At 73.1% G+C, this 113058-nt stretch carries 102 protein-coding genes and 5 pseudogenes (1 of these 107 only partly in view); 58 read left to right on the top strand and 49 right to left on the bottom strand.

The features are described 5' to 3' along the window. Together ACH4VX_RS25420 and ACH4VX_RS25415 are read right to left on the bottom strand one after the other, a co-directional pair. Positions 1-132: the start of a GAF domain-containing protein gene (locus ACH4VX_RS25420; protein WP_398370337.1), read on the bottom strand. It extends 1152 nt beyond the left edge of the window; 132 of the gene's 1284 nt are visible here — the first part of the coding sequence; the start codon lies at positions 130-132; the stop codon falls past the left edge of the window. 357 nt (positions 133-489) lie between these two features. Next, positions 490-2124: an acyl-CoA dehydrogenase family protein gene (locus ACH4VX_RS25415; protein WP_398370335.1), complete on the bottom strand. Its 1635-nt coding sequence runs from the start codon at positions 2122-2124 to the stop codon at positions 490-492. A 90-nt stretch (positions 2125-2214) separates the two neighbouring features. Here ACH4VX_RS25415 and ACH4VX_RS25410 point away from each other — a divergent pair, with 90 nt between their 5' ends. Continuing rightward, positions 2215-3354, top strand: coding sequence for a YihY/virulence factor BrkB family protein (locus ACH4VX_RS25410; protein ID WP_398370334.1), 1140 nt, complete (start codon positions 2215-2217; stop codon positions 3352-3354). A 14-nt stretch (positions 3355-3368) separates the two neighbouring features. Here ACH4VX_RS25410 and ACH4VX_RS25405 read toward each other — a convergent pair whose 3' ends face one another. Beyond that, entirely contained in the window at positions 3369-4211 is an 843-nt protein-coding gene (locus tag ACH4VX_RS25405; RefSeq protein ID WP_398370332.1) for an NmrA family transcriptional regulator, read from the bottom strand. Between the two features lie 81 nt (positions 4212-4292). Here ACH4VX_RS25405 and ACH4VX_RS25400 point away from each other — a divergent pair, with 81 nt between their 5' ends. Together ACH4VX_RS25400 and ACH4VX_RS25395 are read left to right on the top strand one after the other, a co-directional pair. Beyond that, a complete protein-coding gene (locus ACH4VX_RS25400; protein ID WP_398370330.1) occupies positions 4293-5228 on the top strand; it encodes an AraC family transcriptional regulator in 936 nt (311 codons plus the stop codon). A 9-nt stretch (positions 5229-5237) separates the two neighbouring features. After that, a pseudogene (locus ACH4VX_RS25395) lies at positions 5238-5912 on the top strand (helix-turn-helix domain-containing protein); the annotation flags it as partial. Here ACH4VX_RS25395 and ACH4VX_RS25390 read toward each other — a convergent pair. Then, positions 5907-6311: a VOC family protein gene (locus ACH4VX_RS25390; RefSeq protein WP_398370328.1), complete on the bottom strand. Its 405-nt coding sequence runs from the start codon at positions 6309-6311 to the stop codon at positions 5907-5909. The pseudogene ACH4VX_RS25395 and the gene ACH4VX_RS25390 overlap by 6 nt on opposite strands. Before the next feature lie 68 nt (positions 6312-6379). After that, positions 6380-6547, bottom strand: a pseudogene (locus ACH4VX_RS25385) (DUF1768 domain-containing protein); the annotation flags it as partial. Between the two features lie 71 nt (positions 6548-6618). On the opposite strand from ACH4VX_RS25385, the gene ACH4VX_RS25380 reads away from it, so the two are divergent. Then, positions 6619-7344 carry a ThuA domain-containing protein gene (locus ACH4VX_RS25380; protein ID WP_398370326.1) on the top strand — a complete coding sequence of 242 codons (726 nt, stop codon included), beginning with the start codon at positions 6619-6621 and terminating at the stop codon, positions 7342-7344. Here ACH4VX_RS25380 and ACH4VX_RS25375 read toward each other — a convergent pair. The 4 genes from ACH4VX_RS25375 to ACH4VX_RS25360 form a co-directional block, all read right to left on the bottom strand. Then, on the bottom strand, positions 7277-8503 hold the full coding sequence (locus tag ACH4VX_RS25375) for an MFS transporter (protein ID WP_398370324.1): 1227 nt from the start codon (positions 8501-8503) through the stop codon (positions 7277-7279). The genes ACH4VX_RS25380 and ACH4VX_RS25375 overlap by 68 nt on opposite strands. 492 nt (positions 8504-8995) lie before the next feature. After that, positions 8996-9829, bottom strand: coding sequence for a transporter substrate-binding domain-containing protein (locus tag ACH4VX_RS25370; RefSeq protein WP_398370322.1), 834 nt, complete (start codon positions 9827-9829; stop codon positions 8996-8998). Positions 9830-9917: 88 nt separating this feature from the next. Continuing rightward, positions 9918-10667 (bottom strand): hypothetical protein, encoded by a 750-nt coding sequence (locus ACH4VX_RS25365; protein ID WP_398370320.1) that lies wholly within the window; start codon positions 10665-10667, stop codon positions 9918-9920. 96 nt (positions 10668-10763) lie between these two features. After that, on the bottom strand, positions 10764-11834 hold the full coding sequence (locus ACH4VX_RS25360) for a LacI family DNA-binding transcriptional regulator (protein ID WP_398370318.1): 1071 nt from the start codon (positions 11832-11834) through the stop codon (positions 10764-10766). 175 nt (positions 11835-12009) lie between these two features. Here ACH4VX_RS25360 and ACH4VX_RS25355 point away from each other — a divergent pair. Next, positions 12010-13557 (top strand): annotated as a pseudogene (locus ACH4VX_RS25355) (carboxylesterase/lipase family protein). A 99-nt stretch (positions 13558-13656) separates the two neighbouring features. Here the strand turns inward: ACH4VX_RS25355 and ACH4VX_RS25350 are convergent. Beyond that, positions 13657-14601 carry a LysR family transcriptional regulator gene (locus ACH4VX_RS25350; protein ID WP_398370317.1) on the bottom strand — a complete coding sequence of 315 codons (945 nt, stop codon included), beginning with the start codon at positions 14599-14601 and terminating at the stop codon, positions 13657-13659. 100 nt (positions 14602-14701) lie between these two features. Here ACH4VX_RS25350 and ACH4VX_RS25345 point away from each other — a divergent pair, with 100 nt between their 5' ends. Both ACH4VX_RS25345 and ACH4VX_RS25340 read left to right on the top strand, forming a co-directional pair. Then, the gene (locus ACH4VX_RS25345) at positions 14702-15775 is read left to right on the top strand and encodes an NADP-dependent oxidoreductase (RefSeq protein WP_398370315.1); all 1074 of its coding nucleotides are present in this window, start codon (positions 14702-14704) and stop codon (positions 15773-15775) included. Positions 15776-15851: 76 nt separating this feature from the next. After that, complete coding sequence (locus ACH4VX_RS25340; RefSeq protein ID WP_398370313.1) at positions 15852-16310, top strand: CAP domain-containing protein; 459 nt, start codon at positions 15852-15854, stop codon at positions 16308-16310. Between the two features lie 34 nt (positions 16311-16344). Here ACH4VX_RS25340 and ACH4VX_RS25335 read toward each other — a convergent pair whose 3' ends face one another. From ACH4VX_RS25335 to ACH4VX_RS25325, 3 genes are read right to left on the bottom strand one after another with little or no spacing between them, the layout of a single operon-like run. Further along, positions 16345-17172 carry an MOSC domain-containing protein gene (locus tag ACH4VX_RS25335; RefSeq protein WP_398370312.1) on the bottom strand — a complete coding sequence of 276 codons (828 nt, stop codon included), beginning with the start codon at positions 17170-17172 and terminating at the stop codon, positions 16345-16347. Positions 17173-17185: 13 nt separating this feature from the next. After that, positions 17186-17437 (bottom strand): DUF397 domain-containing protein, encoded by a 252-nt coding sequence (locus ACH4VX_RS25330; protein WP_398370311.1) that lies wholly within the window; start codon positions 17435-17437, stop codon positions 17186-17188. Next, positions 17434-18252 (bottom strand): helix-turn-helix domain-containing protein, encoded by an 819-nt coding sequence (locus ACH4VX_RS25325; RefSeq protein ID WP_398370309.1) that lies wholly within the window; start codon positions 18250-18252, stop codon positions 17434-17436. The genes ACH4VX_RS25330 and ACH4VX_RS25325 overlap by 4 nt, the downstream gene beginning before the upstream one ends. A gap of 89 nt (positions 18253-18341) precedes the next feature. Between ACH4VX_RS25325 and ACH4VX_RS25320 the strand changes: the two are divergent. Continuing rightward, positions 18342-18638: pseudogene (locus ACH4VX_RS25320) on the top strand (ATP-binding protein); the annotation flags it as partial. Here ACH4VX_RS25320 and mmuM read toward each other — a convergent pair. Then, positions 18637-19551: a homocysteine S-methyltransferase gene (gene mmuM, locus ACH4VX_RS25315; RefSeq protein WP_398370308.1), complete on the bottom strand. Its 915-nt coding sequence runs from the start codon at positions 19549-19551 to the stop codon at positions 18637-18639. The pseudogene ACH4VX_RS25320 and the gene mmuM sit on opposite strands and share 2 nt — an antisense overlap. A 98-nt stretch (positions 19552-19649) precedes the next feature. Between mmuM and ACH4VX_RS25310 the strand changes: the two genes are divergently transcribed. The 4 genes from ACH4VX_RS25310 (at position 19650) to ACH4VX_RS25295 (ending at position 24750) form a co-directional block, all read left to right on the top strand. Continuing rightward, complete coding sequence (locus tag ACH4VX_RS25310; protein WP_398370306.1) at positions 19650-22310, top strand: LuxR C-terminal-related transcriptional regulator; 2661 nt, start codon at positions 19650-19652, stop codon at positions 22308-22310. A 13-nt stretch (positions 22311-22323) separates the two neighbouring features. Next, the gene (locus ACH4VX_RS25305; RefSeq protein ID WP_398370304.1) at positions 22324-23943 is read left to right on the top strand and encodes an MFS transporter; all 1620 of its coding nucleotides are present in this window, start codon (positions 22324-22326) and stop codon (positions 23941-23943) included. Then, the gene (locus tag ACH4VX_RS25300; RefSeq protein ID WP_398370302.1) at positions 23943-24443 is read left to right on the top strand and encodes a hypothetical protein; all 501 of its coding nucleotides are present in this window, start codon (positions 23943-23945) and stop codon (positions 24441-24443) included. The genes ACH4VX_RS25305 and ACH4VX_RS25300 overlap by 1 nt, the downstream gene beginning before the upstream one ends. A 109-nt stretch (positions 24444-24552) precedes the next feature. Further along, entirely contained in the window at positions 24553-24750 is a 198-nt protein-coding gene (locus ACH4VX_RS25295; protein WP_345586675.1) for a hypothetical protein, read from the top strand. Between the two features lie 16 nt (positions 24751-24766). On the opposite strand, the gene ACH4VX_RS25290 is transcribed toward ACH4VX_RS25295, so the two are convergent. Continuing rightward, complete coding sequence (locus ACH4VX_RS25290; RefSeq protein ID WP_398370300.1) at positions 24767-26170, bottom strand: DUF2252 domain-containing protein; 1404 nt, start codon at positions 26168-26170, stop codon at positions 24767-24769. 202 nt (positions 26171-26372) lie between these two features. Here ACH4VX_RS25290 and ACH4VX_RS25285 point away from each other — a divergent pair, with 202 nt between their 5' ends. The 5 genes from ACH4VX_RS25285 to ACH4VX_RS25265 all read left to right on the top strand — a co-directional run bounded on the left by ACH4VX_RS25285 (position 26373) and on the right by ACH4VX_RS25265 (position 30540). Further along, on the top strand, positions 26373-27038 hold the full coding sequence (locus tag ACH4VX_RS25285) for an HdeD family acid-resistance protein (protein ID WP_398370299.1): 666 nt from the start codon (positions 26373-26375) through the stop codon (positions 27036-27038). A 360-nt stretch (positions 27039-27398) separates the two neighbouring features. Continuing rightward, the gene (locus tag ACH4VX_RS25280) at positions 27399-27869 is read left to right on the top strand and encodes an SHOCT domain-containing protein (protein WP_398370297.1); all 471 of its coding nucleotides are present in this window, start codon (positions 27399-27401) and stop codon (positions 27867-27869) included. Positions 27870-27897: 28 nt separating this feature from the next. Beyond that, complete coding sequence (locus ACH4VX_RS25275; RefSeq protein WP_398370295.1) at positions 27898-28347, top strand: hypothetical protein; 450 nt, start codon at positions 27898-27900, stop codon at positions 28345-28347. Positions 28348-28358: 11 nt separating this feature from the next. Next, positions 28359-29660: a diacylglycerol/lipid kinase family protein gene (locus tag ACH4VX_RS25270; protein ID WP_398370293.1), complete on the top strand. Its 1302-nt coding sequence runs from the start codon at positions 28359-28361 to the stop codon at positions 29658-29660. Positions 29661-29697: 37 nt separating this feature from the next. Then, positions 29698-30540: a class II glutamine amidotransferase gene (locus tag ACH4VX_RS25265; RefSeq protein ID WP_398370291.1), complete on the top strand. Its 843-nt coding sequence runs from the start codon at positions 29698-29700 to the stop codon at positions 30538-30540. A gap of 62 nt (positions 30541-30602) precedes the next feature. Here ACH4VX_RS25265 and ACH4VX_RS25260 read toward each other — a convergent pair whose 3' ends face one another. Continuing rightward, positions 30603-31061 (bottom strand): peptidoglycan-binding protein, encoded by a 459-nt coding sequence (locus ACH4VX_RS25260; RefSeq protein ID WP_398370290.1) that lies wholly within the window; start codon positions 31059-31061, stop codon positions 30603-30605. 262 nt (positions 31062-31323) lie between these two features. Between ACH4VX_RS25260 and ACH4VX_RS25255 the strand changes: the two genes are divergently transcribed. The 8 genes from ACH4VX_RS25255 (at position 31324) to ACH4VX_RS25220 (ending at position 40888) form a co-directional block, all read left to right on the top strand. Continuing rightward, on the top strand, positions 31324-33441 hold the full coding sequence (locus ACH4VX_RS25255; protein ID WP_398370289.1) for a peptidoglycan-binding protein: 2118 nt from the start codon (positions 31324-31326) through the stop codon (positions 33439-33441). Continuing rightward, positions 33441-35249 (top strand): PhoX family protein, encoded by a 1809-nt coding sequence (locus ACH4VX_RS25250; protein ID WP_398370288.1) that lies wholly within the window; start codon positions 33441-33443, stop codon positions 35247-35249. Before ACH4VX_RS25255 ends, ACH4VX_RS25250 begins: the two co-directional genes overlap by 1 nt. Positions 35250-35457: 208 nt before the next feature. Further along, positions 35458-36540, top strand: a complete 1083-nt coding sequence (locus tag ACH4VX_RS25245; RefSeq protein WP_398370286.1) for a family 43 glycosylhydrolase — start codon at positions 35458-35460, stop codon at positions 36538-36540. Between the two features lies 1 nt (position 36541). Further along, the gene (locus tag ACH4VX_RS25240; RefSeq protein ID WP_398370285.1) at positions 36542-37954 is read left to right on the top strand and encodes an RICIN domain-containing protein; all 1413 of its coding nucleotides are present in this window, start codon (positions 36542-36544) and stop codon (positions 37952-37954) included. Continuing rightward, complete coding sequence (locus tag ACH4VX_RS25235) at positions 37951-39015, top strand: rhamnogalacturonan acetylesterase (RefSeq protein WP_398370283.1); 1065 nt, start codon at positions 37951-37953, stop codon at positions 39013-39015. Before ACH4VX_RS25240 ends, ACH4VX_RS25235 begins: the two co-directional genes overlap by 4 nt. 129 nt (positions 39016-39144) lie before the next feature. Next, positions 39145-39606, top strand: a complete 462-nt coding sequence (locus ACH4VX_RS25230; RefSeq protein ID WP_398370282.1) for a hypothetical protein — start codon at positions 39145-39147, stop codon at positions 39604-39606. Next, positions 39603-40391, top strand: a complete 789-nt coding sequence (locus tag ACH4VX_RS25225) for an isocitrate lyase/phosphoenolpyruvate mutase family protein (RefSeq protein ID WP_398370280.1) — start codon at positions 39603-39605, stop codon at positions 40389-40391. Before ACH4VX_RS25230 ends, ACH4VX_RS25225 begins: the two co-directional genes overlap by 4 nt. Before the next feature lie 71 nt (positions 40392-40462). Further along, entirely contained in the window at positions 40463-40888 is a 426-nt protein-coding gene (locus ACH4VX_RS25220; RefSeq protein WP_398370278.1) for an NUDIX hydrolase, read from the top strand. On the opposite strand, the gene ACH4VX_RS25215 is transcribed toward ACH4VX_RS25220, so the two are convergent. The 3 genes from ACH4VX_RS25215 to ACH4VX_RS25205 form a co-directional block, all read right to left on the bottom strand. Beyond that, the gene (locus ACH4VX_RS25215; protein WP_398370277.1) at positions 40875-41600 is read right to left on the bottom strand and encodes a hypothetical protein; all 726 of its coding nucleotides are present in this window, start codon (positions 41598-41600) and stop codon (positions 40875-40877) included. The genes ACH4VX_RS25220 and ACH4VX_RS25215 overlap by 14 nt on opposite strands. Positions 41601-41617: 17 nt before the next feature. Further along, positions 41618-43012, bottom strand: a complete 1395-nt coding sequence (locus ACH4VX_RS25210) for a hypothetical protein (RefSeq protein WP_398370276.1) — start codon at positions 43010-43012, stop codon at positions 41618-41620. 128 nt (positions 43013-43140) lie between these two features. Beyond that, positions 43141-43719: a TetR/AcrR family transcriptional regulator gene (locus ACH4VX_RS25205; RefSeq protein WP_398370466.1), complete on the bottom strand. Its 579-nt coding sequence runs from the start codon at positions 43717-43719 to the stop codon at positions 43141-43143. Positions 43720-43890: 171 nt separating this feature from the next. On the opposite strand from ACH4VX_RS25205, the gene ACH4VX_RS25200 reads away from it, so the two are divergent. Both ACH4VX_RS25200 and ACH4VX_RS25195 read left to right on the top strand, forming a co-directional pair. Further along, positions 43891-45612 (top strand): PHP domain-containing protein, encoded by a 1722-nt coding sequence (locus ACH4VX_RS25200; protein ID WP_398370275.1) that lies wholly within the window; start codon positions 43891-43893, stop codon positions 45610-45612. After that, positions 45594-46118: a hypothetical protein gene (locus ACH4VX_RS25195; protein ID WP_398370274.1), complete on the top strand. Its 525-nt coding sequence runs from the start codon at positions 45594-45596 to the stop codon at positions 46116-46118. The genes ACH4VX_RS25200 and ACH4VX_RS25195 overlap by 19 nt, the downstream gene beginning before the upstream one ends. Positions 46119-46124: 6 nt before the next feature. Here ACH4VX_RS25195 and ACH4VX_RS25190 read toward each other — a convergent pair whose 3' ends face one another. From ACH4VX_RS25190 to ACH4VX_RS25165, 6 genes are all read right to left on the bottom strand, one after another. Next, positions 46125-48986 (bottom strand): glycoside hydrolase family 2 TIM barrel-domain containing protein, encoded by a 2862-nt coding sequence (locus ACH4VX_RS25190; RefSeq protein ID WP_398370273.1) that lies wholly within the window; start codon positions 48984-48986, stop codon positions 46125-46127. A 23-nt stretch (positions 48987-49009) separates the two neighbouring features. Further along, positions 49010-49876 carry a carbohydrate ABC transporter permease gene (locus ACH4VX_RS25185; protein WP_398370272.1) on the bottom strand — a complete coding sequence of 289 codons (867 nt, stop codon included), beginning with the start codon at positions 49874-49876 and terminating at the stop codon, positions 49010-49012. Continuing rightward, positions 49873-50826, bottom strand: coding sequence for a carbohydrate ABC transporter permease (locus ACH4VX_RS25180; RefSeq protein WP_398370270.1), 954 nt, complete (start codon positions 50824-50826; stop codon positions 49873-49875). The genes ACH4VX_RS25185 and ACH4VX_RS25180 overlap by 4 nt, the downstream gene beginning before the upstream one ends. Positions 50827-50849: 23 nt before the next feature. Next, complete coding sequence (locus ACH4VX_RS25175; RefSeq protein ID WP_398370269.1) at positions 50850-52121, bottom strand: ABC transporter substrate-binding protein; 1272 nt, start codon at positions 52119-52121, stop codon at positions 50850-50852. A 155-nt stretch (positions 52122-52276) separates the two neighbouring features. After that, positions 52277-53503: an ROK family protein gene (locus ACH4VX_RS25170; protein ID WP_398370267.1), complete on the bottom strand. Its 1227-nt coding sequence runs from the start codon at positions 53501-53503 to the stop codon at positions 52277-52279. A 130-nt stretch (positions 53504-53633) separates the two neighbouring features. After that, a complete protein-coding gene (locus tag ACH4VX_RS25165; protein ID WP_398370266.1) occupies positions 53634-54887 on the bottom strand; it encodes a D-arabinono-1,4-lactone oxidase in 1254 nt (417 codons plus the stop codon). Positions 54888-55042: 155 nt separating this feature from the next. On the opposite strand from ACH4VX_RS25165, the gene ACH4VX_RS25160 reads away from it, so the two are divergent. From ACH4VX_RS25160 to ACH4VX_RS25140, 5 genes are all read left to right on the top strand, one after another. Beyond that, a complete protein-coding gene (locus ACH4VX_RS25160) occupies positions 55043-56365 on the top strand; it encodes a radical SAM protein (RefSeq protein WP_398370265.1) in 1323 nt (440 codons plus the stop codon). Between the two features lie 251 nt (positions 56366-56616). Continuing rightward, entirely contained in the window at positions 56617-58092 is a 1476-nt protein-coding gene (locus ACH4VX_RS25155) for a cellulose binding domain-containing protein (protein ID WP_398370263.1), read from the top strand. Between the two features lie 256 nt (positions 58093-58348). After that, positions 58349-59440 (top strand): ribosome small subunit-dependent GTPase A, encoded by a 1092-nt coding sequence (rsgA, locus tag ACH4VX_RS25150; protein WP_398370261.1) that lies wholly within the window; start codon positions 58349-58351, stop codon positions 59438-59440. Between the two features lie 245 nt (positions 59441-59685). Further along, positions 59686-61065 carry a DNA-3-methyladenine glycosylase 2 family protein gene (locus tag ACH4VX_RS25145; RefSeq protein WP_398370260.1) on the top strand — a complete coding sequence of 460 codons (1380 nt, stop codon included), beginning with the start codon at positions 59686-59688 and terminating at the stop codon, positions 61063-61065. Between the two features lie 5 nt (positions 61066-61070). After that, on the top strand, positions 61071-61562 hold the full coding sequence (locus ACH4VX_RS25140; protein WP_398370464.1) for a methylated-DNA--[protein]-cysteine S-methyltransferase: 492 nt from the start codon (positions 61071-61073) through the stop codon (positions 61560-61562). A gap of 28 nt (positions 61563-61590) precedes the next feature. Here the strand turns inward: ACH4VX_RS25140 and ACH4VX_RS25135 are convergent, their stop codons facing one another. Then, positions 61591-62073: a DUF456 domain-containing protein gene (locus tag ACH4VX_RS25135; RefSeq protein ID WP_398370259.1), complete on the bottom strand. Its 483-nt coding sequence runs from the start codon at positions 62071-62073 to the stop codon at positions 61591-61593. Between the two features lie 171 nt (positions 62074-62244). Between ACH4VX_RS25135 and ACH4VX_RS25130 the strand changes: the two genes are divergently transcribed. The 5 genes and pseudogenes from ACH4VX_RS25130 to ACH4VX_RS25110 all read left to right on the top strand — a co-directional run bounded on the left by ACH4VX_RS25130 (position 62245) and on the right by ACH4VX_RS25110 (position 68229). Further along, a complete protein-coding gene (locus ACH4VX_RS25130; protein ID WP_398370258.1) occupies positions 62245-63684 on the top strand; it encodes a protein phosphatase 2C domain-containing protein in 1440 nt (479 codons plus the stop codon). Between the two features lie 66 nt (positions 63685-63750). After that, a complete protein-coding gene (locus tag ACH4VX_RS25125) occupies positions 63751-65493 on the top strand; it encodes a pyruvate dehydrogenase (protein ID WP_398370257.1) in 1743 nt (580 codons plus the stop codon). Between the two features lie 67 nt (positions 65494-65560). Then, a pseudogene (locus ACH4VX_RS25120) lies at positions 65561-66139 on the top strand (IS607 family transposase). Continuing rightward, a complete protein-coding gene (gene tnpB / locus ACH4VX_RS25115) occupies positions 66136-67593 on the top strand; it encodes an IS607 family element RNA-guided endonuclease TnpB (RefSeq protein ID WP_398370256.1) in 1458 nt (485 codons plus the stop codon). The pseudogene ACH4VX_RS25120 and the gene tnpB overlap by 4 nt, the downstream one beginning before the upstream one ends. A gap of 234 nt (positions 67594-67827) precedes the next feature. Continuing rightward, positions 67828-68229, top strand: a complete 402-nt coding sequence (locus ACH4VX_RS25110; RefSeq protein ID WP_398370255.1) for an ATP-binding protein — start codon at positions 67828-67830, stop codon at positions 68227-68229. A gap of 37 nt (positions 68230-68266) precedes the next feature. Here ACH4VX_RS25110 and ACH4VX_RS25105 read toward each other — a convergent pair whose 3' ends face one another. Together ACH4VX_RS25105 and ACH4VX_RS25100 are read right to left on the bottom strand one after the other, a co-directional pair. Continuing rightward, entirely contained in the window at positions 68267-69310 is a 1044-nt protein-coding gene (locus ACH4VX_RS25105; RefSeq protein ID WP_398370254.1) for a DUF2637 domain-containing protein, read from the bottom strand. Between the two features lie 313 nt (positions 69311-69623). Next, on the bottom strand, positions 69624-70487 hold the full coding sequence (locus ACH4VX_RS25100) for a (2Fe-2S)-binding protein (protein ID WP_398370253.1): 864 nt from the start codon (positions 70485-70487) through the stop codon (positions 69624-69626). Positions 70488-70654: 167 nt separating this feature from the next. Here ACH4VX_RS25100 and ACH4VX_RS25095 point away from each other — a divergent pair, with 167 nt between their 5' ends. Beyond that, positions 70655-71497 carry a GntR family transcriptional regulator gene (locus tag ACH4VX_RS25095; RefSeq protein WP_398370252.1) on the top strand — a complete coding sequence of 281 codons (843 nt, stop codon included), beginning with the start codon at positions 70655-70657 and terminating at the stop codon, positions 71495-71497. 442 nt (positions 71498-71939) lie between these two features. Here the strand turns inward: ACH4VX_RS25095 and ACH4VX_RS25090 are convergent, their stop codons facing one another. Both ACH4VX_RS25090 and ACH4VX_RS25085 read right to left on the bottom strand, forming a co-directional pair. Then, complete coding sequence (locus ACH4VX_RS25090; protein WP_398370462.1) at positions 71940-72707, bottom strand: hypothetical protein; 768 nt, start codon at positions 72705-72707, stop codon at positions 71940-71942. Between the two features lie 160 nt (positions 72708-72867). Continuing rightward, positions 72868-74541, bottom strand: coding sequence for a PucR family transcriptional regulator (locus tag ACH4VX_RS25085; RefSeq protein WP_398370251.1), 1674 nt, complete (start codon positions 74539-74541; stop codon positions 72868-72870). A gap of 344 nt (positions 74542-74885) precedes the next feature. On the opposite strand from ACH4VX_RS25085, the gene ACH4VX_RS25080 reads away from it, so the two are divergent. From ACH4VX_RS25080 to ACH4VX_RS25065, 4 genes are all read left to right on the top strand, one after another. Then, positions 74886-75776: an FAD binding domain-containing protein gene (locus ACH4VX_RS25080; protein WP_398370249.1), complete on the top strand. Its 891-nt coding sequence runs from the start codon at positions 74886-74888 to the stop codon at positions 75774-75776. After that, entirely contained in the window at positions 75776-76330 is a 555-nt protein-coding gene (locus ACH4VX_RS25075; RefSeq protein WP_398370248.1) for a (2Fe-2S)-binding protein, read from the top strand. The genes ACH4VX_RS25080 and ACH4VX_RS25075 overlap by 1 nt, the downstream gene beginning before the upstream one ends. 2 nt (positions 76331-76332) lie before the next feature. Beyond that, positions 76333-78756 carry a xanthine dehydrogenase family protein molybdopterin-binding subunit gene (locus tag ACH4VX_RS25070; protein ID WP_398370247.1) on the top strand — a complete coding sequence of 808 codons (2424 nt, stop codon included), beginning with the start codon at positions 76333-76335 and terminating at the stop codon, positions 78754-78756. A gap of 167 nt (positions 78757-78923) precedes the next feature. Then, a complete protein-coding gene (locus ACH4VX_RS25065; RefSeq protein ID WP_398370246.1) occupies positions 78924-80075 on the top strand; it encodes an XdhC family protein in 1152 nt (383 codons plus the stop codon). A 14-nt stretch (positions 80076-80089) separates the two neighbouring features. Here ACH4VX_RS25065 and ACH4VX_RS25060 read toward each other — a convergent pair whose 3' ends face one another. After that, entirely contained in the window at positions 80090-80530 is a 441-nt protein-coding gene (locus ACH4VX_RS25060; RefSeq protein WP_398370244.1) for an SRPBCC family protein, read from the bottom strand. A 377-nt stretch (positions 80531-80907) separates the two neighbouring features. Here ACH4VX_RS25060 and ACH4VX_RS25055 point away from each other — a divergent pair, with 377 nt between their 5' ends. The 6 genes from ACH4VX_RS25055 (at position 80908) to ACH4VX_RS25030 (ending at position 85718) form a co-directional block, all read left to right on the top strand. Further along, positions 80908-81048: a hypothetical protein gene (locus tag ACH4VX_RS25055; RefSeq protein WP_398370242.1), complete on the top strand. Its 141-nt coding sequence runs from the start codon at positions 80908-80910 to the stop codon at positions 81046-81048. Next, complete coding sequence (locus tag ACH4VX_RS25050) at positions 81045-82052, top strand: glycosyltransferase family 2 protein (protein ID WP_398370240.1); 1008 nt, start codon at positions 81045-81047, stop codon at positions 82050-82052. Before ACH4VX_RS25055 ends, ACH4VX_RS25050 begins: the two co-directional genes overlap by 4 nt. Beyond that, positions 82049-82633 (top strand): D-glycero-alpha-D-manno-heptose-1,7-bisphosphate 7-phosphatase, encoded by a 585-nt coding sequence (locus ACH4VX_RS25045; protein WP_398370238.1) that lies wholly within the window; start codon positions 82049-82051, stop codon positions 82631-82633. Before ACH4VX_RS25050 ends, ACH4VX_RS25045 begins: the two co-directional genes overlap by 4 nt. Further along, entirely contained in the window at positions 82630-83625 is a 996-nt protein-coding gene (locus ACH4VX_RS25040) for a glycosyltransferase family 9 protein (RefSeq protein ID WP_398370236.1), read from the top strand. Before ACH4VX_RS25045 ends, ACH4VX_RS25040 begins: the two co-directional genes overlap by 4 nt. Then, positions 83622-84581 carry a glycosyltransferase gene (locus ACH4VX_RS25035; RefSeq protein ID WP_398370234.1) on the top strand — a complete coding sequence of 320 codons (960 nt, stop codon included), beginning with the start codon at positions 83622-83624 and terminating at the stop codon, positions 84579-84581. Before ACH4VX_RS25040 ends, ACH4VX_RS25035 begins: the two co-directional genes overlap by 4 nt. 132 nt (positions 84582-84713) lie before the next feature. After that, the gene (locus tag ACH4VX_RS25030; protein WP_398370232.1) at positions 84714-85718 is read left to right on the top strand and encodes a glycosyltransferase family 9 protein; all 1005 of its coding nucleotides are present in this window, start codon (positions 84714-84716) and stop codon (positions 85716-85718) included. 306 nt (positions 85719-86024) lie between these two features. Here the strand turns inward: ACH4VX_RS25030 and ACH4VX_RS25025 are convergent, their stop codons facing one another. Next, positions 86025-86954, bottom strand: coding sequence for a polysaccharide pyruvyl transferase family protein (locus tag ACH4VX_RS25025; protein WP_398370461.1), 930 nt, complete (start codon positions 86952-86954; stop codon positions 86025-86027). Between the two features lie 250 nt (positions 86955-87204). On the opposite strand from ACH4VX_RS25025, the gene ACH4VX_RS25020 reads away from it, so the two are divergent. Further along, complete coding sequence (locus tag ACH4VX_RS25020; RefSeq protein ID WP_398370231.1) at positions 87205-88323, top strand: winged helix DNA-binding domain-containing protein; 1119 nt, start codon at positions 87205-87207, stop codon at positions 88321-88323. Positions 88324-88424: 101 nt separating this feature from the next. Here ACH4VX_RS25020 and ACH4VX_RS25015 read toward each other — a convergent pair whose 3' ends face one another. The 3 genes from ACH4VX_RS25015 to ACH4VX_RS25005 all read right to left on the bottom strand — a co-directional run bounded on the left by ACH4VX_RS25015 (position 88425) and on the right by ACH4VX_RS25005 (position 93219). After that, a complete protein-coding gene (locus tag ACH4VX_RS25015; protein ID WP_398370229.1) occupies positions 88425-89216 on the bottom strand; it encodes a S1 family peptidase in 792 nt (263 codons plus the stop codon). Between the two features lie 200 nt (positions 89217-89416). Beyond that, positions 89417-92227, bottom strand: a complete 2811-nt coding sequence (locus tag ACH4VX_RS25010) for an AAA family ATPase (RefSeq protein ID WP_398370228.1) — start codon at positions 92225-92227, stop codon at positions 89417-89419. Positions 92228-92382: 155 nt separating this feature from the next. Then, positions 92383-93219 carry a response regulator transcription factor gene (locus tag ACH4VX_RS25005; protein WP_398370459.1) on the bottom strand — a complete coding sequence of 279 codons (837 nt, stop codon included), beginning with the start codon at positions 93217-93219 and terminating at the stop codon, positions 92383-92385. Positions 93220-93359: 140 nt separating this feature from the next. On the opposite strand from ACH4VX_RS25005, the gene ACH4VX_RS25000 reads away from it, so the two are divergent. Then, positions 93360-95033, top strand: coding sequence for an AMP-binding protein (locus ACH4VX_RS25000; protein ID WP_398370226.1), 1674 nt, complete (start codon positions 93360-93362; stop codon positions 95031-95033). Further along, entirely contained in the window at positions 95030-96643 is a 1614-nt protein-coding gene (locus ACH4VX_RS24995) for an AMP-binding protein (RefSeq protein ID WP_398370225.1), read from the top strand. Before ACH4VX_RS25000 ends, ACH4VX_RS24995 begins: the two co-directional genes overlap by 4 nt. Positions 96644-96708: 65 nt before the next feature. On the opposite strand, the gene ACH4VX_RS24990 is transcribed toward ACH4VX_RS24995, so the two are convergent. Further along, positions 96709-97254 (bottom strand): GNAT family N-acetyltransferase, encoded by a 546-nt coding sequence (locus tag ACH4VX_RS24990; protein WP_398370224.1) that lies wholly within the window; start codon positions 97252-97254, stop codon positions 96709-96711. Between the two features lie 43 nt (positions 97255-97297). Further along, the gene (locus ACH4VX_RS24985) at positions 97298-97930 is read right to left on the bottom strand and encodes a hypothetical protein (protein ID WP_398370222.1); all 633 of its coding nucleotides are present in this window, start codon (positions 97928-97930) and stop codon (positions 97298-97300) included. 202 nt (positions 97931-98132) lie between these two features. On the opposite strand from ACH4VX_RS24985, the gene gcl reads away from it, so the two are divergent. Then, a complete protein-coding gene (gene gcl, locus ACH4VX_RS24980) occupies positions 98133-99917 on the top strand; it encodes a glyoxylate carboligase (RefSeq protein WP_398370221.1) in 1785 nt (594 codons plus the stop codon). A gap of 52 nt (positions 99918-99969) precedes the next feature. Here gcl and ACH4VX_RS24975 read toward each other — a convergent pair whose 3' ends face one another. From ACH4VX_RS24975 to ACH4VX_RS24960, 4 genes are all read right to left on the bottom strand, one after another. Then, entirely contained in the window at positions 99970-100668 is a 699-nt protein-coding gene (locus ACH4VX_RS24975) for a TIGR04222 domain-containing membrane protein (protein ID WP_398370219.1), read from the bottom strand. A gap of 161 nt (positions 100669-100829) precedes the next feature. Continuing rightward, positions 100830-101069 carry a hypothetical protein gene (locus ACH4VX_RS24970; protein ID WP_398370217.1) on the bottom strand — a complete coding sequence of 80 codons (240 nt, stop codon included), beginning with the start codon at positions 101067-101069 and terminating at the stop codon, positions 100830-100832. Between the two features lie 293 nt (positions 101070-101362). Continuing rightward, a complete protein-coding gene (locus ACH4VX_RS24965) occupies positions 101363-102253 on the bottom strand; it encodes a 2-hydroxy-3-oxopropionate reductase (RefSeq protein ID WP_398370215.1) in 891 nt (296 codons plus the stop codon). A 13-nt stretch (positions 102254-102266) separates the two neighbouring features. Next, positions 102267-103106 carry a TIM barrel protein gene (locus tag ACH4VX_RS24960; protein WP_398370214.1) on the bottom strand — a complete coding sequence of 280 codons (840 nt, stop codon included), beginning with the start codon at positions 103104-103106 and terminating at the stop codon, positions 102267-102269. A 204-nt stretch (positions 103107-103310) separates the two neighbouring features. Between ACH4VX_RS24960 and ACH4VX_RS24955 the strand changes: the two genes are divergently transcribed. The 6 genes from ACH4VX_RS24955 to ACH4VX_RS24930 all read left to right on the top strand — a co-directional run bounded on the left by ACH4VX_RS24955 (position 103311) and on the right by ACH4VX_RS24930 (position 107326). Then, a complete protein-coding gene (locus tag ACH4VX_RS24955; RefSeq protein ID WP_398370212.1) occupies positions 103311-103562 on the top strand; it encodes a hypothetical protein in 252 nt (83 codons plus the stop codon). Further along, the gene (locus tag ACH4VX_RS24950) at positions 103559-103927 is read left to right on the top strand and encodes a helix-turn-helix domain-containing protein (protein WP_398370211.1); all 369 of its coding nucleotides are present in this window, start codon (positions 103559-103561) and stop codon (positions 103925-103927) included. Before ACH4VX_RS24955 ends, ACH4VX_RS24950 begins: the two co-directional genes overlap by 4 nt. Positions 103928-104059: 132 nt before the next feature. After that, positions 104060-104581 carry a 2-oxo-4-hydroxy-4-carboxy-5-ureidoimidazoline decarboxylase gene (uraD, locus tag ACH4VX_RS24945; RefSeq protein WP_398370210.1) on the top strand — a complete coding sequence of 174 codons (522 nt, stop codon included), beginning with the start codon at positions 104060-104062 and terminating at the stop codon, positions 104579-104581. A 5-nt stretch (positions 104582-104586) separates the two neighbouring features. Then, on the top strand, positions 104587-104991 hold the full coding sequence (gene uraH / locus ACH4VX_RS24940; protein WP_398370209.1) for a hydroxyisourate hydrolase: 405 nt from the start codon (positions 104587-104589) through the stop codon (positions 104989-104991). Positions 104992-104997: 6 nt separating this feature from the next. Beyond that, a complete protein-coding gene (gene pucL / locus ACH4VX_RS24935; RefSeq protein ID WP_398370208.1) occupies positions 104998-105909 on the top strand; it encodes a factor-independent urate hydroxylase in 912 nt (303 codons plus the stop codon). Positions 105910-105946: 37 nt separating this feature from the next. Further along, positions 105947-107326, top strand: a complete 1380-nt coding sequence (locus tag ACH4VX_RS24930; protein WP_398370206.1) for an 8-oxoguanine deaminase — start codon at positions 105947-105949, stop codon at positions 107324-107326. A gap of 166 nt (positions 107327-107492) precedes the next feature. On the opposite strand, the gene ACH4VX_RS24925 is transcribed toward ACH4VX_RS24930, so the two are convergent. From ACH4VX_RS24925 to tnpA, 8 genes are all read right to left on the bottom strand, one after another. Then, positions 107493-108152, bottom strand: a complete 660-nt coding sequence (locus ACH4VX_RS24925) for a peptidoglycan recognition family protein (protein WP_398370204.1) — start codon at positions 108150-108152, stop codon at positions 107493-107495. An 85-nt stretch (positions 108153-108237) separates the two neighbouring features. Then, positions 108238-109122 carry a lysozyme gene (locus ACH4VX_RS24920; protein ID WP_398370203.1) on the bottom strand — a complete coding sequence of 295 codons (885 nt, stop codon included), beginning with the start codon at positions 109120-109122 and terminating at the stop codon, positions 108238-108240. A gap of 227 nt (positions 109123-109349) precedes the next feature. After that, positions 109350-109772, bottom strand: a complete 423-nt coding sequence (locus ACH4VX_RS24915; RefSeq protein ID WP_398370201.1) for an acyl-CoA thioesterase — start codon at positions 109770-109772, stop codon at positions 109350-109352. A gap of 58 nt (positions 109773-109830) precedes the next feature. Continuing rightward, a complete protein-coding gene (locus ACH4VX_RS24910; RefSeq protein ID WP_398370199.1) occupies positions 109831-110472 on the bottom strand; it encodes a hypothetical protein in 642 nt (213 codons plus the stop codon). Next, positions 110469-110675, bottom strand: a complete 207-nt coding sequence (locus ACH4VX_RS24905; RefSeq protein ID WP_398370458.1) for a DUF397 domain-containing protein — start codon at positions 110673-110675, stop codon at positions 110469-110471. The genes ACH4VX_RS24910 and ACH4VX_RS24905 overlap by 4 nt, the downstream gene beginning before the upstream one ends. Further along, positions 110675-111502 (bottom strand): Scr1 family TA system antitoxin-like transcriptional regulator, encoded by an 828-nt coding sequence (locus ACH4VX_RS24900; RefSeq protein ID WP_398370198.1) that lies wholly within the window; start codon positions 111500-111502, stop codon positions 110675-110677. Before ACH4VX_RS24900 ends, ACH4VX_RS24905 begins: the two co-directional genes overlap by 1 nt. A 255-nt stretch (positions 111503-111757) precedes the next feature. Beyond that, entirely contained in the window at positions 111758-112549 is a 792-nt protein-coding gene (locus ACH4VX_RS24895; RefSeq protein ID WP_398370196.1) for an ankyrin repeat domain-containing protein, read from the bottom strand. Positions 112550-112590: 41 nt separating this feature from the next. Beyond that, positions 112591-113007, bottom strand: coding sequence for an IS200/IS605 family transposase (tnpA, locus tag ACH4VX_RS24890; RefSeq protein WP_398370194.1), 417 nt, complete (start codon positions 113005-113007; stop codon positions 112591-112593). Between the last annotated feature and the right edge of the window lie 51 nt (positions 113008-113058).

Here is a 113058-nt window from a genome sequence, read left to right as displayed (position 1 = left end):
GATCACCGGGCGGGGAGCCACGGGCGTACGCTGCCCGGAGAGCGCGGCGGAGCGGACCTCGTCGAGCACCCGCGCCGCACGCGCCGTGTCGACGGCGGCCAGCCGCGTCATGTCCATCGGCGAGAGCGCCACCGGATCCTCCCGGAGATAAGGCTGTCGGGACTCATACTGCCGTCTGCCCCCGGCGCGAACGCCCGGTACGGCCACGGCGACAACACGTTGCAACCCCTTGCAACCCTGGTGGAGAGCCCCCGGCTGTCTGAAACTTGGGCGACGCCGTCCCGAACGGCGTCCACGGCCTCACGGGGCCTGTGCGGCGGGGGTGGTGCCGTGTCGGCGCAGCACCACCCCCGCGTCATGCCTTGCGGCGACCGGGATGGTGTGCGCGACACCGGGTGCTGCTCGATGCGCGTCGGCGGCTGCCGGGTTGCGGGTGGCCGCTCGCGCGGTTCCCCGCGCCCCTCGGGCTGGTGCCCGCGCTCCTCGGCTTCAGGAGACCGGCCGAGCTCGGTCCACGATCGCTGCCAGATCCAAGGTGTGCGGCAGCGTCCCGAACGCCGCGCCCCCGTCGCCGCCCAGCCGTGCCGCACAGAACGCGTCCGCCACCTGCGGCGGCGCATACCGCGCCAGCAGCGACCCCTGGAGCACCAGCGCGAGGCGCTCCACCAGCCGCCGCGCCCGCCCCTCGACGCCCTCCAGGTCCGCCAGTTCGGTCAGCAGGTCCTTGATCGCGGCGTCCAGCCGGTGATCCGCCCCGCGCGCCCGCCCCACCTCCCGCAGATAGGCGTCCAGCGCCGCCGGCTCCCGGCGCAGCGCCCGCAGCACGTCCAGCGCCTGGACGTTCCCCGCGCCCTCCCAGACCGAGTTCAGCGGCGACTCCCGCACCAGCCGGGGCATCCCCGACTCCTCGACGTACCCGTTCCCGCCCAGGCACTCCGCCGCCTCCACCGCGAGCGGCGCGCACCGCTTGGTCACCCAGTACTTCGCCGCCGGCACCGCGATCCGCAGCAGCGCCCGCTCCTGCTCACCGCCGTCGTCGTAGGCCGCCGCCAGCCGCAGCGCCAGCGTGGTGGCCGCCTCCGACTCCAGCGCCAGATCGGCCAGCACATTGCGCATCAGCGGCTTGTCGACGAGCTTCCCGCCGAACGCCTCCCGGTACGAGCAGTGGTGCACCGCCTGCGCCACGGCCTGCCGCATCAGCCCCGCCGAGCCCAGCACACAGTCCAGCCGGGTCGCCGCCACCATCCCGATGACGGTGCCCACCCCGCGCCCCTCCTCGCCGACCCGGCGCGCCCACGTCCCGGCGAACTCGACCTCGGCGGAGGCGTTGGACCGGTTGCCCAGCTTGTCCTTGAGCCGCTGGATCAGGAACACGTTGCGGGTGCCGTCCTCCAGCACCCGCGGCACCAGGAAACACGTCAGGCCACCGGGCGCCTGCGCCAGCACCAGGAAGGCGTCCGACATCGGCGCCGAGCAGAACCACTTGTGCCCGGTCAGCTCGTACGCGCCGTCCTGGGCCAGCGGCCGCGCCGCCGTCGTGTTCGCCCGTACGTCGCTGCCGCCCTGCTTCTCCGTCAGGCCCATCCCGAACAGGGCACCGGACTTCTGCCCGGCGGGCCGCAGGGCACGGTCGTAGACCGTCGACGTCAGCCGGGGCTCCCACTCCGCCGCCAGCGCCGGGTCCGTGCGCAGGGCGGGGACCGCCGCGTGGGTCATCGACAGCGGGCAGCCGTTGCCGGCCTCGACCTGCGTCCACACCAGGAACGCCGCCGCCCGCCGCACATGTCCGCCCGGCCGCCCCCAGGCCGCCGTCAGCCCCGCCGAGACGCCCTTGCCGAGCAGCCGGTGCCAGGACGGATGGAAGTCGACCTCGTCGATCCGGTGACCGTAGCGGTCGTGGGTGCGCAGCCGCGGCGGATGCTCGTCGGCCTGCACCCCCCACTCCTGCACCTGCGCGGACCCGGCGGTCCGCCCCAGCCCCGACAGCTCGGAGCGGCCCTCGTCCCGCACGTCCGGTTCCAGATGCCGCTCGACCGCCTCCACCAGCGCCCGGTCGGCGCCGAACACGTCGTACTGCACCAGAGGGGGAGCCTGATTGGTCACGGTGTGCGTGGTGCCTGCCATGTCCACGAACGTACCCCGCGGTACGCCGGCCTCACCCGGCGATCCGGCCTGCGGGTGAGTGCGACCTGGTACGACGGATACCTTTAGGTCGTGCAGCCAGCAAGTGAATCCCCCGACGCGCCCTCCGGCCGCCTCCACCGGGCCCGGGCCCTCTACCGGAACGTCTCCAAACGCAGGACCGCCTGGCTGCTGCTGAAGGACACCGTCAACTCGTGCATGGAGTACCGCATCCTGGGCCTGGCGGCCGAGGCGGCGTTCTTCACGCTGCTGTCGGTGCCCCCACTGCTGCTCAGCATGATCGGCCTCCTCGGCTACGTCGACGCCTGGACCGGCGCCGACACCATCCAGAGCCTGCAGCGCAACCTCCTGGACGCCTCGCAGACGGTGCTGTCCGACCGGGGCGTGACGGAGATCGCGGAGCCGATCCTGCGGGACGTCACGAAGGGCGGCCGGCCCGACGTGATCTCCCTCGGCTTCCTGATCGCCGTGTGGTCGGGCTCCCGCGCGGTGAACGTCTTCATCGAGACCATCACCGTCATGTACGGCCTCGACGGCGTACGGGGCATCGTCAAGACCCGGCTGCTGGCCTTCCTGCTGTTCATCGTGGCCCTGCTGATCGGCTCCATCGCGCTGCCGCTGATGGTGGCGGGACCGGACGCGGTCGTCCGGGTGGTGCCCTGGTCGACGACGCTCGTCCAGGTCCTCTACTGGCCGGTCGTGATCCTGCTCTCCGTCGCCTTCCTGACCACGCTGTACCACGTCTCCGTGCCCGTGCGCTCCCCCTGGATCGAGGACGTGCCCGGCGCGCTGGTCGCCCTCGCGATGTGGGTGCTCGGCAGCTTCCTGCTGCGCCTCTACCTCACCAACACCGTCGAGGGCCCCACCATCTACGGTTCCCTCGCCGCCCCCGTCGCCGTACTGCTGTGGATCGGTGTGTCCGCGTTCGCCGTGCTCGTCGGCGCCGCGGTCAACGCGGCCATCGACCGGGTCTGGCCGGCCGCCGCGACGGCCGCGGCCCGCGAGGCCAACGAGCGGCTGCGGCAGGCGCAGGTCGCCGAGTACGTCGCCCGCACCGCCGCGGCCGGCGAGGTCGACCCCGACATGCCCTCCGAGTTCCCCGAACGCTGGTCCCGCTTCCTTCCCCCGGAGGACGTCACGTCACGGCTGCGCACGCACGTGAAGTCCACCCACCCGAGGAACGGGCGGACATCGGACGACGAGGAGAAGTGAGCCCGGCGGCCGGCTCACGCCTTCCAGGTCCCGGCCGCCGCCTCCTCCCGCACGAACTCCGCGAAGTCCCGCGGCTCCCGCCCCAGCACCTGCCGCACCCCGTCCTCCGGATGCGCGTTCCGGCCGTCGAGCAGCGTCTCGAACAGCCCGGTGAGGAAGGCGGCCTCCTGGGGCGGCACCCCGAAGCCGAGCAGCGCCTCGCCGTAGTCCCGCGCCGGCACCGCCCGGTACGTCAGCGGGCGGCCCGTCGCCGCGGCGATCTCCGCCACCGCCTCGCCCCAGGTCAGCAGCCGGGGCCCGGTCACGGAGAGCGTCCGCCCCGCGTACCGCTCCCCGCCCGTCACCGCGGCCACCACCACCTCCGCGATGTCCCGCACGTCCACGAACGGCTCGGCCACCTCACCCGCAGGGAACACCAGCCCCCCGGCCCGCACCTCCGCCGCCAGCGGCCCCTCGCTGAGGTTCTGCGCGAACCACGCCGCCCGTACGACCGTCCAGTCCGCGCCCGACGCCCGCAGCGCCTCCTCGGTGGGCAGCGCCTGGTCCTCGCCCCGAGCGGACAGCAGCACCAGCCGCCGTACGCCCAGACCGACCGCCGCGCCGGCCAGCTCGCCGACCGCCTCGGCGGTGCCCGGGGCGCCGACGTCCGCCGGGTGGACGAGATACGCCGCGTCGGCACCCCGCAGGGTGTCCGCCCACGTCGACCGGTCCGCCCAGTCGAACCCGGTCGCCCGCGACGCCGCCCGCACCGTCAGCCCCGCCGCCTCGGCGGCCCGCGCCACCCGGCTCCCCGTACGCCCCGTCGCGCCCGTGACGACCAGGGTCATGTCCTTCGCGCTCTTCGCGTTCTCCGTCATGCCGTCGAGTCAACTGCCCCGCGCCACGAGGAACCATCGCCGAACGGCTCATTCCCATAAGCCCGCGTCTACGCTGCTGCCATGGACGCACTCACCGGCCTGCTCGAGGGCCCCCGCGCCCGTGGCGCGTTCATGATCCGGGCGTGCTTCGACCCGCCGTGGGCGATCCGCGTGGAGGACCGCGCCCCCCTGACGGTGATGCTGCTCGTCCGCGGCGAGGCGTGGATCGTGCCGGACGGGGGAGAGCGCCTCCGACTGCGTCCCGGCGACCTCGCCGTCGCGCGCGGCCCCGACCCGTACACCTGCGCCGACGACCCGGCCACGGCCCCGCAGGCGCTGATCCTGCCCGGCGGCGAGTGCCACTACCCCGACGGACGCCCCCTCAACGGCGTCATGGACCTCGGAGTCCGCACCTGGGGCGACCGGCCGGACGGAGGGACGGTGATGCTCATCGGCACCTACCGGGTGCGGGGCGAGATCGGCGGCCGGCTCCTCGACGCGCTGCCGCCGCTGCTCTCCCTCACCACCGATGTCTGGGACTGCCCGCTCACGCCGTTCCTCGGCGAGGAGATCGTGCGCGACGCCCCCGGTCAGGAGGTCGTCCTGGACCGGCTGCTCGACCTGCTGGTCATCGCCGCGCTGCGCGCCTGGTTCGCCCGCCCGGAGGCGGAGCCGCCCGCCTGGTACCGCGCCCAGTCCGACCCGGTGGTGGGCCCGGTCGTCCGCCTGCTCCAGGACGACCCCGCCCACCCGTGGACGGTCGCCGACCTCGCCGCGAAGGCCGGCGTCTCCCGCGCCGCCCTCGCCCGCCGCTTCACCGGACTCGTCGGCGAACCCCCGATGACCTACCTCACCGGCTGGCGTCTCGCCCTCGCCGCGGACCGTCTCCGCGACACCGACGAGACCATCGGCGCGATCGCCCGCCAGGTCGGCTACGGCAGCGCGTTCGCCCTCTCCACGGCCTTCAAACGGACGTACGGCGTCAGCCCGCAGGAGTGGCGGAACCGGGCGGCATAGCATGGGGGCGTGTACAGGGAGCGGGCGTCGCGGCTGACGGGCGCGGTCGTGTGGACCAACAGCCCGTCCGGTGGCGGGGGGAACCGGGTGCTGCCCGACGGCTGCATGGACCTGCTGTGGAACGAGGGGCGCCTGCTGGTCGCGGGCCCCGACACCCACGCGCACCTCACCGAGGGCCGGCCGAGCGCCTGGGCGGGTGTCCGTTTCCGACCCGGCACCGCGCCCGCGCTGCTGGGCGTGCCCGCCCACGAACTGCGCGACCTCCGCGTCGCCCTGTCCGACCTGTGGCCGGCGGCCGACGTACGCCGCACGACCGCCCACGTGAACGCGGCGGACGACCCGGCGCACGCCCTGGAGGACCTGGCCCTGCGCCTGGCAGCGGAAACCACCCCGCCGGACCCCTTGCCCGGACTTCTCGTGGCCGCCCTCGACGCGGGCCGCCAGGTCGCCACCACCGCCGACGAACTGGGCCTGAGCGCCCGTCAGTTGCACCGCCGCGCGCTGGCCGCGTTCGGCTACGGCCCGAAGACCCTGGCCCGCATCCTCCGGATGCGCCGCGCCCTCGCCCTGGCCCGGGCGGGCGTCCCCTTCGTGGAGACGGCCACCCGGACCGGTTACGCGGACCAGGCCCATCTCTCCCGCGAGATACGGGACCTGACGGGTCTGCCGCTGGGCGAGCTACTGACCGCTCACGGCCGGCGGCGCGAACAGGTCGACGCCGTTCCCGTCCGGGTCGAGGAGGACGGCGTACCGCTGCCCCCACACCGCGTCCCACGGCTTGAGCTCGAAACGGCTCCCGGCGCCGGTCATCTCCGCGAAGAGCGTGTCGACCTCAGCGGGACTGTCGCACCGCAGCGCCAGTGAGGTCCTGCCCCCGCCCGACGGCGGCTCGAAGTCCGGGTGGAAGGACCGGACCACCTCCTCCGTGTCCAGCAACAGCCGCAGCCCGCCCGGCAGATCGGCTTCCACGTGTCCCTGTGTCTCGGCCCCCTCCGGGAAGGCGAACCCGAGCCGCCGGTAGAAGGCGACGGAGGCGGCCATGTCCGAGACGACCAGCCCGATGGCATCGAATCGTGCGCTCATGCGGCCCACCGTAGGGCCGCGCCCCTACGACGGTCTTGAAGGAATCGGACACGCCGGTCCGGACGACTCTCCTCGAACTCCTCCAGGGTGACCGGTCCCCAGCAGTCGACGAGCCCGTCCGCGTAGATGAACAGGTCGGTCAGGTGGTAGTCGAAGCTACGGATGAAGGCGTGCCGCCAGGTTCCGGGGACGCGTATCCCGTCCGCCGTGCGACAGGTGATCCGGTTGCCGATCACCCGCACATTCCGGGCCACCACCCCGGCTGCCCGGCATCGGGTTCCCGACCCCGCCGCGTAGGCTCGCGCCCATGCCCGCCCCCGCACTCCTCGTGTACACCCGCACCACCGACTACCGGCACGACTCCATCCCCGCCGGTGTCGCCGCCCTGCGCGCCCTCGGCGACTTCACCGTCGACGCCACCGAGGACCCGGCCGCCTTCGAGGAACCGCTCGGCCGCTACGCCGCCGTCGTCCTCCTCTCCACCAGCGGCGAGGTGCTCACCCCGGCCGGGCGGCAGCGGCTCGCGGCGTACGTCGAGGCGGGCGGGGGGTTCGTCGGGGTGCACGCGGCCGCCTGTACGGAGTACGACTGGCCGTACTACGGCGAACTCCTCGGTGCCCGCTTCGACAGGCACCCCGCCTTCCAGCCGGGCCGCGCCGTGGTCGAGGACCACGACCACCCGGCGACCCGGCACCTGCCCGCCGTCTGGGAGTTCACGGACGAGTGGTACGACTTCCGCACCAACCCGCGTGCCACGGGCGTGCGGGTCCTGCTCTCCGCCGACGAGTCGTCGTACGAGGGAGGCGGCATGGGCCCCGACCACCCGCTGGCCTGGTGCCGTGACCAGGGCGCCGGGCGGGTCTTCTACACCGCCCTCGGCCACGCCGCCGAGGCCTACGGCGACCCCGCCTTCCGCGCCCACCTGCGCGGCGGGATCAGCTGGGCGGCCGGGGCGGGTGAGCAGGTCAGTCCGGGCGGTGGGCCGCCGCGACCCGGCCGGCTTCCGCCGGGGCCCCGGTGCCGGACGAAGTGATCACCTCGGAGCGGTGGCCGTCCCGGTTCAGGAGGCCGCCCGTGAGGGCGAGGCCGAGGCCGGCCACGGCGAGGACGGCGCCGACCAGGGCGGGGGAGGTCCAGCCCCAGCCCGCCGAGAGGGCCAGCCCGCCGAGCCAGGCGCCGCCCGCGTTGGCCAGGTTGAAGGCGGAGTGGTTGGAGGCCGCCGCCATCGTCGGGGCGTCCTTCGCCTTGGCCATGAGCAGCATCTGGACGGGCGTGGTGATGAGGGAGCCCAGCGCGCCGATGAAGGTGATCGTCACCAGGGCGGGCCAGGTGCTGTGGACGGTGAAGGAGAACGTCACCAGCGCCGCGGCGAGCAGGGCGAGCCCCGCGTACAGCGTCGGGCGCAGGGCGCGGTCCGTGAGCGGGCCCGCGACCAGCGTGCCGAGCGTCATGCCGACGCCGTAGAGCGCCAGGACCAGGGTGGTCGAGGAGTCGGAGATGCCCGTCACGTTCGTCAGGATGGGCACCAGGTAGCTGTAGACGGCGAAGAAGCCGCCGAATCCCACCACGGCGACGGCCAGGCCGATCGCGACCTGCCGGTTGCCCATCGCCCGCAGCTCGTGCCGGACGCCGGACTGCCCGCCGCGGGGCTGGTGGGGGACGAAGAGGGCCAGCGCGGCGAGCGCGGCGAGGCCGATGACGGCGATCGCGAGGAAAGCGGACCGCCAGCCCAGCTGTTGGCCGAGGGCCGTGCCGGCCGGGACGCCGACGATGTTCGCGACGGTGAGTCCGAGGAACATCTTCGAGACGGCGCGTGCGGCCCGCTCGGGGGCGACCAGCCGGGAGGCCACGACGGCGCCCACGCCGAACAGCGCCCCGTGCGGCAGCCCCGTCAGGAAACGCGCGCCGAAGAGCAGGCCGTAGGTGGGGGCGAGCGCGGACGCGACGTTGCCGACCACGAACAACCCGGACAGGAGCAGCAGCAGCCGCTTGTGGGGCATGCGTGCACCGATGCCCGTCAGCACGGGGGCGCCGACGACGACACCGAGCGCGTAGGCCGAGACGAGGTTGCCGGCGTCCGGCACGGAGACGCCGACCCCGTCGGCGATCTGGGGCAGCAGTCCCATCGTGGCGAACTCGGTCGTGCCGAGGCCGAACGCGACGACGGCCAGGGCCAGCAGGGCCAGGGGCATGGTGCGGGGAAACCTTTCGAAGACAGCGGGCCGGATCGAGGGAGGGAAGGACCGAGGCCGTCCCCGGCTCTCGTGGCCGGTCGCGCTGAGCACCATCGCCCGGCGCGGGACAGGGCGAACCCATAAGGAGTGGAGCAAGAACAGCGAGCCGCGCATTCCAGGATCGGGCCGCACGCCGCTATGACCTGCGTCACGCCGTACCGGGCGGGGCGCCGCCCTCCGACCCCGCCCGGCCGCCTCCCGGGAACCGGGTTCCGCCGTGCTCGCGCGTTCCACCGGCCGGGTCGGCGGTTCCGTGCGGGTGCTCGTCTCCGCCGACGAGTCGTCGTACGACGGCGGCGGCACGGGCGACGGCCCCCGCCGGCCCGGTGCCGCGAACAGGGCGCGGGCCGCGTCTTCCGCACCGCCCCCGGCCATGCCGCCGGGGCCCACGGCGACCCGGACCTCCGTGCCCGTCCGCCGGGCGGCGTCCCCCGGGCCGCCGCCCGTTGGTCACTCCTTGCAGGAGGAGTACGTGTTCACGTCCTGCGGCTCGGGACGGAAGCGGTTCTCCCAGTCACCGGGATAGGCGGCGACCAGCGCGGGCAGCTGGGCCTTCACGTCACTCGCCCACTCGTCGGTGATGTAGTGGCGCAGCGCGTCCCGCAGCTTGTCGCAGTCGCCCCGGCGGCCCTCCGGCAGCGCGATGCCGTACCTGTTGATGTTGCCGAACGAGACGTCGGGCACGACCTTGACGGGCGTGGCGCTGTTCTTCTGCTGTTCCACGTATCCGTAGAGCAGTGCCTCGTCGGTGAACACGGCGTCCACATCGCCCTGCTGCACCTTGCGCACACAGGTCGAGTAGTCGCTCTCCGTGTGCGGTGTCGCGCCGCCGGGCAGTGCGGCGATGGCTGCCGTCGAGCCCTCGACCGTGCAGATCACCTTGTTCGCGACGTCCTTCTCGGTCCTGATGCCGTCGTAGTCCCCGCGGACCAGGAACGCCTGCTTGGTGACGAAGTAGGGCCCCACGAAGTCGACCTGCTCGTCCCGCCGGGGGGTGATCGAGTACGTGCCAATGACCAGCGTCGACGACTTCTCGACGAGCTCCTGCTCCCGCTTGGCGGACACCACGTCGTGCCACCTCGGGGTGAAACCGATGCGCTTGCCGAGGTAGGCGGCCAGGTCCGGCTCCAGACCGCGGTCGGTGTGCCCGCTGTGCAGATTGAATCCCGGCTGGTCGGTCTTGCCGCCGATGTAGACGGTGCCGGTGAGGGAGGACTCCTCGTCCGCCCCGTCCGCCGTCCATCCGCAGGCCGCGACGGTGAACAGCAGGGCGGAGGCCGCCATGACCCGCGCGCACCGGTGACCGGGGGCACGGAGGGAGTACGGGCGGCGCGGAGAATGCGTCTTTGCTGTCACTGGGCTGCTTTCTTTCCTAGTCGTCCAGGTGCGCGGAGGCGACGGACAGGTCCACTTCGCAGCCCTGCTCGGCGTCGAGCAGGACGGACAGCTCGACATCGGTCACCCCTCGCCCCAGGGCGAAGGCGAACTCCGTGCCGGGGGCGCCCGTCTGCACCTGGTCCCTCCCGGCGCCCGCCGTGGAGGTCACGGTCAGCTCGGTGCCGGGCACGCACACCGGGGCGGCGGGGTCGTGCGGGGCCACGTCGAAGGTGATGGTGAGCCGCGGCTTCGGGTCGTCGGTGTGCAGGGAGGCATGGACGGTGTCGCCGTTCACCAGGGGAGGGGCGGTGGCGAGCTTCACGCGGTTCGTCACGTCCACGGGGCGGCTGTCCAGGAACGCCCACGTGCCCCAGGCGGGCAGTCCCACGGCCAGCACGGCGAGCGGGATCACCACGAGGACGAACGGCGGCCACAGCGGTGGCTGTCCGTCGGGGCCCCGGCGCCCGATCAGCGGCAGCACGGCGGCGGCGAACGCCAGCAGCGCCGCCGCCGTCACACCGACCACCGCGGCGTCCCCGCCGAGCGTCAGCCAGATGGCGCCCGCCCCGAGGACGGTCACGAGATCGGCCAGGAGCAGCAGAGTGATCACCCACGCGCCCGCGGCGGCGTCGCGGACCCGCAGCGCCGCACGCCGCAGCCACGAGGGACGCGGTGGACCGTCCTCGCCCGGGGGATCCGCACCTGCCGACGCACTCGGTGTGGCGCTCGTCACGTCGTTGGTCACGCGCGCAGCATAGGTGTACGCGGAGTGACGCAATGAGCGTCGTCACTCGGTCGGTCGACTACGGCGCGAAACGGCCCGCAACCCCGTTCCGATCTGCTATCGAACGGCCCCCGGGCCGTCGGACGGGTCCCGCGGCCGTGCCGTGCTGGCACGTTCCACCAGCCGCGTCGACAGTTCCGTGCGGGTGCTCTCCGGGCGGTGACCGTCCATCATGCGCAGCAGCAGCCGCAGTGCCGTCGCCGCCATCTCGGACAGGGGCTGGCGGACCGTCGTCAGGGCCGGGGTGAGCCAGCGGGCCTCGGGCAGGTCGTCGTAGCCGACCACGCTCATGTCGTCCGGCACGCGCAGACCCCGCTGCGCCAGGACCTCGTAGACCCCGAGTGCCATCCGGTCCGAGCAGACGAAGACGGCCGTGGGCGGCTCGGGCAGTTCGAGGAGCTCGCGCATGCGGCGGCCGGCCGCGCCCTCCCCGGAACCGGCGTGCCGGACGTACTCGGGGCGGTGCCGCACGCCCGCCGCGGCGAGGGCCGAGCGGTAACCGGCGATCCGGGCGTCGGCGCACAGCGTGTGCCGGTGGCCTGCCACGACCGCGATGCGCTCGTGCCCCAGGGCCAGCAGGTGCTCCGTCGCCGTCGCCCCGCCCCGCCAGTTCGCCGCGCCCACCGAGACGACGCCCGCCGGCGGTTCGAGCACCGGGTCGATCATCACGAACGGAATGCGGTGCTGAGCGAGCCACGCGTACTGCGGCTCGCTCAGCTCGGCCAGGTGGAACAGCACCCCCGACGATCCCCGCAGGACGAGTTTGTCCAGCCAGCCCCGCTCCGGCCGCTCCGCGCGGCTCCGCGTCAGGGCGGCCGAGACGACGAGCTCGAGACCCGCGTCGTGCGCCGCCTCCTCCGCGCCGTGCAGCACCGCGCCCGCCCCGGAGGTCTCCAGCGAGTGCACCACGAGGTCCACCAGGCGCGGCGCCCTCCCGCCGTCGAACCGGGGTCTCCTGATGTACCCGAGCCGGTCCAGTGCCTCGGTGACGCGGCGGCGGGTCTCGGGGGCCACGTCCTCGCGGCCGTTGACCACCTTGGACGCGGTCGGCACGGACACCCCCGCCTCGCGGGCCACCACCGCCAGCGTCGGTCCGGCCGTCACGCCGGCACTCCCCGCACGGACCATCGGGCACCCACCTCTCCGAATAGAAAGCGCTTCCTACTGTAGGTCCGGCGCACCGGGGCGGGAAGAACCCTCACGCGGACCCAGGAATACCGACGGGCGCCGTGGCGCTCTCGTGTCACCGGCGGGTCCGACCGGTGCGTGACGCGGCGCGGTGCGGTGAAGGGCTGGTGGGCACATGACGGCAGACCGGGGCGGCCCCGTGGCCAGAACCCCGTACGGCGCCGTGCGCGGCCGCTGGGAGCGGGACGTGGCCGTCTTCCGGGGCATCCCCTACGCGGCACCCCCCTTCGGCCCCCGCCGCTTCCGCCCACCGGTCCCCCCGGCCCGCTGGGACGGCGTACGAGAAGCCGCCGCCTTCGGACCGACGGCCCCCAAGCCTCCGTACTCGGAGGCCTTCGCGCAGTACCTCTCCGACCCGGCCGTCCCCGGCGACGACTGCCTCAACCTCAACGTCTGAACCCCCGACCCCGCCCCCGGCGCCCGCCTCCCCGTCCTCATATGGCTCCACGGCGGCGCCCTGACCAGGGGCTCCTCGGCGGTCCCCGTCTACGACGGCCACACCTTCGCCCGCGACGGCGTGGTGTTCGTGTCGGTCAACTACCGCCTCGGTGTCGAGGGCTACGGCCTCTTCCCGGACACTCCCGCCAACCCCGGACTGCGCGACCAGCTCGCCGCGCTCCACTGGGTCCACGAGTCGATCGGGGCCTTCGGCGGCGGCCCGGACCGCATCACCCTCGGCGGCCAGTCCGCCGGAGCGATCAGCACGGGCGCGCTCATCGCCGCCCCGGGGACCCAGGGGCTGGTCCGCCGGGCCGTCCTGCAGAGCGGCCCGCCCGAGACCACGGACCGCGACAAGGTACGGCGCACGGTCCGCCGGATGGCGAACCGGCTCAGGATCCCCGCCACCGCCGAGGCCTTCGCCGCCGTCGACCGCGACCAGCTGCTCCGCGTCCAGGCCGACATCGGCCGCCTCAGCAGCCCGGTACTCGGCGGCCCCGCCTTCGGCGTCGTCGTCGACGGCGACCTGATCCCGCGCGACCCCCTGGAGGCACTGACGGACGGCGCCGCCCCCGGCGTGGAGCTGCTGACCGGCTGGACCCGGGACGAGTACCGCCTCTGGCTCGTCCCCGGCGGCCTGATGGAACGCGTCGACCGCCTCGGCGCCCTCGCCCTGGCCGGCGCGATGGCCCGCTGCCACTGCGGCAGCGAGGTCCCGCGCGGCTACCGCGCCCTGCGCCCCGACGCCGGCACCGCGGAACTCGTCGGCCAGCTGGTCACCGACCACCTGCTCCGCGTCCCCCTGCACCGCCTGGCCGACGGCCGCCAGGAGCCCTCCTACGTCTACGAGTTCGCCTGGCCCTCCGGCCGCCCAGGCATGGGCGCCTGCCACGCCCTGGAACTCGGCTTCGTCTTCGACAGCGGCGCCGAGCCGGACGCCCGCAAGCTCGCGGGCGAGGGCGCACCGCGGGACCTGGCCGACGCGATGCACGGGGCGTGGGTGCGGTTCGTCTCCGACGGCTCGCCGGGCTGGGAACGGTGGGACACCCACCACCCGGTGCAGATCTACGGCGACGGCGACCCGCACGTCGAAGAAGGCCCCCGGGACCGCGAACTCGCCCTGTGGACCACGCCGTCCACCGAGGACCCCGCCCCCGTCACGACACCCGAACTCCGCTCGGTCGTGCGTCGCCTGCGCCACAGCGGCGCACTCCGCCGGAACTGACAACCGCGATCCCGCCAGTTCCTTTCCCGCCCCCGGGAAGGGCGCCCCGGGGCCACCTCGGCCTCCTGTCTCTCGCATCCCTCCTGTCCCTCACGTCCCTCACGTGCGGGATTCAGCCCGTGCCCCGGAAGTCTCGCGGTCAGGGACCTTCACCCCCGGGGGGACCGCGGCCCGCAGCTCCCTCACCAAGGCGCGCACGACGGCGGATCCTGCCAGTTCGGACGTGGTGACGTAACCGACCCAGCGGGTCGGGCGCCGGGAACCGAGATCGGTGATCTCGACCGAGTGCGGTGCTCCGGCCAGGGACAGCGCGGGCATGATCGCCATTCCGTGACCACCGCTCACCAAGGAGAGCACCGCTCCGTCGTCCTCGGCCTCGACGGTCGCCTTCGGGATCCAGTCCTGCGTGGCCCACCAGTCGCGGGTGTACGAGCCGCAGTTCTCGGCCCAGTCGACCAGTGGCAGCGAACGCGGGGCGGTGTGACCCGCCGCGTGCACCAGGGCGTACGGCTCCTCGAAGAGCCCGCTCGCGACGAGCCCCGAGGGAAGAGGCACGGAGCCGCTCAGCGTGGCGATGGCCATGTCGGCCTTCCCGCCGGCCACTTCGCCCGCGGTGCCGCGCCCCACCTCCCGTACGATCCGCACCTGCGGCTCGATGCCCGGATGCCGGGCGCGCAGCCGTTGCAGGACGGGCGGCAGCAGATGGAGCGCCGCACTGCGGAAGGCCGCGATCCGCAGCGGCCCCTCCGCCGCGTCCGACCGGGCCGCACCGCGCGCCTCGACGGCCAGCACGTCCAGCAGGCGCAGGACGCGGCGGGCGTGCGTCACGGCCTTCTCCCCGGCGGGGGTGGGGCGGGCGCCGGTACGGCCGCGTTCGAAGAGCACGGCACCGATCTTGCGCTCGCTGCCGCGCACCGAGTGGGAGACCGCCGACTGGGTCAGTCCGAGCGTCCCGGCCGCGGCGGAGAAGCCGCCGGTGTCGGCGACCGCCACCAGGACGCGCAGTTCGTGCGGGGCGAGATCGGCATCGGTCGTGCGGACCACGGGGCGTTCACCTCAAGGTATGAGAACTGCTCATGGAACGGGCTGTCGCATGAGCCCAACCGGCTGCCCACCGGCCGCATTCCCGCCCTACGGTCCGGTCATGAACGAAACCGCGCTCACCGTCCACCAGACCGCCCGCCCCCACGGCTTCCCCACCCCCGAACACTTCACCTTCGTGGAGTCCACGCTTCCCGCTCCCGCGCCCGGCAGTGCGCTGGTGGAGAATCTCTACTGGTCCGTCGACCCCTACCACCGCGAGATGATGGACGACGTGCCCGGCGGTTTCGCGCTCGACGCACCGCTGGAGGGCCGCACCATCGGCCGGGTCGTCGCCTCGCGCACACCGGGGCTGGCCGAGGGCGACCTCGTGTTCCACCGCCAGGGCTGGCGCACGCACGCGGTGGTCACACCCGAGGAGATCCGGCGGCTGCCGCCCTTCGACGGGGTCCCCCTCACCGCGTACCTGAGCGTCCTCGGCGGCACCGGACTGACCGCCTACGTGGGACTGACCCGCATCGCCAGGCTCCGGGAGGGCGAGGACCTGTTCGTGTCGGCCGCGGCGGGCGGAGTGGGCACGGCGACCGGACGGTTCGCCCGGCTGCTCGGCGCCGGACGCCTCGTGGGCAGCGCGGGCTCGCAGGCGAAGGCCGAGCATCTGGTGCGGAAGGTCGGCTACGACGCCGCGTTCGACTACCACGACGGTCCCGCCGCCGACCTGCTCCGCAAGGTCGCCCCGGACGGCATCGACGTGTTCGTCGACAACGTCGGCGGCGAGCAACTGGCCGCGGCGATGGGGTCGCTGCGCGAGTTCGGGCGCATCGTCCGCATCGGCACGATCAGCCAGTACAACGACCCCGCCGCGCCGCCGCCGCGCTTCGACTACGCGGACATCGTGGAGAAGAGCATCCGCATGGAGGGCTTCCTGGTCAGCAACCACCGTGACGTGCAGGAGGAGTTGTACGAGTTCGCGGTACCGCACCTGCAGAGCGGCCGGCTCACCCTGGACGAGACGGTGGTCGACGGCTTCGAGCACATCGTGGACGCGTTCCTGGGCATGCTGCGCGGCCACAACACCGGCAAGATCATCGTGAGGGACCGCACGCAGGCGGCGTCTTGGTCCCGTCCGACCCACGCGGTACGAGATGCCAGGACGTCGCATGCCCGGGACAATTGAAGGAAAAGGGCCGACTCATCCTGGTCGGCCGGTTCGGTCGCACCGGGGCAGGCCTTCATGTCGTGAGGAGTCCAAGGTGAGTTTCGACTTGATCAACGACGCGCGACAGCATCCGGAGAACTACCCGCCGCACGGGAACTCCGCGGGCGCGGTCATGACCGCGTGCGCGAGGGGTTTCGACTCGTCGCCGCAGCTGACGGACGCGGCGAACGCCCACAACCTCTTCCTGAAGGACCAATCGAGGGACTGGGCCGTCAGCGGCGACAACATGCACCGCGGCCCCAGCGGGAAACTGGTCTGGGAGGCCGGGGAGCCCATGGACCAGGCCGGCTACCGCTCCTGGCGGGCGGAGAACGTGGCCGTGGGCTTCAGCACGGCGGAGGAGGCGCTGCGCTTCTGGATGCAGGACGACGAACGCTTCGGCTGGGGGCACCGCAACGCCATCCTCCGGCCCGAAACGCAGGAGGCCGGTCTGGGCCACCACGAGGGCGGCGCCTGGGGCCACTACTGGACGCTGGACATGGGCACGAGGTAGTCCGTCCCGTCATGAGGAGAACCCGGCCGGCGCCCTACAGCTCGGACTCACCCCATGAGGTGACGTCCACGGCGTCACCGACGGAGAGGGTGCCGGTGCGGAGCACGGCGTACTTGGTGCCGTAGGCGACGCCGCCCCCGGTGGCGCGGCGGTAACCGGCGAGAGTGCGGAGCGGTTCCGGGCCCGCCTTCGCTCCCGTGCCCTGGTCGACCATGGTCACCGCGCAGCGGACGGCGAGCTTGGCGTAACCCAGTTCCGTGTCGCCGATGCGGATGCGGTGGGCGCGGTCCTCGGTGTGCGGTTCGTCCCAGCCGTCGATCACGATGTTGGGCCGGAAGCGGTTCATCGGCAGCGGCGGGACGTCGCGTTCGGCCAGCTTGCGGTCGAGCAGTCCGAGCGTGGCGCGTGAGACGACGTGCAGGGCGCAGCTGTCGGCGTAGGCGGAGGTACCGGGGATCCTGCCGTCGGTCACGCGGTCGTGCTCCGGTGGTACGCGCACGAGCCGGCTCGGCGCGCGGAGCACCTCCGTGAACCAGCCGGCGGCCGTGTCGCCCTGGTCGATGCCCTGGTGGACCGTCCCGAGCAGGTCCACCTTGCGGCGGGCGGCGGCTGTGTCCACGTGGAGGTCCAGCGGCTCGGTGTCCGGCGCGTGAAGCGTGAGTCGCTCGCCGGCGGCGTCGACCGTGGGTCGGATCAAGGCCAGCCGGGGGTCCCGACGCTGGGTCCGCCCCACACCCTCCTCGCTGACGACCATGAACGTGCGGTCGTGCGCGAGCCCGGCGGGCGTGAGCAGCGCCTCGCCCGCCGATGTCCCGGCGCAGCCTTTGATCGGGTAGTACGTCAGCTCGACAACGCTGGCCATGGTGGCGTTTCCGTCAGTCCTCTGCCATCGGACGTGCGGCGAGGAATGCGGTCCAGGTTTTCGGGGTGACGGTGAGGTGGGGGGCGTCCGGGGTCTTGGAGTCGCGGATGTGGATGGCGATGGGGTGGGGGGCGACCTCTACGCAGGCGCCGCCTTCATCCCCGCTGTAGCTGGACTTGCGCCAGGTGTAGGCGACTTCGATGCAGTTGCCGCCATCGCTGCCGCTGTAGCTCGACTTGAACCACCGAAGTGCGGTGCTGCTCATTGGTCTCCTAGAAGACGGTCCAGCAGGTCCCTCGTGTCTTCGGGGTTGAGGGCCTGTGACCGCAGCATCGCACACCTTTGCGTGAGGATCGCTACCTCGTTGGGATCAGCGATCAGCTGGCTACCGCGTTGAGTTTCGGTGTAGGCGAGGCGCTGGTGGTCGGGTGTCTCCAGGAGGACGAATGGGCCGTCGAGGGCTGCGTGTGTGGTGCGCCCCAAGGGCAGGACCTGCAAGGTGAAGCCCGGCAGCTCAGAGAGCTGCCGCAGACGCCGCAACTGGTCGACGTACACCTCCCGACCACCCAGGCGGTCTCGGAGTACCGCCTCCCAGACGACGAAGCGTGTAATCGGTGGCTCCTTGCGGTGGAAGATGGTTTGCCGTTCTGTGCGCGCGACGACGTGCTGCTCGATAGTGTTCTCGTCGATGACGGGAATGCGGCTGCGGAAGACCGCCCGTGCATACGCCTCTGTCTGAAGGAGACCAGGCAGTACCTGGTTCTCGTACGACGAGATCGCGATCGCCTTCCGCTCCCGGTCCAGATACTCCTCCGCCCACAGCGGAATCAGATCCACCTCCGGCATCCTGCTCAGCGCGACCGACAACGCGCCCTGGGTGCAGAGGAGTTCGTCGAGCTGCTCGGCGAGGTCCGGCTTCAGGGGCCGTCTGCCCTGCTCGATCGACGCGATCTGCTGCTCGCTGATGACGAACCGTTCGCCCAGCGACCGCTGGGTGTGGCCGGCGGCATTGCGGTAGAGGGCGAGCAGTGCGCCCACCATCTTCATCGCGGAGGCGTTCCGCCGTGTCGTGGTGCCCATGAGGCCGTACTCCCCGTTCGTGCCCATACGTTCGCTGTCGCGCAGGCGTACAGCCGAGACGTACGGATGCGCGGACGTTTGCGCGTCAGGTGCTCGAGGAGTGGGGCGTACGCGTCCGCGCGGACGATGTACTGCTGTGCGTCAGTGAACTGGCGACCAATGCCCTGCTGCACGGCGTGCCGCCCGGCCGTGGATTCCTTCTGCGCCTCCTGCCGTACGCCGACGGCGTCCGCGTCGAGGTGCACGACAGCGGGGGCGGTGTGCCCGCCGTACCGCAGAACCAGCCCGATGAGAGCGGGCGCGGGCTGCTGCTCGTGGCCGGGCTGGCGGACAAGTGGGGCGTGGGGGAGCGGGAGCCCGGGAAGGTCGTGTGGTGCGAGTTCGCTACGGAGCCCGCAGCACCGACGCCACCGACGCGATCGTCTCCGGTCCCACCCGGCAGCACCCTCCGATCAGCCGGGCCCCCGACTCACGCCAGCCCCTCACCTGCCCGGCGCTGAACGTCGACCGGCCCGTCCACGCCCGCGCTCCGGCGTCCCACGTCTCGCCGCTGTTGGGGTAGACCACGACCGGTTTGCCGGTGACCCGGGCGGCGAGGGTCACCGCGCGGTCCGCGTCCTCCGGCGTGCAGCAGTTCACGCCCACCGCGATCACCTCGTCCGCCCGCGCCGCCAGTGCGAAGGCCTCCTCCAGCGGCTGTCCGGCGCGGGTGCGGCCGCCCGTCGCCGAGTACGACAGCCAGGCCGGTACGCCCAGACCGCGCACCGCGCGCAGCAGCGCCTCCGCCTCGTCCGTGTCGGGGACCGTCTCCAGGGCCAGCACGTCCGGGGCGGCCCCCGCCAGGACCTCCATGCGCGGGCGGTGGAAGCGTTCCAGTTCCGCCACGCTCAGCCCGTACCGGCCCCGGTACTCCGAGCCGTCCGCGAGCATCGCGCCGTACGGGCCGACCGAGGCCGCCACCCACAGCGGGCGCGTCACCCGGGCCCGCCGGGCCGCCGTACGGGCGCACTCCACGCTCAGGGCCAGCAGACCGGCCGCCTCCTCCCGGCCGGTCCCGCGCCGCGCGAACCCCTCGAACGTCGCCTGGTAGCTCGCAGTGATCGCCACGTCGGCGCCCGCCTCGAAATAGGCGAGGTGGGCCGCCGTCACCGCCTCGGGGTCCTCGGCGAGCAGCCGGGCCGACCACAGTTCGTCGCTCAGGTCGTGACCGGCCGCCGCGAGCTGGTTGGACATGCCGCCGTCGAGCACGACGACCGTGCCGTCCGCGAGTGCCTCGGCGAGGGCAGGAGGGGTGCTCATACCGGCGACGCTAGCCGAGGTGGCGGTCACAGCGCGCCCTCCGGCCCCGGTGCTGGGATGCTGAGAGGGGGTACAGCCGGACAGGGCGGTCGAGTGCCATGACGGAGCTTGAAGAGGACGGTCCGCCTGCGGCGGACGACCGCGCCGACCCGCACGGGGACCCGTTCCTGCGGACCCGGTTCGCCGTGCCCGCGAGACCGGCGACGTACCTGCGGCGGGAGCGGCTGACCAGGCGTCTCGACCAGGGCCTGCGGACTCCGCTGACCATGGTCAACGGTGCCGCGGGGGCCGGGAAGACCCTGCTCGTCGCGGACTGGGTGGAGCGTCTGGACGGGCTGCCCGTCGCCTGGTTCACCACCGAGGCGGCCGGGGACGGGCCCGGCATGTTCTGGGCGTACGTGCTGCGGGCCCTGCACACCGTCGGTGTCCCGCTGCCCGCCGGCATCGGGTTCCCGGCGGACGCGAACCGCGTGAGCCCTGCCCTGGGGGCCCGGCTCGCCGCCGGGCTGAGCGTCCGGGAGCGGCCCGTGATCCTCGTGCTCGACGAGTTCGACCGGGTGACCTCCCCGGAGATCGCCGAGCAGCTGGAATTCGTGCTGCGTCACGCCGGGCCGGGGCTGCGGCTGGTCCTCGTCACCCGCACCGAACCGCTGTTACCCCTGCACCGTTACCGGGCCGCGGGCGAGCTGACGGAGATCAGGGACGCCGACCTGGCCTTCACCCCGCACGAGGCGGCCCGGCTGGTGGAGCTGCACGGGCTGCGGCTGCCCCCGGCCGCCGTGCGCGCGCTCGTGGAGCGCACCCGGGGGTGGGCCGCCGGGCTGCGGCTCTCGGCGCTGGCGGCGGGGGAGAGCCCGGATCCGGAGGTGTACCTCAAGGAGTTCGAGGCGGACCGGAGCGCGATCGCCGACTTCCTGCTGGCGGAGGTGCTCAAGCGGCAGGACGCCGAGACCCAGGACCTGCTGCTGCGGGTGAGCGTGCTCGACCGGTTCTGTCACGGCCTGGCGAACGCGGTCACGGGGCGCGACGACGCCGAGGCCATTCTGGTCCGGCTGAGCCGGGGCAACGCCTTCGTCGAGCACCTCGGGCAGGGGCTGTACCGGCTCCACCCCCTGTTCGCCGAGATCCTCCGCGCCCATCTGCGGACGCGCCTGCCCGGTCTGGAACCCGAGCTGCACCGGCGGGCCGCCGAGTGGCTGCGGCGGTCCGGACGTCTTCCGGAGGCGCTCGGGCACGGGGCCGCCGCCGACGACTGGGAGTTCACCGCCGGCGCCCTGGTCGACGACCTCGCCATCGGCCAGTTCTTCACCGGGCCGCGCTCCGACGCGGTGGCCGGACTGTTCTCCCACATGGGGCGGGAGGGCACCGGACCCGCCCCGGAGCTGGTACGGGCGGCCGGCCGGCTGGCCCGGTGCGAACTCGACGGCGGGCTGGCCCATCTGCGTCGCGCACAGCACGAACTGGTGGAGTACGACGGTACGGCGGACGAGGCGGCGGCCCGGCTGAGCTGCGCCCTGCTGGAGGCCCTCGCCGCCCGGCTGGCCGGTGCGCCGGACCGGGTGGAGAGCGCGGTCCGGACGGCCGAGGGGGTGTGGGGTGCGGTCCCCGACGAGCTGCTGGAGCGGCATCCCGAACTCACCGCGCTGCTGCTGGACCACCTGGGTTCCACGCGGCTGTGGGCCGGGCACTTCGAGGAGGCCCGGGCCGCCCTGTCCATGGTGGCGGACTCCGCCCCGGGCGCGGCCACGGCGCTTCCGCGCGAGGACTCGCTGGGCAGGCTCGCCCTGATCGACCACCTGAACGGCTGGCCCGGCAGGGCCGAACGCAGGGCGTGCGAGGCCCTCGCCGAGACGGAGCGGTTCGGACTGCCCCGGTCGTCCGGCTCCGGTGTCGAACGGCTCGTCCTGGCCGCCGTCGCCGTGGACCGCGACGAGCTGGGGCAGGCCCGCGACCTGCTCGACACGTCGGCCGAGTCGCACCCGGCGATGCGGGACCCCGTACGGGAGGCCGGGCGCGCCCTGACGGCCGCGCGGCTGCATCTGGCGTGCGGCGATCCGGGGGCCGCGCTGAAGGCGGTGGAACCGGAGGTGCCGGCCGACGTCGTGTCGCCGTGGGCGCGGGGGGAGGCGGCGCTCGTCGCGGCCGCCGCCCATCTCGCCGAGGGGCGCGGGGAGACGGCCGCCGGGCTGCTGCGGGAGGTGCCCGACGAGCAGCCGGCGTGCGCGGTGGGGGCCGCACGGGTCCGGCTCGCCACCGGCGGGGCCGACGCGGCCGTACGGTTGCTCGACCGGGCGCGTCCGGAGGGGCGGGCCGGTCCCGCGGTGACCGTCCGGGCGGCGCTGGTGCGGGCGCAGGCCGCGGACGGGGCGGGGGACGGTGCCGCCGCGCGCGGACTCGTGGTGCGGGCGTTGGCGGAGGCCCGCCGGGAGCGGTTGCGCCGACCCTTCCGCGAGGCCGGGCCGTGGATCCGGCCCTACCTGGGCACGGCGTCACCGCACTGGCTGACGACCGGCCGGCCCGCACCCGGCCCGTCCCCGTGCCGGCCCGGGCAGCCGCCGCCGGTCGTCGAGGAGCTGAGCGCGCGCGAGCGCGACGTACTGCGCAGCCTGGCCCTGACGATGTCCACCGAGGAGATCGCCGCCGACCTGTACGTGTCGGTGAACACGGTCAAGACCCACCTCAAGAGCGTCTACCGGAAGCTGTCCGTCAACCGCCGCAACGAAGCGGTGCGCCGAGCCCGCGAACTGGACCTGCTGTGACGAGGGGAACCCCATGAGCCGCTGGCGGGCGCTGATCGTCCTGGGGACCGCGCAGTTCCTGATGGTCCTCGACACGTCGGTCATGAACGTCTCCATCAGCCAACTGGTCGACGACTTCGACACCGAGGTCACCGCCATCCAGGCCGTCATCACCCTGTACGCGCTGGTCATGGCGGCCTTCATGATCGTCGGGGGGCGGCTGGGGGACATCCTCGGACGGCGCCGTGTCTTCCTGGGCGGTCTCGTCGTCTACGCCGCGGGCTCGGCCCTGACCGCCGTGGCGCCCACCCTGTGGGTGCTGGTCCTCGGCTGGTCGGTCATCGAGGGACTCGGCGCCGCGCTGGTGCTGCCCGCCATGGCCGCGCTCGTCGCCGAGTCCTACCGGGGCCGCGACCGGGCCGTCGCCTACGGCGTCGTGGGCGGTCTGGCCGGTGCCGGGATCGCCGTGGGCCCCCTGCTGGGCGGCTGGGTGACGACGTACCTCACGTGGCGGCTGGTCTTCGCGGGTGAGGTCGTGGTCGTCCTGGCCGTCCTCCTCCTGCGCCGCGCGATCACCGAGACGCCGAGGACCGGGGTGCACCCCCGGCTGGACGGGGTCGGTGCCGTGCTCTCCGCGGCGGGCCTGGCCCTCGGGGTGCTCGGTGTGCTGCAGAGCGGCACCTGGGGCTGGGTGCGGCCGCGCAACCCGCCCCTCACCGTCCTCGGGTTCGCGCCGACGCTGTTCGTGATCGGTGCCGGGGTGGCCGTCCTCGCGGTCTTCCACCGGTGGGAGCGGCGCCGGGACGAGCGCGGCGACGACCCGCTGGTGCACCTGTCCCTGCTGCGCCGGCCCGCCCTGGGCTCCGGCCTGATGTCACTGGTGAGCCAGAACCTGATCCTGCTGGGGCTGTTCTTCACCATCCCGCTGTACCTCCAGGTCGTGCAGGGCTTCGACGCCTTCGAGACGGGGCTCAGGCTGCTGCCGGTGTCCGCGACCATGCTCGTCACCTCGCTGGGCGCGGCCCGGCTGGGACGCCTGGCCGGACCCCGCCGGGTCGTCCGGCTGGCCCTGCTCACCGTCGCGGCGGCCGTCCTCTGGCTGCTGGCCACCATCGACCCGGTCATCGACGACGCCCACTTCGCCGGGGCGATGGCCCTGCTCGGCGTCGGCATGGGCCTGTTCGCCTCCCAGCTCGGCAACGTCGTCCAGTCCGCCGCGGGCGAGGAGGAGCGCAGCGAGGCAGGCGGGCTCCAGTACACCGCGCAGAACCTGGGCTCGGCCCTCGGCACCGCGCTGATCGGGTCGCTGCTCATCGGCTCCCTGGCGCACGCCTTCACCGCACACGTGGAGGACGATCCCCGGCTGTCGCGGGAGGCCCGGGAGCAGGTCGGTGTCGCCCTGGAGGCCGGGGTCACCTTCGTCCCCACCGACCAGGTGCGCGCGGCGGCCACCCGCGCCGGGCTTCCGCCGGACGAGGTGGACGCGGTGACGGACTCCTACGCGTCGGCGCAGCTCGACGGCCTGAAGGCGGCGATCCTCGCCACCGGCGGCATCACCCTCGCGAGCTTCCTGGTGACCCCCCGCCTCCCGGGCCCGGCGTCCGAGCACCCCCGGCCCGGCGGGCGGGACGGGGCCGGCCGGAGGAGGCCGTGATGCCCGGTACCGGGCACGCCGTCGAGCACCGGGCGCACGCCGACTACACGGGCGGCGTCTACGGATCCATGCTCGCGGCCTCGGTGATCGTCGGGGCCGGCACGCTCGGCTCGTTCCCGCGACTGGAGATGGTGCTGCTGCTGTTGCTCACCGGCGGGGTGTTCTGGATCGCGCACGTGCACGCGCAGTTGTTCGGGGCACGGCTGGCGCAGCGCACCCCGGACCGGCACGTCGTACTGCGGGCGTGCCGCGAGGAGTGGACGATCGTCAAGGCCGCCGTGCCGCCGGCGGCCGCCGTGGCCGTCAGTCCCGTGCTCGGCCTCGGTGTGCAGGGCACCCAGTGGTTGGCGCTGTCCGTCGCCGTGGCGGGGCAGGTGGGCTGGTCGGCGGCGGCGGCCCGCCGGGCCGGCGCCGGCCGGCGCCTGATGGCCCTGTCGGCGGCGGTGAACCTGGTACTCGGCCTGGTGATCCTCTCGTGCAAGCTCTGGCTGAAGCACTGAGACGAGCGGCCTCTCACCTGTACGGGGTGATCCGGGCCGCCGCCCGGCGGCGGACGATCGCAGGGTACGGGCGCGGCCCGCCTGTTCCAGGCCACCCGGGGAGCGGCTCATGCGCTACGAGATCCGTGTCGACGGACATCTCTCGGAACCGCTGATCAAGGTTTTTCCGGAACTCGACCACGTGGTGATGTCCGGCCAGACCCTGCTGTTCGGGCATGTCGTCGACGAGGCGCACCTGTACGGGCTGCTGGCCCGCTGCCAGTCGCTGGGCCTGCGCGTCCTGGAGATGCGTCAGGTACCGGAGTGAACCCCCGGCCGGCGGATCACGGGCTCTCGGCGTGCACCCTGCCGGACCGCACGGCCTCACCCAGCGCCTCGAAGTCCCGCTCGTTGCGGTCGGCGTAGTCCTGCGCGAACCCGGTGAGCGCACGGTCGAAGCGGTCGCCGCGACCCAGATAGGCGGCGATGGCGACCGGATCGCCGGAACGGGCGTGGGCGCGCGCCAGGCTCGCCCCGCACAGCCGCGCGAACAGCCGCAGCAGCCCCGGGTCCATGGTCTCCGGCCGGGCGATGCCCTTCCAGTCGCGCAGCTGCCGTACGTAGAAGTCACGGGGCCGTCCGTCGAGGCCCACGGCGTGCGTCCAGCCGAGCAGGATGTCGCTGGTCGTCTGGATCAGCCGCTGCCCCGCCACCACCCGGCGGCCCTGGTTGTCGTACCGCTCGCCCTCCGTGTGCGGCGCGAGCACCGACTCCTGTGCCTCCTTGGCCTGCAGCAGCAGGGGGTCGTCGTCGTCCCGGCCGAGCAGGAGCACGATCCAGCAGCGGGTGCCGACACTGCCGACCCCCACCACCTTCCGGGCCACGTCGACCAGGTGGTAGCGCCCCAGCAGATGCCGGCGCTCCGACGGCAGGGAGCGCGCGTAGCCGTCCAGGACCTCGCGCAGGGCCCTCTCCTCGGTGGAGGGGTCGTCCAGCAGGTCGCGCAGGGGCGTGATCAGCGGCGGGTCCGGGGTGATGCGCCGTCCTCGGGCCGTGACCCGGGTGAGCTTCGCGAAGGCCTGGAGGTGTGTGCGGGTGCGGGCGTGTTCCGTCGCCTCGGCGGTACGGCGCCGGGCCTCGCGGTCCATCGACGAGGCCATGAGCTCCCGCAGCCGGTCGGCGTCGTCCTGCGCGTACCAGATGTCGAGGGTGCGCATCCCGGCGAACTCCCGCACGCGCCGGCGGTACGCCTCCGCACAGGCGCGCACCGCGCCGTCCTGCTCCTCGACGGGAAAGCCGTTCGCCCGGCCGGCGACGGCGAGACTCGCCGCCAGCCGCTTGACGTCCCACTCGAAGGGACCGGCGTGCGTCTCGTCGAAGTCGTTGATGTCGAAGACGAGATGGCGTTCCGGGGAGGCCAGCAGGCGGAAGTTCAGCAGATGGGCGTCACCGCACAGCTGCACGGTCAGACCGGTGCTCGGGGCCGGACCGAGGTCCGCCGCCATGATCGCCGCCGCTCCCCGGTAGAACCGGAAGGGGGACTCGAGCATACGGCCGTAGCGGACCGGCACCAGCTCGGGCAGCCGGGTCGCCGACTGCCGCTCGATCACGTCGACGGGGTCCGGCCGGTCCCGGGCCGCCTCGAACCGCCCGTGGGACGACCGCGGGGAACGGCCGCGCGCGTCCTTGCCGCGGGCGGCCCGTTCGGCCGGGGAAAGGGAGGCGCTGAACGGACTCGGTACGGCCATCGCTGTCTCCCGCCTGCACCGCGAACGACGACTGCCTGCCGAAGGGCGACCGTCCGCCGGACGACGACTGTTCGCCGCCATCCCACCGCGCCCGCGCCCCGACCGGATCACCCGTCGCGGGTGACCCGGCGACGCCGGCCGGGCGGAAGGCTGGTCCTGCGCTCGCGCTGCGGCCCGAGTGCGTCTCACGGGAGGAGGAGCCATGAGCGCGACACCCGGTCCGGCACCCGGCCCCGGACGGACGCACACGCCCGACGGCGCGGCCCCCGGCCTGCCGGGCGGACCCGCCGAAGTCCTGGGGGCACTCGGGCGGTCATGGCAGTGGATCCTCGCCTCCGCCGTCGCCACCCTCGTGCCGGGCATCGTCGTGCTGGTGTGGCCGGACACCACGCTGCACGTCCTCGCGGTGCTCATCGGCCTGTACCTGCTGGTGGCCGGGGCGTTCCGGTTCGTCGGTGTCCTCGGGCGGGAGGAACAGGGCGCGCGGCTGCCCGAACTCCTGCTCGCGGTGCTGTACGTCCTGGCCGGAGTGCTCTGCCTGCGCAACCCGCTGCAGACCATCGCCGCCCTCTCCCTCATCGTCGGAGTGGTCTGGCTGGTGTCGGGGATGCTCACCCTCTTCACGGCCATCACCTCGCGGGACCTGCCGCACCGCGGTGTCGTCCTCGGTGCGGCGCTGCTCGCCGTCGTCGCGGGGATCGTCGTACTGGCCCTGCCCGCCGAATCGGCCCGGGCGCTGACCCGGCTCCTCGGCCTGTGGCTCGTCCTCCTCGGACTGGTCGAGGCGGCCGTCGCCCTGGCCTGGCGGGCCGCGCTGCGCCGGTCGGGCATCGCGGGCGCGCCCCGCCGTCCCGCGGGCACCGGCTGAGACGGCGCCCGCGGGACGGAAGAAGGCTCCGCGGCCACCCGCCGCACGCCCGCACGCACCCGGTGACCGGACCCGCACGCCCGGACGGCACGCCGGGCGCGGGCGGCCGCGTCCGGCCACGGGCGCACGGCACAGTGTCCGGTCCCCGCCCTCGGTGGCTCCCGCGCGGTGGCTCCCGCGCGGTGGCTCCCGCGCGGTGGCGCGCGCCGCGGTCGCCCCGGCCCGTGGGGGGGGGGATTCCTTCCCCGCGGGGCTCCGGCACTTCACCCGTCCGGGGTGAGGCAGGGGGCGCCCGCCGGGCGGACGCTGAGCACGGGGCCGGACGACATGTCGGGCGCAGGCCCGGAACGGAGGACCGAGATGAGTGGTGCGACGTACCTCGCGTACGACTATCCGCTGCTGAGCGCCTTCTGGACCATGCTGGTCTTCTTCCTGTGGATCATGTGGTTCATCCTGCTCTTCCGGGTCGTCATGGACATCTTCCGCGACGACGCCCTGAGCGGCTGGGCCAAGACCGGCTGGCTGGTGTTCACGGTCGTGCTGCCCTTCCTGGGCGTCTTCGTCTACGTGATCGCCCGCGGCAGGAACATGGGGCGCCGCGAGATCACGCAGGCGCGCGCACAGCAGGAGGCGTTCGACAGCTACGTCCGCGAGACCGCCAGGGGCGCCGACGGCCGCACCAGCAGCGTCGACGAACTCGCCCGGCTGTCCGAGATCAAGGCCCGCGGCGACATCTCGGACGACGAGTTCCGCAGGGCGAAGGAACTGGTCCTGAGCGGCCACGGCCCGGCGGAACACCCGGGCCCGTTCGCCTCGTCCGCGGGGCGCTGACCACACGAGACCGAATCGAGGCAGCGGAATGACAGCGACACACCCGACGCACGGCGCACGCGGCGCCACCGGCGCGCACGCGCCGACGGCCAAGCGACAGTGGGCGGAAGGCCTGACGGTCTTCGCCGCGGTCACACTCATGATCGTGTCGGTGCTCGACATCCTCCGGGGCATCATGGGCATCGCCGAGGACGACGTCTTCGTCACGACGCAGGACTACGTCTTCCAGTTCGACCTCACCGCGTGGGGCTGGACCCACCTGGTGCTCGGCGCCATCGGGGTGCTCGTCAGCCTCGGCCTGGTCCGGGGGGCCATGTGGGCCCGCGTCGCCGGCGTGACGATCGCCGGGCTCCTCATCATCGCCAACTTCCTGTCCCTGCCGTACTACCCGGTCTGGTCCGTCGTGATGATCGCCTTCTCCGGGTTCATCATCTGGGCGCTGTGCGTGCCGCGTTCGCACACCGGCGCCGAACACTGAGCCAGGGCTCCGTGCGGACCGTCGGCCGCCGAGGTGCCGGGTGGGCGCGACTGGCGCTCCTCGCCCTCGCGGCCGGCGCGCTGGTCCCGCTCGTCGCCGCCGGGCTGCGCAGCGTGCTCTGGGTGCTGCCCGGCATCGCCGGACTGGCCCTGGCGGCCGTGGGGCTGTGGTGGACGCTCGCCCACTTCGGGGTGGTGCGGATCGTGGGAGCGGCGCTGTGCGTGACGGCACCGCTGACGGTCCTCGCCCTGTACGCCGCGGGCGGGATGCTGGGGCCGGCCGCGGTGTCCCTGGCGCTGTGGGCGCTGGCCGTGGGCGCGGCGCGGAGGGCGGTGGCGTCCGGACCCGCCGGGCCGGTGCCCGCCCCGCCGCCCGGCCGTCCCTGGGCGCTGATGAACCCGCGCTCCGGCGGCGGCAAGGTGGACCGCTTCCGGCTGGCGGACCGGGCGCGCGCGGCGGGTGTCCGGGTGGTGCTGCTCGGCGCCGGGCACCAGGACGTGGCCGCGCTCGCCGAGGACGCCGTACGCGACGGAGCCGATCTGCTGGCGGTGGCCGGCGGGGACGGCACCCAGGCGCTGGTGGCGGAGGTGGCCGCCCGCCACGACGTGCCGTTCCTGGTGATCCCGGCCGGCACCCGCAACCACTTCGCGCTCGACCTCGGGCTCGACCGGGACGACCCGGCGAAGGCCCTGGGCGCCCTGACGGACGGCGTCGAACTCCGTGTCGACCTCGGGTTCGCCGCAGGCCGGGTGTTCGTCAACAACGCCTCCTTCGGCACGTACGCGGCCGTCGTGGGCGAGCCCGCGTACCGGGAGGAGAAGCGGCAGACCACGCTCCGGATGATGCCCGGGCTGCTGTCGGGTCCCTCGGCACCCCGGCTGCGGATGCGGGCGGACGGGACCCGGGCGGACGGGCTGCAGGCCCTGCTGGTCAGCAACAACCCGTATCCGCGGGCGGTCGACGCGTCCCGGCCGGGGCGCAGGGAGCGGCTGGACTCCGGACGGCTGGGGGTCCTGGGTGTGCGGGTGGAGAGCGCGGTGCGGGCCGCGGGGATGGCGCGCGGTCCCCGCGCGGCCGGTCTGCTGCGGCTCACCGCCGGGGAAGTCGTCGTGGAGGCGGACACCCCGGCCGTTCCGGCCGGTGTCGACGGGGAGCACGTGCTGCTGCCGGCCCCCGTGATGTGCCGGATCGTTCCCGGGGCGCTGCGGGTGCGCGTTCCGCGCGGTGCGGTGAGTAGGCGGCGGGGAAGCGGGGCACCCGACTGGCCGCGGGTGACGGGGCTCGCGCTGGGACGGCGGGAGGACGGTCCGTAGGACGACGGTCGCGGTCGCGACCGGGAAGGCGGTGGACATGTGCCGTTGGCTCGCCTATTCGGGCACTCCCATCCTGCTCGACAGCATTCTCTACAAGCCGGTCCATTCACTGATCGACCAGAGCCTGCACTCCAGGATGGGCGTCGAGACGACCAACGGTGACGGGTTCGGCGTGGGCTGGTACGTGCCGGACAAGGACAGCCCCGCGGTGGTCCGGGACATCGGGCCGGCGTGGAGCGACCGCAACCTGCGGGAGATCGCCGAGCACGTCGTCTCGCCGCTCTTCTTCGCCCACATCCGGGCCTCCACCGGTACGGCGGTGCAGCAGACCAACTGCCATCCGTTCCGGCACGGCCGCTGGATGTGGATGCACAACGGGGCGATCGCCGAGTTCCACCGCGTCCGGCGCGACCTCGCGCTGGCCGTCGAGCCGGAGCTGTTCCCGTACGTCGAGGGATCGACGGACTCGGAGATGATGTTCTACCTGTCGCTGACCCTCGGCCTGGAGGAGGATCCGCCCGGTGCCGTCGCCCGGATGGCAGGCCTGGTGGAACGCGTCGGCCACGAGCACGGCGTGGAGTTCCCGCTGCAGATGACGGTGGCGGTGACCGACGGCGCGTGCCTGTGGGCGTTCCGCTACTCCAGCCGGAAGGAATCGCGCTCGCTCTTCTACAGCACCCGCGTGGACACGCTGCGCTCCCTCCACCCGGACGTGGCCTTCCTGCGCGAGATCTCCGGCGACGCCCGCCTCATCGTCTCCGAACCCCTGGGCGACCTGCCCGGCGCCTGGAACGAGGTCCCGGAGGGGACGTACGGCGTCGTTCAGCCGGAAGGGGACCGGATGGAGACCTTCACGCCTGTCGCGGCCCGGGGGTTCTGACCACGCAGGGCCGCAGACCCCACGCCGCTCCCGGTCCCGACGGGACCGGGAGCGGCGTGGTGCTAGACGTTCGCCTTGATGCAGTTACGGCCGGGGTCGCCGTTCACGTAGTAGTACCACTTCATCGCCTTGCGGGTTTCCGGTCCGTAGATGCCGTCCACGCCGATCTTCGCCGCGGTCTGGACCTCCCGCACGGCCTGCCGCGTCAGGTCCCCGTAGATCCCGTCGGTGCCGCCGGTGCTCTTGCCGTGGCAGTGGATCAGGTTGAACTGCAACTCCTCGACGGCCGGCCCCGAGTCGCCCTTCCGCAACTCGCAGTTCCTGCTGTTCGTGCCCTTGTGGTACGGCTGCTTGACCGTCGTCGCCCCGGCGTCCAGAGCCTTCGTCCTGACGCCGTTGCACGTCGGGTACGAAGCGGCGGACGCGGTGGGCGCGACGGAGACCGCGCCGCCCAGGAGACTCGCGGTGACGGCTCCCGCGAAGAGGGCGGCCCTGGTACGAGGCAGGCGGTCTCGGCGCATGGTTCCTCCCGTTGCTGTCGCCGATGCGTTCGACGCACCGGTCTGCCGCTCCAGCGTCCCGGAGGCCGGTCCGGTCGGCCAGGTCTTTCCGCCCTGCCGAAAAGGCCCAGGACACGAGGGGGAACCGAGTGCTCCGAATCCACCTCGCCGATGCCGGCCTGGGCTTTTGCGTCCAGCCTCAAAAGCATGGCGTGGTATTGGAGTTGCGGCGATCGTTGGCCGGGCATGCCCCTGTGCCCACCGTTCACTGGAGAGAGCCGCCATGGCCGTCACCATCCTGCGCCGGTCCACCTGGGCCGCCCACGTCTCTGATACGTCGACCGGAGCCCAGCTCATCACGGAGAGAGCGGCGACGGTCTACTGGGACCACGAGTTCGCCTTCCGGGAGGCGCAGAAGGACGTGGTCGAGGAGGTCGGTGCGCCCCCGAAGCCGCATCCGACGAGGGAATGGATGCCGTGGCGGGGAGGCGTGTTCCTCCACCACCGGGGGCCGCGCAGCTTCCAGCCGGACTCGGAGGAGGACTGCCGCCGGGACATCGCCGACGTGTGGTCGGGTCACTACGACGACACCGGGGACATCTACTACAACTACCTGGTGTGCCCGCACGGGAACGTCTACGAGGGGCGCGGTCTCGAGCGCGGTGAGGCCAATGCGCCCGGATACATCCACGACAGCGAGTACAGCTATGTGGGCCGCAACGCCGGCTACTACTCCATCTGCGGCCTCCTCCGCTCGAACGACGAGCCGACGTCCGCGATGCTCCGGTCGATCGAGGACCTGATCCGGTATCTGCGCACGGATGTCCCGGGGACCCGCAAGGCCGGAGACGACATCTTCCCGCACTCCAAGGGCTACGCCACCGAGTGCCCCGGCAACCTCCTGCCGTACGCGAAGAACGGCTCCGGCGTCGACCCGGGCTCCCCGGACCAGTCCGCCCCCGGACAGCTGGAGGTCATCTCCCGCGCGGGGTGGGGAGCGCGCCCGCCCCGCGCCGTGACCAAGGTGGTGTACGGCGCGCGCACCGGCTTCGCCGTGCACTACTCCGCCGCGAACAAGTACCAGACCGTGCGGGCGATCCAGAACTACCACATGGACGGCAACGGCTGGGACGACATCGGCTACAACTTCCTCGTCGACTGGCAGGGGCGGATCTACGAGGGGCGGGGCTGGGACAACCTGGGCGCGCACATCACCGGGCACAACACCACCCACTTCGGGGTGTGCTTCATCGGCGTGGACGGCGATGCCACGGCAGCGGCCAAGAACGCGATCCGCAGCCTCTACCACGCCGCCAACGAACGGACGAACAAGGTCCTCGACGCCACCTACCACGGGGCGTTGGCCTCCACCCAGTGCCCCGGCTCGGCACTGCGGCTGTGGGTGATCAACGGGATGAGCGGATCGACCCTGCCCATCGGAGGCAGCGATCCGGGCACTCCCGGAACGGGACTGACCAGCGTCCGCTCGGTCTCCGCCCAGCAGCGGGCCGTCAACAGCCTCGGCCACACCCCGCCCCTGGACGTGGACGGCGACTTCGGTCCGCTCACCAGCGCCGGGGTCAAGTGGCTGCAGGCCAAGGTCGGTGTGAATCCCGACGGACTCTGGGGTCCGCTCACCGAGGCGGCGTACGTGGCGTACATCGGCAGGGGCGGCGGCGGGGGCGGATTCGCCGCGATCCGCTCCATCGCCGCGCAGCAGAGCGCGGTCAACGGCCTCGGCCGCACTCCGCCGCTCGATGTGGACGGCAGCTTCGGCCCGCTCACCGAGGCCGGGGTGAAGTGGCTGCAGACCAAGGTCGGCACCGCGCCGGACGGCATGTGGGGGCCCGACACCGAGCAGGCCTACGCGACGTACACCGGGGCGCCGAACTTCAGCGGGGGCGGAATCACCACGATCCGCTCCGTGCGCTCCCAGCAGAGCGCGGTCAACGGCCTGGGCCGCACCCCGGCGCTGGACGTGGACGGCGTCTTCGGCCCGCTCACCGAGGCCGGGGTGAAGTGGCTGCAGGCCAGGGTCGGTGCGGCGGCGGACGGCATGTGGGGGCCCGCCACCGAGGCGGCGTACACCGCCTACACCGACGGGGAACGCCTGACGGTCGACGGGGAGTTCGGACCCTCGACGATCACCGCGACACAGCGTGCGATCGGGGTCACCGCCGACGGGGAGTGGGGGCCGGCTTCCAAGCGCGCGCTTCAGCAGCACCTCAACACCTGGGCGGGGGCCGGCCTCGTCGTCGACGGCGACATCGGCCTGGCCACGGTGAAGGCGATGCAGCAGCACCTCAACAAGATGACCGGCGCCGGTCTGGTCGTCGACGGCGACTGGGGAACGGGCACCACCCGGGCCCTGCAGACGGCTCTCAACCAGGGGAGGTTCTGATGCGTGACGAGGCGTCGGGCGACGAGGTGCGGGGCGACGAGGCGGAGGCCGCAGGGGGCCCGTCGCGGCGCGGTGTGGTCACGTACGGCGCGCTGGCCGCCACCGGACTGCTGGCCGTCGGGACACCCGGCGCCGCGGCGGCCGACGGCTCCGCGCGGCGGCAGGCCGCCGGGGGCAGCCGCCCGCCGTTCTCCCGGTTCGAGCCCGTGGCGGCCAGTGAGGCGGACGCCGTCACCGTCCCCGCCGGGTACCGCGCGGACGTCATCGCTCCGTGGGGGCAGCGGATACGCACGTCCGGGGCGGACACGGACGGCTCCACCGCGCAGGCACGGCAGGTCGGCAGCCACCATCACGGCATCCGGTACGTCCCCTTGACGGACGGTGCCGCGGCGAGCCGGCGTGGTCTGCTGGTCATCGGCCACGAGAGCGCCGATCCCGCGCTGCTGGGCGACGACTCCCGCGCGGCCGCGGCCGCCCACGGTGTCACCGTGGTCGAGGTGCGGGAGTCCGGCGGGACATGGAGGACCGTGGGCTCGGCGCCGGGCCGCAGGATCACGGCGGACACGCCGACCCGGTTCTCCGGACCGGTCGCGGTCGACGGCGGGTCGCGCGGTGTGCCGGCCGTCAGCGGTGTCGGCGTCACGCCCTGGGGGACGTGTCTGGCCGCGGAGGAGGACTTCCAGGCCTGCTTCGGCACGGACGATCCGGCCTGGCGGCGCACCGAGGAAGACATCCGCTACGGGCTGTCCGCCACCGGGTTCGGCCACCCGTGGCACCGCTCGGACCCACGCTTCGACCTGTCCCGCCCGGAGGCGGATCCCCGGCACTTCGGCTGGATCGTGGAGTTCGACCCGCGCGATCCGTCCTCCGCCCCGGTCAAGCGGACCGCCCTCGGCCGCTTCATGCACGGCGGCGCGACGGTGACCGAGAGCGCCGGCCGTGTCGTCGTCCACAGCACCGACGCCGTGGACGGCGGCCACCTGTACAAGTACGTGAGTGCGGGCGGCCGGCGCACCGGGCGCCAGAGCCCGCTGGACGACGGCACGCTCTACGTGGCGCGGCTGCGCGCCGACGGCACCGGGTCCTGGCTGCCGCTGCGGCACGGGCACGGCCCGCTGACCCGCGAGGCCGGGTGGCGTGACCAGGCCGATGTGCTGGTACGCGCCCGGCTCGCCGCCGACGCCCTGGGCGCCACCGCGCTGAACCGGCCGGAACGGGTCGCCGTGAGCCCCGTCGACGGCCACGTCTACCTGGCGCTCGCGGGCGGCAACGGCGCGGCCCGGTGTACGGACGCGGGCACCGGGAGCGCGGTGCCGCGGCTGGGAGACGCCGATCCCCACGGACGCGTCGTGCGGTGGCGGGAGACGGCCGGTGACGGGCTGCGCTGGGAGGAGTTCCTGTCGGCCGGGGATCAGCGGTCCCCCGAGGGGACCTTCCTCGCGCCCAAGGGCCTGTGGTTCGACGCGCGGGGCACCCTGTGGATCTCGACAGGGATCTCCGGACACGCGCTGAACGGCCCCGGCGCCGTGTACCGGGAGGCCGGCAACAACGCCCTCCTGGCCGCGGACGTCGCGACCGGCACCGTCCGCCGCTTCCTCACCGCCCCGCGCGGCGCCGAGGTCACCGGGGTGGACGCCACCCCGGACGGGCAGACGCTCTTCGTCAACATCCAGCACCCCGGCGAGCGGACCGCCCGCTGGGGCGCCCCGGACGCGCGCGACCCCCGCGCGGTGAGCGGCTGGCCGGGGCTGCGGCCGGGTGACCGGCCGCGCTCCGCCACGGTCGTCGTGCGCCGCACGGCCGGATAGGACCGAGCCCCGCGTGCGCCCCCCGTCCGGGACGGGGGGCGCACGGTGCTGTCGTGGCCGGCGTGCCCCGGCGGGGACGGACGGCCGGTACGTCCCGCCGGACCCGTTGACCTCTCCGTGACACGCCCTTACCTTGTCGGCGTTCGTCATGTCAGATGCTGTTCGACACTGCGAACGGCATCATCCTCCCCCACGAGAGGCAGACCGCATGAGCCGCGCCGCCGACGACCTGCCCGACCCGCCCCCCGCCCGCAGACTCCTGCTGAAGGGCGCCCTCGCCGCGGGCGCCCTCGCCGTCGCGACACCCGCCGTGGCCGCCGCCGCACACCCGAAGGCAGCCCCGTACGTGAACCCGCTCGTCCCCCACCGCGCCGACCCGCACATCACCCGGCACACCGACGGCTTCTACTACTTCACCGCCACCGCCCCCGAGTACGACCGGATCGTCCTGCGCCGCTCCCGCACGCTGGGCGGGCTCGGCCGTGCCGCCGAGTCCGTGATCTGGCGGGCGCACCCCACCGGGGACATGGGCGCCCACATCTGGGCGCCGGAGATGCACCGGGTCGCCGGCAAGTGGTACGTCTACTTCGCCGCCGCGCCCGCCGAGGACGTGTGGGCCATCCGCATCTGGGTGCTGGAGAACGCCCACCCCGACCCCTTCAAGGGCACCTGGACCGAGAAGGGGCGGATCAGAACCGCGTGGGAGACCTTCTCCCTGGACGCCACCACCTTCGCCCACCGCGGCACCCGCTACCTCGCCTGGGCCCAGCACGAACCCGGCACGGACAACAACACCGCCGTCTGGCTCTCCGAGATGGCCGGCCCCTGGACCCTGACCGGACCCCAAGTACGGCTCTCCACACCCGAGTACGACTGGGAGCGCATCGGCTTCGCGGTCAACGAGGGCCCCTACGTGCTGCACCGCAACGGCCGGCTGTTCATGACGTACTCGGCCAGCGCCACCGACCACAACTACTGCGTGGGGCTGCTGACCGCCGACGAGGACAGCGACCTCATGGACCCGGCGAGCTGGGCCAAGTCACCCGTCCCCGTCTTCACCGGCAACGACACGACCGGGCAGTACGGTCCCGGCCACAACTGCTTCACCGTCGCCGAGGACGGCCGTACCGACGTCCTCGTCTACCACGCCCGCCAGTACAAGGAGATCGTCGGCGATCCGCTGCACGACCCCAACCGGCACACCAGGATCCAGAAGCTCGGCTGGAAGACGGACGGCACCCCCGACTTCGGCGTTCCCGTGGCCGACGGCGCGACGGGGGAGGGGACTTGAGATGAGACGTGCCCACGCCGTACTGCTCGCCCTCTGTCTCGCACTCGCCGGTGCCCTGGCCACCGCCGGGCCCGCGCAGGCCGCCCCGCAGACCATCGCCAACGGCACGCAGTTCACCGACCGTTCGGGCGGCCCCGTACACGCCCACGGCGGCGGCGTCCTCAAGGTCGGCGCGTACTACTACTGGTTCGGCGAGCACCGCAACGCCGACAACACCTTCCGTTACGTGGACGCCTACCGCTCCACCGACCTGAAGACCTGGGAGTTCCGCAACCACGTCCTCACCGAGGCCAGTCACACCGAGCTCGCCACCGCCAACATCGAGCGGCCCAAGGTCATGTACAACGCGCCCACCGGCCAGTTCGTGATGTGGATGCACAAGGAGAACGGCAGCGACTACAGCGAGGCCCGCGCCGCCGTCGCCGTCTCCGACACCGTGGACGGCGACTACACCTGGCGCGGCAGCTTCCGGCCGCTGGGGCAGCACATGTCCCGCGACATCACCGTCTTCACGGACACCGACGGCGTCGGCTACATGGTCTCCGCCGCCCGCGAGAACTACGACCTGCACGTCTACCGGCTCACCGCCGACTACACCGGCGTCGCGAGCCTGGTCGCCAACCCCTGGCCCGGCGGCCACCGCGAGGCCCCGGCCCTGTTCAAGCGGGGCGGCGTCTACTTCATGCTGACCTCGGGCGCCACCGGCTGGAGCCCCAACCAGCAGCAGTACGCCACCGCCACCAGCCTTTCGGGCCCCTGGTCGGCGATGCGCAATGTCGGCGACTCGACCGCCTTCGGTTCCCAGACCGCGTACGTCCTGCCGGTACAGGGCAGCTCCGGCACCTCGTACCTGTACCTGGGCGACCGCTGGGGCAACTCCTTCGGCGGGACCGTCAACGACTCCCGGTACGTGTGGCTGCCGCTGGCCTTCCCGTCGTCCACGTCGATGTCGATGTCCTGGTCGCCCGAGGTCACCCTCGACACGGCCGCCGGGACGGTCAGCGGCACCGCTGCCACGTACAACACGCTGATCGCGCGGCACAGCGGCAGGTGCGCGGACGTGACCGGCCAGTCGGTGTGGCCGGGGGCGCAGATCAAGCAGTACGACTGCAACGGCGGCGGCAACCAGAGGTACTGGTTCAAGTCCGTCGGCAGCGGCTACTACCAACTGGTGGTCCGCGGCAGCAGCCTGTGCGTGCGGGAGAACGCGAGCACGGTCTCGCAGGAGAACTGCGACGCCTCCGCGACCGGCCAGCAGTGGTCCCTCACCACCACGGGCTCCTACGTCAACGTCACGTCCCGCGCCACCGGCGAGTGCCTGGACGTGAACGGCGGCTCCACCGCCAACTCGGCTGCGCTCATCACATACACCTGCAACGGAGGGACCAACCAACAGTGGACGCGCGGGACATGAGACCGGGCCGCACGCTCGGCCGGGCCGCCGTGACGACGGCCGTGGCGCTGGGCATCGGCCTGTCGGCCGTACCGGCCCAGGCACAGCAGCACAAGGGGCGTCCGCCCGCCCCCGGCATCGAGAACTGCACGGCCACCGCCTGCCACTTCGACCTGCCGCCCGGCACCTACGACGTGCGGGTCACCCTCGGCGGTGACCGGGCGTCCAGCACCGCCATCGGCGGCGAGACCCGGCGCGCCCTGCTCCCGGAGACCGCGGCACCGGCCGGGGAGCGGACCGTGCGGAGCTTCACCGTGAACGTCCGCACGCCCGAGGGCGAGCCCCTCGGCGCCGAGGGCACACCCGGACTCGACCTCACCGTCGGCGGGACCGCGCCCGCACTCGCCGGCTTCCGGGTCACCCCGGCCCGGCACGCCCGGCAGATCCTCCTGGTCGGCGACTCCACGGTCTGCGACCAGCCCGGCGACCCGTACTCCGGCTGGGGCCAGCAACTGCCCCAGTACCTGCGCAAGGGGCTGTCCGTGGCCAACTACGCGGATTCCGGGGAGAGTACGGTCAGCTATCTCGGGAACCCGCTCCTCTGGGACACCGTCCGGCCACTGGTCCGGCGCGGTGACCTCGTCCTGATCCAGCTCGCCCACAACGACAAGACCACCGACGAGGCGACCTACCGGGCCAACCTCGAGTTCCTGGTGGCGGGCGTGCGGGAGCGGGGCGGCGAGCCGGTCCTCGTGACCCCGATCGTGCGGCGCTGGTTCAACACCGACGGCACCCTGAACAACGACACGGCCCTGCTGGTCAACGGGCTCGGCGTCGACCACCCGGCCGTCGTCCGCTCCGTCGCCGCCGACCGGGACGTCCCGCTGATCGACCTCACGGCGCGGACCAGGGAACTGGTGGAGTCCCTCGGCGTGGAGGGCTCCAAGGCGCTGTACCTCTACAACGAGAAACGGGACAACACGCACACCTCCGTGCACGGCGCCACCGTGTACGCGGACCTGGTCCGCGAGGAACTGTTGAACCTGCGTCTGGTGCCCGAGGGCACAGTCAGGGTGGGATGAACCCCTGGGGCGCTCCGACCGGAACCGGGGCGCCCCAGGCCAACTCCCCGCGCCAGGACAGTCCCGGGCCCACCCTCACGCCCGGACGGTTCGGCCGGCACCGAAGCGTTCCGCTCCTAGCGTTGCCGCATGAACGAGAACACGCAGACCGGCCCTCCTTCCGCGGCCGTCACCGGCATGGTCGACCACGTCCTCGCCCTGGCCGCCACCTGGACCCGCTGGAACGGCGAACCCGCGCACGCCGACGGCCGCGTCCACACTCCGCACAAGGCGATCCGCCGCGTCGCCGACCACCTCGTCGACCACCTCGCGGAGATGGAGGCCCGGCTCGCCGGTGAGGAGCCGGAGCCCGACCACTGGCACGCCTCCCTGATCACCACCGAGGCCGACCTCGCCCCCTTCACCCCGCAGGACCTCGACGAGGCCCGCAGCCGCCTCACCCGGCTCGCCCGCATCTGGGCCGTCCGCCTCGAAGCGCTCACCGGCGAACAGCTCGACGACTCGCCCGGCGAGGGCTGGAGCTTCCGCGAACTCGCCCGCCATCTCCACGAGTCCGTCTACTACGCCGATGCCGTGGGAGACCTGTCATGACCACCTTCGCCGACCTCCACCACGCGGACGAACCCCTGCTGCTGCCCAACGCCTGGGACCACGCCTCGGCCTCCGCCCTCGCCGCCCGCGGCTTCCGGGCCGTCGGTACCACCAGCCTGGCCGTCGCCGCGGCGGCCGGGCTGCCCGACGGGGCCGCGGCCACCCGCGAGGAGACGCTGCGGCTCGCCCTCACCCTCGGCCCGGAGCCGTTCCTGCTCTCCGTGGACGCGGAGGGCGGCTTCGGTGACGACCCCGACGACGTGGCCGAACTGGCCCGTGAGCTGCACGCGCTGGGCGCCGCCGGCATCAACCTGGAGGACGGGCTCGGGCCCGCCGACCGGCACGCCGCGAAGATCGCCGCCGTGCGGGCGGCGGTCCCCGGCCTCTTCGTGAACGCCCGCACCGACACGTACTGGCTCGGTGACGGCGAGGACACCACCCGCCGCCTCGACGCCTATCTCCGGGCGGGCGCGCACGGGGTGTTCGTGCCCGGCCTCACCGGCCCCCGGGAGATCGCCGCCCTGGTGCGCGGCCTGGACGGCGTCCCCCTCAACATCCTCTACTCGCCCACCGGTCCCTCCGTACCCCACCTCGCCGACCTCGGCGTCCGCCGCGTCAGCCTCGGCTCGCTGCTGTACCGGCATGCCCTGGGCGCGGCGGTGGAGGCGGCGGCCGGCATCCGAGCGGGCCGGCGACCGGAGGGCACGGCGCCGTCGTACGAGGAGATCCGGTCGCTGAGCCGGCGGGACCGCGGTGGGAGCGACGACACGGTTTCCTCCGGATAACCCTGGTACGGTGGACGCTTTCGCGGGTATCAGACCCTTTGGACTCATCTCCGGCGAGGGACCGAGGAACCATGGACATGGACATCCCCGGCGAGAAACGGCTGGCCGCGGCGGTCGTGACGGACGACGAGGGGCGGGTGCTCCTGGTGCGCCGCAGCGCGGCGGAGAAATTCCTGCCCCGGGTGTGGGGCGTCCCGTGCGGCAAGCTCGAACCCGACGAGGACGCCCGCGACGGCGCGCTGCGCGAGCTGAAGGAGGAGACGGGCCTGCTCGGCGAGATCGTGCGCAAGGTGGGCGAGTCGTCCTTCGTCAGTGACTACCGGGGCCAGGAGACCAAGAACTGGCAGGAGAACTTCCTGGTCCGTCCGCTGACGGACCGGATCACGCTCCCCATGCCGGACCAGGCCCACGCCTGGCTGCACCCGTCCGAGCTGACCGGCGTCGACATCGACGCCTACAACCTCGACGTCGTGCGCCAGGCCCTCACGGACTCCTGAGCAGCTCCGCAAGACCCTTCAGCGCGGCCAGGTAGCCCGGCACGTCCAGCGGCTGCTTGGGCACCGCTCCCGGGTGCGGGCCCGCCGCCGTGAACACGTCGGTGTGCCGCCGCCGTCCGGCTCCCGTCTCCAGGAACAGCGTCACCGTCGGCGTCCGTGTGTCGCACCAGGCGCGGTGCAGGGTGTGCGCGGGCAGGGCGTAGGTGCTCCCCGCCGCGTAGTGGCCGGTGTGGGACAGCCGCAGCCGCGCCGGGCCCGCCGGGGTCAGCAGCCAGTTCGCCGATCCGTCCGCCAGGGACTCCTCGTACCGGGTCGCCTCGATGCCGCCGGCGCCGCCCGCCTCGTACAACTCCATGCAGAGCCGCCCCCGCACGATGTGCGAGGCCAGCGCGCAGCGGTGGTTGTGGATGTCCTCCTTGCCGGTGCCGCCCGCGCCCGCGTGCCACAGATGGACGCGCAGCATGTGCCGCGGACCCGCGTCGACCAGCAGCAGCTTGTCGAAGCCGAGCACATGCCGGTACGACAGCCGGGCGCGGCCCTCGAGATCGCCCTCGCCGTGGGCCAGTTCGGTGACCAGCTCCGACAGCCGGTCGTCGGCGCCCAGTTCCGCGACCACCGCGCCCGCCGCGGCCACCCGGTCCCGCTCGGGCAGCTCACCGTCCAGTGTCCGGGCCAGTAACCGCCGTGCCGCCGGAACCCGCCGACCCCCCATGTGCTCCGTCCCTTCCCTCACCGCTCGTCCGGCCGGTACGTCCACAGGGCGTGCGCCCGCAGCGCCGACAGGCCCTGGTACGTCATCCACATCGGGTGCCGGAGTCCGGTGCTGTCGCCCCGGTCCCAGGACCAGATGCCGTCCCGCTGCCCCGACCGCACCGCGGCGGCGGCCCCGTCCACCAGCTCCCGCCACGTCTCCTCCAGGCCGTCCTGCCGGGCGACCTCCAGCGCGCCCCGGGAGAGCAGGGCCCGCGCGATCCAGGTCGCGGTGAAGTGCCGTACGTTCAGCACCTCGTGGCGCGCGGGATCGTCCGGGCGGGGCCGGCGCACCTCCTCGCGCAGGTTCTCCAGGTCCAGGCAGGCGTGGTGCGGCGTGTCGGGGCAGGACAGCAGCCAGCGCACGCCGTCCTCACGGGCGGCGCGCACGCCCGCGCCCTCGCCCAGGACACGTGCGGCACGTTCCAGGGCGACCACCGCCTGCGCGGTGTGCAGCGGGGACGGCGGCCCGTACGGCGGGTCCAGCCGGTAGCCCCAGCAGCGCAGATGGTCACGGCCGGGGTCGCTGATCGCCCCGTCGACGAGGGCCTCGCGCAGCGGCGGCAGGGTGTCACCGCGGGGCGCGGCACGCAGCAGTCCGCGCAGCACCGTCGTCACCACGTGTGTCGACTCCCGTCCGGCGCGGTCGAGTTCGCGGGTGAACGCGGTCGTGCAGCGGTCCACCTCCTGGGCGAGACGCTCGGGCGACACGCCCGCCCGGGCCAGCGCGCCCAGCACCAGCGCGGTCACCTCGGGCCGTGCCTCGGCCCCCTGCGACCGGGCCGACCAGCCACCGCCCGGAAGCCGCAGCCGCCACAGCGTGTCGACCAGCTCGCCCGGCGCCAGCCGGCCGTCGGTCATGCCCAGGTCGAGCAGGGTCTGCAGCCCGTACGCCGTGCCGACGGACGTGGGGCGGGTGGGACCGCTCTCGCCCAGGGAGTGCGACCAGCCGGTGAGCCGCCCCCGGTCCGGGTCGTCGACCACCGACACCTGCGCGACCAGGTTGTCGTACGCGGATGCGAGGACATCGGGGAGCGGGCCGGGCGCGGGACCGGTGACGGGCCCCGGCGGGGTGGCCGCGGGGGCGGATCCGGCGGTCCTGGCGCGCACCAGCGCCGCCGCCAGCCACGCGGCGAGCGCCGTGCCGATCCCGCTCACCGAGGAGATCAGGTACTTCGCCGCCTCCCCGCCCAGGGAGCCGGGCAGCACCTGGAACAGGAACTGGAACACCCCGTACCCGGCGGCCGCGCAGCCCAGTCCGCCGAGCCAGCCCACGAACCGTACGGGCCGGGGCGCCCCGCCGTCCGGCCCGGCGGGCGGCGGGCCGGGGCGCACGGGTCTCAAGGGGCCGCGCCCCAGGCGTTGTCGGGACAAGGCGCGCTCCCTCCCCCCGAGTGGCGACACATGGTTCTCCCCGAAGATCCCATCCTAGGAAATCGTCTCCGACTCAACGTCCGTACCGCTGTTTTCGCCGTCTCACACCCGCCACGCGCGCCCGACGGTCAACACGGCTGTTCCCGCGGCCAGTTCACCAGGGTGATGTGCAGGGCCTCGACCGCCCTGTCCCAGGAGGCCCGCAGGTCCCGGGGGGCGCCGAAGGCGCCGGCGGACTCCAGGGCGCAGTAGCCGTGGAAGGTGCTGCGCAGCAGGCGTACGGCGTCGGTGAGATCGGGTTCCCGCAGGCCGTACGCCCGGAGCAGGCCGTAGGTGAGCTCGGCGGTGCGGCGCAGGGCGGGGGAGTCGGTGACCAGGGCCTGGTCCAGGGGGATCTGGGTGGCCGCGTAACGGCCCGGGTGGGTCAGGGCGTACTCCCGGTAGGCGCCCGCGAAGGCGGCCAGCGCCTCCTTGCCGGTCCGTCCGGCGACCGCCGCCGCGATCCGGTCGATCATCTCGCCGCCGGCCAGCAGGGCCATCCGGGTGCGCAGATCCCGCAGGCCGCGCACATGCGCGTACAGGCTCGCGTCCCTCACGCCGAAACGACGGGCCAGCGCGGACAGGGTGACGTTCTCGTAGCCCGCCTCGTCGGCGAGGTCGGCGGCGGCCGCGACGAGACGGTCGGTGGTGAGTCCGGCGCGCGGAATGGAGTCCTCCGAATCAAACCCGACGGGAAGCGCCCAGCCTACCGAGCAGATGTGCGCGAGCCGCCGCGTGAGGGGCATGCGCCGCTCATCCGTAAGTCGTCCGACGTTCATGCGCTGCCTCGATCCTCCACACGCGGCGTGATCGCGCCGCGGCATCGAGGAGGCACTTCCATGGGTCACGGGCACGCACACGGGCACCATCACCACCCTCACGGACACGACCACCAGCACGAGACGACGGCCCCGCTGCCCGCCGCCTTCGACACCTCCGTGCCCGACGAGGCGCTGAACCCCGAGCAGAAGTCCCGCCGCACGCTGCTGCGCCGGGCCGGGCTGCTCGGCGCGGGTCTCGCGGCCGGCACCGTGCTGCCCGCGGGCACCGGCGCCGCCACGCCCGCGCACGCGGCGGGCGACAGCGGCCGCGGCAAGGGCAGGAGCAAGGGCTTCCTGTGGCTGGCCGGTGACCACCACATCCACACCCAGTACAGCAGCGACGGCAAGTACCGCGTCGTCGACCAGGTCCGCCAGGGCGCCAGGCACGGCATGGACTGGCTGGTCATCACCGACCACGGCAGCGTCACCCACGCCAGGATCGGCGTCGAGAAGGTCAACCCGGACATCAAGGAGGCCCGCGCCGCCTACGAGGACACCCTCGTCTTCCAGGGACTGGAGTGGAGCATCCCGGCCGCCGAGCACGGCACCGTCTTCGTCCACCCCGGCCCGGGCGAGGTCTCCGTCCTCAAGCAGTTCGAGACCGACTACGACGGAGGCGTCAAGGGCGCCGGCGACTCCACCCCGGCCAACGAGGCTCTCGCCGTCGCCGGCCTCAACTTCCTCGCCGACCAGGTCAGGCGGCGCAAGGTCAAGGACGCCCTGATGCTCGCCAACCACCCGGCGCGCAAGGGCATCGACTCCCCGCACGAGATCCGTGCCTGGCGCGACGCCACCGGCGGGGACCGGCAGATCGCCGTCGGCTTCGAGGGTGCGCCGGGCCACCAGGCGGGCGGCCTGCCGAAGCCCCTCGGCCCGGGCGGGGCCCGCGGCATCTACGACGGCAGCCCGGGCGCCAACTCCTTCGCCGGCTACCCGCTGGAGAGCTACCGCACCTGGGGCGGCTTCGACTGGATGACCGCCACCGTCGGCGGCCTGTGGGACAGCCTCCTCGCCGAGGGCCGCCCCTGGTGGATCACCGCCAACTCCGACTCCCACCAGGTGTACGGCGACACCGGCGCCCGCGGTGGCGGCGACTTCAACGCCAACGGACGCTACGACGACCCGGTCTACGCCGGACGGATCGACATCACCCAGAACGACTACTGGCCCGGCCAGTACAGCCGCACCCACGTCGGCTCCGACGGCTTCTCCTACGCCGCCGTCATGGACGGCATTCGCGCCGGCCGCATCTGGGTCGACCACGGCCAGCTCGTCAGCGGCCTCGACGTCCGGGTCTCCGGCGGCAGCCGCTGGGCCACCCTCGGCGGCGCCCTGCACGTGCGCAAGGGCACCAAGGTCACGCTGACCGCCGACATCGCCCTCGCCGGCGGCGCCAACTGGGCCGGGTTCGTCCCCGGGCTCGCCCGCGTGGACGTCATCCAGGGCGACGTGACCGGCCCGGTCGCCGACAAGGACACGTTCACCGCGCCCACGGCCAGGGTCGCCCGGTCGTACGAGATCGACAAGTCGGCCGGCACCGTCCGCGTCACCTTCGACCTCGGCCGCGTCGACCGCCCGGTGTACGTCCGGCTGCGCGGCACCGACGGCAACCGGTCCGCCGTCGGTGCGATGGGCGCCCAGGTCGACCCGGCCGGCCCCGCCCTCGACGTCGTGGGCGACGCCGACCCGTGGCGCGACCTGTGGTTCTACACCAACCCGGTGTGGGTCCTGCCGTCGTGACGCCGTACGCCCTCACCGTGGACGCGGGCATCAGGGACGTGCTCGACGCCGACCGACTGCTGCACCGGATGACAGCCGAACTCGCCCTCCCCGAGGACACGTTCGGCTGCACCCACCTCGTGCGCGACGACCGTCCGCGCATCGCCGTGTCCCTGTCCCTGCCCGCGCGGCCGCTCCCGGACACCCTCCGGGAGCGGCTCGCGGGGTACGGTGCCGTCTCCCCGGGGCTGCCCGACGCGGTGGGACGCGCGGTGCTCTATCCGGGGGCCTCGGCCCTCACCGGCACGATGACCGTCGCGGAACTGCTCGCCGGCTCCGCGATCGCCCGCGTGACGGTCCTGGGCACGCCCGAGCCACCCGATCCCCGGACCCGCATGGTGACCCGTGACCACGTACGGCCGCAGTGGCAGCGGGACGAACTCGTCCTCGCCGCCACCTGGGCCCTGGGCGGCACGCTCGTGCCGTTCGAGGTCCCGGACCCCACGCCCTGCTGCGCGGACCACTGAGCCCCGTCAGTCGCGCGGCTGGGAGAAGACGAAGGAGAACTCCGCGGGCTCGGGCCACAGGTAGTACCGGGGCAGCGGGCCCGGACCGCAGGACTGGGAGCCGATGCCGTGCAGCCGGTGGTCCAGGTGGACCCAGACCGTGTCCCCGGGGACGAGGTCGGTGCGGTGCCGGGCGGCGTCCAGGTGCTCGGTGGTCCAGGGGCGGGCCGTGAGCCAGAACTCCGGGTCGCCGTCGATCCGCAGTCCGCCGATCTCCGCCCACCGCACGTCGGCGTGGGCGCCGTTCTCCTGCGGGCGCACGTAGGGCGTCTGGAGGTCCTGGACGCTCGCGCCCCACTGCAGGTCCTTGGACGCGGTCCGGGTGTCGGGATACGACTCGCTCCCGCCGCCGAACCAGACGACGGCGTCCTCGGGCGTGCCCGCGAGTCCGAAGCGGATACCGAGCCGGGGCAGCGGCACCCGCCAGTCGCCCTCCGGTACCACCGAGACGGCCAGCCGTACGTGCGTGCCGTCGGACGTCCAGCGGTACACCGTCCGCAGCCCCGCCTCCCGGCCGGCGGGTGCCACCCGGGTCCGTACGGTCAGGCCGTCGCCGTCCGTCTCGACGGCCTCGACACGGTGCCGCATGCGGTGCAGGCCCAGCTCGCGCCAGAGCGGCCCGTACCGGGTGTCCGTCTGCCAGGACGCCCCGTCGTCGTTGTCGGTGGTCGCCCGCCACACGTCCAGGCGCAGATCGCGCACCGGCACACCGAGAAGGGTGCGCGGCGCGCCGGTGCGGGCATCGAGGACCGCCGGGCCCAGGGTGATCCGCTCTCCGTCGACGGCGGGGCGTACGCCGGCCGCCACGGGTGACGGGACGCGGCGGGCCACCGTCCCCTGCGCCCAGGCCACCTCGTGGTTCCTTCCGGCCCAGGGCGTGTCCTCGGCGAGCCGCGCCTCGACCGTCCACTGCACCTCCTCGCCCTTGCCGTCCGGGGCCTCGGGCAGCTTGACCTCCGCCGACTCCCCGGGGGCGAGCGGCGGCACGGCGAGCGGGTGCGCCCCCTTCGGCCGGCCGTTCACCTGGTAGGAGAACGAGAACTCCAGGTGGGACAGGTCCGCGAAGTCGTACCGGTTGGTCACCCGTACGGTGCCGTCCGCGTCGCCCGCCCCGATCCGGACCGGCTCGATCACCTTCTTGTACTCGATCAGCCCCGGTGACGGCGTGCGGTCCGGGAAGAGCAGTCCGTCGCAGACGAAGTTGGCGTCGTGCAGCTCCTCCCCGAAGTCACCGCCGTAGGCATGGCCCAGTTCCGGGTGCTCGACGCCATGGTCGATCCACTCCCAGACGAAGCCGCCCTGGAGCCGGTCGTACCGCTCGAACAGCTCCTGGTACTCGGTGAGCCCGCCGGGGCCGTTGCCCATGGCGTGTGCGTACTCACAGAGGATCAGGGGCAGTTCGCGCCTGCGGTGGGTGCCGCCGTCCAAACCCCGCGCGATCCGCTCGACCTCCTCGTGCGGCGGGTACATCCGCGAGTACACGTCCGTGTCACGGCAGCCGGTGTCGCCCTCGTAGTGCACCGGGCGGGACGGGTCCCGGTCGTGGATCCAGTCGGCCATCGCGGTCAGTCCGCGTCCGGTGCCGGCCTCGTTGCCGAGGGACCACATCACCACCGAGGGATGGTTCTTGTCCCGCTCGACCATGCGCGCGGCCCGGTCCAGCAGGGCCGGCGTCCAGCGGTCGTCGTCGACGGGGTTGTCCCGCCAGTCCTGTTCGACGAAGCCGTGGGTCTCCAGGTCGCACTCGTCGATCACCCACAGCCCGTACTCGTCGCACAGGTCGAGGAAGGCCGGGTGCGGCGGATAGTGCGAGGTGCGGACCGCGTTGACGTTGTGCCGCTTCATCAGCAGCACGTCCTCGCGCATGGTGTCGAGGTCCAGCGCGCGGCCCTCGCGCGGGTGCCACTCGTGCCGGTTGACGCCCTTGAACAGCAGCGGCGTGCCGTTCACCTTGATCAGGCCGTCCTCGACGACGACCGTACGGAAGCCGACGCGCAGCGGCACGCGTTCGCCCGCCGTCACCAGCACCCCGTCGTACAGCCGGGGCGTCTCGGCCGTCCACGGCTCGACCGGGAGCGTCACCGGCTCGCCGGCCGCCACGTCGATGCCCAGCTCCTCGACGACCACGCGTCCTTCGACGTCGGAGTCGACGCGCAGGGTTCCCGCGCCGGTGACGTGGTCGTAGGAGGCGTGCACGAAGAAGTCGCCGGCGGCGCCGGCCGGGCGGTGCAGCAGGGTCACGTCACGGAAGATGCCGGGCAGCCACCACTGGTCCTGGTCCTCCAGGTACGACCCCGCCGACCACTGGTGGACCCGGACCGCGAGGACGTTCCCGGACGGCTTCAGCAGGTGCCCGACCGCGAACTCGTGCGGCAGCCGTGACCCCTTGAACTCCCCGATGTCCGTACCGTTCAGCCAGACCCGGGCGCACGACTCGACCCCGTCGAAGCGGAGCACGGCCGTGCCCTCGCCCGGCCAGTCCCCGGGCAGGTCGAAGACGCGCAGATGGTCGCCGGTCGGGTTCTCGGTGGGGACGTGCGGCGGATCGACGGGGAAGGGATAGAGGTGGTTGGTGTAGACGGGTGCGCCATGGCCCTGGAGCACCCAGTGGCCGGGCACGGTCACCTCCGCCCAGCTCCCGGCGTCGTACCCGGGCGCGGCGAACGAGTCGTCCTCGGCGTCGGCGGTGGCGGACACCCGCAGGCGCCAACCGCCGTTCAGGGACAGGGAGGCCGCGTCGGAGGACGCGTACCAGGCGCGCGGGGACAGGGTCCCGCGGCCGGGGGAGACGTCCTCGACGTAGCCGGTCGCCGGGGTGCGCAATGACATGGGTCTCCTAGATCGGTCCTGGCTCAGCCCTTGATCCCGGTCTGCGCGATGCCCTGCACCAGCCAGCGCTGGAGGAACAGGAACACGCACACCAGGGGAAGGACGGATATGGCCGTGGCCATGAAGATCAGATGGAAGTTGACGGTCTGGTTGGTCATGTAGGAGGAGAGGGCCACCTGGACCGTCCAGGAGCTCGGGTCCTGGCCGATGACCAGCGGCCACAGGAACGAGTTCCAGCCGCTGATGAAGGTGATCGTGGCGATGGCGGCGAAGAAGTTCAGCGAGTTCGGCACGACGACCCGCCAGTACGCGCCCCAGTAGCCGAGCCCGTCCACCCGCGCCGCCTCCTCCAGTTCCTTGGGGAACCCCAGGAAGTACTGCCGGAACAGGAAGCAGGTGAAACCACTGAAGAGGCCCGGAACGATCAGACCCCGGTAGCTGTCCACCCAGCCGAGCGAGGAGACCAGGACGAAGCTGGGCACGAAGGTGACCGCGGTCGGCACCATCAGGGTCACGAGGACGGCGTAGAACACCTTGTCGGCGTGCCGGTACGGGATGCGGGCGAGGCCGTACCCGGCCAGCGAGCAGACGAGCAGCGTGCCGACGGTGTGCGCCACGCCGACGACCGCCGAGTTCCACAGCGACCGGGCGAAGTCGACCGTCGGATCGTCGAACGGCTCGGTGATGTGACCCCACTGGATGTCGGTGGGGAAGAACTGCCACTCCTCGCCCGTGATCTCGGCGTCGGTGGACAGGGCGTTGCGCACGATCAGATAGAAGGGGACGAGGAAGAGCAGCGCGGCGACGGCCGTCGCCGCGTACAGGCCCGCCGATCCGATGACGCTCCCGCGCCGGACCCGGCGCGGTTTCCTCACCTCGCTGGTGGTCACTTGACGCCCTCCCCCCTGCCGAAGCCCATGATCCGGCCCTGGAGCAGCGTCACCAGACAGATCAGCACCGTCAGGATCAGCGCGCCCGCGCTGCCCGCGCCGTAGTCCTGGTTGTCGCCCAGGGCCTTGTAGTACAGCTCCACCAGGGGCGGTCGCCCCCAGGTGGTCTTCGACAGCAGGTTGAAGAACTCGTCGAAGGCCTGGTAGGCCGCCACGAGCAGCAGCAGGACCACCGCCGTCGAGGTCGCTCGCAGCTGCGGCAGCGTGATGTGGCGGAACGTCTGCCAGCCGGGCTTCGCCCCGTCGATGGCCGCCGCCTCGTACAGCTCCGGCGGAATGTTCTGCAGCGCCGCCAGGAAGAGGATCATGTAGAAGCCGGCTTGCAGCCACAGTCGTACGGTGATGATGACCAGCCAGTACCAGGGCGGGTCGGGGCTGGCCAGCCAGGCGGTGTCGTCGGCGCCGAACCAGCCGAGGACGGTGTTGGCGAGCCCGAAGCGCACGCCGTTGAAGACGGACATCTTCCAGATGAGCGAGGCGGCGACATAGCTCACCGCCGTCGGCAGGAAGAACACCGACCGGAAGAACGCCCGCATGAACCGCAGCCGGTTCACCGCGAGGGCGAGCGCGAGCGACAGTGCCCAGGTGGTCGGGACGATGATGACCGCGAAGACGGTGAAGGTGACGAGGGAGCCCGTGAACTCGTCGTCCGTCAGCATCGTCCGGTAGTTCTCGAAGCCGACGAACTCGCTGGGCGTGACCGTGAAGCGGGCCTCGAAGAACGACAGCCACGCGCTCCAGAGGATCGGGACGTAGACGAAGATCAGCAGGCCGATGAGGAAGGGGCCGGTGAACAGCCAGAAGGCGAGGGTGCTGTTGGCCCGCAGACTCCGCCGCGGCCGGGCGGGGGCGGGGCCGGTGACCTCGCGCCGTGTGGTGGTGGTCGACATCGCGTGACTGTCCGTCCGCCGGTCTATCCGAAGAGCTTGTCGAGCTCGCGGTTCACCTTCCCGTCGGCCTTGCCGAGCTCGGCCTCCGGGTCACCGTCCTTGCGGACGCAGTTGGCGAGGACGTCCTCCAGGGCCGTGATCATCGCCTGGGTCCAGCCGATGTTGTCGAAGTGCCCGAACTCGTTGAAGAGCTTGACGCCCTCGGCCGGCAGGCCCGACTTGAGCTTGTCGGCGGACTCGGCGAGCGACGTGCGCGGCGGGATGTGGAAGCCGTAGGAGAGCGCCCAGTCCTCCTGGTACTCCTTCTGGTCGATCCACAGCCACTTCACGTACTCCTTGGCCGCTTCCACGTTCTTGCCCTTGGCGTTGACGAACATCGACCAGCCGCCGTTGTAGACGGTCTGCCTGCCCGCGTCGGTGACCCTGGGGAAGGGGAAGATCCCGAGGTCGTCCCCGAGCGCCTCCTGCATCTGCGGCATCGCCCACATGCCGCACCACTGGACGGCGGTGAGCCCCTGGTTGAGCGCGGAGGGGTCCCAGAAGTCGGTCGGTGCGTCGAGCAGCAGATCACCGCTGGTGAACAGCTTGCGCAGGGTACTGAAGCCGCCGGCCACACCGTCCGTGTGGTACGCGATCTCGTTGTTCTCGTCCAGGGTGTCGGCGCCCGACGCCCAGATCAGCGGGTTGACCATCGAGTGCAGGGTGTTGCCGAGGTAGATGCCCTTGACCTTGTCGGTGGTCAACTCGGCTGCCGTGGCGAGCAGTTCGTCGAGCGTCCCCGGGATGCCGACGCCGGCCTTGTCGAACAGCGACTTGCGGTAGAAGAAGAACTGCGGGTCGTCGATCATCCGGACGCCGTAGATCTTCCCGTCGACGGTGTGCGACTGGATGTCGGCCGGGTTGAAGTCGTCCTTCACCGGGTCGACCAGATCGGTCAGATCGGCGACCTGACCGCTCTTGACGAGCTGGATCTGCGGGTGGAACTCGAAGACGTCCGGCGCCTTGTCGGTGAGCAGCGAGGCGAACAGCTTGCTCTCGAAGTTGGACCCCGTGATCCACTGCGTGGTCACGTTCGCCTCCTGGTACGCCTTCGCGTACCGCTTGATCGCCTGCTCGGTGCCGGCTTCCCCGTACGCGTGGAAGTACTGGACCAGGGTCTTGCCCGCACCCGGTCCGGAGCCGCCACCGCGGCCGTTGTTGCCGCCGCAGGCGGCGAGTCCGCCGACGGCGGCCAGGCCCAGGGCGGCGCGGAGTACTGATCGACGGTCCCAGGTGCTGTTGCTCGATGCCGGCATGTCGACGTCCTTGTCTTGAGTGCGGCTTGCGGCGGGTGGCGCTCAAGGACTTGCGGTGCGCGGGACGTTAACCTTCGGCCAATACTTCGGCAAGGGGTCGGACAAAGTCCGTGCGAAGCGTTGCGGCCCGTTCGTGATGACGAACGGGCCCGGAACTAGCGGCGGTTGCCGACGCCGCGCTTCCTGGCGTCCCTGCCCGCCGACTGCAGCGCGCCCTCCAGCGCGAACGTCGCCGCTCCCAGGCACACCGGATCGGTGGGGATCGGGGAGAGGACGATCCGGGTGGCGGCCAGCGGGCGGCGCAGCGCGTGCCGGGCGACGGCCGTCCGCACCTCGTCGAGCAGCGGCTCGCCGAACGCGACCGCGACCCAGCTGCTGAGCACGACCACCTCCGGGTTGAAGAGGTTGATCAGGTCGGCGACCCCGGCGCCGAGATAGCGGGCGGTGTGCCCGAGCACCCCTGTCGCCACCGGATCGCCCGCGCTCACCCCTCGGGCCAGCGCGTCGATGGTGGCGGTCTGGTCGCCGGGACGCAGCAGCGGACTGTCCGGGCTCGACTCCCGCAGGTTCAGCATGATCCCGGGTGCGCCGGTGTACGTCTCCACACAGCCGCGGTTGCCGCAGTGGCAGGGGCGACCGTCCAGGACGAGGGTGGTGTGCCCCCACTCGCCGGCGCTGTTGCTCACCCCCCGGTGCACCGCGCCGCCCAGCACCAGCCCGGCCCCCACCCCCGTCCCGAGGTTCACCACCACCGCGTCCCCGTACCCGCGCGCCGCCCCGAACCACAGCTCGGCCACCGCACAGGCCCGCAACGGGTTGTCCAGGTACAGGGGGTACGCGATGTGCTCCGCGAGCAGGCCGAGCAGCGGTACGTCGTGCCAGTCCCAGTTCGGCGCGTACGCGCAGACACCGGTGTCCCGGTCCACCTGGCCCGGCACGCTCACCCCGACCCCGAGCACCCGCGCGCTCTCCACCCCGGCCTGCGCCACCACCGACCCCACCGCCGTGGCCACGTGCCCCACGACCTGCTCGGGCCGGCTCTCGCCGGGACGCATGCTTTCGCCGGCGCGGGCCAGCACGTTCAGCGCGAGGTCGAACAGCTCGACCCGGACGTACGTCTCGGCCAGGTCGACACCGATCAGCGCGCCCCCCGACGCGTCGACGGCCACCAGGCCCCGGGGACGGCCGCCGGCCGAGTCCTCGAAACCGACCTCGGTGATCATGCCGAGGGCGAGCAGCTCCCCGACCAGGGTGGCGACGGTGGCGAGGCTCAGGCCCGTGGCGGCCGCCAGCTCCTGCCGGGAGGTGGGCGACGCGGCGATGATCTGGCGCAGCACCTGGTAGCGGTTGGCCGTGCGGATGTCCCGCGATGTGCGCTTCACCGGGCTGCCCCCATCCCTGCCGGGCCGGGCCGACCGGGCACCGGCGCGCGGCAAGGCTATGCAGGAGGCGGACCTTTCGACAAGGGGTTAGGAAAGGGGCTTGACGAAGTCCGGACAGGGCCGGCGGGCGTCAGCCGCCCAGGACGTCCCGGACGAAGGCGTTGGTGAACTTGCCCGCCGGGTCCAGGTCACGGACGAGCGCCCGGAAGTCGTGCAGGCGCGGGTAGCGGGCGTGCAGCTCCACCGCCGGCGTGGTGAACACCTTCCCCCAGTGCGGTCGCGCGCCGAACGGCGCCAGCGCCTCCTCCACCCGCCGCACCACGGGCAGCACCGACCGGGTGTCCTCGACCCAGGTGAAGTGGACGGCCACCGTGTCCCGGCCGTAGGAGGGGCTGAGCCACTGGTCGTCGGCGGCGACGGTGCGCACCTCGCAGGTCTGCAGCGCCGGGGCGACCGTCTCCCGGACGGCGTCCACCGCCCGCAGCACGCCGACGGCCGACTCCCGCGGCATCAGGTACTCCGACTGCAGCTCCGCCCCGCTGCTCGGCGTGAACTCCGCCCGGAAGTGCGGCAGTCGCTCGTGCCAGGGGCCGGCCACGCCGAACTGCTCGGTGCAGTTCACCGCCGGCATCCCCGGCACCGGGTGCATCTTCTCGGTCGCCGCGGGCGCCCACGGGAAGTCCGGCAGCGGCCGGTCGGTGCGCCGCTTCACCCACACCTGGCGGAAACCCGGCGCCCGCCAGTCGGTGAACAGGCTCACGCTGTACGCCGCCGACATCACCTTCTCGAACGTGGCGGGATCCAGCCCCTCCAGCGGCATCTCGGTGAACACGTGCTGCTCGACCTCGAAGGCCGGCTCCAGGTCCAGGGTGAGCGCGGTGACGACACCGAGCGCGCCCAGCGAGGTGACCGCGCCGCCGAACCGCTCGTCGCCGCGCGCCACGGTCACCGTCGAGCCGTCCGCCGCGACCAGTTCCACCGCGCGCACGGACGAGGCGAGCGGGCCGTTGCCGACGCCGGAGCCGTGGGTGCCGGTGGCGACCGAGCCGGCCACCGAGATGTGCGGGAGCGACGCCATGTTCGCCAGCGCCAGCCCGTGCCGGTGCACCTGCCGGGCCAGCTCCGCGTAGCGAACCCCGCCGCCGACCCGTACCGTCCGGGCCGCCGTGTCCACGTCGACCTGCGGGGGCAGCGCTTCCAGGGAGAGCAGGACGCCCTCCTCACCGGCCTCGGCGATCTCGTTGAAGGAGTGCCCGCTGCCGAGGGCCCGCACCCGTGAGCTCTCCCCGACCAGCGTGCGCAGCGCGTCCAGGGTGCGCGGGCGGTGCAGCTCCCGGGCGGCGTAGGTGATGTTGCCCGCCCAGTTGGTCACGGTCTCGGCCATCGCTCGTCCTTCCTGACGATCGGGGCCGAAAAGGGCCCCTGCCGGAACCTACCCCGGGAGTGATCCACGCCATGTGGGGGGACCCGGCACCCCGGACGTCCGGGCGGGGGCATACCGTGAGGAGTCGTACGTCCGAACCGGGAGGAGACACTTCGATGGGCAGCCGTACCGCGCTGGTCGAGGACCTGATGGAGCGGTTCCCGCATGTGCCGCGCGAAGCCGTCCTCAAGGAGGACCTGCTGCGCGGCGGTGTGGCCTTCGACCCGTCCGCGCTCAGCGACAACGAGAGCGGAGAGGTCAAACCGAAGTCGTACTTCATCTTCTCCTTCGACCACGGCACCCTGCCGGAGCTGGGCGAGGCCGCGCTGCGCCGCCCGCCGGAGGAGATCATCCTCACCGGCGGCCCGTACGACCTGCGCCGCACGGTCGTGTCCGTGCGCGTGAACCCGGCCTCCCCCTACCGCGTCGCCGCCGACGAGCACGGCATGCTCGGCCTCTACCTCGACGGCAAGCGGATCTCGGACGTCGGCGTGCCGCCCATGCCCGAGTACTACCGGCACACCCTGTCCAACGGGAAGTCGGTCATGGAGGTCGCCCCCACCATCCAGTGGGGCTACCTGATCTACCTGACCGTCTTCCGGGTCTGCCAGTACTTCGGCGCCAAGGAGGAGTGCCAGTACTGCGACATCAATCACAACTGGCGCCAGCACAAGGCGGCCGGCCGGCCCTACACCGGCGTGAAGGCCGTCGAGGAGGTCCTGGAGGCCCTCGAGATCATCGACCGGTACGACACCGCGAAGACGTCCACGGCCTACACCCTCACCGGCGGCGCCATCACCAAGACCGTCTCCGGACGCGACGAGGCCGACTTCTACGGCCACTACGCCAAGGCCATCGAGGAGCGCTTCCCCGGCCGCTGGATCGGCAAGGTCGTCGCCCAGGCACTGCCCAGGGACGACGTGCAGCGCTTCAAGGACTACGGCGTGCAGATCTACCACCCCAATTACGAGGTGTGGGACGAGTACCTGTTCAAGATGTACTGCCCCGGCAAGGAGCGCTACGTCGGCCGCGACGAGTGGCACAGGCGGATCCTCGATTCGGCGGAGATCTTCGGCGCGCGCAACGTGATCCCCAACTTCGTGGCGGGCGTGGAGATGGCCGAGCCCTTCGGCTTCAAGACGGTCGACGAGGCCATCGCCTCCACCACCGAGGGCCTGCGCTTCTTCATGTCGCAGGGCATCACGCCCCGCTTCACCACCTGGTGCCCGGAGCCGACCACCCCGCTCGGCAAGGCCAACCCGCAGGGCGCGCCGCTGGAGTACCACATCCGGCTGCTCCAGGCGTACCGGCAGACCATGGAGGACTTCGGCCTCTCCTCGCCCCCCGGCTACGGTCCGCCCGGACCCGGCAACGCGGTGTTCTCCGTCAGTTCCTTCATGGACAGCCTCCCGGCGCAGGAGCCCGCCGAGACGGTCTGAGACACCGGGCGTCCCAGCGCCCCTTCAGGAAGACACGACGGAGGACGCGGAGGACGCGGAAGGCCGGAACCGAGACGTTCCGGCCTTCCGCGCGTATTGTCCCTGCGAGGGGTGGCCACGCCGCCACACAAAGTGAGGGAAGCGCTTGTCAGTTGTGTCGGGGACGTGAAAAGCTCGGCCACTGCCGCGAGGTTTCCCCCAACTCCATTGCCGCTATGGCGAGTTGACCTCGTTCGTGATGCGGGAGTCTCATGCCCGACCTGCCGAGCCCCCAGGACGCCACCGAGGCGGCGCTGTTCACCGAGTGCTGGGACGCGGCGCTCTCCTACGCCGACCTGTGCACAGCCGGGTCCGCCGCCGCGGCGGAACTGGCCCGCGAGGCCTTCGCACAGGGCATACGGGAGCTGCGCGAGGCGGAGTCGGGCACCGTCCGCGGCTACAGCCGCCGTTCCACCCGGCTGCCCCGAATACCCCTGCTGCTGACCGCCGTTCGCAACACGGCGGCCGCCTGGGAGGAGGCGGGCCAGGGACACAAGCTCGACCCCGATCTGCGGCTGTGGCTCCACTCCGACAAGGCCGCCCGCCACACCGGCCCGCCACTGGAACGCCCGGTCGCCCTGCGCGGACTGCGCGATCTGCAGCCCGCGGACGCCGAACTGCTCTGGCTGGCCGAGGCGGAGGCCCTGCCGCTGCCCCTGGTGGCACGCCGGCTCGGCCTCGACCCCGCCACCGCGGCCGACGAACTCGCCCAGGTCGGCCGCCTGTTCCGGGACCGCTGCCACCGCAACCACCTCGACTCGCCCCTGGACGCCGAGTGCCGCAGCTACGCCCGGCTCCTCGACGCCGTCACCCGCTCACCCGCCGCGGACACCCCCGACGACCTCTCCCGGCACCTCGCCACCTGCCACCGGTGCGCCGAGGCCGCCGCCTGTCTGCGACTGCACGGCGGGGGACTGCCCGGCGCACTGGCCGGCGGGGTGATCGGCTGGGGCGGCCTCGCCTATCTGGAACGCCGTCGCCGCGCCGCCGAGGTACGGCTCGGAGCCGGACGCCCGGACCGGGCCGACGCGGACAGCGGCGACCCGGCGGACGGCGGGGACAGGACACGCGTCGCCCGGCACGGTCTGCTGGTCGCCGCCCTCCTGGTCTCCCTCCTCGCGCTCGCGGTCTCCCTGATGCCGTTCGGCGACACGGCCGACGAGGGCGCCGCACGCCCGGACGCCGACCGGCAACCGGTGGCCGACCCCGGACCCTCCCTGCCCTCCGCGCCCACGGCCCCTACCGGTGAAGCCCCCGCGGGCTCCCCGGAACCGTCCCCCGAGCGCACCCCGGACCGGAAGAACCCCGACCCCGGACCGCAGGGCACCTCCTCCGCCACCGCCGCGCCCGAGACCACCGCCCGCAGCGAGCCGGCCGCCTGCCGGGTCGGCTACGACCTGCTCAACGAGTGGCCCGACGGCTTCCAGGCCACCGTCACCGTCACCACACGCGACCCCCTCGACTCCTGGCGCGTCGGCTTCACCTTCCCCGACGGCCAGCGGGTCACCCAGATGTGGGACGCCTCGCCCGACCAGGACGGCTCCCGGGTCACCGCCACCGCCGCCGACTACAACAAGTCGGTCGCCGCCGGCGGGAAACTCGCCTTCGGCTTCCTCGCGTCCCGCGACGGCACGAACCACCCGCCGTCCGGCTTCACGCTCAACGGCCGCACCTGCGCGACGGCGTGACGCGGGAGCCCGGAAAAACAAGTTGACGGGCCGGGGCGACCGCGGGCTACTGTGAGCACAGATCACGCGGTGGCCGTGCGCCGCCGTGCCGGACCGATCGTGGAGTGAGGAGGTGTCGACCGATGGCTGTCATTGCGCCGGGCGCTGCCCGCATTCAGGAATCCATCACGTCCACCTCCGTGGCCACCGGCTGATCCCACCCTTTTCCTGTCCGCGTACGCGGCTGCCGGGGCCACCCACCTGAAGGGTCACCCCCTTGAGTTCCACCTCCGTTTCCTCCGCGCTCGCCTCCTACGGCTGGGACGACGCATGGGCGGACGAGTTCGCCCCCTACGACGCGGAAGGGCTGCTGCCCGGACGCGTGATCCGGGTCGACCGCGGCCAGTGCGACGTCGTCACCGCCGGCGGCACCCTGCGCGCCGACACCGCGTTCGTCACCCCGCACGACCCCCTGCGGGTCGTGTGCACGGGCGACTGGGTCGCCGTCGAACCCGGCGGGAACCCGCGCTACGTCCGCGCGTATCTGCCGCGTCGTACCGCCTTCGTGCGCTCCACCTCCTCCAAGCGGTCCGAGGGGCAGATCCTCGCCGCCAACGTCGACCACGCCGTCGTCGCCGTCTCCCTCGCCGCCGAACTCGACCTGGCCCGGATCGAACGCTTCCTCGCGCTCGCCTGGGAATCCGGGGCGCAGCCGGTGGTCGTCCTCACCAAGGCCGACCTCGTGCCGGACGCGGTGACCCGAGCGCACCTCGTCCAGGACGTGGAGACCAGCGCGCCGGGTGTGCCCGTACTCACCGTCAGTGCCAAGGACGGGGACGGGCTCGACGTCCTCGCCGCGATCACGGCCGGCGGTACGTCGGTGCTGCTCGGACAGTCCGGCGCGGGCAAGTCCACCCTGGCCAACGCGCTCCTCGGCGAGGACGTGATGGACGTCCGGGCCATCCGGGACGTCGACGGCAAGGGCCGCCACACCACGACCACCCGCAACCTGCTGGCGCTGCCCGGCGGGGGAGTCCTCATCGACACACCGGGACTGCGGGGCGTCGGCCTGTGGGACGCCGGCACCGGCGTCGGACAGGTGTTCGCCGAGATCGAGGAGTTCGCCGAGAGCTGCCGCTTCCACGACTGCGCCCACGAGAGCGAGCCGGGCTGCGCGGTCCTCGACGCCGTCGAGACCGGTGACCTGCCGCAGCGCCGTCTGGAGAGCTACCGCAAGCTGCTCCGGGAGAACCAGTACATCGTCGCCAAGACCGACGCCAGGCTCCGCGCGGAGATCCGCAAGGACTGGAAGCGCAAGGGCGCCATCGGCAGGGCGGCGATGGAGGCCAAGCGGGGCCGCCTGCGCTAGGGGTGTCGTTTGGATCAGGACGGCTTCGGGCGACGGTGCCTCACAGCCGAGCCGGGCGGGGTCCGGTGGGTGCGACTGCGAGGCGGAGGAGGGAGTCGACGCGGAGCGTCGAGGACCGACGACGACGCCGCAGAGGTGCGTGCCGGGCCCCGCGGCCCCGGCAAGATCCAAACGACATCTCCTGGACGGCCTCCGTGTCCGATTTCCGCCAGCCGGGGCCTCCCGGCCGGTGGAGACTGGACGGTGTGAAGGACGAGGACAGCAGGTACGAGGCGGTACGCAGCCGGGACGCCCGGTTCGACGGGGTGTTCTTCTTCGCCGTGGAGACGACCGGCATCTACTGCCGGCCCAGCTGCCCCGCCGTCACCCCGAAGCGGCACAACGTGCGGTTCTTCGCGACCGCCGCCGCCGCGCAGGGCTCCGGGTTCCGCGCCTGCCGGCGCTGCCGCCCGGACGCCGTGCCCGGCTCCGCCGAGTGGAACGTGCGGGCCGACGTCGTCGGCCGGGCCATGCGGCTGATCGCCGACGGCGTCGTCGACCGCGAGGGCGTCGCCGGACTCGCCGCACGGCTCGGCTACAGCGCCCGCCAGGTGCAGCGCCAGCTCACCGGCGAGCTGGGCGCCGGGCCCGTCGCGCTCGCCCGGGCCCAGCGGGCGCACGCCGCGCGCGTGCTCCTGCAGACCACCGGGCTGCCGGTCACCGAGATCGCCTTCGCCTCCGGATTCGCCAGCGTGCGGCAGTTCAACGACACCGTACGGGCCGTGTACGCCGGCACCCCCAGCGAGCTGCGCGCCTCCGCGCCCCGCCGGGGCAGGGCCGCCACGCCCTCCGCCGGAATCCCCCTGCGGCTCGCCCACCGCGGCCCCTACCAGGCGGGACCCGTCTTCGACCTGCTGGAACGCGAGGCCGTCCCCGGCATCGAGGACGTGAGCGGCACCCCGGGAGCCCGCACCTACCGGCGGACGCTCAGGATGCCCTACGGCACCGGCATCGCCGCCGTCGAGGAACGCCCGCACACCGGGCCGGGCGCCCACCCCGGCGGCTGGCTCGACGTCCGCGTCCACCTCACCGACCCCCGCGATCTGACCACCGCCGTACAACGCCTGCGGCGGCTGTTCGACCTGGACGCCGACCCGTACGCCGTCGACGAGCGACTCGGTGCCGACGCTCGCCTCGCCCCGCTGGTCGCCGCCCGGCCCGGACTGCGCTCACCGGGGGCCGCCGACCCGGACGAACTGGCGGTGCGCGCGCTGGTGGGCCGCGACGAGGCCGCACGGCTGGGCCGGCGGTACGGCAAGAGGCTCGACGCCCCCTGCGGCACCCTCACCCACCTGTTCCCCGAGGCCGCCGTCCTCGCCGGGGCCGAGCCCGACGGCACCCTGGGCGCACTCACCGCCGCCCTCGCCGACGGCACCGTACGCCTCGGACCCGGCGCCGACCGGGACGAGGCCCGGCACGCCCTGGCCGCCGTCCCCGGCCTCGACGCCCGTACGATCGCCGAGATTCGCACCCGCGCGCTCGGCGACCCGGACGTGGCCCCGCCCGGACCCGGCATTCCCGACAGCTGGCGCCCCTGGCGCTCGTACGCCCTGAACCACCTGCGCGCCGCAGGGGAGTTGGAGTGACCATGATGACCACGACGTACTGGACCGGTGTGGACAGCCCCGTCGGACCGCTGCTGCTCACCGCCGCCCCGACCGGCGAGCTGACCTCGCTGTCCGTGCCCGGGCAGAAGGGCGGCCGCACGCCGGCGGACGACTGGCGGCGGGACCCCGGACCGTTCCGCGAGGCCGAGCGGCAGCTCACCGCGTACTTCGCCGGCGACCTCAAGGAGTTCCGGCTGGCCATGAGCGCCGTCGGCACCCCGTTCCGGGAGAAGGTGTGGGCCGCGCTCGACGACGTCCCCTACGGGGCGACCGTCTCCTACGGCGAGATCGCGGCCCGGATCGGCGCGCCCCGCGCCGCCGTGCGGGCCGTCGGCGGCGCGATCGGCGCGAACCCGCTGCTCATCGTCCGCCCCTGTCACCGGGTGATCGGCGCCGACGGCTCGCTGACCGGGTACGCGGGCGGGGTGGAGCGGAAGGTGCGGCTGCTCACCCACGAGGGAGTGCTGCGGCCGTGAGCCAAGGGGGTCGAGGGGTTCAAGGTGTTCAGCCCCAGAACACCGCACCCAGCCACGCCGCCGTGATCAGCTGACAGGTGAACAGTTCCGTCAGCAGACTCCAGCCGCCCGAGCGCAGCGCCGTGCGCAGCGCCGCGACCGCCTCGCCGTGGCGGCCCAGCCGGAGCCGCTCGAAGACGTAGATCCCGGCGAGGAAGCCCGGGACCGCGCCGATCACGGGCAGCAGGACGAAGCCGGCGAACGAGCCGCAGCCCGCGTACGCCAGCATCCGGGCGTCGTCGCCGCTCGCCCGCAGCCGGCGGGGCGGCAGCGCCCAGCGCACCACCTGCGACAGGAACAGCACGACGGTCGCCCCCACCAGCACCCACCACGCGACGGGCCGCGGATCCTTCAGCGCCCACCACAGGACCCCGGCCCACACCAGCCACGACCCGGGCACCCCTGGCAGCAGCACTCCCCACAGTCCGAGCAGGAGCACCAGTCCGGCGAGCAGGAGGTCCCACGCTCCCATCCCTCCAGAGTGCAGGAGGCCGGGGAACGGCGCAGGACGGAACGCCCCCGGTGCCACCCGTCGCACAGCCGTCCCGCCGTTCACCCGACAGGCCGTCCCGGGTGCGCCGCGGGGCGGGGATTTTCCCGATGCCCCGTTCTCATCCGGCCCGCGCGGTGGACAATCGAGGACATGAGCCAGCAGGGGGGAAGGCCCACCGGTCCCGAGGACGACTGGTGGGAACAGCTGTACGACGACGCCGCCGGTGACACGGGCCCCGTACCGGCCCCCGATTCCCTGGACGACCGCTTCGCCTCGGCGTCCGGCACGCTGAACGCGGGCGGGCCCGCCCCGGCCGACCCACCTCCCGCCCCGACGGTCCCGGGCCCCCGTCCGGCCGCCCCCGCCGCACCGGCGGGCCCTCCGCCACGACCCGCCGACGCCCCGCCCCGCGCGCCCTGGGACCCCCCGCCCGCCGCGGCCGCGGGCCCCACGGCCCTTCCCCCGCCCGAGCCGCGGCCGTCGCCGCCCCCGGCTTCTCCCACCTCCGGCACGGCCTTCGGCCGCTGGATCCCCGCCACCGCGCCTCCGCCCCCCACGGCCCCACCGGCCCCGGGGCCCGCGGACGACTCCGCCCCCCGGCTCGAACCACCCCCGGCCCCGCTCCCGTCCCGCGCCCACGTGGGATCCCGGCCGCCCACCTACGACGCCGAGCCCACCGCCCTTCCGCCGGCCGACCCCGACGCACTGGCCGACCTGGTGCCGGACACCGTGCTGGACGGGGCCCGCTACGGGGCCTGCACCCTGCGCGCCGCCTCCGTGCGCGGGGACTCCGCGCGCTACCGGGGCGAACCGCGCCGCGACGCGCTGCTGACCGCCCGGTTCGGAACGGGGGAGCAGGCCCTGGTCCTCGTGGCACTGGCGACCGGCGCCCGCACCGCGCCCGGCGCGCACCGGGCCGCCGCCGAGGCCTGCCGGTGGATCGGCGCGGCGGTGGGCCGCAGCCACGCCCGCCTCGTCGACGACATCAGGGCCGCCCGGCGCGGCGACCTCAAGTCCGGACTGCACCGCCTCACCGACCGCAGCCTCGGCAGACTCCGCGCCGGCGCGGCCGAGCAGGGCCTCGAACCCGACGCCTACGCGGCCACTCTGCGCTGCCTCCTCCTGCCCGCCGACCCCGAATGCCGCACCCGGGTCTTCTTCGGCGTCGGCCCCGGCGGACTGTTCCGGCTGCGGGACGGTGCGTGGCAGGACATCGAACCCGAGACCACCGAGGTCAGGGGCGAACCCGTGGTCGGTTTCGGCTCACCGCCCTCCGAGACCCCCGACGGCGACCGCCTCACCATGGACCTGGGCATCCCCACGCCCCCGAGCCCGTACGAACCCGCCCCCGAACCACCCCGCGAGCCCTTCCGCTTCCGCACCTCCATAGCCCGCCCGGGTGACACCCTGCTGATGTGCGGCACCGGCCTCGCCGACCCCCTGCGCGGCGAACGGGAGCTCCGCGCGCACCTCGCCGACCGGTGGTCCCGCCCCGGACCGCCCGGCCTCGCCGCGTTCCTCGCCGACACCCAGGTACGGGTCAAGGGATACACGGACGACCGTACGGCCGTCGCCGTTTGGGAGGCGTGAGCGCGCGCCGTGTGAATTCATGGAACCCGTCAGGCATCTTCGACACCAGAGGGGCAGACGGAAGCCATGGCCAAACAGAACGTCGCGGAACAGTTCGTCGACATCCTCACCCGCGCGGGAGTCAAACGCCTCTACGGCGTCGTCGGCGACAGCCTCAACCCTGTCGTCGACGCCGTGCGCCGCAACGCCGCCATCGACTGGATCCACGTCCGGCACGAGGAGACCGCCGCCTTCGCCGCCGGCGCCGAGGCCCAGGTCACCGGCAGGCTGGGCGCCTGCGCCGGCTCCTGCGGGCCCGGCAACCTGCACCTCATCAACGGGCTGTACGACGCCCACCGTTCCATGGCCCCGGTCCTCGCCCTCGCCTCCCACATCCCGTCCAGTGAGATCGGCCTCGGCTACTTCCAGGAGACCCATCCCGACCAGCTGTTCCGCGAGTGCAGCCACTACAGCGAGATGATCTCCAGTCCGCAGCAGATGCCCCGGCTGCTGCAGACCGCCATCCAGCACGCCGTCGGCCGCTCCGGCGTCAGCGTCGTCACCCTTCCGGGCGACATCGCCGACCATGCCGCCCCCGAGAAGCCCGTCGAGACCGCACTCGTCACCTCCCGGCCCACGGTCCGCCCCGGCGACGCCGAGATCGACCGCCTCGTCGACATGATCGACGAGGCCGAGAAGGTCACGTTGTTCTGCGGCGCCGGCACGAAGGGCGCGCACGCCGAGGTCATGGAGTTCGCCCAGAAGATCAAGTCGCCGGTCGGACACGCCCTGCGCGGCAAGGAGTGGATCCAGTACGACAACCCGTACGACGTCGGCATGAGCGGACTGCTCGGTTACGGTGCCGCCTACGAGGCCACCCACGAGTGCGATCTGCTGATCCTGCTCGGCACCGACTTCCCGTACAGCGCCTTCCTGCCCGACGACGTGAGGATCGTGCAGGTGGACGTGCGGCCCGAGAACCTCGGCCGGCGCTCCAAGCTGGACCTCGCGGTGTGGGGCGATGTGAAGGAGACGCTGCGCTGTCTGACGCCCCGGGTCCGCGCCAAGGACAACCGGAAGTTCCTCGACCGGATGCTGAGGAAACACACGGACGCGCTGGAGGGGGTGGTGAAGGCGTACACGCGGAAGGTGGAGAAGCATGTGCCGATCCACCCCGAGTACGTGGCGTCCGTACTGGACGAGATGGCCGACGACGACGCCGTGTTCACCGTCGACACCGGCATGTGCAACGTCTGGGCGGCCCGCTACATCTCGCCCAACGGCCGCCGCCGGGTGATCGGTTCCTTCTCCCACGGCTCGATGGCGAACGCGCTGCCGATGGCGATCGGGGCGCAGTTCACCGACCGGGGCCGGCAGGTCGTGTCGATGTCCGGTGACGGCGGATTCACCATGATGATGGGGGACTTCCTCACCCTGGTGCAGTACGACCTGCCGGTGAAGGTGGTCCTGTTCAACAACTCCTCGCTCAGCATGGTCGAGTTGGAGATGCTGGTCGCCGGACTGCCCTCGCACGGCACCGCCATGAAGAACCCCGACTTCGCCGCCGTCGCCCGCGCGTGCGGCGCCCACGGGGTGCGGGTGGAGAAGCCGAAGGAGCTCGCCGGGGCGCTGAAGTCCGCGTTCAGGCACAAGGGCCCGGCCCTCGTCGACATCGTCACCGACCCCAACGCGCTGTCCATCCCGCCGAGGATCAGCAAGGAGATGGTGACCGGATTCGCCCTGTCCGCCTCCAAGATCGTGCTGGACGGAGGCGTCGGCCGGATGCTCCAGATGGCCCGCTCCAACCTGCGCAACGTGCCGCGCCCGTAAGAGGGTGAACAGCAGTTCCTGTTTCTTTCAGTGGATATCCGGTTTCATCAGTGAATATCTTGATGATGTGAAGCTTTCCGAGTGGGCGGCGCGCAACGGCGTGCACTACCAGACCGCGTGGACCTGGGCGAGGGAGGGCCGTATGCCGGTTCCTGTCGTCCAGACGCCGTCGGGTACATGACTGGTGAGCGAGTCCGTCCCGCAGGCCGCCGGGCGGGTCGTGGTGTACTGCCGTGTTTCGTCCGGTGACCGGAAAGCGGGCCTGGAGCGCCAGGTCGCCCGGACCGTTCAGGGGGCAATGTCCCGGGGTCTGGTGGTCGCCGACGTGGTGACGGAGGTCGGCTCCGGTTTGGACGGGCGTCGTCGCAAGCTGCACCGGCTGCTCGCCGACCCGGGTGTGGGGACGATCGTGGTCGAGCATCGTGAGTGCCTCGCCCGGTTCGGCGTCGAGCACTTGGAGGCCGCCCTCTCGGCCTCGGGGCGGCGCCTGCTCGTCCTTGACCCGGCGGAGACCGCCGACGATCTCGTACGGGATGTCACCGAGGTCCTGACCTCGATGTGCGCGCGCCTGTATGGCCGGCGCTCCGCGAAGAACCGCGCCACCCGGGCAATCGCCGTTGCCACCGGTGCGCAGGTGGCCGGATGAAGAAGTTCACGCCGCAGCCGGGTTTCACCGTCCTCGCGTACAAGCTCGCACTGGACCCGAACGCCACCGCCGGCCGCCGCCTGTGCTTGCACGCGGGTGCCGCGAGGGCGGCGTACAACTGGGCGGTCGCTTACATCACCGCCGCGTGGTGGCAGCGCAGGGCCGAGCAGTCGTACGGCATTACCGAGGACGAGCTGACACCGTGGCGGTCATGGTCGCTGCCCTCGCTGCGCAAGGCCTTCAACGAGGGCAAGCGCACCAGCCCGCGCTTCGCCGGCTGGTGGGAGGAGAACTCCAAGGAGGCATACAACACCGGCCTGGCGGGCGCGTCGGCGGCGTTCGACAACTACGCGAAGTCCAGGAGCGGCAGGCGCAAGGGCCGCAAGATGGGCCTCCCGCGCTTCAAATCGAAGCGGAAAGCGCGCCTGACCTGCCGGTTCACCACTGGAACGATCCGTATCGAACCTGACGGACGGCACATCACCCTGCCCAGGATCGGCCGCGTCCGCCTCCACGAGAGCGCCTCCCGCCTGCGGGCCCTCGCCGATGCCGGGCACCTGCGGATCCTGTCCGCGACGGTGCGTCTGGACCGGGGGCGCTGGTTCGTGTCGTTGCAGGTCGAGGAGAAGCACCAGCTGGTGAAGGTCGCCCGTCCCGACGCGGCGGTCGGTGTCGACCTCGGCATCAAGACGCTCGCCGTCCTCGCGGACAGCGACGGCGTCCTCGCCGCGGAACCCAACCCACGCCACCTCGACCGCGCGCACAAGCAGCTGCGCCGCGCCGGCCGCGTCGTCTCACGCCGCCAGGGACCGGACCGGCGCACCGGGCAGAAGGCGTCGAAGCGCTGGGGGAAGGCCAACCGGGCCCGGAACAAGGTGCACCACCGGGTCGCGAACCTCCGCGAGGACACCCTCCACAAGATGACGACCCGTCTTGCCCGCGAGTACGGCACGATCGTCGTCGAAGACCTCAACGTTGCCGGCATGGGCCGCAACCGGCGCCTGTCCCGCCGCGTCGCGGATGCCGCGTTCGGCGAGATCCGACGCCAGCTCGCCTACAAGACCCGCTGGCACGGCACGCGGCTCGTCGTCGCCGACCGCTGGTTCCCCTCCTCGAAGACCTGCTCTTGCTGCGGTGCGGTGAAAGCCAAGCTGCCCCTCGGCATGCGCGTCTTCGCGTGTGACAACTGCGGACTGGTCATCGACCGGGACGCGAACGCCGGACACAACCTGGTCGCCCTCGCGGCCCGCACCACAGATACCGGAGTGGCCGGAGACCTGGACCCCGCCAAGGCGGAGTCGAAGCCCCGTGGAGCCGACCACAAGACCCGCAGCACCCGACCGCGCCGCAAGGCCGGAACGGGGCGGGCAGGTGGCACAATCCCCGGCCCCCGGGCCGGGAAGGAAACGGGAGACCGTCAACAGGTCACCAGGGCACAACTCCCGCTCTGGTGACCCGTTACGGACCATTCCAGTGGAAACACCGGAATTGCTGAGATCACTCGATGATTAAAGCAACGGGTCGGGAGGACGGCCCCGCATTTGGGCGGCCATCTGCGTGGCCATCGCACTTCGGCCAACTACCGTTCGTGACCGCCCGGCATGACTGGCGGGTGGGTGGCCGGGCAAGGATTCCCGTGAAGGTGTTCGAGTACAGGGGGAATCGACATCGGCACGCGGGCGGGGGCCATGAAGAGTCAGGCTTCGGCGGATCGGCTGAGGCGCACACTGGGGCGGGCGGACCTGCGGGCGGTGCCCGAGTCCCGCAGGGCGCTGCGGGAACTGCTCAGACACTGGGGGACACCGGAGCGCTCCGAGGTCGCGGAGCTGCTCACCAGTGAGCTCGTCACCAACGCGCTCGTCCACACCGACCACGAGGCGGTCCTGACGGCCACCGTCGGGCCCCGCGGACTACGGGTCGAGGTACGGGACTTCGTGGACCGGGAGCCCCGGCCGCGGGTACCGAGCACCGACGACGGCACGCACGGAAGGGGCCTGGTGCTGGTCGAGTCCCTCGCCGACGGATGGGGCGTCAGGAAGCACCGGGTGGGCAAGTCCGTCTGGTTCGAACTCGACGCGGACGCGGCCTGAAGGGTGCGGTCCGCACCCTTCAGGCCGCGTCAGGGCGTCAGCCGAACTGCTGCTCCAGATCCTTGAGCTTGCGCTCCAGGGAGTCCAGGCGTGGCAGGGCCTGGGTGTCGTCCTCGGCGGTGAGGTCGACGGTCTTCGGGTCAGCGCCGGTGCGTACCGGCTGCAGGGAGTGACGCGCGCGGACGGGCAGGGCCTCCGGCGCCGGTATGGCAGGCTCCGCGGAGACCACGTCGGAGTCGCGCTCCACCGTGGGAGCCTCCAGTTCGCGTCCGCCGCCCCGGCCCACGAGACCGCGGTGGCCACGGCTGATCGCCTTCAGCCGGGCCCGCTCCATACGCTGCTGGTCCCGCCTGCGCTGCTTCGCCGCGTCCTTGCGGACCTTGTCCTCGCGTACTTCCTCGACCGCCTCGTCGAGGCTGCGCACGTTCTCCAGCAGCATCAGCGACCAGGCCCCGTACGTCTCCCGGGGGGCGCGGAGCCAGCGGACGATGCGGATCTGCGGCAACGGGCGCGGTACCAGGCCCTGTTCGCGCAGGGCGGCCCGGCGGGTCTGCTTCAGCGCGCGGTCGAACAGGACCGCCGCCGACAGGGACATGCCCGCGAAGAAGTGCGGGGCGCCCGCGTGTCCGAGGCCCCGGGGAGCGTGCACCCAGTTGAACCAGGCCGCGGCGAAGGCGAACGTCCACACGAGTATCCGCGAACCGAGGGCGGCGTCACCGTGGCTGGCCTCGCGCACGGCGAGCACCGAGCAGAACATCGCCGCGCCGTCCAGGCCGAAGGGGACGAGGTACTGCCAGCCGCCGGACAGGCCGAGGTTCTGTTCGCCGAAGCCGACGAGGCCGTGGAAGGAGAGCGCGGCGGCCACCGCCGCACAGCAGAACAGCAGGACGTAGGAGACGGTGCCGTAGAGGGCCTCCTTGCGCCTGCGACGTTCCTCGCTGCGCTCCCACGAGTCGTCCGCACTCGTGCTCTTGACCGAGGAGCGCTTCCCGCGCGCCAGCACCGCCACCGCCGCCAGCATGCCCAGGAGCAGCACGGCGCCCGGAAGCAGCCAGTTCAGCGATATGTCGGTCAGTCTCATCTAAGGGGTCCCTTGCATTGGGATAGGGCGTGTAACGCCCGCCATAGTGGCCCAATCCCAGCGGCCCTCAGGGGGTTTCGGGGCAAGAGGCCGCCAAGGAAGTGCGAGGGGGTGCCCAGGGCGGCGTTCTGCTCGAACTGCCGCGTGAGGGGCGGGAGTTGAGTTCGAATAAGACTACCCGCACGGGTGGTTCCACGGAAAGTTCCCGCGACGGGTGAGGGAATCGTGAAGCCCTTGTGACCTCTGTGGCGTACTCAGCGGATGATCTTACGCGCCGGGCAGGGTGCCGCTGTCCGACGCGGTGTCAACTCGCCTACGCGGCCACGGCGGTGGCCCGCTCGGTCGTCCGCTCAGTCGTCCGCCCGGTGGCGCAGGTGCGCGGGCAGGTGGCGCAGATGTCCTCGGGGCGCAGCGTGTAGAACATGCAGCAGCTGATCCGGTCCCGGGTGGCGGGCGCCGGCTCCCCGTCGGGCCCGGTCGGCCGGCGGAAGGCCGCCGCGCCGACGTACGGCTTGGTCGCGCCCGGCAGCAGCAGGTCCAGCTCCCGCAGTCCCCGCTCCTCCTCGCCGAGCAGCTGGGAGACGTACCGCAGGCTCTCGACGATCTCGTCGGTCGCCATGCCCCACAGGGCCCGGCCGCGACGCCGCATCCGGGGGCCGAAACCGGTCAGCACGGGTTCGAGGTGCTGGGCGACCGCCGCGCGCACCTCCGTCCGCAGTGCCTCCTCGTCGGGCACCACCCGGGCGCCGGGCAGCGCGGCGGCGGGATCGCCGGGCAGGCAGGCGAAGCCGTCGGGCCGTACGGCCATGCGGCCGACGGCGAGGCCGGCGGCGGTGCGGTCGAACGAGACGTGCGTCACGGGGTAGCGCGGCACGCGGCGGTGCAGGAACCACGGCACGGTGATCAGCAGGCAGGCGGGCCAGGCGTAGCGGTGCAGGCCGAAGCTGGCGATCACGTCCGGACGGCCCTGCTGCCCGTAGTCCCGCAGCACCTGGGTGTCGTCCCAGGTGAGGAATCGTTCCAGCTCTGTCCCGCCCTCGGCGAGCTCCGAGGCGGCGACCCAGCCGCCGCCCCGGGGCGCCGCCTCGCCGGTGCCGAGTTCGGTGATCCCCAGGGCGGGGAACGCCTCCGCCAGACGGGCGTACGCGTCCGCGACGGCCGAACCGGGCACGGGCATGGGAGCACCCCTTCACGTCTCGAGCAGCAGGGCAATAAAGGTAAGCCTCACCTTACCGAAGATCGTGGAGATGTGAACTGGCGCCCCTGTGCGCTTATGGTGCTTGACGGACAGGTGACAACCCGCCGTAATGACCTCAAGTACCGAAACGTCCGCAGGAGGACCTTGTGAAGCAGGGCACGCAGGGCTCCGCGGCGCCGGAGGACACGGTGACCGGCCCGGCCGCCATGGGCCGTTTCCGGGTGCCCGTCCAGCCGGCGGACCGGGACGCGGACCGGGAGCGCGACCGGTACGGCCTGCGCGACCGGCCGGACCGTGCCGAGGGCGGCGCCGCGCGCGGTGAGCACACGCACGGCGAACCCGCCCTTCCCAGGCCCCGGGCCGCCGTCCAGCGGTCCTCCGTGCGCGGACAGATCCTCGACGCCCTGCGCACCGCGCTGGTGGCGGGTGACCTGCGGCCCGGCGAGGTGTACTCCGCGCCCGTACTGGCGGAGCGGTTCGGCGTCTCCGCCACGCCCGTGCGGGAGGCCATGCAGCAGCTCACGCTGGAGGGCGCGGTGGAGGTCGTGCCCAACAGGGGGTTCCGGGTCGTCGAACGGGGCGCGCGGGAACTGGCCGAGCTCGCCGAGGTCCGGGCGCTGATCGAGGTTCCGGTGATGATGCGGTTGGCGCGGACCGTGCCGGCCGAGCGCTGGGCGGAACTGCGGCCGCTGGCCGAGGCGACGGTCCGCGCGGCGTCGTCCGGGTGCCGGGCGACGTACGCCGAGGTGGATCGTGCCTTTCACCGCGCGGTGCTCGCCCTTGCCGGGAACGAACAGCTGGTCCGTATCGCCGAGGACCTCCACCGGCGGGCGCAGTGGCCCCTGGCCGGCGGTGCTCCCGGTGCGCGGGGGCGGGCGGAGCTGGTGGCTGACGCCCACGAACACACGGCGCTGTTGGACGCGTTGATCGCGGGCGATTTCGATGTGGTGCGGTCGCTGGTGGGGGAGCACTTCAACGGAACGGTCTGAGGGGGGCGGTCGGGGCGACCGCTGCCGGGTTTCCGCCCCCGCCGCCCCTCCCCGTCCCGTCTCCGGGCCCCCGTTCCCGGGGGCTGCGTCCCGTCCCCGGGCTCCCGTTCCCGGGGGCTGCGTCCCGTCTCCGGGCTCCCGTTCCCGGGGGCTGCGTCCCGTCCCCGGGCCCCCGTCCCGTCTCTGGGCTCCCGTCCCCGGGGGCTGCGTCCCGTCTCTGGGCTCCCGTCCCCGGGGGCCGCGTCCTGTCTCCGGGCTCCCGTCCCCGGGGGCTGCGCCCCGTCCCCGGATCCTCGTCCCGTCCCCGGATCCCCGTCCCGTCCCCGGGCCCTCGCCCCGTTCCCGGGGGCTGAGCCCCGGACCCCCGTCGGCCCTGCGGGCCTCGTCCTCGAACGCCGGACGGGCTGAATTCGCTCCGGGATCGGGCGACGGGCCGAATCCGCTACGCCGTCGCCGTCCCCGGGGTCGGTGGGGTGAGCTGGTGGGCCAGCCAGGTGGGGACGCCGCCCAGGAGGCGGAAGAGGCGGCGGGCCTCCTCGCGGAGGCGGGAGGCCTCCGGTTCGGTTTCCGTGTCGGCGAGGGAGACCAGGGCCGGGGCGGTGCCGACGAGGTAGCCCAGCTCCTCGCGGATGCGCAGGGATTCGGCGAAGCCGTGCCGGGCCTCCGCCAACTCGCCCTCGCGCAGGGCGAGTCCGGCCAGGTGGCGCCAGGTGGCGGAGAGCAGCAGCGGGTCGGCGTGCGCGGTGGCGCCCGCGTGGGCGCGCCGGTACGCGGCCCGCGCCGCCTGCGGCGACCGGGTGAGGTTCTCGGCGATCAGCCCGCGCCGGAAGTCCAGCAGTGCCCGCCCCGCCGCGCCCGGAGCGATCAGCGCCGCCGCCCGGCCGAGCGCGGCCCGCGCCTCGTCGGCACGGTCGCGGACCTGGAACAGCGTGGCGGCGTAGGCCAAGTACCCGCGTTCACAAGCGGCGGCCCCCCGCTCGTCGTCGCTGTGCGCCGCCGCCTCGGCAGCACGCAGCGCGTCCTCGGCCTCCTCCCACCCCGCCTCGGTGTACAGACACCGCTCCACCAGCAGTGACGCCCGCTGCAGCGCCGCGTCTGGGCCGGCCGGCCGGAGCAGCGCGGCGGCGTCGGCCCAGCAGGCACGGGAGCGCAACCGCCACACCGCCGTCTGGAGGGGATCGTCATCGGCGGTCGTTCCGTCACCGGACATGGCGGTATGCGCCACGTTGCCCTCCCCGAGCACGCCATCGAGCTGTTGAGTGGTGGCCGCATCTCAGCACGAACCACCGGGCCCGGCCAAGAGGGTGGGTGAAGGATTTCACAAAGTCCTGGATCACGGGCCCGAATCGCGGGCCCGGGCCCGGACGGATTCAGCTCATCCGCAGCGCGAGGAAGAAGTCCAGCTTGTCCTCCAGGCGGGACAGGTCACGACCCGTCAGCTGTTCGATGCGGCCGACACGGTAGCGCAGCGTGTTGACGTGCAGGTGGAGACGGGACGCGCAGCGGGTCCAGGAGCCGTCGCAGTCGAGGAACGCCTCCAGGGTGGGGATCAGCTCGGCGCGGTGCCGGCGGTCGTAGTCCCGCAGCGGGTCGAGGAGGCGGGCGGTGAAGGCGCGCCGTACGTCGTCGGGGACGAAGGGGAGCAGCAGGACGTGCGAGGCGAGCTCCTGGTGGCCGGCCGCGCAGACCCGGCCCTGGCGGGCCGCGGCCACGCGCCGGGCGTGCCGTGCCTCCTCCAGCGCCCCGCGCAGCCCCTCCGCCGAGTGCACGGCGGCGGAGACGCCGAGGGTGAGCCGGCCGTCACCGTCGAGCCCGGCCGTGAGCGGGTCGCGTACGGATTCGAGCAGCACGTCGGCGAGGATGCCGGTACCGGAGTCGTCGTGCTCGCCGGTCGCCGCGGGCAGCGGTACGAGGGCGATCGCCTCGTCGCCGGTGTGGGCCACCGCGATGCGGTCGGAGTGCTCGGGCCCCGTCGACGCCGGGTCGACCAGGATCTCCTCCAGCAGGGCCCGGGCCACCGGCCCGCCGTCGACCTCCCCGCCGTCCCAGTCGACGCGCGCCACCACGACCTGCCAGTGCGGCGCGGTCCCGAGCCCGGGCAGCAGCACCGGCGCGGCCACCCGCAGCCGCGCCGCGATCTCGGCGGGCGCGGCGCCCGTCTGCACCAGCTCCAGCACCTCCTGCGCGAGCCGGCGCCGCACCGTGCGCGCCGCGTTCCTGCGGTCCCGCTCGACGGCGATCAGCTGGGTGACGCCGTGCAGCAGATCCAGCCGCTCCTCGGCCCAGTCCCCGGCGTCCGCCTCGACCGCCAGCACCCAGTCCGACAGCACCGTCTCGCGCACATCGCGTGGCGCCGGCGCGGAACGCCCGCTGCCGCGCACCGGGAAGAGGCTGTACGTCGTCTGGCCCAGGGTGACCCGGTGCGGGCCGGGCCGGCCGGTGCGGGCGGCCGCCGACTGCTCCGCGGCGAGCCGTGCGCATACGTCGGTGGGCAGCGACGGGCCCGCCGCCTTCGACCCCGCGATCAGCCGGCCCGCGGGCGAGAGCACCCACGCCCGTAGGTCCAGGTCCGAGCCCAGCAGGTCGAGCACGACCTCCGGGCCGCCGCCCGCCGGACCGGAGGTCATCATCCGCCGGTGCCGGTCCACCACGGCCGCCAGGTCACCGGCGCGCTCGCCGGACACCTGCCGTACGACGTGCTCGGTGATGGCCGCGAAGGCCACCGACTCGTGCACCGCGAACAACGGCAGCCGGTGGCGCGCGCAGGCCGTGACCAGGTCGTCCGGCACGTCGCCCAGCTCCGCAGTACCGGCCGCGACGGCGGCCACCCCGGCCTGCGCCAGGATCCGTACGAACGGTTCGGAGTCCGCCGCGTCCCGGCGCCAGGCCAGGCCCGTGAGCACCAGTTCCCCGCCGGAGAGATAGCGGCTGGGGTCTCTCAGGTCGGTGGTCATCACCCCGCGCACACCGCGTTCCAGCTCGTCCTCGCCGCCGAGCAGCCTCAGGCCCAGCGCGTCGGTGTCCAGCAGTGCGCGCAGCCGCATTCTCGTCTCCGTCGTTTCTTGTCTCGATGCCGGCGATGGACCGTGGAGGGATCCTCCGGAGAGGGCCCGTCGGGTGGCTGATCAGCGGTGTCGGCCGTGTCCTGGACCGTGTCCCCTGATTTCCGGAGGAGGGTGGGGAGGTCACAGAGGACCTCCGTTCATACGAATCTACAAGATGCCCTCGCTGGCCAGCCAACTCCTTCATGGTTTCCGTGACTGACCCCGCGGAGCGCACAGCGGTGTACTGGCCGCACTCCGAGTGAACCGCACATGGACGAGCCGGGCCCGCCGCACATGGATTGGCTCGATCCGTACGCCCCACGAGACGAAGAAGGGAGCCGGTCATGGACTTCCTTCGCCCCGCCGGCTGGGAGGAGGCGCTCGCCGCGAAGGCCGAGCACCCCGCCGCTGTGCCGATCGCGGGTGGCACCGACGTGATGGTCGAGATCAACTTCGACCACCGCCGGCCCGAGTACCTCATGGACCTGAACCGCGTCGGCGACCTGTACGAGTGGGAGGTCGGCGAGGACAGCGTACGGCTCGGTGCCTCCGTCCCGTACGCGCAGATCATGGAGCACCTGCGCGCCGAGCTGCCGGGCCTCGCCCTCGCCTCCCACACGGTCGCCTCCCCGCAGATCCGCAACCGCGGCGGCGTCGGCGGCAACCTCGGGACCGCCTCCCCGGCCGGCGACGCCCACCCGGCGCTGCTCGCCGCCGGGGCCGAGGTCGAGGTCGAGTCGGTGCGCGGATCGCGCCGCATCCCCATCGACGCGTTCTACACCGGTGTGAAGCGCAACGCGCTGGCGCCCGACGAGCTGATCCGCGCCGTCCACATCAAGAAGGCCGACGGCCCGCAGCAGTACTCCAAGGTCGGCACCCGCAACGCCATGGTCATCGCCGTGTGCGCCTTCGGCCTCGCCCTGCATCCCGGGACGCGGACGGTGCGGACGGGGATCGGTTCGGCCGCCCCGACGCCCGTCCGGGCCCGGACGGCCGAGGAGTTCCTGAACGCGGCGCTGGAGGAGGGCGGCTTCTGGGACAACGGAAAGGTCATCACCCCGTCCGTCGCGAAGCGGTTCGCCGACCTGTGCGCCGCCGCCTGCAACCCGATCGACGACGTGCGCGGCACCGCGGGCTACCGCCGTCACGCGGTCGGTGTCATGGCCCGCCGCACCCTGACCTGGACCTGGGAGTCGTACCGCGGCGCCCACCGCACCACGGAGGGAGCCGCGTGATGCGACTCGACTTCACCGTCAACGGACGCCCCCAGGAAGCCGACGACGTCTGGGAGGGCGAGTCCCTGCTGTACGTGCTGCGCGAGCGGCTCGGCCTGCCCGGTTCCAAGAACGCCTGCGAGCAGGGCGAGTGCGGGTCGTGCACGGTCCGGCTCGACGGCGTGCCCGTCTGCTCCTGTCTCGTCGCCGCCGGGCAGGTCCAGGGCCGCGAGGTCGTCACCGTGGAGGGCCTGGCGGACCTCGCCGGGCAGCGCTCCCGCGGTACCGGCTCCTGCGGCGGTTCACCGGACGTCACGGGCACCGACTCGCAGACCGGCGAGGGCGGTGCACTGGCCCCGGTCCAGCAGGCGTTTATCGACGCCGGCGCCGTCCAGTGCGGTTTCTGCACGCCGGGCCTGCTGGTCGCCGCCGACGAGATGCTGGAGCGCAACCCCGACCCGACCGACGCGGACATCCGCGAGGCACTGTCGGGCAACCTGTGCCGCTGCACCGGCTACGAGAAGATCATGGACGCGGTCCGCCTGGCGGCCGCCCGCCGGCCCGAGGAGGTCTGAGCATGCCCACGAACGGGATTCCCACCGCCCTCACGCAGGGCTCGGGGACCAGGGGCGGCATCGGCGAGTCCACCCTCCGCCCCGACGGCACCCTCAAGGTCACCGGCGAGTTCGCGTACTCCTCCGACATGTGGCACGAGGACATGCTCTGGGGCCAGATCCTGCGCTCCACCGTCGCCCACGCCGAGATCCTGTCGATCGACACGAGCGAGGCCCTCGCACTTCCCGGCGTGTACGCGGTCATGACGTACGACGACCTGCCGACCGACGTGAGGAACTACGGCCTGGAGATCCAGGACACCCCGGTCCTCGCGCACGGCAAGGTCCGCCACCACGGCGAACCGGTCGCCATCGTCGCCGCCGACCACCCGGAGACCGCCCGTCGCGCCGCAGCCAGGATCAGGGTCGACTACCGCGAGCTCCCCGTGATCACCGACGAGGCATCCGCCCTCGCCCCGGATGCGGTCCTCGTCCACGAGAACCGCGACGACCTCCCCCGGCCTCAGCTCCGTTCGACCGGGGGGACCCCCGTCAGCGGCCACGTCCCGCACCCCAACGTCGTCCACCGCCAGCCCATCGTGCGCGGCGACGTGGAGGCGGCCCGGCGCCGCGCGGACGTCGTCGTCGAGGGCGAGTACACCTTCGGCATGCAGGACCAGGCCTTCCTCGGTCCCGAGTCCGGCCTCGCGGTGCCCGAGGAGGACGGCGGCGTCCACCTCTACATCGCCACCCAGTGGCTCCACTCCGACCTGCGCCAGATCGCGCCCGTGCTCGGCCTGCCCGAGGACAAGGTACGGATGACCCTGGCCGGTGTCGGCGGCGCGTTCGGCGGCCGCGAGGACCTGTCGATGCAGATCCACGCCTGCCTGCTGGCCCTGCGCACCGGCAAACCCGTCAAGATCGTCTACAACCGCTTCGAGTCCTTCTTCGGCCATGTCCACCGCCACCCGGCCAAGCTGTTCTACGAGCACGGGGCCACGGCGGACGGCAGGCTGACCCACGTCAAGTGCCGCATCGTCCTCGACGGCGGCGCGTACGCCTCCGCCTCCCCGGCCGTGGTCGGCAACGCCTCCTCGCTCGGGGTCGGCCCGTACGTCGTCGACGACGTCGAGATCGAGGCGATCGCCCTCTACACCAACAACCCGCCCTGCGGCGCCATGCGCGGCTTCGGCGCGGTCCAGGCGTGCTTCGCGTACGAGGCGCAGATGGACAAGCTGGCGGCACGGCTCGGCATGGACCCGGTGGAGCTGAGGCAGCTCAACGCCATGGAGCAGGGCGCGCTCATGCCCACCGGGCAGCCGGTCGACTCCCCGGCGCCGGTCGCCGAACTCCTGCGCCGCGTCAAGGCGATGCCCATGCCCCCGGAGCGCCAGTGGGAGAGCAGCGAGGGCGTGGACGTGCGCCAGTTGCCGGGCGGCCTGTCCAACACCACGCACGGCGAGGGCGTCGTCCGCGGGGTCGGCTACGCGGTCGGCATCAAGAACGTCGGCTTCTCCGAGGGCTTCGACGACTACTCCACCGCCCGGGTCCGCATGGAGGTGGTCGGCGGTGAGCCGGTCGCCACCGTGCACACCGCGATGGCGGAGGTCGGCCAGGGCGGGGTCACCGTCCACGCGCAGATCGCCCGCACCGAGCTGGGCGTCGACCGGGTGACCATCCATCCCGCCGACACCCGGGTGGGCTCGGCGGGTTCGACCTCGGCGTCCCGGCAGACGTACGTCACCGGCGGCGCGGTCAGGAACGCCTGCGAGCTGGTCCGCGAGCAGGTACTGGAGCTGGGCCGGCGCAGGCTGGGGTCGTACCACCCGGCCTGGGCGAGTGCCGAACTCCTCCTGGAGGGCGGCAAGGTCGTCACCGACGGCGGCGAGGTGCTCGCCGACCTGGTGGACGTCCTCGGCGACGAGGCCGTCGAGACCGAGGAGGAGTGGCGGCACCGGCCGACCGAACCCTTCGACCCGCGCACCGGCCAGGGCAACGGCCACGTCCAGTACTCCTTCGCCGCGCACCGGGCCGTCGTCGAGGTCGACACCGAGCTCGGCCTGGTGAAGGTCATCGAACTGGCCTGCGCGCAGGACGTCGGCAAGGCGCTCAACCCGCTGTCCGTCATCGGCCAGATCCAGGGCGGCACCACCCAGGGGCTGGGTGTGGCGGTCATGGAGGAGATCGTCGTCGACCCGAAGACCGCGAAGGTGCGCAACCCGTCCTTCACGGACTACCTCATCCCCACCATCCTCGACACCCCGACCATCCCCGTCGATGTACTCGAACTCGCCGACGACCACGCCCCCTACGGTCTGCGGGGCGTCGGCGAGGCCCCCACCCTGTCCTCGACCCCGGCGGTCCTGGCGGCCGTCCGTGACGCCACGGGCCTGGAACTGAACAGAACCCCGGTCCGCCCGGAACACCTCACCACCGGGGCTTCGTAACCCCCTGTGCCGCCCCTGCCCACCCGTGCCGCCGGGGCGGCACGGGTGGGCAGGTGGTACCCCCTCCGGGTCCACTTCGCCCTCGCCCCGATCGGGAGCCGGCTGGGCGTGCACTGACGGCTGTGCACAAGCACCTTCCGAGTAAAGGCAGTTGAGGAGACCGAGAGATGCTGGACATCGCCGAGGAGCTGAACCGGTGGGTCGGGCAGGGCCGTGACTTCGCGGTGGCCACCGTGGTGGCGGTCGGCGGCAGCGCGCCCCGCCGGCCCGGGGCCGCGCTCGCGGTGGACGCCGACGGCGCGGCCGTCGGCTCGGTCTCGGGCGGTTGCGTGGAGGGCGCGGTGTACGCGCTGTGCGAGCAGGCGCTGAGGGACGGCGACACCGTCCTGGAGCGCTTCGGCCACAGCGACGAGGACGCCTTCGCCGTGGGTCTGACCTGCGGCGGGGTCATCGACATCCTGGTCACCCCGGTACGGGCGGCGGACCCCGTCCGCCCGCTGCTCGCGTCGGTGCTCGCCGCCGCCGCGCAAGGGGAGGCGGCGGCGGTGGCGCGGATCGTGAAGGGCCCGACGGAGCTGACGGGCCGCGCACTGACGGTCCGCCCGGACGGCTCGTACGAGGGCGGCTTCGGCGCCCACCCGGAACTGGACCGCACGGTCGCCGCCGAGGCGGGCGCCTTCCTGGACGCCGGCCGCACCGGCACCCTGGAGATCGGAGAGCGGGGCTCGCATTGCGGAGCACCGCTCACCCTGCTGATCGAGTCCTCCGTCCCCCCGCCCCGGATGATCGTCTTCGGTGCGGTCGACTTCGCGTCGGCACTGGTCCGGGTGGGCAAGTTCCTCGGCCACCACGTCACGGTGTGCGACGCGCGGCCCGTCTTCGCCACGAAGGCCCGCTTCCCCGAGGCCGACGAGATCGTCGTCGAGTGGCCGCACCGGTACCTGGAGCGCACGTGCGTCGACGCGCGCACGGTGCTGTGCGTCCTGACCCACGACACGAAGTTCGACGTACCGCTGCTGCGGCTCGCGCTGCGGCTGCCGGTGGCGTACGTCGGCGCCATGGGCTCCCGCCGCACCCACCTGGACCGCGACGCCCGCCTGCGCGAAGCCGGCGTGACCGAACCGGAGCTGGCCCGCCTCCGGTCACCGATCGGCCTGGACCTGGGCGCCCGCACCCCGGAGGAGACCGCCCTGTCCATCGCGGCGGAGATCGTCGCCGACCGGCGCGGCGGCAGCGGCGCGCCCCTCACCGGGGCCCGCGCCCCGATCCACCACGACGGCGCGTCCGGGCACGCGGGCCGGGCCGGTCCGGTGGCCTGAGCGCCCCGGAGCCGTCACGCCTGCCGCAGCAGACGGTTCACCGCCCGTCCGAACACCCGGTGGCCCGCCCGTGCCAGTACCGCGTCGCAGAAGGCGGGCAGGAAGCGGACCCGGATGTCCTCCCGCCAGGTCACCCGTGCCCGGCCGCCCGGCCCCGGCCGTACCTCGATCTCCGCCCAGCCGGTGACGGCACGGCCGCGTTTCTCCAGACGGCAGTACCCCGGGGAGCCGCCCTGCGGGGGCCGCCACACCGTCACGTCCATCGGGTCGTCGAAGGAGAGCGGGCCGAGGCCCGTGCGGGCGACGATCCTCGTGCCCTCGCCGGTGGGCGGGGGAGTGGTCACCGTCATCCGGGTCAGCGGGACCACCTCTCCGTGGCGGGGCCACGTCGTGAGTCGGCGCCAGGCCTCGTCGGGGGAGAGGGGCGCCGTGCGCTGGAGCTGGAAGGTGGCCACGGGGGAATCCTAGGAAACCCGCCGGGCCCGTCGGCACCTCCGGGTACGGGTCACCCGCCCGGCCCAGTCCCCGGCTCGGCGATGACGCCGGGAACGGCCGGGACCGTGCCGTCGTGGAGACCGAGGAGCGGGAGGGCCGTCACCGGGCTGTTCGCTCCGGCACGTGCAGCTCGTCGCGGGCCGGTTCTCGCGGCCCGTGACCCCCGTGTCGCTCCACCCGTCCCGATCCGCACGGTTGCCCGCTCCCCGACGTTGATGCATACAGATGTGTACCGGGATGAAACGGTGCGAGTTGTCTCCAAGAGTTTGAGACAGCCGCGGGTGCGGCACCCGCAGCCCCGCAGTACTCACATGCCGCAGGGACGGAGCACACCCCCATGCGCATCCTCGGTACCGACGCCCTGTTCCACGCCCCCGCCGCGCCGCCCGTCGACGGCCGGACGGTGGCGGCGGCCGAGGAGGACGGCCTGCTCGCGATCGGGCCCCGCGCGGTGCGCGGGGGGAGGGCGTCCGGATGACGTCGTACGCCGTCGTGATCCCCACCCTGCTGCGGGACACCCTCGCCGACTGCCTCGCCGCGCTGGCCGCGGCGCACGGGCCGCGCCCCGACGAGATCGTCCTCGTCGACGACCGGCCCGACCCCGATCCCGCGCCCGACGCGTCGGCCCACGCGCTGACCGTCCTCGGTGACCTGCGCGAACGCACCACCACCGTCACCACCGGCGGCGGCCGGGGGCCCGCCGCCGCACGCAACACCGGACTGCGCGCCGTCACCACGCCCTGGGTCGCCTTCCTCGACGACGACGTCCAGGTGGGGCCGCACTGGTGCGCACAGCTCGTCCAGGACCTCGAGGAGGCGTCCCCCGACACCGCCGGGATCCAGGGCGTCATCACCGTGCCGCTGCCCGGCGGGCGCCGCCCCACCGACTGGGAACGCGGCACCGCCGGACTCGCCCGGGCCCGCTGGATCACCGCCGACATGGCCTACCGCACCGAGGCCCTCCGGCAGGTCGGCGGCTTCGACGAACGCTTCCCCCGCGCCTTCCGCGAGGACGCCGACCTCGCGCTGCGCCTCCTCGACGCCGGCTGGCGCATCCGCAAGGGCCGCCGCACCACGCTCCACCCGGTGCGCTCCGCCTCCCGCTGGGCGTCGGTGAAGCAGCAGCGCGGCAACGCCGACGACGCCCTGATGCGGCGGCTGCACGGCCCCGACTGGTGGGACAAGGCGGTCGCGCCGCGCGGCCGGATCCGCCGGCACGCCGCGATCACCGCCGCCGGCGCCGCCGCCTGTGCCCTCGCCGTCGCCGGGCACCGCCGGGCGGCCACCGCCTGCGCGCTCGGCTGGGCCGCCGGAACCGCCGAGTTCGCCCGCGCCCGCATCGTGCCCGGTCCGCGCTCCCGCGACGAGGTGACGACCATGCTGGCCACCAGCGTCGTCATCCCGCCCGCCGCGACCTGGCACCGGCTGGCCGGGGCCTGGCGCCACCGCAACGCCCCGGCCTGGCAGGAAGTGGCCCGATGAGCCCGGTGGAGGCGGTGCTGTTCGACCGCGACGGCACACTGGTCCACGACGTCCCCTACAACGCCGACCCCGACCTGGTACGGCCCGTCGACGGCGCCCGCGAGGCGCTCGACGCGCTCCGGGCCCGCGGTATCCGCACCGGCGTCGTCACCAACCAGTCCGGCATCGCGCGCGGACTGCTCACCGAGGCCGACGCCCGCCGCGTCAACCGGCGCGTCGAGGAACTCCTCGGTCCCTTCGACGTCTGGGCCATGTGCCCGCACGGCCCCGACGACGGCTGCCACTGCCGCAAGCCCCGGCCGGGCATGATCCTCTGGGCCGCCGGACGCATCCGCGCGAACCCGGCCGACTGCGTCGTCATCGGCGACATCGGCGCCGACGTGGAGGCCGCGCGACGCGCCGGTGCCCACGCCATCCTCGTCCCCACGCCGGGTACCCGCCCAGAGGAGACCTCCACCGCTCCCCACGCGGCCCCGGACCTGCCGACGGCGGTACACACGCGCCTCACCACCCCACCCTGGGACCGGCCGGACGCGGGCGCCCGCGGAACCGGGCGCCCGCTGCGGGGGAGGTCCGTGTGAAGGCTCTCGTCACCCGGCTCGACGGCTTCGGCGACGTGCTGCTCGCCGGACCCGCCGTACGGGCCGTCGCCGCCCGCGCCGACACCGTGACCCTGCTGTGCGGGCCGCACGGGGCGCCCGCCGCGCGGCTGTTGCCCGGGGTGGACGAGGTGCTCGTCTGGGACTCGCCGTGGACCGGGTTCCGGCCGCCCGAGGTCAGCCGGGAGGACATCGACGGCATCGTCGACGCCGTCGACGCCGACAGCGCGCTGGTCCTCACCTCCTTCCACCAGTGCCCGCTGCCCACCGCCCTGCTGCTGCGCCTGGCCGGCGTCCGCTTCATCGCCGCCGACAGCGAGGACCACCCCGGCTCCCTCCTCGACGTACGCCACCACCGCGCCCCCCACGCCCACGAGGCCGAGGCCGCGCTCGACCTCGCCGAGGCCGCCGGTTTCCCCCGGGTCGACGACGGACGGCCGCGGGTGCTCCCGCCGCCCGCGACCGGTGCGCTGACCGGCTCGGGGGAAGGGGAGTACGTCGTCGTCCACCCGGGCGCCAGCGTCCCCGCCCGCGCCTGGAGCCCCGGCCGGTGCGCGCAAGCCGTGCGTGAACTCGCCGCCGCCGGACGCCGGGTGGTCGTCACCGGTGGCACGGGGGAGCGGGACCTGACCGCGTACGTCGCCGGCGACCGGGCCGTCGACCTCGGCGGCCGCACCGGAGCCGCCGAACTCGCCGGAGTGCTCGCCGGGGCCGCCTGCGTGGTCACCGGCAACACCGGCCCCGCCCATCTCGCCGCCGCCGTCGACACGCCGGTGGTGTCCCTGTTCGCGCCGGTCGTCCCCGCCGAGCGCTGGCGGCCGTACGGGGTGCCGTACGTCCTGCTCGGCGACCAGGACGCACCGTGCGCCGGGACCCGCGCCCGGCGCTGCCCCGTACCCGGGCATCCCTGCCTGGACACCGTGACCGCGTTCGACGTCGTCGCGGCGGTCGACAAGCTCGTGGAGGTGACATGAGGATCCTGCTGTGGCATGTGCACGGGTCGTGGACCACGGCCTTCGTGCGGGGCCCGCACACCTACGTCGTCCCCGTCACCCCGGACCGCGGACCCGACGGCCTCGGCCGCGCCCGCACCTTCGACTGGCCCGACTCGGTCGTCGAGGTGCCCCCGGAGCGCCTCCGCGACCAGGACATCGATGTCGTCATCCTGCAACGGCCGCACGAACTCGCCCTGGTCGACCGGTGGCTGGGCCGCCGCCCGCCGTTGGTCCACCTGGAGCACAACGCCCCGCACGGCAGCTCGCCCGGGGTACCCGACACCCCGCACCCCGCCGCGGACATCCCCGGCGTCACCCTCGTCCACGTCACCCACTTCAACCGCCTGATGTGGGACGACCGGGGCACCCCCACCACCGTCATCGAGCACGGCATCGTCGACCCCGGACCGCTGTGGACCGGCGAACTCCCGCACGCCGCCGTCGTCGTCAACGAGCCGGTGCGGCGCGGCCGTACCACCGGCACCGACCTGCTGCCGGCCTTCGCCGCCGCCGCGCCCCTCGATGTGTTCGGCATGCGGACCGGGGGCCTGGCCGGCCACCTCGGCCTGCCCCCCGACCGCTGCCGCTCGCACGAACTGACGCAGGCGGAACTGCACGAGGCGCTGGCCCGCCGCAGGGTCTACGTCCACCCCGTGCGCTGGACCTCCCTCGGTCTGTCCCTGCTGGAGGCGATGCACCTCGGCATGCCCGTCGTCGCCCTCGCCACCACCGAGGTCACCGAGGCCGTACCGCCCGGCGCCGGTGTGGTGTCCAACCGCGTCGACGTACTGACCGACGCCGTACGGGACTTCGTCGCCGACCCGGCGCTCGCCCGCCGCACCGGTGAGCGAGCCCGCGCGGCGGTGCTCGCCCGCTACGGGCTGTCCCGCTTCCTGGACGACTGGGAGCGGCTGCTCAAAGAGGTGACCCGATGAGGATCGCCGTGGTGTCCGGTCACGCGAACCCCCTCGCCGCGCTCGGCGGCGCCGGCGGCCGGGCCGGGTGAGGAGCGGGTGTCCACGGCCTCGGGGAGCGGGTCCGGTCCGGCGTCGGGTGGCGCCGGCGCGGTGTCCTCCACGTCCGCACGGCGGGACACCGCCGGCCCGCGGCCACGGCTTCTGGTGCTGCGCGCCCTCGGGCTCGGTGATCTGCTGACCGGGGTTCCCGCGCTGCGGGCGCTGCGGCGGGGGTTTCCCGGGCACGAACTCGTACTGGCGGCGCCCGCCGGGCTCGCGCCGGTCGCCGGGGCCACGGGAGCGGTGGACCGGGTGCTGCCCGCCTCCGCGCCCGGGCGGGCCGTACCCCGCACCCTCGACTGGACCGGCCCACCCCCGGACGTCGCCGTGGACCTGCACGGCAACGGGCCGCCCAGCCACCGCCTGCTGCAGGAGCTGCGCCCCCCGCGGCTGCTGGCGTTCGCGCATCCCGGGACCCCGGAGATCGAGGGCCCGCCCTGGTACGCGGACGAACACGAACGGGACCGCTGGTGCCGGCTGCTCCACTCGTACGGCATCGACGCCGACCCCACCGACCTGCTGCTGCCCCGTCCGGCCACCGCGACCCCCGCCCCCGGCGCCGTCGTCCTGCACCCCGGCGCGGGAGCGCCCGCGCGCCGCTGGCCCGTGGAGCGGTACGCGACCGTCGCGGGAGCCCTGCGCGGGCGCGGGCTGCGGGTGGTGGTCACCGGGGGAGCGGACGAGGACGACCTGGTGGCGCGGCTCGCCGAGGAGGCCCGGCTGCCCGACACCGACGTCCTCGCCGGCGGCCTGCCCTTCGACCGGCTCTCCGCGCTCGTCGCCGACGCCCGCGCCGTCGTCAGCGGCGACACCGGAATCGCCCACCTGGCGGTCGCCCACGCCGTCCCCACCGTCACCCTCTTCGGCCCGGTCCCGCCCGCCCGGTGGGGCCCACCCGCACACCCCCGCCACATCTCCCTGTGGCACGGCCCGGAGGGCGACCCCCACGGCCGCCGTCCCGGCCCGGCCCTCCTGCGCGTCACCCCCGACGAGGTCCTGCGCGCCCTCGCCCGGCTCCCCGGCGGCCGGCCCCCGGCACGGGGGGCCACACCATGACCGCCCCGCCCGCGGATCGCGGACGTGCGCCGTCGGGACCCGCCTCGGCGGGCCGGGAGCGACCGGCAGGTGTTCGCGCGCGGGCCCTCCCGCCCGCGGATCGCGGACATGTGCCGTGGGGGTCCGCTCCCGGCGCGGGGCCGGTCGGCGCAAGGCAGTGCGCAGCCACCGGTCCGTACGACGGTCGCGGCTGAGCGCCCGCCCGATCCCGTCGAGGACGCGCTGTTCGCGATCAGGGAGCCGGCCGGTGGACGCCGTCTCCGCCCCGACGACCGCACGGGCGAGGACGTCCGGGGGCCGCTCCGCCTAACCGGCGCCGGCGCGCGGCGCCAGCACCTCCACCAGCCGGTCCGCCCCGTCCGGCACCCGCCCCTCACGGAACGCGTCACGTATCTGCCGGGCGGCCACCCGGCCCGAGGTCAGACACCAGTCCCACCACCGCTCCAGCCGGCGCGCGTCCAGCCGCTCGGCGGTCAGCAGCGCGGGCCAGCCGCAGGCCCGGGCCTGCGCGGTCACCCTGGCGCCGCCGGCCACCGGGTCCACCGCCAGCACCGGCGTGCCGACCCGCAGTGCCAGCACCAGCCCGTGCAGCCGGTCGGTGACGACGAGGTCGAGCCGGGCCAGCACCGACTGCACCTGCGCCGGCGTCGCGCTCAGATGCCAGTCACGGGTGTCCAGCCGGGTCTCCAGCTCCAGCCGGGCACAGTCCTTCCCGGCCAGCCAGCGCGTCACCTGCTCCGCGACCTGCTCGTGCCGCCGCTGCGGCCCGTACTCCCGCTGCCCGTGGGCGAGGATCACCCCGACCACGGGCCGCGCGGGCACCGCCGGGGCGCGGGCCGCCAGGTCCTCGGACGGCTCGCTGCCGGGGGCGTCCCGCGCCAGTACGCGGTGGAAGCCGGTCACGGCGGCGCCGCCCGGGTCGATCACCGACGTTCCCACCGCGATCCGCACACAGTGCGCGAAGCGCCGGTGCAACTCCTCGACCTGCGGCCCGTGCAGCGGCCCGCACACGAACACCAGGTGCGAGTAGTCACCGGACCGTACGTCGTCGAAGTGCAGCGCCTCCGGCCGGAAACCGGGGCTCCACACGACGTCGTACGCCATCCCGGCGCCCCGCAGCACCTCCTCCACGCGGCGCAGCGCCAGCACGTCCCCGGCGGTCGCCTCCCCGTCCCGGAAGCTGAACCACCCGGTCAGCAGGACCCTTCGCGGCCCCGATCGCTCTCGTCCGTACACAGTGCGCACCGAGTGCCCCGCTCCGGCGGGAGGCAACCGGCCCGGCGGCCGCGCGTCAGCGCGCGCGGGACCGCGGGGCCGGCGTCCGCCGTGCCCGGTGCCGGGCCCGCTCGGCCGCCTCGCGCGCCCCGGCCACCACGTCACGGTGTCCGTCCTTCGTGGGGGAGTCGTGGGAGTCGTTCCGGCCATGGACGCCGGCGCCCGCGCATCGAGGACGGAACCTGTCCGCAAGGGCCGCTAGCGTGCCCGTATGACGAAGACGAAGCGGAGCGCCGCACCCTCGCCGACCGGTGTGCTCGGTGCACGGGCGCTGAACCGGGCCACCCTCGAGCGGCAGCTGTTGCTGCGCCGCTCGCCGATGTCCGCCGAGGACGCGGTCGGGCATCTCCTCGGTCTCCAGGCGCAGAACGTCAAGCCGCCCTACTACGCGCTCGCCGCCCGCCTCGACGGCTTCACACCCCAGGCGCTGTCCCGGCCGATGGCCGGCCGCGCGCTCGCCCGCATCGTCACCATGCGCTCGACCATCCACACCCACACCGCCCGCGACTGCCTCACCCTGCGGCCCCTGGTGCAGTCCGCCCGCGACCGCGAGCTGAACCAGTTCCGCAAGGGGCTCGCGGGCGTCGACCTGGACCGGCTGGCCGCCCTCGCCCGTGAACTCGTCGAGGCCGAACCGCGCACCATGAAGCAGCTGCGCGAGGCCCTGCTGAAGCAGTGGCCCGACGCCGACCCGGGGTCCCTCTCCGTCGCCGCCCGCTGCAAGCTGCCCCTCGTGCAGATCACCCCGCGCGGGCTGTGGGGACGCAGCGGCCAGGTCACGCTCACCACCGCCGAGCACTGGCTGGGCAGGCCCGCCGAGCCGGCGCCCGCGCCGGACGCCACCGTGCTGCGCTACCTCGCCGCCTTCGGACCGGCCTCCGTGAAGGACATGCAGACCTGGGCCGGCCTCACCCGGCTGCGCGAGACCTTCGAACGCCTCCGCCCGGACCTCGTCACCTTCCGCGACGAAGCCGGCGTCGAGCTCTTCGACCTCCCCGACGCGCCCCGCCCCGACCCGGACACCCCGGCCCCGCCGCGGTTCCTGCCCGAGTTCGACAACCTGCTCCTCTCCCACGCCGACCGCACCCGCGTCGTGCCGCCCGAGTACCGGGGCCGCCACTGGCGGGGCAACATCGCCTACCGCACCCTCCTCGTCGACGGGTTCCTGGCGGGGCTGTGGCGGCTGGACGAAGAAGCCCTCGTCATCCAGCCGTTCGGCCGGCTCGGCGGGCGACAGCGGGAAGAGGCCGCCGCGGAGGGGGAGCGGATGCTCCACGTGATGCACCCGGGGACGGCGTACGACATCCGCTTCGGCACCGTACGGGAGTGAACGCGGGCATGGAGAGGGGGCGTTGCGGGCTGCTCGTGGAAGCTCGCAACGCCCCCTGGCTTGCCACCCGAGGGGTACTCAGGAATTCATGGGGGTGTCCCTCACCCGTTGACCTGTGCCGTCACGTCCGCGGAGAACGTGGTCAGCCGGGTGTAGACGCCCGGGTAGCCGGCCGCCGCGCAGCCGTCGCCCCAGGAGGTGATCCCCGCCAGCCGGCCGCCGACCAGCAGCGGACCGCCGCTGTCGCCCTGGCAGGTGTCCACACCGCCCGAGGAGTAACCGGCGCACACCATGTCGCTCTGCACGTACCGGCTGCCGTAGGAGCCGCGGCAGCCGGTGTCGGAGACGGTCGGCACGGTCGCGGTGCGCAGCTGGTTGGAGGAGCCGCCGCCGGAGGAGGTGGTGCCCCAGCCGATGATGCGGGCGGTCGTGCCGGCCGCGTACACCGAGGCGTCGGAGGAGGAGACGTAGGGCGCCGTGGTGTACGGCATCGACGTCGACAGGGTCAGCACGGCCACGTCGTCGCCCCGGGTGACGGTTCTGTAGCCGGGGTGGATCCATATCCTGCTGACTCTGGCGACCGTGCCGTTGGTGCCGTTGAGGTAGGTGCGCCCGCCGACCACGCGCACGCTGCCCGTGGTCTCGCCGACCATGCAGTGCGCGGCCGTGACCACCTTGGTGGGGGAGACGAGGGTGCCGCCGCAGAACTGGTTCTGCGAGGAGTCGGTGATCTGCATCATGAACGGGTACGCCGACGTCGTGGTCGTCGTACCGCCGACGATCGGCTGCGGGGCGGCGAGGGCGGAGGGGGCGGCGATCAGCGCCGTCGCGGCGGCGGCAGCGGTGGCGGCGACGACGGCTGCGGCCTTCTTGGCGCGGGTGAGCCCGGACATGGGTCTCCTCACGGGTTGCCGGTGGGGGGTCGCGCGGGGTGGGGGGTCGAGCACGAGGGCCTCGGGACAGGCCCCCGTGTGCCCGGCGAGCGGCACGCCGTTACGCTACGACCCGGAGCGCGATCGTCCCAATGAGGGAACCCCCTAGGGGAGTTGGGGCAGGGAAAACCCTCGGTCGCCCCGGTGGCGCCCCCGCGGGGCTACTTCGTGCGGCGGCCCGCCGTCAGGCGGACGATGTCGACCCGGGAACGGATGCCCAGCTTGCGGTAGACCCGGGTGAGGGTCGCCTCGACGGTCTTGACGCTGATGAACAGCCGGCCGGCGATCTCCCGGTTGGTGGCGCCCTCCATCACCAGCGCGGCGACCTGCCGTTCCATCGCGGCCAGTCCGTCCAGCGCGCCCGGCGTGGCGGCGGGCACGGTCTCCGCCTCCGTGGGACCGGCGGCCACGGCCCGCTCCACCTGGCGCAGCCACGGCAGCGCGCGGCAGCGCCGGAACAGCCGGGCGGCCTCGTCGTACGCCGCCGGCGCCGGCCCCCGCCCGCGCAGCCGAGCCAGCGCGAAGGCGGCCCGCGCCTCCTCCAGGCCGTACCCCAGCTTGGCGAGCCGCTCCTGCGCCGACGCCAACTGCGTGTGCGCCGCCTGGTGTTCACCGCGTGCCGCGCGCACCAGCGCCTCGGCGCGGTCGAGCACCGCGAGGACACTCGCGCGGTTCAGACGCAGCGCGTGCACCCGGGTGGCGTCGATGAGTTCCTGCGCCTCGCCGGGCTCACCGATCCGCACCAGCGCCTCGGCGAGGTCGCCCTGCCAGCGGCCCCGCGCCGGGTCGCTGATGCCCATGGCCTGCTCCAGCTCCCGCACCCGGCGCAGCGAACGGACCGCTCCCTGCGCGTCCCCCGCCACCGACTGGGCGTAGCCCAGGGCGGCCAGGGCGAGGGAGAGGTACAACTGGTCGCCGTCCACCTCGGCGTGGTCCGCCGCCTCGCGGGCCAGCGTCAGCGCCCGGTCCACGTCCCCGCCCGACGCCTCCGCGAGCGAGGCGAGCATGGCCGAGGCGCTCTCGCCGATCCCGGAGTCCCGGGCCAGCCGCAGGCTCTCGCGGGCCAGGTCCAGGGCCCGGCCGCAGTGCCCGAAACGCAGTTCGGTGTCGGCGAGCAGCCGCGAGAAGTGCACCTCGCTCTCCACCATGCCGCGCCGCCGCGCCTCCCGCAGCAGCGCGGTGATGGCCGTACGGGCCTGAGGCAACTGGTCGCTCATCAGCAGCCAGCGGAATCTCGCCATGGCGGCGCCGTTGTGGTGGCAGGCCACATCGGGGTCCTGGGGCTCCTGGAGCGCCCGCTGGATGGTCGCGGGGGCGTCGGGGTGGCCCATCAGGGTCTCGGTGGACGACTGGAAGGCGAGCGCCATCAGCTCGGTGCGCCGGTCGCCGCCCCGCGCGGCCAGCTCCGCCGCGTGCGCGGCCTCCTGGCGGGACTTGGCGAAGTCGCCGTCCACCACCACCTCCCGCCAGGCCAGCTGGTAGTGGACCAGCGCCAGCAGCCGGGGGTCGTCGCCGGCGTCGGCCAGCACCTGCGGGAACACGGCGTCGACCTCGCCGAGCGCCTGCCCGGCCGCCTCGATGACCACCATCCAGGCCCGCACCCGCTCCGTCGGCACCGTCGCCCGGGTCAGCACCTCGCGGGCGATGTCCCGGGCCAGGTCGGCCTCACCGGCGGTGATCGCGTCCTCGGCGGCCTGCAGCCGCCGCTCGTCGGGGCCCGGCTCGCCGTCGGCCGGGGTGTGCCGGGCGGCGAGCAGCCCGAGCGAGGCGGCGACCGAGGGCGCCCCGCGGTCCCGGGCCAGCGCGGCGGCCTCGGCGAGCCGGGCCGCCACCTGAGGGTCGGGGCCGGTGGCGGCCAGCGCCAGGTGCCGGGCCCGCTCGATGGGGTCGGAGGCCGCCGTGGACAGCGCCGTGTGCACGGCCCGCCGCTCCCGCGCCGGGGCCTCCGCGTACAGGGCGGCCGAGATCAGCGGATGCGCGAACCGCAGCGCCGGCTCCTCCGGGTCCGTCGCCAGCAGCCCCAGCGCGGCGGCCTGCGCCGTCTCCGCCTCGGCGTTCTCCCGGCCGGCCGCGTGCAGCAGCGCCAGGGTGGGGCGGGCGCCCGCACTGGCCACCAGCAGGGTGCGGCGTGCCTCGTCCGACAACATCTCCAGGCGGCTCAGCACCAGGGCCCGCAGCGAGGTCGGCACCGGCAGCGGCTCGCCCGGTCTGGGCCGGGTGGGGCTCTCGGCGAGGGCGCGGCCCAGTTCGAGGGCGAACAGCGGGTTGCCGCCGCTGGTGCGGTGGATGTCACGGGCCGTGGAGCGGGACAGAGCGGTGTAGCCGCGGTGGTCGAGGAGCGCGGACACCTGGGCCCGGGAGAACGGGCCCAGCCGCACCGCGAGCGTGTCCGGCGGGCAGGCGCGCAGGTGACGGTCGTACTCCTCGCCGTCCGTACGCACCGCGCACAGCATCCGCACCGGGCTGTCGCCGAGCCGCCGGGCGGCGAAGCCGAGGAGTTCGGCGCTGGCGGAATCCAGCCACTGGAGGTCGTCGGCGACGATCAGGACCGGCCCCTCGGCGGCCAGCGCCCGCAGCGTGGACAGCACCGCGAGGCGCAGCGCCAGGCCGTCCCGCTGGAGGGTGGACTCGCCGCGCCCGGTGAGCGCCGACTCCAGGGCGGTGCGCTGGGCGGCGGGCAGCCGGACGGAGACCCTGTCGAGGACCAGACCCAACAGATCGGCCAGCGCCAGGAACGGCAGATGGGATTCGGACTCCGTGGCCGAGCAGCGCAACACCGTCCCCGCCGCACCGGCGTTTTCCGCCGCAAGTGCCCGCAGCACGGTCGACTTTCCTATTCCCGCGGGGCCGTGCAGCAGCACGCTGCCCCCACGCGCGAGCTGCTCCCGCGCCTCGGAGTACAGCTCCTCCCGGCCTATGACCAGGTCGGGGCGGCACCTGGCAGACTCCTTGAAGTCCCGTCGCACGGTCACCGCTCCCCTCCGTGTGGCGTGTCCTGGCCAATATTAGGCAACAGGTTCCTTAATTCCGGGCGGACCGTGTAGTGAGGCAAATTACAGCGGGCCGGGCAACGGTAAATCCAAAGTTGTACCGCTGGTAATACCCGTCATGGGAAAACAACGCAAACCTACGGCAACCACCCCGCCCGGCGGGCCGCGACCACGGCCTGCCCCCGGGTCCGCACCCCCAGCTTCCGCATCGCCGACCGCAGGTACGCCTTGACGGTCTCGGCCGTCACCCCCAGCTGCTCCGCGGCCACACTGTTGGTCGCCCCGGCCGCCACACAGGCGAGCACGTCCACCTCCCGGGGCGCGAGCCGCACCGCCGCGGCCGGCGCGGTGTCCGCGGTGAGCAGGGCGCACGCCTGGAGCAGCTCGGCCCGCAGCACGGGGTCCGCGATCCGCGGCGCCAGTGCCCGCAGCGCCGCGTGCGCCTCCCGCACCTGCTCCAGGGCAGCCCCGGAACCACCCGGCACCCCGGACGCCGGGCCCGGCCGGGCGGCCGCCACCAGCGCCGCCGCCTCCTCACGCACCACCAGCGCCTGCTCCACGTCCCGCGCCGCCTGGACCGCCGCGCCGAGCGTACGGTCGCCCAGAGGCTGGGCCGCGCGCAGGGCGCCGTAGAGCACGGCCCGCACCCGGCGCCGTACGACGACGGGCACGGCCACGACGGCGCGCAGGCCCTCGGCGGCGACCGGGACGTCGTACTCGTGGCTGATCTGCCGCGAGACGGAGTAGTCCGTCACCGCGCACGGCCGGGCCAGCGCCACCGCCCTGCCGCCCAGACCGTTGCCCGAGGTCACCGCGAGCGCGCTCAGCGCGGGCGTCGCGGTGCCGCTCAGTTCGCTGATGCGCACCCGCCGCCGGCCGGGCTCCACCAGACCGCCGAAGGCGACCGGCAGCCCGGTCGCGCGCCGCAGCCGGGCCAGCGCCCCGCGGATCTCCACCGCGTCGCCCGTCCCCATCGGGTCAGCTGTCACCTGTTCGCCCCTCCGCCACGGCCTCCGCGCGGGCGCACACCCCCGTTCGGGGGTAGTGAGACACGCATCACGGATTACACGATGGGGAAGAGCCGCCCGGCAATGGTCCGGTACGAGGAGGAGACATGACGACGGCGACGGAGGCGTTCCGCGGGGCCCGGGACTTCCTGCTGGAACACCGCGAGGACTACGCCACCGCCTACCGGGACTTCGCCTGGCCCCGGCCGGAGCGGTTCAACTGGGCGCTCGACTGGTTCGACGTGATCGCGGACGGCAACGACCGCACCGCGCTGCACCTCGTCGAGGAGGACGGCGACGAGACCCGGCTGTCCTTCGCCGCGCTCGCCCGCCGCTCCGACCAGGTCGCCAACTGGCTGCGGCAGCGGGGCGTGGCCGCCGAGGACCGGGTGCTGGTGATGCTCGGCAACCAGACCGAGCTGTGGGAGACCGCCCTGGCCGCGATGAAGCTGCGCGCCGTGGTCATCCCGGCCACCCCGCTGCTCGGCCCCGCCGACCTGCGCGACCGCGTCGGAAGGGGCCGCGTCCGCCATGTGATCGCGCGCGCCGCGGACACCGCGAAGTTCGACGAGGTGCCCGGTGACTACACCCGGATCGCGGTGGGGGAGGGGGCCGCCGGCGGCTGGCTCCCCTACGAGGACGCCCACGGCGCCGCCGAGCACTTCGCGCCCGACGGGCCCACCCTCTCCGACGACCCCCTGATGCTGTACTTCACCTCCGGCACCACCGCCCGCCCCAAGCTGGTCGAGCACACCCACACCTCGTACCCGGTCGGCCATCTGGCGACCATGTACTGGATCGGCCTGGTCCCCGGCGACGTGCACCTCAACATCTCCTCGCCCGGCTGGGCCAAGCACGCCTGGTCCAACCTGTTCGCCCCGTGGAACGCCGAGGCGACCGTCTTCCTGCACAACTACACCCGCTTCGACGCGCCCCGGCTGATGGCCGAGATGGACAGGGCGGGCGTCACCACCTTCTGCGCCCCGCCGACCGTGTGGCGCATGCTCATCCAGTCCGACCTGGGCCGGCTGCGCACCCCGCCCCGCGAGGCCGTCGCCGCCGGTGAGCCGCTCAACCCCGAGGTCGTCGAGCGGGTCAGGCACGCCTGGGGCGTCACCGTCCGGGACGGCTTCGGCCAGACCGAGACCGCCGTACAGGTCTCCAACAGCCCCGGCCAGGTCCTCAGGACCGGCTCCATGGGCCGCCCCAGCCCCGGCTACCGCGTCGAACTCCTCGACCCGGTCTCCGGCGCGCCCGGCGCCGCCGAGGGCGAGATCGCGCTCGACCTCTCCGGCCGCCCGGTGGGCCTGATGACCGGCTACCACGGCGACCCCGACCGTACGGCCGAGGCGATGGCCGGCGGCTACTACCGGACGGGTGACATCGGCTCCCGCGACGAGGACGGATACATCACCTACGTCGGTCGCGCGGACGACGTCTTCAAGGCGAGCGACTACAAGATCAGCCCCTTCGAGCTGGAGAGCGCCCTGCTGGAGCACGAGGCGGTCGCCGAGGCGGCCGTCGTGCCCGCCCCGGACGAGCTGCGGCTGGCCGTCCCCAAGGCGTACATCGTGCTCGCGGAGGGCTGGCAGCCCGGCCCGGACACCGCGAAGGTGCTCTTCGAGCACTCCCGCGAGGTGCTCGCCCCCTACAAGCGCGTCCGCCGCCTGGAGTTCGGTGAACTGCCCAAGACCGTCTCCGGCAAGATCCGCCGCATCGAGCTGCGCGAGGCCACGGCCGCCGGCTCCACCGACGAGTACCGCGAGGAGGACTTCCGGTGACCGCGTCCCTCTCGTACAGCCACGGCACGAGTACGACCCCGCTGCTCGGCGACACCATCGGCGCCAACCTCGGCCGGGCCGTCGCCGCGTGGCCCGACCGCGAGGCCCTGGTCGACGTGGACTCCGGACGGCGCTGGACCTACGCCGAGTTCGGCGCGGCCGTCGACGAGGTGGCGCGCGGACTGCTGGCGAAGGGCGTCGAGACGGGCGACCGGGTGGGGATCTGGGCGGTCAACTGCCCGGAGTGGGTCCTCGTGCAGTACGCCACCGCCCGCATCGGCGTCATCATGGTGAACGTCAACCCGGCCTACCGGGCGCACGAGTTGGAGTACGTGCTCAAGCAGTCCGGGATCTCGCTGCTGGTCTCCTCACTCGCCCACAAGGGCAGCGACTACCGGGCCCTGGTGAACCAAGTGCGGGGAGCCTGCCCCGGCCTGCGGGAGGCCGTCTACATCGGTGACCCGTCCTGGGACGCGCTGACCGAGGGCGCGTCCGCCGTACCGCCGGAGCGACTCGACGTGATCGCCGCCGGGCTGAGCTGCGACGACCCGGTCAACATCCAGTACACCTCGGGCACGACGGGCTTCCCGAAGGGCGCCACGCTCTCCCATCACAACATCCTCAACAACGGCTACTGGGTGGGCCGTACCGTCGGCTACACCGAGCAGGACCGGGTCTGTCTGCCGGTGCCGTTCTACCACTGCTTCGGCATGGTCATGGGCAACCTGGGCGCCACCTCCCACGGCGCCTGCATCGTCGTCCCGGCCCCCTCCTTCGAGCCGAGGGCCACCCTGGAGGCCGTCCAACGGGAGCGCTGCACCTCGCTCTACGGCGTGCCCACCATGTTCATCGCCGAGTTGAACCTGCCCGGCTTCGCGTCGTACGACCTCACCTCGCTGCGCACCGGCATCATGGCGGGCTCGCCGTGCCCGGTGGAGGTGATGAAGCGGGTGGTCACCGAGATGCACATGGAGCAGGTCTCCATCTGCTACGGCATGACCGAGACGTCCCCCGTCTCCCTGCAGACCCGTAGGGACGACGACCTGGAGCACCGCACCGGCACCGTCGGCCGGGTGCTGCCGCACATCGAGGCCAAGGTCGTCGACCCGGCCACCGGGGTGACGCAACCACGCGGAACCGCGGGGGAGTTGTGCACCCGCGGCTACAGCGTGATGCTCGGCTACTGGAACGAGCCCGAGAAGACCGCCGAGGCCGTCGACGCGGGCCGCTGGATGCACACCGGGGACCTCGCGGTGATGCGCGAGGACGGCTACGTGGAGATCGTCGGCCGCATCAAGGACATGATCATCCGGGGCGGGGAGAACGTCTACCCGCGTGAGATCGAGGAGTTCCTCCACGCCCACCCGAAGATCGCGGACGTCCAGGTCGTCGGGATCGCGCACGAGCGGTACGGCGAGGAGGTGCTCGCCTGTGTCGTCCCGCGCGATCCGGCCGACCCGCTCACCCTGGAGGAACTGCGCGCGTTCTGCGCGGACCGCCTCGCCCACTACAAGGTCCCGAGCCGGCTCCAGCTGCTCGACGCCTTCCCGATGACGGTGTCCGGGAAGGTGCGCAAGGTGGAGCTGCGGGAGCGGTACACGGCGGGTTAGCGCGTTGTCAGGGGCGGCCGGGCCGAGGAAACCGGGAAGGTCCTGCTCGCGGGCGAGTCCGACGGTCATCCGGGCGCTCCCGCACGCGTGCCGCCGATACGCGGAACGCCGGCGCGCATGCACACGCGCGGCCACCGGTCGAGCCCGTGTGCGGCCTCCTCGGCGCGGATCCGGCGCAGCCCGGGCGTGAGTTCGGGTTCGGTCAGGGTGCGGAAGCCGAGGCGCGCGTAGTACGGGGCGTTCCACGGGACGTCGGCGAACGTGGTCAGCGTCAGCGCGGTCAGGCCCTGCTCGCGGGCGTGGTCGGCGGCGTGGGCGAGCAGGGCGCGGCCCACGCCCCGGCGGGCGGCGCGCGGGTGGACGGAGACCTGCTCCACGTGGAGCGCGTCGTCGACCGGTTCGGCGATCAGGTACGCGACGGGCCGGTCGTCGTGCGTCTCGGCCGCGACCCAGCAGTGGCCCGCCCGCCGGTAGCGCTCCAGCACGTCCAGGGCGGGCGGGTCGTCGTCCGCGATGTCCGGCATGGCGAGGTCGCGGAACGGGGCGCCGGCGGCCCGCTCGATGTCCTGGAGGGCGGGCAGTTCACCGGGGGCGGCGGGACGGATGCGCATCCGCCGAGTATCCGGCGCTCGTGGCGGGTCCGTCGCCGGGTTTTCAGGCCTCGTGGGCGTCCAGCGCGCCGGCGGGGCCGTTCACCGGCTGCGGGGTGCCGGTGAGGTCGAGCAGGAACAGCGGGACGTCCAACGCGTCGGCGCGGGCCCGCGCCTCCTCGTCGTATCCGGCGACGGAGAAGTACAGGCACGTCGCGGATTCCGCCATCGCCGTCAGCCACAGGCACTCCACGTCCCGCGGGGTCGCCGGAGGCGCCGACGGGTCGACCCGGGCGATCACGCCACGGCCCGTCAGGCCGATCCCGGACGGGGAACACCCCTCGGCGCGGCGGACGTCCTCGTGGCCGAGCCGGCGCAGATACCGCACGGCGGCCGTGACCGCGTCCCGCGCGGTGCGGATCGGCGCGGACGCCCCCGGGCCCGCCACCGGGATCAGCAGCACCGTCCCGCAGGGGCAACCCAGTTCCGGCCGCGGCCACTCGCCACGGAGCCCGCAGTGCCCGCAGTGCACGGTGACCCACTCCTCGTCCCAGGCGCGATGCCCGACCGGACCGGGCACCCCGTCCAGGTCCAGCGGCGGCGTGACGGGCGCGCCGCACGCGCAGGGGTACGACGGTGCCGTGTAGCGGTGCGAGCGCCGACAGGCGGGACAGCGCACCGGCACGCTCTCGGACATGGCCCCACTCCCGTGTTCTCGAGACGGTGCCCATCGTCCTCCACCGGTCCGCCGTGTGTCCGGCACTTGCCCCTCTCTTGACGGGTCAGACCACCGACCCTACATTCATTCCAGATAGCAGAAAATCTTTTCCGTAATACGGAAGTGCTCACCGCGGGGCGCGACGGGAGTGCGCATCCGGCAGCCGAAGCAGGAGTACTCGATGGCTCGAATGACCGCTGCCCGCGCGGCAGTCGAAATCCTCAGGCGCGAGGGCGTCACCGACGCGTTCGGTGTCCCCGGCGCGGCGATCAACCCCTTCTACGCGGCCCTCAAAGCCTCCGGCGGCATCACCCACACCCTCGCCCGCCATGTCGAGGGCGCCTCGCACATGGCCGATGGCTACACCCGCACCCGCCCCGGCAACATCGGTGTGTGCATCGGCACCTCCGGACCGGCCGGCACCGACATGATCACCGGCCTGTACTCCGCCATCGGAGACTCCGTCCCGATCCTGTGCATCACCGGCCAGGCGCCGACCGCCGTGATCCACAAGGAGGACTTCCAGGCCGTCGACATCGCCGCCATCGCGGGGCCGGTCACCAAGACGGCGGTCACCGTCCTGGAGGCCGCGCAGGTCCCCGGCGTCTTCCAGCAGGCATTCCACCTCATGCGCTCCGGCCGGCCCGGCCCCGTCCTGATCGACCTGCCGGTCGACGTGCAGCTGAGGGAGATCGAGTTCGACCCGGACACCTACGAGCCGCTCCCGGTCCACAAACCCGCCGCGAGCCGCGCCCAGATCGAGAAGGCGATCGGCATGCTGAACGCCGCCGAGCGCCCGCTGATCGTTGCGGGTGGCGGGGTCATCAACGCCGACGCGGCCGAACTGCTCCTCCAGTTCGCCGAGTTGACCGGCACTCCGGTCGTGCCGACCCTGATGGGCTGGGGCGTCGTCCCCGACGACCACGAGCTCAACGCCGGCATGGTCGGCCTGCAGACCTCGCACCGCTACGGCAACGCGACCTTCCTGGAGTCCGACTTCGTCCTCGGCATCGGCAACCGCTGGGCCAACCGCCACACCGGAAGACTCGACGTCTACACGGCCGGGCGGACGTTCGTCCACGTCGACGTCGAACCCACCCAGATCGGCCGGATCTTCGGCCCCGACTACGGCATCGCCTCCGACGCGCGCGCCGCGCTGGAGCTGTTCGTCGAGGTGACGAAGGAGCTGAAGGCGGCCGGCGAGCTGCCCGACCGTTCCGAGTGGGCCGCCGCCGCGCAGGAGAAGCGGGCCACGCTCCAGCGCCGTACGCACTTCGACGACGTCCCGATCAAGCCGCAGCGGGTCTACGAGGAGATGAACAAGGCCTTCGGCCCCGAGACCCGGTACGTCTCCACCATCGGTCTCTCACAGATCGCCGGCGCGCAGATGCTGCACGTCCACCGGCCGCGCCACTGGATCAACTGCGGTCAGGCGGGCCCGCTCGGCTGGACCGTCCCGGCCGCGCTCGGCGTGGCGAAGGCCGACCCCGGGGCGCGGGTCGTCGCCCTGTCCGGCGACTACGACTTCCAGTTCATGATCGAGGAACTGGCGGTCGGGGCGCAGCACAAGATCCCGTACGTCCACGTCCTGCTCAACAACGCCTACTTGGGCCTGATCCGGCAGGCGCAGCGGGCGTTCGACATCGACTTCCAGGTCAAGCTGGAGTTCGAGAACATCAACAGCCCGGAGCTGGGCGTCTACGGCGTCGACCACGTCAAGGTCGCCGAGGGGCTGGGCTGCAGGGCGATCCGGGTGACCGACCCGAACGAACTGGGCGCGGCCCTGGAGCAGGCCAAGAAGCTCGCGGCGGAGTTCCGGGTGCCGGTCGTCGTCGAGGTGATCCTGGAACGCGTCACCGACATCTCCATGTCGACGACCAACGACATCGGCGACGTCGTCGAGTTCGAGGAAATCGCGACGGAGCCGGGGCACGCGCCGACGTCGATCAGGACGCTGAAGGTCTGACCCGCGGGCAGGTGTCCCGGGGCGGCCCGTCCAGGGCCGCTCCCGGACGTGCTCACCCCCCGCCCCCGCCGCCGCATCCGCCGCCGCCTCCGCAGCTGAGGGGAGAGCCGCCACTGCCGTAGGTGCCGCCGCCGGGGGAGTGGCGGAGGCCCTTGTCCCCGATCCTGACCCGCTCGGTCAGCCCCGCCCGGAGGGCGAAGCGCGGTACGAGGACACTCAGGGCGGGCTTGCCGTGCAGGGCGACGGCGAGCAGTTTCCTGTCGTCGGGCAGGCCGTGCCTGCTCGACGGCACCGGGAACGCCTTCCGCAGGACGTTCACCCGCCGGCGGGCGGCCCTGGTCGGCCCGAGCGGCGTGGCGCGCAGCATCCCCGCCTCCGCCAGCCCGACCCGCACCTCGGCCAACGCCCAGCGGACGTCCGGGTGCCGCAGCAGCTCCCGTATCTCGGAGGGCTCCTCCAGGCAGTGGTGGACCGCGCTCTCCAGGTACAACGCGCGCACCTCGCTCGTGAGGGCGTCCACCCGCCCCACGGCGACCTCGGCCGCCACGTCCAGCGAAACCCCCGGCGGCGGAAGCGGGGGCAGGGCCCGTCCCGCCTCCCCGTCGACCGCCCGTATCGTGCCCGGCGCGCCCGCCTCGACGGCACCCCGCAGATGCAGGGAGACCACGGCCACCGTGACCGCGGCGCGCGGACCGCCGGCCAGCAGTGCGAGCTCGTGCGGCGTCCCCCGGACGCCTCCGCTGTCGTTCATGGCGTGTCACCTCCGGAACCGGGGCCCGCCGCCCCCGTGCCGGCGGGCCCCGTGTGCCAGGAGTGTGCCCGTCGGTGGCGGTGGCCGAAGCCTTTCGGGCCGCATTCAGAGGTTCATTTGAGGGTGGCGTAGCCGGTGTACGGCCGATGCCGTAGCGGTGCTCAGGCCGTCTCGTGGTGTTCGGACAGCCCCGGCCAGTCGTCGGGGCCGCCGCCCTGCCACTCGATCAGGTCCGTCTCCTCGACATCGGTGACGTACAGGTCGGCCAGCCGCAGGATCTCGCCCACGTCGTCGACGTGCGTGGCGATGCCCAGCGTGTCGTCACCGGAGGTGACCCGCCGCGAGCCGTCCAGGGCCGGGGAGTGCACCACGATGTGCGGATGCTCCGTTGGATGTGCCATGCCCCCAGGCTGCTGCGCACCGGACGGATCCGCACCCCGGACGCGAAGGAGCGCCCGGCCGCGGGACCGTCCGCATCCGGGCGCTGCAGGAGGTACGGGCTCGGGACCGCGGCGGATGCGACGACTGAGGGGCTCCTCCCCTCAGGTCGGAGAAGGAGCCCCGCCGCCCCCACCACCGCACTGGCTCGCATGCCGCCGCGGCGCCCTTGCCGCGCGTACGGACCCGACCTCCCGGCGGAGTCCGTAGGACGGATGCCGGCGCCGCCCGGAGGTCTGTGAGTGGCGCGGGCCGGTCAGACCCGCGCGCCGGACAGCCGCTCGACCGCCCGCAGCAGCGCGGAGTGGTCCAGGCCGCCGTCGCCCTGTGCGCGCAGGCTCGCCACCAGCTGGGCGACCACGGCACCGACGGGCAGTGCCGCGCCGACGGTGCGGGCGGCGTCGGTGACGATGCCCATGTCCTTGTGGTGCAGGTCGATACGGAAGCCCGGCTCGAAGTCCCGGTTCAGGAAGTTGTCCTTCTTGCGGGTCAGCACGGCCGAGCCGGCCAGTCCGCCGTTCAGGACGTCAAGGGCCGCCGTCAGATCGACCCCCGACTTCTCCAGGAAGACCACGGCCTCGGCGCACGCCTGGATGTTGACGGCGACGATCAGCTGGTTGGCGGCCTTCACGGTCTGCCCCGAGCCGTGCGGACCGCACAGCACGACGGTCTTCCCGAGCGTCTCGAAAAGGGGCTTCGCCTCCTCGAAGTCGGCCTGCTCACCGCCGGCCATGATGGACAGCACCGCCTCGATCGCGCCCGCCTCACCGCCCGACACGGGGGCGTCCAGCACCCGGACGCCCTTGTCCTTCGCGGCGGCGGCCAGGTCGACCGAGGTCCCCGGGGTGATCGAGGACATGTCGATCAGCAGGGCACCGGACCGCGCGTTCTCCAGGATGCCGTCGGGACCGTAGGCGATGGCCTCGACCTGCGGGGACGCGGGAACCATCGTGACGATCACGTCGGCGTCCCGCACCGCCTCGGCGACCGAGCCGGCCACGGTGCCGCCGGCGGCGGTCAGCCGGTCCAGCTTCTCCTGTTCCAGGGTGTAGCCGGTGACGTCGTAGCCCGCCTTGACCAGGTTCTCGGACATGGGGGAGCCCATGATGCCGAGGCCGATCCAGGAAACCCTGGGAAGACCGTTCATGCGAGAGCGCCTCTCAGTGCACAGGGGTGTGGTCACGGGGCAGCCAGTCGAAGGCCTCCGCACTCGGGCGGTCGCCCGGCTTGTACTCCAGGCCGACCCGGCCCTCGTATCCGGCCTCGCGCAGCCGGTCCAGCAGGTCCTCCAGCGGGAGCGAGCCGGTGCCGGGGGCGCCGCGGCCGGGGTCGTCGGCGATCTGCACATGACCGGTCCTCCCGGCGTACCGGTCGATCACCGACGGCAGGTCCTCGCCGTTCCTCGCCAGGTGGTACAGGTCCATCAGGAAGCGGGCGTTGCCCAGCCCCGTGGCCGCGTCGACCTTGTCGACGACCCCCACGGCGGCCGGCGCCGACACCAGCGGGTACAGCGGCGACTCGGGCCGGTTCAACGCCTCGATCAGCAGGACCGCGCCGATCCGGTCGGCGGCCCGGGCCGCGAGGACCAGGTTCTCCAGCGCCAGCGCGTCCTGTTCGGCCGGGTCCACGCCGTCGACCCGGTTGCCGTACAGCGCGTTGAGGGCCGTACAGCCGAGGGACTGCGCGAGATCGGCGGCCACGTCGACATTGGCGCGGAACCGCTCCGACTCCTCGCCGGGCACGGACAGCGCGCCCCGGTCGGGGCCGGGCAGCCGGCCGGCGTAGAAGTTCAGGCCGGTGAGCCGTACGCCCGCGTCCTGGATCGCCGTCCGCAGCGCGTCGAGCTCGGACCGCTCGGGTGTGGGGGAGCCGGTCCAGGGCCACCACAGCTCGACCGCGGTGAAGCCGGCCGCGGCGGCTGCCGCCGGGCGCTCCAGCAGCGGGAGTTCCGTGAAGAGGATCGACAGGTTGACGTTGAAGCGCCGGTCTGCGAATCCCATCGGATGCACCCCTCCGGAATTTCGTATAGTGGAAGTTGCTTTCTACTTAATGGAAGGTTGCCGTCGGCCCGCCGGGCTTGTCAAGAGGGCCGGACCGCCGACGGCCTCCGCCCGGCTCCTCCGCGGTCTCCGCCCGGTTTCCCTGCGGTCTCCGCCCGGTTCCTCCGCGGTCCCAAGAACCGCGCCGCGCGTTAGGTTGTGCGCGTGCGATTGAGAGTGGAGTTCACGACCGAGCCCTTCGACCTCGACGAGGCGCCCGCGCACGCGGTGGTGGCGCGGGAGGTCGTCGAGGCGGCCGAACTGGACGCGGTGGACGTCGGACCGTTCGGCAACACCGCCGAGGGCGGCGCCGACGCGGTGCTCGGCGCCGTGGACGCGATGCTGCGCGGGGCGCTGACCGCCGGTGCCACCCGGATCTCGCTCCAGGTCAACGTCGTCGAGGAGGGTGACCGGTGACCGGCACCGGTGACGAGGCCTTCATCGCGGCGGTGAAGCCGCTGGTCGACGCCATGGGCGGCGAGATGGTCCCGCCGGACGAGGCCGGAACCGACGACGTGGTGCTCTCCTGGGAGGGCGCCGGCGTCGTCGCCGTACGGCTGCCGCAGCTCGCGGACTCCCTCGACCACATCCTCGCGGCGCTGGAACGCGGGAAGGGCAGACCGCTCGCGGACCTGGACCGCAGGGCCAAGCAGGAGATCGTGCGTGGTCTGGAGGCGCGCGGCGCCTTCGCCGTGCGGCACGGCGTGGAGACGGTGGCGAGCGCGCTCGGGGTCAGCCGTTTCACCGTCTACAACTACCTCAACCGCGAGAAGGACGCCTGAACCTCCCGGTCGGCGGGTACTCCTCTTCTCCGGCCCGAATTTTCAACAAACTGTTGACGTGTTGTTCGTGACGGCGTTCACTGTCGGCACGTCCGTTCGACACGAAGGCCGCTCGCGGCCACGGAGGCTTCCGTGACGTCGACTTCCACACCCCCGGGCCTGGCCCGCTTCAACGCTCTGGAGGAGCACGCGGCGCTCGCCGCACTCCACGAGGCCTGCGCCTCCACGGCATGGGCCCGGCGACTGCTCGCCGCCCGCCCGTACACCACCGCCGACGACCTGTACGCCGCCAGTGACACCGCCATGGCCGACCTGACCACGGCCGACCTGGAAGAGGCGGTGGCCGGGCACCCGCCGATCGGCCGCCCGAAGCCGGGGGACCCGGCCTCCGCCCGGGAACAGAGCGGCATGGCCGACGCGCCGGAAGGGCTGAAGGCCGAGATGCTCGAACTGAACCTGGCCTACCAGGAGAGGTTCGGCCACGTGTTCCTCGTCTGCGCCGCCGGCCGGACCGGTGAGGAGATGCGTGACGCCGTCAGGGAACGCCTCGGCAACGCGCCGGAGCGGGAGCGCGAGATCGTCCGCACCGAACTGGGGAAGATCAACCGTATCCGGCTGGCCCGTCTCGTCGAAGTCGAAGTCGAAGAGGACTGACACACATGAGCACCGACACCACCGCCTCCGTGTCCACGCACATCCTGGACACCAGCGCCGGCCGCCCCGCCGAGGGCGTCGCCGTCGGCCTCGCCGCCCGCTCGGGGCGGGACGCGGACTGGCGGGCGCTCGGCGGCTCCGCGACCGACGCGGACGGGCGCTGCAAGGACCTGCCGGCCCTGCCGGAGGGGACCACCCACGTACGGCTCGACTTCGCGGTCGAGGCGTACTTCGCCCCATCAGCGAGGAACCGGGCCGAGGCACAGCAGGACGTCCCCGCACATCGGGACGGCGGCGCCGGAGTGTTCTTTCCGGAGGTGGCGATCACGTTCGCCGTCGTACCGGGCGAGCACTACCACGTACCGCTGCTGCTCAACCCGTTCGGCTACTCCGTTTACCGAGGGAGCTAGCGAGTGATGCCGACCATCCTGGGCCAGAACCAGTACGGCAAGGCGGAGAACCGGGTCGTCAGGATCACGAGGGACGGCGCCACCCACCACATCAAGGACCTGAACGTCTCCGTCGCCCTGTCCGGCGACATGGACGAGGTCCACTACTCCGGCTCCAACGCCAACGTCCTGCCGACCGACACCACCAAGAACACCGTGTTCGCCTTCGCCAAGGAGCACGGCATCGAGTCCGCCGAACAGTTCGGCATCCACCTCGCCCGCCACTTCGTCACCTCCCAGGAGCCCATCCACCGGGCGCGCATACGCGTCGAGGAGTACGCCTGGGAGCGGATCGCGACCTCCGGCGCGCACGAGGGCGAGCACTCCTTCGTCCGCAAGGGCCAGGAGACCCGGCTCGCCCAGATCACCTACGACGGTGAGAGGTGGGAGGTCGTATCCGGTCTGAAGGACCTCATGGTGCTCAACTCCACCGACTCCGAGTTCCGGGGCTACGCCAAGGACCCGTACACGACGCTCAAGGAGACCCACGACCGCGTCCTCGCCACCTCGGTCTCCGGCCGCTGGCGGTTCAACTGGACCGGCGACGAGCAGGAGATGCCCGACTGGGAGACGTCCTACGAGGAGACCAGGAAGCACCTGCTCCAGGCCTTCGCCGAGACCTACTCCCTGTCCCTGCAGCAGACGATGTACCAGATGGGCGCGCGGATCATCGACCGCCGCGACGAGATCGACGAGGTCCGCTTCTCCCTCCCCAACAGCCACCACTTCCTGGTGGACCTGGAGCCGTTCGGCCTCGAGAACGACACCGCCGACGGAGCTGTGTACTTCGCCGCAGACCGCCCCTACGGCCTGATCGAGGCCACCGTCCTGCGGGACGGCTGCGAGGCGCGCATCCCGGTGGACCTCACCGACCTCTGACCGCACGGCATTCCGGCGTACTCGAAAAGGACGAACCATGGCAGCAGACCGGCGCATCGTCATCGAGAACTGCGCGATCGCGACCGTCGACGCGAAGGACACCGAGTACGCGTCGGGACACGTCGTCCTCGCCGGCCACCGCATCGAGTCGCTCGGCGCGGGCACGGCCCCCGAGGGCCTGCAGAACGTCGCCCGCAGGATCGACGCCACCGGGCACCTGGTGACCCCCGGACTGGTCAACACCCACCACCACTTCTACCAGTGGATCACCCGGGGCCTGGCCACCGACCACAACCTCTTCGACTGGCTCGTCGCCCTCTACCCGACCTGGGCGCGCATCGACGAGCCGATGGTGCGTGCGGCGGCCCAGGGCTCCCTCGCGATGATGGCCCGCGGCGGCGTCACCACCGCCATGGACCACCACTACGTCTTCCCGCGCGGCACCGGCGACCTGTCCGCCGCCGTCATCGGCGCCGCCCGTGACATGGGCGTCCGCTTCACCCTCGCCCGCGGCTCCATGGACCGCGGCGAGAAGGACGGCGGACTGCCCCCGGACTTCGCCGTCGAGTCCCTCGACGACGCGCTCGCCGCCACCGAGGAGACGGTACGCCGGCACCACGACGCCTCCTTTGACGCCATGACCCAGGTCGCCGTCGCCCCCTGCTCCCCCTTCTCCGTCTCCACCGAACTGATGCGGGAGGGCGCCGAGTTGGCCCGCCGGCTCGGCGTACGCCTGCACACCCACGGCTCGGAGACCGTCGAGGAGGAGAAGTTCTGCCACGAGCTGTTCGGCATGGGCCCGACCGACTACTTCGAGTCCACCGGCTGGCTCGGCGAGGACGTCTGGATGGCGCACTGCGTCCACATGAACGACTCCGACATCGCCGCCTTCGCCCGCACCAGGACGGGAGTCGCCCACTGCCCCTCCTCCAACGCCCGTCTCGCGGCCGGCATAGCCCGCGTCCCCGACCTGCTCGCCGCCGGCGTCCCGGTCGGCCTCGGGGTCGACGGCACGGCGTCCAACGAGTCCGGCGAACTGCACACCGAACTGCGCAACGCCCTGCTCGTCAACCGCCTCGGCGCCCACCGCGAGGCCGCCCTGAACGCCCGGCAGGCGCTGCGCCTGGGTACGTACGGCGGAGCCCAGGTACTGGGTCGGGCGGGGGAGATCGGCTCCCTGGAGCCGGGCAAGCTCGCCGACCTGGTGCTGTGGCGGATGGACACCCTCGCGCACGCCTCCATCGCCGACCCGGTGACCGCGCTGGTCCTTGGCGCGGCGGCCCCGGTCACCGCGTCCTTCGTCAACGGCCGGCAGATCGTGGAGAACGGCCGCCTGCTCACCGCCGACGAGGACGCGATCGCCCGCTCGACCCGCGCCGAGGCGCGGCGGCTGGCGGAGATCGCCGCACGGGGCTGAGCCCTGTCGAAATCTCCGGGCGGGAGGGACGGCTCCCGGCCGGTGACCGTGGATCCAGGGAGGGGCCCACGGCAGCCGTCCCCGGGGCGTATACGCCCCGGAGACGGCCCGGATCGCCCTGGACCCCGGCATCCCCACGGGCGGCGTGACCCGCCCCGGCCGCACGCTACGCAGCCCGGGCCGTCGCAACCTCCTCCCGCAGCCGGGGCAGCATGTCGTGGTAGACGCCCGGGCAGAGCGTCCCGCCGTAGTCCTTGTGGCCGTAGAGCTGTGCGGAGGGGATGCCGTACCGCGCGCACACGTACGCGCACAGGGTGACCAGGACGTCCCACTGGGCGCCCGGCGGCACCGCGCCCGCGTGGTACGCGCCCTCGCACGCGATGCCGATGGCCTGGCTGTTCTGCCCGGAGGTGTGGGAGCCGAGCACGAAGTTCCTCCCGCCGACGAGCGCCTGGAGGCTGCCGTGCCGGCCCTCGGTGATCCAGCCGCCCCGGCTGACCAGGAAGTGATAGCCGGTGTCGACCCAGTTGTTCTTGTCCAGGTGCAGGTCCTGCACCCAGTGGGCGTGCGCGTGCGCCTGGGCACGGGAGAAGTCGGAGGTGTTGGCGCTCACCGTGTGATGGATGACGATCCTGCTCGGCCGGTACTGCAGGACGCCGATGGTCCCCTGCGGGGGACGGGCGTCCCAGGTTCCGGTGGAGTCGATGTCCGGCTCGACGGCCTCGGCGTCGCGCGCGTGCGCGGTGCCGGGCACGGCGGTGGCGGCGGCCAGGCCGGCCGCGCCGGCGAGCAGGAGACGGCGTCGGAGGGTGTTCTCGGGATGCACGATCACTCCTCGGGGACGGAGGCAGGACGGGGGAGGGGAAGGAGCCGGCGACGGACGGCCGCCGGCTCCACCACGTGATCGCGCGTCAGGTGTTGTTGGCGAGCGCGAGCAGCCGGTCGCGGGAGCCGTTGAACTGGTTGCGGTCCACGTTGCCGGAGACGCCGGAGACCGAACCGGTGCTGGTGTACTGCCACACCGTCCAGGTGGGGAAACCGCTCGGGATGGTCGGCGACGACGCGGAGGTCCAGTGCGCCACCCACAGCGGGCTCTTGGCGGACATGCCGGTCCAGTTGCCGGTGCAGGTGTTCCACCAGCTCGCCGTCGTGTAGATGACGACGTCACGGCTCGTGCGCGACTTGTACGTGGTGTAGAAGTCGTTGATCCAGCTGCGCATCTGCGTGGTGGACAGGCCGTAGCACATGGCCCCGTACGGGTTGTGCTCGATGTCCAGGACGCCCGGCAGGGTGAGGTTGTCGCGCGACCAGCCGCCGCCGCTGCTCGCGAAGTAGTTCGCCTGGGTGGCGCCGCTGGAGGCGTTGGGGAGCGCGAAGTGGTACGCGCCCCGGATCACGCCCGCGTGGTACGCGGCGGGATAGTTGCTGTTGAACCGGTCGTCCTTGTAGGCGGTGCCCTCGGTCGCCTTGATCCAGGCGAACTGGATGCCGGCGCCCCGCACCGAGGTCCAGTCGACGGCGCCCTGCCAGTGCGAGACGTCGATGCCCTGGACGCCGCCGGTGGGGGCCAGGGCGCCCGGCGACGGTGCCCCGGCGGCGGTGCCCTCGTGGACGCGGGTGCCCACACCCATGTACGCCTCACCGGGTTCCACGTGGACACGGTCCCGGTCGGGCCCCGGCGCGGCGGTCGCGCCGCCCGCGGTGGTGGCCGTCAGCGCGAGTGCGGCGCCGAGGACGCCGAGCGCCGTGGCCAGCCGTCTGCGGGGGCCGGTTAAGGGGCGGGGGAGAGAGAACATGGGGCTGCCTCCTGACACATGTGGGGATGAGCGAAGGAGGTGACGTCGGCCGCTGCCACCTGGGCAGATCCGTGCTACTTGACGTGCGCGCGTCATTAGTTACGCACGTAGATTCCAGGGCTGTAAAGAGCCTTCGTCGCTCTCTGGTGGTCTGGTCCACTGTAGGAGCGGATGGCCTGGAAACTTGGGAACCGGGCGGCGGAAACTTTCAGCGCGTGAAAATCCGGCTACAGTCCGAACAGGCCCGGGTCCTTCGCCAGGTCCCGGAAGACGTCCTGGGGATTCGGCACGAGCTTGCGCCGCTTGAGGTCCAGCAGGCCGCCCACCGCCGTGATCTCGGCCGCGACCGTGCCGTCGGCCTTGGTGATCGTCTGCTCGATGGTGAAGACCTTGCCGCCGCTCCAGGTGAAGACGCAGCTCACGTCGGCCTCGTCACCGGCGAGCAGTTCCCGCTTGTAGCGGATGGTGGTCTCCAGCGCGACCGGTCCCACGCCCTGGGAGATGAGACCGGACTGGGTGATCCCGGCCTCCTGGAGCAGCGACCAGCGCGCGTGCTCCGCGTAGTTGAGGTACACGGCCTGGTTGAGGTGGCCCTGGACGTCGGTCTCGTATCCGCGCACGGTCACCCGTACGGAGAACGGCTCGTTCACTGCGTCCCCTTCACGCTCGCTCGGTTCGTTGCCCAGCACACCGGCCCTGGCATGATCCTCACACCCGGCGCGGGGAGGCCAGCAGATACCGCGCCCGCGTCTTGGGCTCCGTGTACTCCCCGGCCTGCCAGCCGGCCCCCTCCAGCGTGGCCGCGCAGGCCCGCAGCGCCGCGCCGTCCGGCTCGTACACGGCGACCGCCTCGGGCTGCGGGGTCTCCCGCACCCGGTAGCCGCCGACCCCGGCGTCAGCGCCGGCCGGGCGGTGTCCGGCGGCCTCCAGGGCCAGCGCGGCGGCCTGCACCAGATGTGAGCGCTCCCAGCCGCACGGCCGGTCCGTGGCACCGTCGGGATTGGTCATCCGGCGCAGCTCCAGCATGCCCTGCCAGGCGCCGCGCACCTCCCGGAGCCGGGCCGGCCCGGCCCCGGACGGCGTGTCCTCACCGCCGACGCGGGCGGCGAACACCCCGGTCGCGGCCGGGGCCTCCACCGGCTCGGGCGCCGCCTCCGCCTCTGCCTCCGCCTCGCGCGCCCGATGCCCCGACGGGGTCAGGAAGTGGTCGTGCGGCGGCCTCGGATGCCGGAAGGCGAGCCCGCGCTTCACCAGCGCGGCGAGTTGCGCCGGCGTACCCCTCAGCCGCCCCGTGCCGGGATCGGCGGCGTCGACGAGGCGGCGCTGTGCGGCGGTGAGCGGTCGGGTCATCGGCGTCCGGAGGCGTACGGGAGGAAGGCGGCCCACTGCCGGGGGGTGAGGGCCAGTCGGGGGCCGTGTATGTGCTTCGAGTCGCGTACGTGGACGGTTTCGGGGGCGAAGGCGACCTCCACGCACTCCGGGCCGTCGTTCGTGCTGTAGCTGCTCTTGAACCACTCCAGCGCGGGGCCGCTCCCGGTCGGGCGGTTGGTCATCATGTCTCTCCCAGCAGTTTCTCGATGAAGGCCAGCGACTCACGGGGTGTGAGGGCTTGGGCTCGGATGATGCCATAGCGGATCTCGAGGATCTGGATCTCCTTGAGGTCGGAGAGCAGCCGACTGATCAGCTGTACTTCGATGTGGCCCACGGTGGCCCCCTCCTTCAGCCGCAGCAGTTGAAGCGCCCCCGCGAGCCCCGCGTGGTCTTCGCGGTCCGTGGGCAGCACCTGGATCTCCACGTTCCGCCGGTGACCGACCTCCAACAGGTGTTCGAGCTGCTTCCGCATCACCATTCTGCCCCCGAGCGGGCGGCGCAGCGTCACCTCTTCCTGGACGAAGTTGAAGACCGGCGCGGGCTGTTGGTCGAAGATCTTCTGGCGCGTCAAGCGAGCCTCGACGAGTTCGTCCACCTGCTCCTCGGTGTACGGAGGCCGCCGCATGCCGTAGATGGCCCGCGTGTACTCCGGCGTCTGGAGCAGGCCGTGCACGACGTGATTCGCGTAGGCGCACAGCTCGACCGCCTCTTCCTCCAGCTTGGCCAGATCCCTTACCTTCTTGGGGAACCGGGCCTTCGCCACATCGTTCTTCAGCCCCGAGAGCAGCCCGCCCGCTTCGAGCACCCGGTCCGCCGCCTCCAGGAACTCCTCCGCCGGCGCCCTGCGCCCGCGCTCGACGGACGACACCTGCTCCTCGCTGTACCGGATGGCCGTTGCGAGACCGGCCTGGGTCATGCCCTCCCGCTCCCGGCACATCTTGATCACCCTGCCGACGGTCCGCAGAACGGCCGCCGACTCCTCGTCCGCGCCGTAAGGTTCCACGCTCATGTCCCCACACCTCCATGTGCCACCCGTGCCCAACTCGCCGCCCGTACGGGGCGTCACGCGTCGCGACCCGGACAGACCCGGACAGCATCCGCACAGTCACCCTGAGTACTGACGTCGTTACCGTGAAGAGTGGGGTCGACCGGCCACGCTGAGTGACATGAACGTCGATATCGCCCCGACCGCCGGACACGCGGGCCCCGCCCGCCACTTCGGCATCCGGCTCTCGGCCACCGCCCGCGGCGCGTGCCTGGCCCGTCACCTGTCGGCCGAGCGACTCGCTTCCTGGGGCTGGCCGTACGACAGCGAGGCCAACCGCACGGCGTCCCTGCTGGTGGCCGAACTCGCCGCGAAGCGGCGTGGCAGGGGCGCGGGGGCGTGGCGGTACGCCGCCACGGCGGACCACGTCTCCTTGCTGCGGCGCCGGCTCAGGATCCACCGCACGGACGACCAGTCGACATGGTCCGGGTCGCCCTGGGCCAGAGCGCGGGCGGCCAGCTCGTCGACGGGCGGGAGGATGCGAAAGGCCCATTCGAGGTTGGTGAGGACCGCGCCGTGCCCGGCGCGGACCGTCGACCCGCCGAGTGTCAGCTGCGTGATGTGGTCGTACTCGTCGTCCCTCACCCGGGCCCGGTGCACAGGACCGGACGCGCCCGTCCTGTCCCGTAGTTCGGCCTCCGCGCCCCGCTCGTACCAGCGCCGGGCCCTGGCGAGCAGCTGCTCCCTCTCGGCTTCCGGCAGCCGCAGCCGGGGCTCGCGGCCCAGGACGGCCGTCACCACGGACGGGGAGCCGCCGTCGATCGCCCGCACCAGTGGCGTGGTCCCGTCCGGCAGCCTCCGGTCCGGATCCGCGCCGCCCTCCACCAGCGCGTCCGCCACGGCGTCGTCGTAGGCGGCGACCGCCCGGCACAGCGCCGGCAGCCCGTCGCCGGCGAGCGTGTCCGGATCCGCTCCCGCCTCCAGCAGCCGGGTGACGGCCTCCGCGTCCCCGCTCCCGACCGCCGCCACGAGCGCCTTACCGGGTTCCTTGCAGAAAGCCCCGGCGTTCACGCCGGGGATGAATGCATCTCAGGAGTGCTTTGACGTGCACTTCAGAGCGGACGTTTCTGCTGCTCGATGTATTGACGGATGATCGCCAACGGCGCCCCGCCGCATGACGCGGAGAAGTAGGAGGGCGACCACAGGTGTCCGTGCATGGTGGCGCGGTTGATCCGGCCGGTGAATTCCTGCCGTATCCGGCGAGCGGAGACGCCCTTGAGGCTGTTGACCAGCTTGGAGACGGCGACCTTCGGCGGGTAGTTGATCAGGAGGTGGACGTGATCGCGTTCGCCGTTGAACTCCTTCAGCTCCGCTTCGAAGTCCTCGCACACCTTGCGCATGATCTCTTCGCAGCGCGTCAGCATCTCGTCGTCGAACACTCCGCGCCGGTACTTCGTCACGAAGACCAAGTGCACATGCATCGCCGAAACCACATGCCTGCCACGCCTGTAGTCATTCTGCCCATCCATGAGACCAACCGTAGTAGGATTTTGGTCATGCAGCTCCGCTACAACTACCGG

This window comes from Streptomyces sp. NPDC020731 (genome assembly GCF_044334705.1).
Taxonomy (GTDB): Bacteria; Actinomycetota; Actinomycetes; order Streptomycetales; family Streptomycetaceae; genus Streptomyces.
This window is presented reverse-complemented; position numbering and strand designations above follow the sequence as displayed.

Coding starts and splice junctions, on each gene's coding strand:
- ACH4VX_RS25415 (WP_398370335.1), bottom strand. CDS start 2,124: ATGGCAGGCACCACGCACACCGTGACCAATCAGGCTCCCCCTCTGGTG.
- ACH4VX_RS25405 (WP_398370332.1), bottom strand. CDS start 4,211: ATGACGGAGAACGCGAAGAGCGCGAAGGACATGACCCTGGTCGTCACG.
- ACH4VX_RS25400 (WP_398370330.1), top strand. CDS start 4,293: ATGGACGCACTCACCGGCCTGCTCGAGGGCCCCCGCGCCCGTGGCGCG.
- ACH4VX_RS25390 (WP_398370328.1), bottom strand. CDS start 6,311: ATGAGCGCACGATTCGATGCCATCGGGCTGGTCGTCTCGGACATGGCC.
- ACH4VX_RS25380 (WP_398370326.1), top strand. CDS start 6,619: ATGCCCGCCCCCGCACTCCTCGTGTACACCCGCACCACCGACTACCGG.
- ACH4VX_RS25375 (WP_398370324.1), bottom strand. CDS start 8,503: ATGCCCCTGGCCCTGCTGGCCCTGGCCGTCGTCGCGTTCGGCCTCGGC.
- ACH4VX_RS25370 (WP_398370322.1), bottom strand. CDS start 9,829: ATGGCGGCCTCCGCCCTGCTGTTCACCGTCGCGGCCTGCGGATGGACG.
- ACH4VX_RS25360 (WP_398370318.1), bottom strand. CDS start 11,834: ATGGTCCGTGCGGGGAGTGCCGGCGTGACGGCCGGACCGACGCTGGCG.
- ACH4VX_RS25345 (WP_398370315.1), top strand. CDS start 14,702: ATGAACGAAACCGCGCTCACCGTCCACCAGACCGCCCGCCCCCACGGC.
- ACH4VX_RS25335 (WP_398370312.1), bottom strand. CDS start 17,172: ATGGCCAGCGTTGTCGAGCTGACGTACTACCCGATCAAAGGCTGCGCC.
- ACH4VX_RS25330 (WP_398370311.1), bottom strand. CDS start 17,437: ATGAGCAGCACCGCACTTCGGTGGTTCAAGTCGAGCTACAGCGGCAGC.
- ACH4VX_RS25325 (WP_398370309.1), bottom strand. CDS start 18,252: ATGGGCACCACGACACGGCGGAACGCCTCCGCGATGAAGATGGTGGGC.
- mmuM (WP_398370308.1), bottom strand. CDS start 19,551: ATGAGCACCCCTCCTGCCCTCGCCGAGGCACTCGCGGACGGCACGGTC.
- ACH4VX_RS25310 (WP_398370306.1), top strand. CDS start 19,650: ATGACGGAGCTTGAAGAGGACGGTCCGCCTGCGGCGGACGACCGCGCC.
- ACH4VX_RS25305 (WP_398370304.1), top strand. CDS start 22,324: ATGAGCCGCTGGCGGGCGCTGATCGTCCTGGGGACCGCGCAGTTCCTG.
- ACH4VX_RS25300 (WP_398370302.1), top strand. CDS start 23,943: ATGCCCGGTACCGGGCACGCCGTCGAGCACCGGGCGCACGCCGACTAC.
- ACH4VX_RS25295 (WP_345586675.1), top strand. CDS start 24,553: ATGCGCTACGAGATCCGTGTCGACGGACATCTCTCGGAACCGCTGATC.
- ACH4VX_RS25290 (WP_398370300.1), bottom strand. CDS start 26,170: ATGGCCGTACCGAGTCCGTTCAGCGCCTCCCTTTCCCCGGCCGAACGG.
- ACH4VX_RS25285 (WP_398370299.1), top strand. CDS start 26,373: ATGAGCGCGACACCCGGTCCGGCACCCGGCCCCGGACGGACGCACACG.
- ACH4VX_RS25280 (WP_398370297.1), top strand. CDS start 27,399: ATGAGTGGTGCGACGTACCTCGCGTACGACTATCCGCTGCTGAGCGCC.
- ACH4VX_RS25275 (WP_398370295.1), top strand. CDS start 27,898: ATGACAGCGACACACCCGACGCACGGCGCACGCGGCGCCACCGGCGCG.
- ACH4VX_RS25265 (WP_398370291.1), top strand. CDS start 29,698: ATGTGCCGTTGGCTCGCCTATTCGGGCACTCCCATCCTGCTCGACAGC.
- ACH4VX_RS25260 (WP_398370290.1), bottom strand. CDS start 31,061: ATGCGCCGAGACCGCCTGCCTCGTACCAGGGCCGCCCTCTTCGCGGGA.
- ACH4VX_RS25255 (WP_398370289.1), top strand. CDS start 31,324: ATGGCCGTCACCATCCTGCGCCGGTCCACCTGGGCCGCCCACGTCTCT.
- ACH4VX_RS25250 (WP_398370288.1), top strand. CDS start 33,441: ATGCGTGACGAGGCGTCGGGCGACGAGGTGCGGGGCGACGAGGCGGAG.
- ACH4VX_RS25245 (WP_398370286.1), top strand. CDS start 35,458: ATGAGCCGCGCCGCCGACGACCTGCCCGACCCGCCCCCCGCCCGCAGA.
- ACH4VX_RS25240 (WP_398370285.1), top strand. CDS start 36,542: ATGAGACGTGCCCACGCCGTACTGCTCGCCCTCTGTCTCGCACTCGCC.
- ACH4VX_RS25235 (WP_398370283.1), top strand. CDS start 37,951: ATGAGACCGGGCCGCACGCTCGGCCGGGCCGCCGTGACGACGGCCGTG.
- ACH4VX_RS25230 (WP_398370282.1), top strand. CDS start 39,145: ATGAACGAGAACACGCAGACCGGCCCTCCTTCCGCGGCCGTCACCGGC.
- ACH4VX_RS25225 (WP_398370280.1), top strand. CDS start 39,603: ATGACCACCTTCGCCGACCTCCACCACGCGGACGAACCCCTGCTGCTG.
- ACH4VX_RS25220 (WP_398370278.1), top strand. CDS start 40,463: ATGGACATGGACATCCCCGGCGAGAAACGGCTGGCCGCGGCGGTCGTG.
- ACH4VX_RS25215 (WP_398370277.1), bottom strand. CDS start 41,600: ATGGGGGGTCGGCGGGTTCCGGCGGCACGGCGGTTACTGGCCCGGACA.
- ACH4VX_RS25200 (WP_398370275.1), top strand. CDS start 43,891: ATGGGTCACGGGCACGCACACGGGCACCATCACCACCCTCACGGACAC.
- ACH4VX_RS25190 (WP_398370273.1), bottom strand. CDS start 48,986: ATGTCATTGCGCACCCCGGCGACCGGCTACGTCGAGGACGTCTCCCCC.
- ACH4VX_RS25180 (WP_398370270.1), bottom strand. CDS start 50,826: ATGTCGACCACCACCACACGGCGCGAGGTCACCGGCCCCGCCCCCGCC.
- ACH4VX_RS25175 (WP_398370269.1), bottom strand. CDS start 52,121: ATGCCGGCATCGAGCAACAGCACCTGGGACCGTCGATCAGTACTCCGC.
- ACH4VX_RS25165 (WP_398370266.1), bottom strand. CDS start 54,887: ATGGCCGAGACCGTGACCAACTGGGCGGGCAACATCACCTACGCCGCC.
- ACH4VX_RS25160 (WP_398370265.1), top strand. CDS start 55,043: ATGGGCAGCCGTACCGCGCTGGTCGAGGACCTGATGGAGCGGTTCCCG.
- ACH4VX_RS25155 (WP_398370263.1), top strand. CDS start 56,617: ATGCCCGACCTGCCGAGCCCCCAGGACGCCACCGAGGCGGCGCTGTTC.
- ACH4VX_RS25140 (WP_398370464.1), top strand. CDS start 61,071: ATGACCACGACGTACTGGACCGGTGTGGACAGCCCCGTCGGACCGCTG.
- ACH4VX_RS25135 (WP_398370259.1), bottom strand. CDS start 62,073: ATGGGAGCGTGGGACCTCCTGCTCGCCGGACTGGTGCTCCTGCTCGGA.
- ACH4VX_RS25130 (WP_398370258.1), top strand. CDS start 62,245: ATGAGCCAGCAGGGGGGAAGGCCCACCGGTCCCGAGGACGACTGGTGG.
- ACH4VX_RS25125 (WP_398370257.1), top strand. CDS start 63,751: ATGGCCAAACAGAACGTCGCGGAACAGTTCGTCGACATCCTCACCCGC.
- tnpB (WP_398370256.1), top strand. CDS start 66,136: ATGAAGAAGTTCACGCCGCAGCCGGGTTTCACCGTCCTCGCGTACAAG.
- ACH4VX_RS25110 (WP_398370255.1), top strand. CDS start 67,828: ATGAAGAGTCAGGCTTCGGCGGATCGGCTGAGGCGCACACTGGGGCGG.
- ACH4VX_RS25105 (WP_398370254.1), bottom strand. CDS start 69,310: ATGAGACTGACCGACATATCGCTGAACTGGCTGCTTCCGGGCGCCGTG.
- ACH4VX_RS25100 (WP_398370253.1), bottom strand. CDS start 70,487: ATGCCCGTGCCCGGTTCGGCCGTCGCGGACGCGTACGCCCGTCTGGCG.
- ACH4VX_RS25090 (WP_398370462.1), bottom strand. CDS start 72,707: ATGTCCGGTGACGGAACGACCGCCGATGACGATCCCCTCCAGACGGCG.
- ACH4VX_RS25085 (WP_398370251.1), bottom strand. CDS start 74,541: ATGCGGCTGCGCGCACTGCTGGACACCGACGCGCTGGGCCTGAGGCTG.
- ACH4VX_RS25080 (WP_398370249.1), top strand. CDS start 74,886: ATGGACTTCCTTCGCCCCGCCGGCTGGGAGGAGGCGCTCGCCGCGAAG.
- ACH4VX_RS25075 (WP_398370248.1), top strand. CDS start 75,776: ATGCGACTCGACTTCACCGTCAACGGACGCCCCCAGGAAGCCGACGAC.
- ACH4VX_RS25070 (WP_398370247.1), top strand. CDS start 76,333: ATGCCCACGAACGGGATTCCCACCGCCCTCACGCAGGGCTCGGGGACC.
- ACH4VX_RS25065 (WP_398370246.1), top strand. CDS start 78,924: ATGCTGGACATCGCCGAGGAGCTGAACCGGTGGGTCGGGCAGGGCCGT.
- ACH4VX_RS25055 (WP_398370242.1), top strand. CDS start 80,908: ATGCGCATCCTCGGTACCGACGCCCTGTTCCACGCCCCCGCCGCGCCG.
- ACH4VX_RS25050 (WP_398370240.1), top strand. CDS start 81,045: ATGACGTCGTACGCCGTCGTGATCCCCACCCTGCTGCGGGACACCCTC.
- ACH4VX_RS25045 (WP_398370238.1), top strand. CDS start 82,049: ATGAGCCCGGTGGAGGCGGTGCTGTTCGACCGCGACGGCACACTGGTC.
- ACH4VX_RS25035 (WP_398370234.1), top strand. CDS start 83,622: ATGAGGATCCTGCTGTGGCATGTGCACGGGTCGTGGACCACGGCCTTC.
- ACH4VX_RS25020 (WP_398370231.1), top strand. CDS start 87,205: ATGACGAAGACGAAGCGGAGCGCCGCACCCTCGCCGACCGGTGTGCTC.
- ACH4VX_RS25015 (WP_398370229.1), bottom strand. CDS start 89,216: ATGTCCGGGCTCACCCGCGCCAAGAAGGCCGCAGCCGTCGTCGCCGCC.
- ACH4VX_RS25005 (WP_398370459.1), bottom strand. CDS start 93,219: ATGGGGACGGGCGACGCGGTGGAGATCCGCGGGGCGCTGGCCCGGCTG.
- ACH4VX_RS25000 (WP_398370226.1), top strand. CDS start 93,360: ATGACGACGGCGACGGAGGCGTTCCGCGGGGCCCGGGACTTCCTGCTG.
- ACH4VX_RS24990 (WP_398370224.1), bottom strand. CDS start 97,254: ATGCGCATCCGTCCCGCCGCCCCCGGTGAACTGCCCGCCCTCCAGGAC.
- ACH4VX_RS24985 (WP_398370222.1), bottom strand. CDS start 97,930: ATGTCCGAGAGCGTGCCGGTGCGCTGTCCCGCCTGTCGGCGCTCGCAC.
- gcl (WP_398370221.1), top strand. CDS start 98,133: ATGGCTCGAATGACCGCTGCCCGCGCGGCAGTCGAAATCCTCAGGCGC.
- ACH4VX_RS24975 (WP_398370219.1), bottom strand. CDS start 100,668: ATGAACGACAGCGGAGGCGTCCGGGGGACGCCGCACGAGCTCGCACTG.
- ACH4VX_RS24970 (WP_398370217.1), bottom strand. CDS start 101,069: ATGGCACATCCAACGGAGCATCCGCACATCGTGGTGCACTCCCCGGCC.
- ACH4VX_RS24965 (WP_398370215.1), bottom strand. CDS start 102,253: ATGAACGGTCTTCCCAGGGTTTCCTGGATCGGCCTCGGCATCATGGGC.
- ACH4VX_RS24960 (WP_398370214.1), bottom strand. CDS start 103,106: ATGGGATTCGCAGACCGGCGCTTCAACGTCAACCTGTCGATCCTCTTC.
- uraH (WP_398370209.1), top strand. CDS start 104,587: ATGAGCACCGACACCACCGCCTCCGTGTCCACGCACATCCTGGACACC.
- pucL (WP_398370208.1), top strand. CDS start 104,998: ATGCCGACCATCCTGGGCCAGAACCAGTACGGCAAGGCGGAGAACCGG.
- ACH4VX_RS24930 (WP_398370206.1), top strand. CDS start 105,947: ATGGCAGCAGACCGGCGCATCGTCATCGAGAACTGCGCGATCGCGACC.
- ACH4VX_RS24920 (WP_398370203.1), bottom strand. CDS start 109,122: ATGTTCTCTCTCCCCCGCCCCTTAACCGGCCCCCGCAGACGGCTGGCC.
- ACH4VX_RS24910 (WP_398370199.1), bottom strand. CDS start 110,472: ATGACCCGACCGCTCACCGCCGCACAGCGCCGCCTCGTCGACGCCGCC.
- ACH4VX_RS24905 (WP_398370458.1), bottom strand. CDS start 110,675: ATGACCAACCGCCCGACCGGGAGCGGCCCCGCGCTGGAGTGGTTCAAG.
- ACH4VX_RS24900 (WP_398370198.1), bottom strand. CDS start 111,502: ATGAGCGTGGAACCTTACGGCGCGGACGAGGAGTCGGCGGCCGTTCTG.
- tnpA (WP_398370194.1), bottom strand. CDS start 113,007: ATGGATGGGCAGAATGACTACAGGCGTGGCAGGCATGTGGTTTCGGCG.